The sequence below is a fragment of the Clostridium aciditolerans genome (assembly GCF_016316925.1).
GTDB lineage: Bacteria > Bacillota > Clostridia > Clostridiales > Clostridiaceae > Clostridium_AM > Clostridium_AM aciditolerans.
The window spans coordinates 346,029-443,604 of sequence record NZ_JAEEGB010000005.1; the positions used below are offsets into that span (position 1 = coordinate 346,029).

General features: G+C 31.2%; 92 protein-coding genes and 2 other annotated features (1 of these 94 running past the window's edge). Of the genes, 27 read left to right on the top strand and 65 right to left on the bottom strand.

Annotated elements, in window-relative coordinates; all coding sequences use genetic code 11:
• The 8 genes from I6U51_RS05315 to I6U51_RS05350 all read right to left on the bottom strand — a co-directional run.
• Nucleotides 1–142, bottom strand: partial view of a hypothetical protein gene (locus I6U51_RS05315; RefSeq protein WP_211141600.1) — the beginning only. The gene continues 164 nt to the left of window position 1, outside the view; the window shows 142 of its 306 coding nt (coding positions 1–142); the start codon lies at nucleotides 140–142; its stop codon lies off the left edge, out of view.
• A 255-nt stretch (nucleotides 143–397) separates the two neighbouring features.
• Nucleotides 398–1,285 (bottom strand): glutamate formimidoyltransferase, encoded by an 888-nt coding sequence (gene ftcD / locus I6U51_RS05320; protein ID WP_211141602.1) that lies wholly within the window; start codon nucleotides 1,283–1,285, stop codon nucleotides 398–400.
• Between the two features lie 26 nt (nucleotides 1,286–1,311).
• Nucleotides 1,312–1,899 (bottom strand): cyclodeaminase/cyclohydrolase family protein, encoded by a 588-nt coding sequence (locus I6U51_RS05325; protein ID WP_246517077.1) that lies wholly within the window; start codon nucleotides 1,897–1,899, stop codon nucleotides 1,312–1,314.
• Entirely contained in the window at nucleotides 1,877–3,142 is a 1,266-nt protein-coding gene (gene hutI / locus I6U51_RS05330) for an imidazolonepropionase (protein ID WP_246517079.1), read from the bottom strand. The genes I6U51_RS05325 and hutI overlap by 23 nt, the downstream gene beginning before the upstream one ends.
• Nucleotides 3,143–3,177: 35 nt before the next feature.
• The gene (gene hutH, locus I6U51_RS05335; RefSeq protein WP_211141604.1) at nucleotides 3,178–4,707 is read right to left on the bottom strand and encodes a histidine ammonia-lyase; all 1,530 of its coding nucleotides are present in this window, start codon (nucleotides 4,705–4,707) and stop codon (nucleotides 3,178–3,180) included.
• Nucleotides 4,708–4,907: 200 nt separating this feature from the next.
• A complete protein-coding gene (locus tag I6U51_RS05340) occupies nucleotides 4,908–6,614 on the bottom strand; it encodes a urocanate hydratase (RefSeq protein WP_211141606.1) in 1,707 nt (568 codons plus the stop codon).
• A gap of 297 nt (nucleotides 6,615–6,911) precedes the next feature.
• A complete protein-coding gene (locus tag I6U51_RS05345) occupies nucleotides 6,912–8,621 on the bottom strand; it encodes a sigma 54-interacting transcriptional regulator (protein ID WP_211141608.1) in 1,710 nt (569 codons plus the stop codon).
• Between the two features lie 62 nt (nucleotides 8,622–8,683).
• Entirely contained in the window at nucleotides 8,684–9,526 is an 843-nt protein-coding gene (locus I6U51_RS05350) for an MBL fold metallo-hydrolase (protein WP_211141609.1), read from the bottom strand.
• Nucleotides 9,527–9,791: 265 nt separating this feature from the next.
• Here I6U51_RS05350 and I6U51_RS05355 point away from each other — a divergent pair, with 265 nt between their 5' ends.
• Nucleotides 9,792–10,550: a DeoR family transcriptional regulator gene (locus I6U51_RS05355; protein WP_211141611.1), complete on the top strand. Its 759-nt coding sequence runs from the start codon at nucleotides 9,792–9,794 to the stop codon at nucleotides 10,548–10,550.
• A gap of 15 nt (nucleotides 10,551–10,565) precedes the next feature.
• Complete coding sequence (locus tag I6U51_RS05360; protein WP_211141613.1) at nucleotides 10,566–11,447, top strand: Cof-type HAD-IIB family hydrolase; 882 nt, start codon at nucleotides 10,566–10,568, stop codon at nucleotides 11,445–11,447.
• Nucleotides 11,448–11,546: 99 nt separating this feature from the next.
• Here the strand turns inward: I6U51_RS05360 and I6U51_RS05365 are convergent, their stop codons facing one another.
• From I6U51_RS05365 to I6U51_RS05375, 3 genes are all read right to left on the bottom strand, one after another.
• Nucleotides 11,547–12,497: an ROK family protein gene (locus tag I6U51_RS05365; protein WP_211141615.1), complete on the bottom strand. Its 951-nt coding sequence runs from the start codon at nucleotides 12,495–12,497 to the stop codon at nucleotides 11,547–11,549.
• 389 nt (nucleotides 12,498–12,886) lie between these two features.
• The gene (locus tag I6U51_RS05370; RefSeq protein WP_211141617.1) at nucleotides 12,887–13,204 is read right to left on the bottom strand and encodes a TIGR04076 family protein; all 318 of its coding nucleotides are present in this window, start codon (nucleotides 13,202–13,204) and stop codon (nucleotides 12,887–12,889) included.
• Nucleotides 13,205–13,439: 235 nt separating this feature from the next.
• Nucleotides 13,440–14,417 carry a DUF1259 domain-containing protein gene (locus tag I6U51_RS05375; protein ID WP_211141619.1) on the bottom strand — a complete coding sequence of 326 codons (978 nt, stop codon included), beginning with the start codon at nucleotides 14,415–14,417 and terminating at the stop codon, nucleotides 13,440–13,442.
• A gap of 443 nt (nucleotides 14,418–14,860) precedes the next feature.
• On the opposite strand from I6U51_RS05375, the gene I6U51_RS05380 reads away from it, so the two are divergent.
• Nucleotides 14,861–15,304, top strand: coding sequence for a DUF1259 domain-containing protein (locus I6U51_RS05380; RefSeq protein WP_211141730.1), 444 nt, complete (start codon nucleotides 14,861–14,863; stop codon nucleotides 15,302–15,304).
• A 34-nt stretch (nucleotides 15,305–15,338) separates the two neighbouring features.
• Complete coding sequence (locus tag I6U51_RS05385; protein ID WP_211141731.1) at nucleotides 15,339–15,620, top strand: YmaF family protein; 282 nt, start codon at nucleotides 15,339–15,341, stop codon at nucleotides 15,618–15,620.
• Between the two features lie 221 nt (nucleotides 15,621–15,841).
• On the opposite strand, the gene I6U51_RS05390 is transcribed toward I6U51_RS05385, so the two are convergent.
• The 10 genes from I6U51_RS05390 to I6U51_RS05435 form a co-directional block, all read right to left on the bottom strand.
• Complete coding sequence (locus tag I6U51_RS05390; RefSeq protein WP_211141621.1) at nucleotides 15,842–16,285, bottom strand: hypothetical protein; 444 nt, start codon at nucleotides 16,283–16,285, stop codon at nucleotides 15,842–15,844.
• A 41-nt stretch (nucleotides 16,286–16,326) separates the two neighbouring features.
• Entirely contained in the window at nucleotides 16,327–17,028 is a 702-nt protein-coding gene (locus tag I6U51_RS05395) for an FTR1 family iron permease (RefSeq protein WP_246517083.1), read from the bottom strand.
• 8 nt (nucleotides 17,029–17,036) lie between these two features.
• Nucleotides 17,037–18,038, bottom strand: coding sequence for a sodium:calcium antiporter (locus I6U51_RS05400; RefSeq protein WP_211141623.1), 1,002 nt, complete (start codon nucleotides 18,036–18,038; stop codon nucleotides 17,037–17,039).
• Nucleotides 18,039–18,484: 446 nt separating this feature from the next.
• Nucleotides 18,485–20,053 (bottom strand): FAD-dependent oxidoreductase, encoded by a 1,569-nt coding sequence (locus tag I6U51_RS05405; RefSeq protein WP_211141625.1) that lies wholly within the window; start codon nucleotides 20,051–20,053, stop codon nucleotides 18,485–18,487.
• A gap of 226 nt (nucleotides 20,054–20,279) precedes the next feature.
• Nucleotides 20,280–22,376, bottom strand: a complete 2,097-nt coding sequence (locus I6U51_RS05410; protein WP_211141626.1) for a WG repeat-containing protein — start codon at nucleotides 22,374–22,376, stop codon at nucleotides 20,280–20,282.
• A 105-nt stretch (nucleotides 22,377–22,481) separates the two neighbouring features.
• Complete coding sequence (locus I6U51_RS05415) at nucleotides 22,482–23,714, bottom strand: NAD(P)-dependent malic enzyme (protein ID WP_211141628.1); 1,233 nt, start codon at nucleotides 23,712–23,714, stop codon at nucleotides 22,482–22,484.
• A gap of 18 nt (nucleotides 23,715–23,732) precedes the next feature.
• Nucleotides 23,733–25,145, bottom strand: coding sequence for an aspartate ammonia-lyase (locus I6U51_RS05420; RefSeq protein WP_211141630.1), 1,413 nt, complete (start codon nucleotides 25,143–25,145; stop codon nucleotides 23,733–23,735).
• Between the two features lie 391 nt (nucleotides 25,146–25,536).
• A complete protein-coding gene (locus tag I6U51_RS05425) occupies nucleotides 25,537–26,586 on the bottom strand; it encodes an LCP family protein (protein WP_211141632.1) in 1,050 nt (349 codons plus the stop codon).
• Nucleotides 26,587–26,742: 156 nt separating this feature from the next.
• Nucleotides 26,743–27,078 (bottom strand): cyclic-di-AMP receptor, encoded by a 336-nt coding sequence (locus I6U51_RS05430; RefSeq protein WP_178906101.1) that lies wholly within the window; start codon nucleotides 27,076–27,078, stop codon nucleotides 26,743–26,745.
• Between the two features lie 124 nt (nucleotides 27,079–27,202).
• The gene (locus tag I6U51_RS05435; protein ID WP_211141634.1) at nucleotides 27,203–27,961 is read right to left on the bottom strand and encodes a SagB/ThcOx family dehydrogenase; all 759 of its coding nucleotides are present in this window, start codon (nucleotides 27,959–27,961) and stop codon (nucleotides 27,203–27,205) included.
• A 282-nt stretch (nucleotides 27,962–28,243) separates the two neighbouring features.
• Between I6U51_RS05435 and I6U51_RS05440 the strand changes: the two genes are divergently transcribed.
• From I6U51_RS05440 to I6U51_RS05460, 5 genes are all read left to right on the top strand, one after another.
• On the top strand, nucleotides 28,244–29,734 hold the full coding sequence (locus I6U51_RS05440; protein ID WP_211141636.1) for a spore germination protein: 1,491 nt from the start codon (nucleotides 28,244–28,246) through the stop codon (nucleotides 29,732–29,734).
• A 90-nt stretch (nucleotides 29,735–29,824) separates the two neighbouring features.
• Nucleotides 29,825–30,922 carry a GerAB/ArcD/ProY family transporter gene (locus I6U51_RS05445; RefSeq protein WP_211141638.1) on the top strand — a complete coding sequence of 366 codons (1,098 nt, stop codon included), beginning with the start codon at nucleotides 29,825–29,827 and terminating at the stop codon, nucleotides 30,920–30,922.
• A complete protein-coding gene (locus I6U51_RS05450) occupies nucleotides 30,906–32,045 on the top strand; it encodes a Ger(x)C family spore germination protein (RefSeq protein ID WP_211141640.1) in 1,140 nt (379 codons plus the stop codon). The genes I6U51_RS05445 and I6U51_RS05450 overlap by 17 nt, the downstream gene beginning before the upstream one ends.
• 308 nt (nucleotides 32,046–32,353) lie before the next feature.
• Nucleotides 32,354–33,454 carry a GerAB/ArcD/ProY family transporter gene (locus I6U51_RS05455; protein WP_211141642.1) on the top strand — a complete coding sequence of 367 codons (1,101 nt, stop codon included), beginning with the start codon at nucleotides 32,354–32,356 and terminating at the stop codon, nucleotides 33,452–33,454.
• Nucleotides 33,435–34,556 carry a Ger(x)C family spore germination protein gene (locus tag I6U51_RS05460; RefSeq protein WP_211141644.1) on the top strand — a complete coding sequence of 374 codons (1,122 nt, stop codon included), beginning with the start codon at nucleotides 33,435–33,437 and terminating at the stop codon, nucleotides 34,554–34,556. Before I6U51_RS05455 ends, I6U51_RS05460 begins: the two co-directional genes overlap by 20 nt.
• Nucleotides 34,557–34,628: 72 nt before the next feature.
• On the opposite strand, the gene I6U51_RS05465 is transcribed toward I6U51_RS05460, so the two are convergent.
• The gene (locus tag I6U51_RS05465) at nucleotides 34,629–34,961 is read right to left on the bottom strand and encodes a cyclic-di-AMP receptor (RefSeq protein ID WP_211141646.1); all 333 of its coding nucleotides are present in this window, start codon (nucleotides 34,959–34,961) and stop codon (nucleotides 34,629–34,631) included.
• A gap of 265 nt (nucleotides 34,962–35,226) precedes the next feature.
• On the opposite strand from I6U51_RS05465, the gene I6U51_RS05470 reads away from it, so the two are divergent.
• The 4 genes from I6U51_RS05470 (at nucleotide 35,227) to I6U51_RS05485 (ending at nucleotide 38,079) form a co-directional block, all read left to right on the top strand.
• Nucleotides 35,227–35,796, top strand: a complete 570-nt coding sequence (locus tag I6U51_RS05470; protein ID WP_211141648.1) for a flavin reductase family protein — start codon at nucleotides 35,227–35,229, stop codon at nucleotides 35,794–35,796.
• A 294-nt stretch (nucleotides 35,797–36,090) separates the two neighbouring features.
• The gene (locus I6U51_RS05475; RefSeq protein WP_211141650.1) at nucleotides 36,091–36,996 is read left to right on the top strand and encodes a YIEGIA family protein; all 906 of its coding nucleotides are present in this window, start codon (nucleotides 36,091–36,093) and stop codon (nucleotides 36,994–36,996) included.
• A 14-nt stretch (nucleotides 36,997–37,010) separates the two neighbouring features.
• Entirely contained in the window at nucleotides 37,011–37,217 is a 207-nt protein-coding gene (locus I6U51_RS05480; RefSeq protein ID WP_211141652.1) for a capping complex subunit for YIEGIA, read from the top strand.
• Nucleotides 37,218–37,242: 25 nt separating this feature from the next.
• Nucleotides 37,243–38,079, top strand: a complete 837-nt coding sequence (locus I6U51_RS05485) for an FUSC family protein (RefSeq protein ID WP_211141653.1) — start codon at nucleotides 37,243–37,245, stop codon at nucleotides 38,077–38,079.
• 109 nt (nucleotides 38,080–38,188) lie between these two features.
• On the opposite strand, the gene I6U51_RS05490 is transcribed toward I6U51_RS05485, so the two are convergent.
• The 4 genes from I6U51_RS05490 to I6U51_RS05505 form a co-directional block, all read right to left on the bottom strand.
• Complete coding sequence (locus I6U51_RS05490) at nucleotides 38,189–38,656, bottom strand: (2Fe-2S)-binding protein (RefSeq protein WP_211141656.1); 468 nt, start codon at nucleotides 38,654–38,656, stop codon at nucleotides 38,189–38,191.
• Between the two features lie 4 nt (nucleotides 38,657–38,660).
• Entirely contained in the window at nucleotides 38,661–39,491 is an 831-nt protein-coding gene (locus I6U51_RS05495) for an FAD binding domain-containing protein (RefSeq protein WP_211141657.1), read from the bottom strand.
• On the bottom strand, nucleotides 39,478–41,823 hold the full coding sequence (locus I6U51_RS05500) for a xanthine dehydrogenase family protein molybdopterin-binding subunit (RefSeq protein WP_211141658.1): 2,346 nt from the start codon (nucleotides 41,821–41,823) through the stop codon (nucleotides 39,478–39,480). The genes I6U51_RS05495 and I6U51_RS05500 overlap by 14 nt, the downstream gene beginning before the upstream one ends.
• 389 nt (nucleotides 41,824–42,212) lie before the next feature.
• Nucleotides 42,213–44,210 carry an oxidoreductase gene (locus I6U51_RS05505; RefSeq protein WP_211141659.1) on the bottom strand — a complete coding sequence of 666 codons (1,998 nt, stop codon included), beginning with the start codon at nucleotides 44,208–44,210 and terminating at the stop codon, nucleotides 42,213–42,215.
• Between the two features lie 221 nt (nucleotides 44,211–44,431).
• On the opposite strand from I6U51_RS05505, the gene I6U51_RS05510 reads away from it, so the two are divergent.
• Nucleotides 44,432–45,019, top strand: a complete 588-nt coding sequence (locus tag I6U51_RS05510; protein WP_211141660.1) for a TetR/AcrR family transcriptional regulator — start codon at nucleotides 44,432–44,434, stop codon at nucleotides 45,017–45,019.
• Nucleotides 45,020–45,072: 53 nt separating this feature from the next.
• On the opposite strand, the gene I6U51_RS05515 is transcribed toward I6U51_RS05510, so the two are convergent.
• The 4 genes from I6U51_RS05515 to I6U51_RS24690 all read right to left on the bottom strand — a co-directional run bounded on the left by I6U51_RS05515 (nucleotide 45,073) and on the right by I6U51_RS24690 (nucleotide 47,908).
• Nucleotides 45,073–45,243 carry a hypothetical protein gene (locus I6U51_RS05515; RefSeq protein ID WP_211141661.1) on the bottom strand — a complete coding sequence of 57 codons (171 nt, stop codon included), beginning with the start codon at nucleotides 45,241–45,243 and terminating at the stop codon, nucleotides 45,073–45,075.
• Nucleotides 45,244–45,659: 416 nt separating this feature from the next.
• On the bottom strand, nucleotides 45,660–46,397 hold the full coding sequence (locus I6U51_RS05520; RefSeq protein WP_211141662.1) for an ATP-binding cassette domain-containing protein: 738 nt from the start codon (nucleotides 46,395–46,397) through the stop codon (nucleotides 45,660–45,662).
• Nucleotides 46,398–46,411: 14 nt separating this feature from the next.
• Nucleotides 46,412–47,083: an amino acid ABC transporter permease gene (locus I6U51_RS24685; RefSeq protein WP_246517084.1), complete on the bottom strand. Its 672-nt coding sequence runs from the start codon at nucleotides 47,081–47,083 to the stop codon at nucleotides 46,412–46,414.
• Between the two features lie 18 nt (nucleotides 47,084–47,101).
• Nucleotides 47,102–47,908, bottom strand: a complete 807-nt coding sequence (locus I6U51_RS24690; protein ID WP_246517085.1) for an amino acid ABC transporter substrate-binding protein — start codon at nucleotides 47,906–47,908, stop codon at nucleotides 47,102–47,104.
• 313 nt (nucleotides 47,909–48,221) lie between these two features.
• Nucleotides 48,222–48,476: a binding site (T-box leader), on the bottom strand.
• 333 nt (nucleotides 48,477–48,809) lie between these two features.
• On the opposite strand from I6U51_RS24690, the gene I6U51_RS05530 reads away from it, so the two are divergent.
• The 3 genes from I6U51_RS05530 to I6U51_RS05540 all read left to right on the top strand — a co-directional run bounded on the left by I6U51_RS05530 (nucleotide 48,810) and on the right by I6U51_RS05540 (nucleotide 52,207).
• Nucleotides 48,810–49,271: an Lrp/AsnC family transcriptional regulator gene (locus tag I6U51_RS05530; RefSeq protein ID WP_211141663.1), complete on the top strand. Its 462-nt coding sequence runs from the start codon at nucleotides 48,810–48,812 to the stop codon at nucleotides 49,269–49,271.
• Between the two features lie 29 nt (nucleotides 49,272–49,300).
• Complete coding sequence (locus I6U51_RS05535; protein WP_211141664.1) at nucleotides 49,301–50,236, top strand: EamA family transporter; 936 nt, start codon at nucleotides 49,301–49,303, stop codon at nucleotides 50,234–50,236.
• A gap of 156 nt (nucleotides 50,237–50,392) precedes the next feature.
• A complete protein-coding gene (locus I6U51_RS05540; protein ID WP_211141665.1) occupies nucleotides 50,393–52,207 on the top strand; it encodes an urease accessory protein UreH domain-containing protein in 1,815 nt (604 codons plus the stop codon).
• A gap of 197 nt (nucleotides 52,208–52,404) precedes the next feature.
• On the opposite strand, the gene I6U51_RS05545 is transcribed toward I6U51_RS05540, so the two are convergent.
• The 7 genes from I6U51_RS05545 to I6U51_RS05575 form a co-directional block, all read right to left on the bottom strand.
• A complete protein-coding gene (locus I6U51_RS05545) occupies nucleotides 52,405–53,595 on the bottom strand; it encodes an SAM-dependent methyltransferase (protein WP_211141666.1) in 1,191 nt (396 codons plus the stop codon).
• Nucleotides 53,596–53,746: 151 nt separating this feature from the next.
• Nucleotides 53,747–54,766, bottom strand: a complete 1,020-nt coding sequence (locus tag I6U51_RS05550; RefSeq protein WP_343069525.1) for a VanW family protein — start codon at nucleotides 54,764–54,766, stop codon at nucleotides 53,747–53,749.
• 283 nt (nucleotides 54,767–55,049) lie between these two features.
• On the bottom strand, nucleotides 55,050–55,265 hold the full coding sequence (locus I6U51_RS05555; protein ID WP_178906122.1) for a heavy-metal-associated domain-containing protein: 216 nt from the start codon (nucleotides 55,263–55,265) through the stop codon (nucleotides 55,050–55,052).
• A gap of 83 nt (nucleotides 55,266–55,348) precedes the next feature.
• Nucleotides 55,349–58,009 (bottom strand): heavy metal translocating P-type ATPase, encoded by a 2,661-nt coding sequence (locus I6U51_RS05560; protein ID WP_211141668.1) that lies wholly within the window; start codon nucleotides 58,007–58,009, stop codon nucleotides 55,349–55,351.
• Nucleotides 58,010–58,027: 18 nt separating this feature from the next.
• The gene (locus tag I6U51_RS05565) at nucleotides 58,028–58,294 is read right to left on the bottom strand and encodes a metal-sensing transcriptional repressor (RefSeq protein ID WP_178908605.1); all 267 of its coding nucleotides are present in this window, start codon (nucleotides 58,292–58,294) and stop codon (nucleotides 58,028–58,030) included.
• Between the two features lie 143 nt (nucleotides 58,295–58,437).
• Nucleotides 58,438–59,811, bottom strand: a complete 1,374-nt coding sequence (locus I6U51_RS05570) for a sensor histidine kinase (RefSeq protein ID WP_211141669.1) — start codon at nucleotides 59,809–59,811, stop codon at nucleotides 58,438–58,440.
• Nucleotides 59,811–60,494, bottom strand: a complete 684-nt coding sequence (locus I6U51_RS05575) for a response regulator transcription factor (RefSeq protein ID WP_211141670.1) — start codon at nucleotides 60,492–60,494, stop codon at nucleotides 59,811–59,813. The genes I6U51_RS05570 and I6U51_RS05575 overlap by 1 nt, the downstream gene beginning before the upstream one ends.
• Before the next feature lie 412 nt (nucleotides 60,495–60,906).
• Here I6U51_RS05575 and trhA point away from each other — a divergent pair, with 412 nt between their 5' ends.
• Nucleotides 60,907–61,557: a PAQR family membrane homeostasis protein TrhA gene (gene trhA / locus I6U51_RS05580; protein ID WP_211141671.1), complete on the top strand. Its 651-nt coding sequence runs from the start codon at nucleotides 60,907–60,909 to the stop codon at nucleotides 61,555–61,557.
• Between the two features lie 72 nt (nucleotides 61,558–61,629).
• On the opposite strand, the gene I6U51_RS05585 is transcribed toward trhA, so the two are convergent.
• Nucleotides 61,630–62,502 (bottom strand): AraC family transcriptional regulator, encoded by an 873-nt coding sequence (locus tag I6U51_RS05585; RefSeq protein ID WP_211141672.1) that lies wholly within the window; start codon nucleotides 62,500–62,502, stop codon nucleotides 61,630–61,632.
• Between the two features lie 195 nt (nucleotides 62,503–62,697).
• On the opposite strand from I6U51_RS05585, the gene I6U51_RS05590 reads away from it, so the two are divergent.
• Together I6U51_RS05590 and I6U51_RS05595 are read left to right on the top strand one after the other, a co-directional pair.
• Nucleotides 62,698–63,342: a Mur ligase family protein gene (locus tag I6U51_RS05590; protein WP_211141673.1), complete on the top strand. Its 645-nt coding sequence runs from the start codon at nucleotides 62,698–62,700 to the stop codon at nucleotides 63,340–63,342.
• A 245-nt stretch (nucleotides 63,343–63,587) separates the two neighbouring features.
• Nucleotides 63,588–64,496 (top strand): peptidoglycan-binding domain-containing protein, encoded by a 909-nt coding sequence (locus I6U51_RS05595; protein WP_211141674.1) that lies wholly within the window; start codon nucleotides 63,588–63,590, stop codon nucleotides 64,494–64,496.
• A gap of 58 nt (nucleotides 64,497–64,554) precedes the next feature.
• On the opposite strand, the gene I6U51_RS05600 is transcribed toward I6U51_RS05595, so the two are convergent.
• The 3 genes from I6U51_RS05600 to I6U51_RS05610 all read right to left on the bottom strand — a co-directional run bounded on the left by I6U51_RS05600 (nucleotide 64,555) and on the right by I6U51_RS05610 (nucleotide 67,485).
• Nucleotides 64,555–66,126, bottom strand: coding sequence for a DEAD/DEAH box helicase (locus I6U51_RS05600; protein ID WP_211141675.1), 1,572 nt, complete (start codon nucleotides 66,124–66,126; stop codon nucleotides 64,555–64,557).
• A 249-nt stretch (nucleotides 66,127–66,375) separates the two neighbouring features.
• Complete coding sequence (locus I6U51_RS05605) at nucleotides 66,376–66,735, bottom strand: hypothetical protein (RefSeq protein ID WP_211141676.1); 360 nt, start codon at nucleotides 66,733–66,735, stop codon at nucleotides 66,376–66,378.
• A gap of 108 nt (nucleotides 66,736–66,843) precedes the next feature.
• Nucleotides 66,844–67,485, bottom strand: a complete 642-nt coding sequence (locus tag I6U51_RS05610; RefSeq protein ID WP_211141677.1) for a carbonic anhydrase — start codon at nucleotides 67,483–67,485, stop codon at nucleotides 66,844–66,846.
• 264 nt (nucleotides 67,486–67,749) lie between these two features.
• On the opposite strand from I6U51_RS05610, the gene I6U51_RS05615 reads away from it, so the two are divergent.
• Nucleotides 67,750–68,895: a transglutaminase domain-containing protein gene (locus tag I6U51_RS05615; protein ID WP_211141678.1), complete on the top strand. Its 1,146-nt coding sequence runs from the start codon at nucleotides 67,750–67,752 to the stop codon at nucleotides 68,893–68,895.
• 46 nt (nucleotides 68,896–68,941) lie between these two features.
• On the opposite strand, the gene I6U51_RS05620 is transcribed toward I6U51_RS05615, so the two are convergent.
• Nucleotides 68,942–69,469: a PIN domain-containing protein gene (locus I6U51_RS05620; RefSeq protein WP_211141679.1), complete on the bottom strand. Its 528-nt coding sequence runs from the start codon at nucleotides 69,467–69,469 to the stop codon at nucleotides 68,942–68,944.
• Nucleotides 69,470–69,627: 158 nt separating this feature from the next.
• Here I6U51_RS05620 and I6U51_RS05625 point away from each other — a divergent pair, with 158 nt between their 5' ends.
• Entirely contained in the window at nucleotides 69,628–69,954 is a 327-nt protein-coding gene (locus I6U51_RS05625; RefSeq protein WP_178908592.1) for a hypothetical protein, read from the top strand.
• 106 nt (nucleotides 69,955–70,060) lie between these two features.
• On the opposite strand, the gene I6U51_RS05630 is transcribed toward I6U51_RS05625, so the two are convergent.
• From I6U51_RS05630 to I6U51_RS05705, 16 genes are all read right to left on the bottom strand, one after another.
• Nucleotides 70,061–70,309, bottom strand: a complete 249-nt coding sequence (locus I6U51_RS05630; protein ID WP_211141680.1) for a hypothetical protein — start codon at nucleotides 70,307–70,309, stop codon at nucleotides 70,061–70,063.
• Nucleotides 70,281–70,439, bottom strand: a complete 159-nt coding sequence (locus I6U51_RS05635) for a hypothetical protein (RefSeq protein ID WP_211141681.1) — start codon at nucleotides 70,437–70,439, stop codon at nucleotides 70,281–70,283. The genes I6U51_RS05630 and I6U51_RS05635 overlap by 29 nt, the downstream gene beginning before the upstream one ends.
• Before the next feature lie 459 nt (nucleotides 70,440–70,898).
• Nucleotides 70,899–72,104 carry a tyrosine--tRNA ligase gene (tyrS, locus tag I6U51_RS05640; RefSeq protein ID WP_211141682.1) on the bottom strand — a complete coding sequence of 402 codons (1,206 nt, stop codon included), beginning with the start codon at nucleotides 72,102–72,104 and terminating at the stop codon, nucleotides 70,899–70,901.
• Nucleotides 72,105–72,185: 81 nt separating this feature from the next.
• Nucleotides 72,186–72,453 (bottom strand) — a binding site (T-box leader).
• Between the two features lie 129 nt (nucleotides 72,454–72,582).
• Complete coding sequence (locus tag I6U51_RS05645) at nucleotides 72,583–74,673, bottom strand: sensor histidine kinase (RefSeq protein ID WP_211141683.1); 2,091 nt, start codon at nucleotides 74,671–74,673, stop codon at nucleotides 72,583–72,585.
• A gap of 271 nt (nucleotides 74,674–74,944) precedes the next feature.
• Nucleotides 74,945–76,792 carry an APC family permease gene (locus I6U51_RS05650; RefSeq protein WP_211141684.1) on the bottom strand — a complete coding sequence of 616 codons (1,848 nt, stop codon included), beginning with the start codon at nucleotides 76,790–76,792 and terminating at the stop codon, nucleotides 74,945–74,947.
• A gap of 177 nt (nucleotides 76,793–76,969) precedes the next feature.
• Nucleotides 76,970–78,634 carry a glycoside hydrolase family 13 protein gene (locus I6U51_RS05655; protein WP_211141685.1) on the bottom strand — a complete coding sequence of 555 codons (1,665 nt, stop codon included), beginning with the start codon at nucleotides 78,632–78,634 and terminating at the stop codon, nucleotides 76,970–76,972.
• A complete protein-coding gene (locus I6U51_RS05660) occupies nucleotides 78,631–79,590 on the bottom strand; it encodes an ROK family protein (protein WP_211141686.1) in 960 nt (319 codons plus the stop codon). The genes I6U51_RS05655 and I6U51_RS05660 overlap by 4 nt, the downstream gene beginning before the upstream one ends.
• Nucleotides 79,580–80,386 (bottom strand): endonuclease/exonuclease/phosphatase family protein, encoded by an 807-nt coding sequence (locus tag I6U51_RS05665; protein WP_211141687.1) that lies wholly within the window; start codon nucleotides 80,384–80,386, stop codon nucleotides 79,580–79,582. Before I6U51_RS05665 ends, I6U51_RS05660 begins: the two co-directional genes overlap by 11 nt.
• A 1-nt stretch (nucleotide 80,387) precedes the next feature.
• Nucleotides 80,388–82,070: a PTS transporter subunit IIBC gene (locus I6U51_RS05670; protein WP_211141688.1), complete on the bottom strand. Its 1,683-nt coding sequence runs from the start codon at nucleotides 82,068–82,070 to the stop codon at nucleotides 80,388–80,390.
• Between the two features lie 246 nt (nucleotides 82,071–82,316).
• The gene (locus I6U51_RS05675) at nucleotides 82,317–83,321 is read right to left on the bottom strand and encodes a LacI family DNA-binding transcriptional regulator (RefSeq protein WP_211141689.1); all 1,005 of its coding nucleotides are present in this window, start codon (nucleotides 83,319–83,321) and stop codon (nucleotides 82,317–82,319) included.
• 275 nt (nucleotides 83,322–83,596) lie between these two features.
• Nucleotides 83,597–84,994: a sensor histidine kinase gene (locus tag I6U51_RS05680; protein ID WP_211141690.1), complete on the bottom strand. Its 1,398-nt coding sequence runs from the start codon at nucleotides 84,992–84,994 to the stop codon at nucleotides 83,597–83,599.
• Nucleotide 84,995: 1 nt separating this feature from the next.
• The gene (locus I6U51_RS05685) at nucleotides 84,996–85,709 is read right to left on the bottom strand and encodes a response regulator transcription factor (protein ID WP_246517086.1); all 714 of its coding nucleotides are present in this window, start codon (nucleotides 85,707–85,709) and stop codon (nucleotides 84,996–84,998) included.
• A gap of 51 nt (nucleotides 85,710–85,760) precedes the next feature.
• A complete protein-coding gene (locus tag I6U51_RS05690; RefSeq protein WP_211141691.1) occupies nucleotides 85,761–86,480 on the bottom strand; it encodes an ABC transporter permease in 720 nt (239 codons plus the stop codon).
• 12 nt (nucleotides 86,481–86,492) lie between these two features.
• Complete coding sequence (locus I6U51_RS05695; protein WP_211141692.1) at nucleotides 86,493–87,239, bottom strand: ABC transporter permease; 747 nt, start codon at nucleotides 87,237–87,239, stop codon at nucleotides 86,493–86,495.
• A complete protein-coding gene (locus I6U51_RS05700) occupies nucleotides 87,233–88,144 on the bottom strand; it encodes an ABC transporter ATP-binding protein (RefSeq protein WP_211141693.1) in 912 nt (303 codons plus the stop codon). Before I6U51_RS05700 ends, I6U51_RS05695 begins: the two co-directional genes overlap by 7 nt.
• 22 nt (nucleotides 88,145–88,166) lie before the next feature.
• Nucleotides 88,167–88,340, bottom strand: coding sequence for a hypothetical protein (locus I6U51_RS05705; protein WP_211141694.1), 174 nt, complete (start codon nucleotides 88,338–88,340; stop codon nucleotides 88,167–88,169).
• Between the two features lie 194 nt (nucleotides 88,341–88,534).
• On the opposite strand from I6U51_RS05705, the gene I6U51_RS05710 reads away from it, so the two are divergent.
• Complete coding sequence (locus I6U51_RS05710; protein ID WP_211141695.1) at nucleotides 88,535–89,521, top strand: GNAT family N-acetyltransferase; 987 nt, start codon at nucleotides 88,535–88,537, stop codon at nucleotides 89,519–89,521.
• Between the two features lie 154 nt (nucleotides 89,522–89,675).
• On the opposite strand, the gene I6U51_RS05715 is transcribed toward I6U51_RS05710, so the two are convergent.
• The 5 genes from I6U51_RS05715 to I6U51_RS05735 form a co-directional block, all read right to left on the bottom strand.
• Entirely contained in the window at nucleotides 89,676–90,599 is a 924-nt protein-coding gene (locus I6U51_RS05715; protein ID WP_211141696.1) for a serine hydrolase domain-containing protein, read from the bottom strand.
• 224 nt (nucleotides 90,600–90,823) lie between these two features.
• Entirely contained in the window at nucleotides 90,824–91,258 is a 435-nt protein-coding gene (dut, locus tag I6U51_RS05720) for a dUTP diphosphatase (protein ID WP_211141697.1), read from the bottom strand.
• A 106-nt stretch (nucleotides 91,259–91,364) separates the two neighbouring features.
• Nucleotides 91,365–91,709, bottom strand: a complete 345-nt coding sequence (locus I6U51_RS05725) for a thioredoxin family protein (RefSeq protein ID WP_425489750.1) — start codon at nucleotides 91,707–91,709, stop codon at nucleotides 91,365–91,367.
• Nucleotides 91,709–92,518, bottom strand: coding sequence for an ABC transporter permease (locus I6U51_RS05730; protein ID WP_211141699.1), 810 nt, complete (start codon nucleotides 92,516–92,518; stop codon nucleotides 91,709–91,711). The genes I6U51_RS05725 and I6U51_RS05730 overlap by 1 nt, the downstream gene beginning before the upstream one ends.
• A complete protein-coding gene (locus I6U51_RS05735) occupies nucleotides 92,511–93,434 on the bottom strand; it encodes an ABC transporter ATP-binding protein (RefSeq protein WP_211141700.1) in 924 nt (307 codons plus the stop codon). Before I6U51_RS05735 ends, I6U51_RS05730 begins: the two co-directional genes overlap by 8 nt.
• 260 nt (nucleotides 93,435–93,694) lie before the next feature.
• Between I6U51_RS05735 and I6U51_RS05740 the strand changes: the two genes are divergently transcribed.
• Nucleotides 93,695–94,393, top strand: a complete 699-nt coding sequence (locus I6U51_RS05740; protein WP_211141701.1) for a cyclic nucleotide-binding domain-containing protein — start codon at nucleotides 93,695–93,697, stop codon at nucleotides 94,391–94,393.
• Between the two features lie 94 nt (nucleotides 94,394–94,487).
• Complete coding sequence (locus I6U51_RS05745; protein WP_211141702.1) at nucleotides 94,488–94,919, top strand: DMT family transporter; 432 nt, start codon at nucleotides 94,488–94,490, stop codon at nucleotides 94,917–94,919.
• A 13-nt stretch (nucleotides 94,920–94,932) separates the two neighbouring features.
• Here the strand turns inward: I6U51_RS05745 and I6U51_RS05750 are convergent, their stop codons facing one another.
• Nucleotides 94,933–95,061 (bottom strand): flavodoxin family protein, encoded by a 129-nt coding sequence (locus I6U51_RS05750; protein ID WP_211141703.1) that lies wholly within the window; start codon nucleotides 95,059–95,061, stop codon nucleotides 94,933–94,935.
• A 118-nt stretch (nucleotides 95,062–95,179) separates the two neighbouring features.
• Here I6U51_RS05750 and I6U51_RS05755 point away from each other — a divergent pair, with 118 nt between their 5' ends.
• On the top strand, nucleotides 95,180–95,356 hold the full coding sequence (locus I6U51_RS05755) for a hypothetical protein (RefSeq protein WP_211141704.1): 177 nt from the start codon (nucleotides 95,180–95,182) through the stop codon (nucleotides 95,354–95,356).
• Nucleotides 95,357–95,477: 121 nt separating this feature from the next.
• On the opposite strand, the gene murI is transcribed toward I6U51_RS05755, so the two are convergent.
• Nucleotides 95,478–96,260, bottom strand: coding sequence for a glutamate racemase (gene murI / locus I6U51_RS05760; RefSeq protein ID WP_211141705.1), 783 nt, complete (start codon nucleotides 96,258–96,260; stop codon nucleotides 95,478–95,480).
• A gap of 645 nt (nucleotides 96,261–96,905) precedes the next feature.
• On the opposite strand from murI, the gene I6U51_RS05765 reads away from it, so the two are divergent.
• Nucleotides 96,906–97,576, top strand: a 671-nt coding sequence (locus tag I6U51_RS05765) for a cell wall-binding repeat-containing protein (protein WP_211141706.1), incomplete at its 3' end; no start/stop codon positions are given.

Here is a 97,576-nt window from a genome sequence, read left to right on the forward strand (position 1 = left end):
AAGGCATACCTTCTAGTTTTTGGTATGGTGTTATTTTAAAAAACCAATTCAATATAAGTACAATCATAATTGAAGATATTCCTAAAGAAATACCACCAATTACATTTGCAACAACGCCTCTGAGTGAATTCTCATTTTCCATTTATGATACCTCCCTATATCGTCATAGCTTTTAACAATTTTAAGTATACTTTAAGCTAGTTCATATTTGTCTACTATGTACCAGTTATCACCATCTTTTTTATCGTAATTCACCTTCCCTTTAATATACTTTGGTCTTTCTTAAAATTCATTTGCCAAATCCATTTTTTACCCATAGTGTATATTTTAACATTACTTAACCTAAAAACAAAGCACCTCTATTCATATTAGACAGAGGTGCTTTCCCTATGCTTTATCATATTAAGTTTGTTTCTATAATTTGCTTTATAGAAAAATCATGTACCTGTAAATAGTGTCTTACAACTTCTTCAATTGCCAGCAATGGAACTGGTCCAACAAGTTCTGCACTTGATATCAAAATACCATATCGTGCTGCCTCGCATCGGATTGCTTCCATAACTCTTGGAATAGGGGTTTTGCTATAGTTAATGAGATTCATTGAAACCTGAACCATATCCTTTTCTGTAATATGCAATCCAATGGCTCTAACAAATCTAAAACCCCCACTTATATTTCTAACTGCCTTTGCAATTTGATTAGCAATTTCAAGTTCATTAGTTCTTAAATTTACATTGAAGGCTATCAGCGGAAACCTAACTCCTGTAACTAAAGCTCCACTCTTAGGTACAAATTCTTTTGGCCCTTCGTCAGGTATCCACTCTGCTTTTTTCATTTTTTCTGCCAAGCCTTCATACTCACCTTTTCTTATATCAACTAAGCTTTTTCTATTAGGCTTAACTGCTGCATCCTCATAAAAATAAACTGGTACTCCCTTACTGCCCATATATTTCCCAAATTCTCTTGCTATTTCAACAGCCTCTGAAATTTCTATTCCTTCTACAGGAACAAAAGGCACAACATCTACAGCACCCATTCTTGGATGACTTCCCTCGTGCTTTGTCATATCAATCAATTCAATAGCTTTATCTGCTAATCTTTTTGTAGCCTCTAAAACCTTTTCTGGTTCTCCTATATAGGTAAAAACTGATCGATTGTGATCCTTATCTGAATTAAAGTCAATCATTTTAACATCATTATTTATTAGAAGTGCAGCCTTAACTTTTTCAACTACTTCATCATTTTTACCTTCGCTGATATTGACTTCGCTCAATAATACTCTCATTATAAATTTATCTCCTCTCACACATGCTAAACTTGTCTCAATTCAACTGCTTCTTTCTTAAATCTGGCTATTATACTTTCATCCTTTATTAGAGGAAGATTTGCCTCAATATTTAGTACACAACCTTCAATTCCAGCTTTACTTAACCCCTCTGCTGCCATTAAATCCGAAATTGCATTGGGATTAGATTTTTCCTTTAGCATGATACAAAATTCATATATTTTTTTGCATTTAATTGCATTCTCCATAGGAACTTTGGCTGCTTCAATCCCTGCTTTTTCTATAGCCTGACTTCTTCTTTTCTTATCACTTTCTGTATCTTTAGGAAGTATATAAGCTGCCTTAATTAGCATGTATGCTTCTGCATCTAACTGAGCTCCAAGTTCTAGTTCTTTTGCAATTTTGTCTGCTTCTTTTATTATTGCGTCATACTCATCCTCTAATAGACCATATGCCTTATTTATTGATAGCCTTGCTACCATAGCCACTAGTCCTGATGCCATAGCACCAGCCATGGCTGATGCTGAACCACCGCCAGTTGTAAAGTCCTTAGAATCAATTATTTGATTAAGAATATGAAAATTACACATATTATTTATTCCTACCTTTATCAATAACTACCTTACCCCTCTTTATAACCTTCTCAACTAAGTTACCGCCAATATGATATATTACATCTTCATGCTGACAAGTATCCCATATCTGAATATCAGCAAGCTTACCTACTTCCAAAGATCCTCTATCTTTATTGAGTTCAAGGGTAAAGGCTCCTCCCAAAGTTGCCGCTGCTATTGCTTCTTGTACGCTCATCTTATGCTGACGGCATGCTAAAGCTATAATAAATTGCATAGATTCTATATAGCACCCTGGGCAGCAATTGGTTGCCAACGCTATTGTTAAATTCTCTTCTATCATAGGACGTACTTCAAAGGGTTTAGGATGGTTTACGGCAAAATCTATTCCAGGCAGCAAAACTCCTGGTACACCTTTATCTACTAATTTTTTTATTACATTTCTTGGAGTGTAGTTTAAATGGTCAGCAGATACCATTTTCATCTCTGCTGCCAAATCTGATCCTCCAATATATGAATAAGCATCAGTATGAATTTTAGACTCTAATCCATAATCTCTAGCAGCCTTAAGAATTTTTTTGCACTCTTTTGCTGTATAATGGCCATCATCACACCAAGCATCACAAAATTGTGCAAGTTTCTCCTCAGCAACATAAGGAATCATATCCTTAAGTAGTATATCAATATACTTTGTCTTTGAAATATCCTCCGGCCACCCATGTGCCCCTAAAAAGGTTGAGATTACATCTATGTTCATGCTTTCATTTAATTTTTTATTTATCTCTAATATTTTAATCTCTGAAATGGTAGATAACCCATATCCACTTTTGCTTTCAACGGTGGTTGTACCTGCTTGAAGCATACGATTAACTCTATCTGCTGCTGCATTATATAATACTTCTTCAGAGGATTTTCTTGTCATTTCAACAGTTGCCATGATTCCAGTTTTTATACCTAGTGCTTTAAGAACTTCAGGGGCATCCGTTAACATCTTTGCCGAATATTCCTTAGCTCTTGATCCTCCAAATATAAGATGAGTATGGGAATCTACGAAACCTGGAAGAACTACTTTTCCCTTGCCATTTATAATTTCAGCCTCACTAGAATCAACAACCGCCATAACCTCTTCTTTAGTTCCTACTGAAACAATGTTTTCTCCTGAAACTGCAACATAACCATTTTCCACAAGTCCAATTAAGTCCTTAGAATTTTTTCTACAGGTTAAAAGCTGAGTACAATCTTTTATTAACAAATCAATCTTAATTTTACTTTCTTTATCCTCCAATATACTTTCCTCCTGGCATAATATAATTAAAAAAATTATTCTATTTTGCCAACTACTTTTTCAACTTCCTTTAGTAATTCTCCAGATTTAATAATTTCTTGACTATCATCAATCTCTAAATAAAGTATTCTATCATTTTCTAAAAAATCAACTTTTTTTCTTACAACTGCATATGCTGTCGCAGTGCCCTTTCCCAGCTTATCTTTCCCCTTAAAGTCAGCGCCTTGAGCTGCACATACAAGCTCTGTGGCAAGAACTCTTTGAGTATGTTTAATTATTTGACTTGCCTTCCTAGCACCAATGGTTCCAAAGCTTACATGGTCTTCTTGATTAGCACAGGTAGGTATAGAATCAACAGAAGCTGGATGGGCAAGTATTTTATTTTCTGATACAAGAGATGCTGCGGCATACTGTGCTACCATATAACCATCATTTATCCCTGCAACTGGTGTTAAAAATGCAGGTAAATCATTTAATGCTGGATTTAGTAACCTCTCAATTCTTCTTTCAGAAACATCCGCAAGCTCTGCTACTGCAATTCCCAAAGTATCCATAGCTATTGCAACAGGCTGTCCATGAAAATTTCCGCCAGAAATAACTTCTTTTTCTTCTGAAAAAATCAATGGATTATCTGTCGCTGAATTTATCTCTATTTCCACAACTGCTTTTACATACTCCATTGCTGGACGGCTTGCACCATGTATTTGTGGTATACATCTCAAAGCATAAGCATCTTGAACTCTTTTTTCTCCCTGTCTTGTAGTGAGCTTACTTTCCTTTAAAAGATTCCGTAAGTTTTTTGCAGAAAGTATCTGTCCTTTATGAGGCCTAACCTTATGAATCTTTTCATCAAAAGCATCGACAATACCTTCTAAGGCTTCAATAGATAGAGCTGCCACGATATCTGCACTTTTCAATAAAACATAGGAATCATGCACAGCTAAGGCAGCAACTGCCGTCATAGCACAGGTTCCATTAATAAGCGCTAAGCCTTCTTTCGCTACTAAACTGATTATAGGAATTTTAGCCATCTCCATAGCATTTTTTCCATTCATAATTGTGCCATTATATTCTGCATTACCTTCACCTATCATAACAAGTACCATGTGAGCAAGTGGACATAGATCACCGCTAGCTCCTACTGACCCCTGTTCTCTAATTAATGGATGCACTCTGCTATTTAACATATTGATTAATGTTTCAACGGTTTCAAGTCTTATTCCTGAGTGCCCCTTAGCAAGAGCATTGATTCTAAGAAGCATAATTGCTCTGGTTACCTCTATAGAAAAGTTATCCCCTGCACCAACTGCATCAGAATAAATTAAATTTTTCTGTAATTGCTCAAGTTCTTTAGGCGATATAGCTACCTCACTAAATTTACCAAAACCAGTATTAATTCCATATATTACTTGACCTTTGTCTATTAGTTTTTCAACAGTCTTCCTCGATGTAATAATATTCTCCTTAGCTTGTTCTGAGAGCTTTATCTTTACACCTTTTCTTGCAACCTTAACCACCTCTTCAATAGTAAGACTATTTCCATCTATTATCACAAAATTATTCATTACACTCATCCCCCTTCATGCTGCTATATTTTTAAGTTTATTAATTAATATAGATATCAACCCTAGATGCCTGACCTATTATCGATATTCATAAGGATATCCCTTCTGTACTATCAATAATTTTAGTTAAGAGTTAAGGAGGAAAAAATCTCCATAACTCTTAACTCTTACTTCTCAACAAAGAAACTATTTTCAAGTTTTTAGCGTGATGCTTTTCCTTCTGGACCAAAAGTAGCTGTTGGTGTCCACCATAGCGGTATCTTTATGCTATCCTCTGTAAGTTTTCCTTCGCCGTTAGCTACAGCCTTTGCTGTTTCATAGCCTGCTTGTGCATGTCTTACTACACCTATTCCAGAGTCAACGGTTAAGCATACATCTAGTCTGAAATCTGCTTCTTCAGTTCCATCTGCAATCATAGTTACCCCAGTATGAACAGCTTCACCCATTGAGTAGTTTGCTTGTATAGCAATCAAATCACACATGCCTGCACAATTTAGTAAGCCATTTAAATATGGCCAGTCAGATATTAAATCTCCACCATCTTTCATATTTTCCGATTCAAAGGTTGGATTTACAATTGAGCCAGAATCGAGATTGTCTCTTGAAAATGCTACTGGTCCCTTTAATTCACCCTTTTTAATTAATTCATTAACTGCTAAACCAAATTTTCTTCTTTGCCCAAATCCCATATAACATATTCTTGCTGGCAATCCCTCTATTGGTAGGTTTTTACGAGCAAGATTTATCCATCTTTCTACTAATGGATCTCCTTTGCATATTTCAAGCGCTAAATCATCTGTTCTCTTTAAATCCTCTGGATCTCCTGATATACAGGTCCATCTAAAAGGCCCTCTACCTTCACAGAATAATGGTCTTATATATGCAGATACAAAGCCTGGTATTTGTAATGCTTCTTCTCTAGGCATTCCAGCATCCATACACTCTTTTCTTATACTTGTTCCATACTCAAATACCTCTACGCCCTTCTTAGAAAATGCAATCATTGCTCTTAATTGACGTTTCATAGTTTCTCTTGCATCCTGTAAATATGCATTTCTAGCTCTAACTCTATATTCATCTGCCTGTTCTCCAGTATACCCTGATGGTATGTAGGAGATTGGATCATGACATGGGCACATTTCACTTATAATATCTGGCATAAAACCTTTATCATAGCCTTCCCAGTATATGTCCGCTGCGTTGCCTACTACGGCTACTGCCAATGGCTCCTTCTTAGCTGCAGCTTCTTCTGCCATTTTTCTAGCTTCATCAAAAGTATAAACAATCTTATCCATGTAGCCTTTTTCTATACGTCTTCTTATTACTCTTTCATCTGCATCTACTACAATAGCAACTCCACCGTGCATTTTCATTGCCCAGCTCTGGTTACCACCCATTCCCCCTGCTCCTGCTGTAAGATAAATTCTGCCTGATAAGCTATTGTTAAACCTTTTTATAGCAATAGCTGATAGAGTTTCAAAGGTTCCCTGTATAACCCCCTGTGTTCCTATATATTCCCAAGGGGCTGCTGTATACTGTGCAAACATAGTAAGATTCTTGTCCTGTAAATCATAAAAAGTTGGCCAGTCTGCCTTCATAATATTTGTTGTTGCCATGACAACTCTAGGAGCTAATTTATGAGTCTTAAAAATTGCCACAGGCATACCTGATTGAACTACTAATGTTTCATTATCTTCTAATTCCTTAAGAGACTTAACAATAGCATGATAGGACTCCCAGTTACGTGCACACTTTCCATTGCCACCATATATAACGAGCAATTCTGGAATCTCTGCATTTTCCATATTGTTCTCAAGCATTCTAAGAATTGTTTCCTGCTTCCATCCCTTACAGCGAAGTTCTGATCCTCTTTGAGCTTTTACTGAATAAAGTATTTCTGGTTTCATTAATAAATCCCCCTTTTATTCCTTATACACTGTAATATAAGCAACCTTCATGCCAGAAAATATATTTCACAAAAAAATAAAGCCTTTTAACTCAAAGGCTTCATAAGTTTAGTATTTTTGCTAAAATCCACAGAAAAGTTTATTATATAGCTAACTTTCATTAAATCCCTTGTGTAAGTGAAGCTTCAGTTTATTGCATAAAATTTATGCAATAAACTGCTTCACCCCAGCAAATCCAATGTACTAATTTTTATATTATTATCTAAATTTTATGCACTTTTTAATAATCATATTTTACTATTCTTTTGGTTTTTCTATTTTTAGTTTTTTCATTCTATACTCAAGACTTTGTCTTATTATTCCTAAGTCTTTTGTTGCCCTGCTTATATTCCAATTATTTTTCTTCAAGCTTTCTAATATTAATTCTTTTTCAATGCTCCTTAGTATATCTGGTAGTCCATGTTGACTCTTTTGAACTTTATCTATAGATATTGAACCAATCATATCCTCTCTAATATAATGAGGAATATCTAATATTTTTAATTCAGTTTGGGTATCTGTGGTTCTAATCATTATATTCTCTATGACATGTTCCAGTTCTCTTACATTGCCAGGCCATTTGTAATCTATCATTACTTCTCTAAGTTCTTTTGAGATTGATTTAATATTTTTATTAAGCATCTTATTGTATTTGTTAATAAAAAATTCTATTGTAGTTACTATATCCTCTTTTCTTTCTCTAAGTGGAGGAATATACAAACTAACACCTGCAAGCCTATAGTAAAGATCTTGTCTCAATTTATCCTCTTTAATTGCTTTTTGAGGATCTTCATTTACAGCACTAATGATTCTACAGGAAATTGGTATAGAATTTATACCGCCTACTCTTCTAACCTTTTTTTCCTGCAATACTCTTAATAGTTTTGATTGCATTAAAATAGGCATGGAGTTAATTTCATCTAAAAATAATGTTCCTTTACCTGCTTCTTCAAACAAACCTGCTTGATCTACAGCGCCTGTATATGCACCTTTTACAGTACCGAACAATATACTTTCCAATAAATTTTCTGGTATAGCAGAACAATTAATATCAACAAAAGCCTCTTTATTATTTTTGCTAAAATTATGTATGCTTTGAGCAAAAACTTCTTTTCCCGTACCAGTTTCCCCTACAATTAATATAGGACTATTAACCAAAGCCATAGTCTGACTTTCTTTTATCAAATTAACCATAACACTACTATCACCTATGATATCTGTAAATATATACTGTGTACCATTTTTCTGATAATTTTTTTCATTATATTTAGATTTACTATATAATTTACGTTTTAACTCAAGTGTTTCATGAAGCAAGGCCTGTAAACTACTTTCATTTTTGCAAACAGAATATACAGCTATGGTTTCCCCATCTTTTACAATAGGATACGTGCTATAAGAAACATATTTTGCTACACCACCCTTATACGAATGTGCCTGATATTTATCTATTATTGGAGTATTAGTCTTAAATACTTTCTGATGCTCTGAAAGTTCCGGCTTAGATTGATAACCTTCCCAAAGGAATTTACCTACTACCTCCTTTGAACTCAATTCTTCTAATTTTTCCTGTGATTTATTATATAAAACAATACGACCTTCATAATTGCTTATAATGATTCCGTCATTAATGCTATCGATTATTTTCTCTAGACAATATATTTTTGTATCCTTATTATTAAAGTCTGTTATTTCACCTATAATAACAAGTGTATATTCCTCCTCACCGTCTTTAATAGTTTTGCATTTTATTTTATATTTTTTCCCTGATAAATTATTAATTGTACTGTTTTTTATTTGATTTAGATCTATTGAAAATACATCACTAAACTTTTTCCCTAAAATCTCTTTTTCATAAGAAATTTCTTTATATAAATCATCACTCCATATAATCTTTTCTTCTTTGTCCAATATGATTATTCCATTAACATATTCGGATATAATATCCCCAATAGTTTTTATGTCCATGTTCCTTTTCCCCCAATAAAAATATTAAACAAACTAAGCGTATAAATTAGTTTATCTATATTCTAAATCTGAACTTCACTTCCGGTTCTAATGTATTCAATTTTATTTCCTAACCCCTGTTTTAATTTGTTATATGCTTTCTCTCCTGTACAGTGTCCAGTATATACTTTTTCTATCTTTTCATTGACAATTTTATTAATAATTAAATCAATCTCATCCTGCGATGTACTGAAGATATCAATTGCTGGTATTTTAGCTAAATGAAACCCACCTATAAGTGCTTTAATACTTGTCCCTGGAAATAACTTATTAACAGCCTCTATCATATTCACAGCTCCATTATGAGAACATCCACTAAACATACATATTCCCTTATTTTCTTTTATAACCATAATTAATTCATGTTCAAATTTATCGTTAACTATTTTAGTTCCTTCTTTTACAAACAGATATTTGTTGCCTTCAGGAACCTTGTGATTCCTCTGTATATCTGTGATTATAAAAACATCCTCCATTATTTCAGTAAAGTTATCAATATATTCTATCCTACTGGAGTACTTTTCAAATACTTCTTTATTTATTCCGATACTTTTCTTAAAAAGTATATTTCCTGAGTAATAGTCTCCAAAAACTTTTCTTTTCATATATATCTTAGCTCTGTTATTTATCTTTAGAAAAGATAGGAGCCCTCCTCCGTGATCGGCATGTCCATGTGAAAGAACCACAACATCTATATTTTCTAAATTAATTCCTAACTTCTGTGCATTGACTATAAAATTATTAGTTTTACCAGTGTCAAATAGTATACGTTTATTGCCTTTTTCTATATATAAAGACAGTCCATGTTCATTAATCAAATCTTCTAATTCACCTTTAGTATTTTCTATAAGTACAGTTATTTTCATATACTTCACCCTCATATTAATATATTTAATCTAATCATATTACAAGATTTAACCAAATACAAACATCAGGTTTTTTCTTTATTGTACTTTATAAATATATATTTAATTCGCATATCAAAATTCTCACCTGCAACTCTATATTGTTTCCAATGTTATAACTCAAAAAAACTTACACTAACTTATATTTACTTATAAAACATTGACAAATTACTTATAAATCATTACAATTTACTTATACATCATTATAATTTCAGAGGTGATTTACGTGTATCAAGAAGAGAGAATGCAGCTAATACTAGATTATTTAAGTAAAAATAAAAGAATAAGTGTAGAAGAAATATGTAAATTATACGATGTTTCAAGGGATACTGCCCGTAGAGACTTAGTTAACTTAGAAAAGCAAGGTGCTATTGTTAGAACTCACGGTGGGGCAATACTTCCATTACCAAATGAAGAGATAAAAAGCTATTCCGAAAGACTTCTATTTGATGTGGAAGAAAAGCATAAGATTGCCAAATTAAGCGCTTCTCTCATTAAAGAAAGAGATACTGTAATTTTAGATACTTCAACAACAGTTCAGGCTTGTGCTGAACTATTAGAAGATAAGGAATGTAATATAATTACGAGCTCAATAAATGTAGCAGATATACTCTCCAAGAAATCTAAGGTAAACACCTTTTTGCTTGGAGGAAAGTTAAACAATGAGCATAGATATTTATACGGAAATGCGACAATAAACATGTTGTCATATTATTTTGCTGACAAGGCCTTTTTAGGAGCACTAGCTATATCCTCCAATGGAATTACCGTTGGTGATGATGAGGATGCTGCAGTTATGCGAAAAATGGTAGAGCAGTCTAAAGAATCTATAGTTTTAGCAGATCATAAAAAGTTTAACAAAACTGCAAACTTTAAAGTATGCGATCTTTCGCAAATAGATTTAATAATTACTGATCAATATCCTAATGAAGAATTTATGAAAATTTTAGATAAAAATAATGTAAATTTAATTGTAGTTGAGTAATGTGAGGTGTGTGTAATGAAACTTTTTGCAACAGATTTAGATGGAACTCTTTTAAACTCAAATCATGAAGTAAGTAAAGAAAATGTAGAGGCTTTAAAATTAGCTCAACAAGAAGGGGTAGAAATAGCAATTGCAACAGGTAGGACCTATTCTGATGCAATTCACATATGTAGAAAGGCAAATATTAATGCCCATATAATTTCAAATAATGGTGCTTTAGTATTTTCTAAGGAAGGAAAAAAATTAAAGTCTTCTACTATAGATAAAGAGTCCCTTGAGTATGTGCTAAATTGGCTCTATGAAAATGAATATTTTTTTGAAATATGTACAGATAAAAGCTTATTTTTGCCATATGATACAAAAACAATACTTGAAAAAGACTTTAAAGTAGCAAAAGCCAATGATCCCTCTCTTCCTATGAATATCATCAGTGATATGACAAGCTTAATATTCTCTCAAGAAGGTATAAAACTTATAAATTGTAAGGATGATATTTTAAATTCAGACTTAGATTTTTGCAGTATAACTGCTGTTTCTTTTGATAAGAACAGGCTTCAGTATGGAAGAGATCGCTATAGCAAATATAAGAATTTATCTATGGTGGTCTCATCAGAATATAACTTTGAAATGATTAATAAAGATGCCTCCAAAGGTAATTCTTTAGAATATCTAGCCAATTACTTAAGCATTCCATTAAAAGATGTTGCAGCAATCGGTGACAATTATAATGATATATCTATGTTTAGAAAAGCCGGAATAAGCGTTGCAATGGGAAATGCCAAAGATGATATAAAAACTATATGCAGTCATATTTCAGTATCAAATGATCTTAATGGAGTAGCCCATTTTATTCATAAATTTATGAATAAATTAAAGCTTAAGTCAGCGACCGCGTAACCATTTGGGCGTAAGGTCGGACTTAAAGGGGTGTAATCAAAAATTTAGCTTACACCCCTTATTTCTTAAATAGAAATTATAAAATTTTATATAATTAAACTATTGGCTTTCCATAATAGCCAGAGCAACGGCTCCTATTACTCCAGATTGTTTTACTAAAGCTGCAGGGACAACCCTACAGTTTTCTCTTAGTACTTTAAAACATCTCTTATTAATTACTTTATTTACCTTATCAAAAACTATCTCGCCCGCTAAGGATACTCCCCCTCCTAGCACCACTATTTCTGGGTCCATAATAGTAATTATATTTGATACTCCTATACCTAAATATTCAAGGCTTTTATCTATTATATCTGATGATAGCTTGTCACCTTTTCTTGCTTCTTCAAATACCTCATAAGAGGTTACAACTTCATAGCTCTTTAGTGAACTTTCCGCTCCAGCCTTAAGCTTTTCATTTGCTATTCTCGCAATAGCTGTACCTGATGCTAGTGCTTCTAAACAGCCATAGTTGCCACAGTTACATCTTGGTCCCTCAGGCAATATAGTAGTGTGTCCTAATTCCAATGCATTACAGGTATTACCTCGATAGATTCTTCCATCAACAATAGCACCTGCACCAATACCAGTGCTTACGGTAATATAAACCATATTTTTTGTATTTTTGCCCGCTCCAAACATGAATTCACCTATAGCTGCTGCGTTAGCATCATTCTCCAAATAGGTAGGTATTTTAAATCTTTCTTCTATAGGCTTAACAAGATGAAAATTTTCAAATGGTAGATTAGGGGTTTCTAGTATTATTCCTTTTTTGGAGTCTAAAGGTCCAGGGGATCCAATTCCTATGGACTTTATTTCATCAACTTTCTTATCTCCAAGCGCTAATACTTTTTCAATGGCAGAAAGTATTCTTCCTAATACTTCTTGTTCTCCTCCTGCAGCATTTGTAGGGATAGTATATTCACTAATTATATTTCCATTTAATTCTGCAAGGGCAGTGCTAATTTTTGTTCCTCCTAAGTCCACTCCTATGACATATCTCTTTTCCATACAACCTCTCCTATAACCTTAAAATCTTTTGCTATTAGATACTCTTTTATCTAATACATGCTTTTCTTTAATAGTTCTATAAGTTATTTTGAATATCCTTCTTATAAAGTTCATAACTTCAATTCGTAATATCTTTAAAGCGCGATGTAAAAACACCATAAAATTCATTGAATAATATGGTGTTTGAAAACTATTTGTATTTTAATATTTATCCGATGTCTACCGCCACTAACACCCCAACTTCTTAAAGTTGAGGATAAGTGGCGCTACGCCCCTGGATAACGGCTTCTAAGCTTCAGATGGAGTTTAAAACTCCACCTGAAGCCAAGAATCCTGTTTATAGTGACTAATAAGAAAAATATAAATTAATTATTTAAGATTATCTAAAACTAAGCTTCTACTCTTTCCAATTTATAAATAACTGGGTGAAGTCCGTCGTTACATGAATGTATTGCTATTCCATCTTGCCTTACATAAGGACTATTACCACCCGACGCTAAAAGAGCAACTTTACTTTTCAATCCTTCCCAAGCGCCAATACAAAATTTATTTGGCATATCACAATTTTTTGATATGTATTCATCCCCTTCTTGTCCCTTTGCACAAACTACAGGAATGTTACTTTTTGCGTAATCTTTATGGATATCTTCAACCTTTAATTTTTTTAATATTGTAATTTTAACATCATAACACTTTGTAATTTCCATGTTTATACCCCCAATTTGTAAATGTTGTTTTTTAATGTCTTATGACTGAGACTTAATTAATATTATACCATGTTTTATATATACTTTCATATTTATATAAAACATGGTATAGTTACCCAATAATTTTAATAGTTGCGTTGCATTATATTACAATTCTATAATAGCTGATAGGTATCAAATATTTTTTACTACATATAGAAGCAAAATAAATAGCTATATATCCTATATATGAGAGTTATTTCGCTAAATCAAGAACAGACTTAAATGCTTGTGCCAATTTTTCTGATTTGTCAACTGCCCAAAAATGCATGAAGAATAGTCGAGGAACTTCGGTAAGCATATGATTGTGAATAGCAGTTACAGCAATATTGTTCTTCCTTAAGATGCCTATAACTGGATTGACTTCATTTGCTAATAAAACAAGATCACCTGTGGTAGCTACTTTATTTCCTACAGATTGAAAATTAATACCATGTGATATTCCCATAGCAGGTGATAACTTATGACCATCCTCTGAGATTATTTTAGTTCTTGGAACTGATAGCTGGAGCACTTTACCTTTATGTGAGCCTTTGTGTCCTAAAATATCTTCAATTACCTTCCAATCAATTTTAGAAGGAGGTTGTTGTTTTTTTATGTTAAAGGGAGTTGTTGTTAAAGAAAGTGCATTTCTTACACTTTGAGCAAGTTTAATTGGATCTCCTTCACCTTTAATGTGCAGATACATAATTCGTGGTGATTCATGCAGTAGATGGTTATGAAGCCCTGTTACTTCAATTCCATTTTCAATTAGGTTTGACATAACAGGATCTACTTCATCTTCTAGCAAAACAAGATCTCCCATCATCATGCTGTGATTTCCTAATTGATTAAAGGCTACCCAGGAGGTCAAGGCTAGATCAGGTTCTATTATAATGCCATCTATTTTAACCTTTAAATCAAAACGTGGAAAAGTAAATTTAAAAACTCCTCCAGCAGTAGTGCCTTCCTGAGAGAAAATCTTTCTTATGGTTTCTAAATCATATTCTGATTTATGATTTCTAAAATTTAAGTTCTTATCTAATGTTGCAATTGGCACTAATAATTCTTGCCCTTCAAATATTTGATGCGGCCAAAATATATTGTTGGACAATGCAAGCATTCTAACACAAATTCCGAAACGATGCGCTATAGTATATAGTGTATCACCATATTGAACTTTATAAGTCATCATGAAGCTTCTCTCCTACTAATTGATAAATCTCCATTATTATCCTATTCATTACCTTATTAAATAGTTACTGAGAATTATTGAAGATAAAGGTGCAATAAATCTAAATATGAAAGAATTGTCTATATAGAACGCTCTAAGTTTTTTAAAGAATGTACCTTGATTTTGGTGAAATCTTTTAGTTATAAAGTTTAACAAAAAGTCATGCACAAAGTACAGGAAATCTTGATGTGCTGCATGACTTTTCTTTGTTATATTATACTCAAAAGTTAAATTTAATTAGTCACATAATGTAGGTAAATCTCATACTATACTACCAGAAATGCCCCCTTTATATTACATAGAAAATCAAGTTTTGCATAAGAGCTAAAGACAAAATACAACCTTGATTTTCTAAAAATATTAATATTATAGGGGGACCTAAGATGACACATTGTAATAGACAAATGAATGATCCTTGTAATCACACACAGGATCCTTGTAACCACACTAAAGATACTTGTAGTCTTTGTAACCAATTTGCCAGAATACTTGGAGCAGAAATTTTAACATCTACGAGAGATTTATGTGTTGTGACATTTCTTAGAGATATAAATGCAACTATATTAGGAAGACCAACTCATTCTCCATTAGCTTTAGCTGCTTTATTCTCCTTCGAATCTATGGATAGCCGTGGAAGAACTCTTAATTTAGGTGAAACAGTAATTTTACAGGAAGAAATTAATGATTTTATTACTATCCTTAGGGAACACGGAATATTAGTTACTGCTCTTCACAACCATTGGTTATTCGATAATCCAAGACTTATGTATATTCACTTTGAATCCATTGATGAGCCTTTAAACTTTGCAAGAAAAGTAGCCGATGCTTTACGTGTCTTAAGATGCTAATGCTTTACACGTTTTAATATAATTATTTCGGGTAATTGCAGAACATTCTCACAGTTACTCAGGTACAACAACATACGATCAAGGTCACATTCATCACTATGGCGGAGTTACTGCTAAGGCACCAAGTGGAGTGCCTCATGATCATTGTATGGAAGGTGATACAACTTTCAATCATGGTCATCATCACGATTATGTAACTAATACAGGTCCAGCAATCAATCTACCTGATGGACGCCATTATCATTACTTTCAAACTATGGTAAAACGTACAGATGGTCACGTACACTATATATGTGGATATACAAGCACTGATTAATTTTAATGTACACCTATTCCCCTAAGAAAGAGCCGTCATTTTTTATAGCAGTTACTTTCTTATCCATCCCCTTTAATTCCATTGTGCCATCTATATGGATCTTACGTAACTAACATAATAGCTCTGCGATTATTCTAAATTAAGTCTTTCTCATTTTTTACTACATATGGAATAAAAAAATAGATATATATCCTATAGTATCAGGATATATATCTGTATTATTAGAATTGTAATTTTTGCAACTGTTCTAACTGTTTATCTAAATTATCAATATTAGTATTTAGCGTCTTAGTATCAAGCGGCTTTACTTTTATTGCAGCATTTATGGTATGTAGAGGATCTTCTATCTTTTCATATAGTTCAGGAGATTTTGCTTTAATGTTATCCTCGAATTGCTTCCAGTTTCCTTCTAAACCTTCAGAAGTTTTTATAACTTTATCTTCTTCCTTATTATTAAGCTCTGTTTTCATTTGCTTAATAACCTCTTTCATATTATTGCTTCCCTCTTGAATAGTAAGAGTTTTTTGTTTTTCTGCAGGAGTCTCCTGTTTAGTTTGATTTTGCGCTGAATTTGCAGCTTGTTCATTTTTTTGTGTGCCACATCCTGCAAAAGTTAGTACTATACCTAGAGAACTTACCATAAATAATTTTTTAAAATTCATCATTATACCCTTTCCTCCTAAACATTAAAATATTTAATTTTATCTTAATTAGCTTTTAAACCTTTTGAACTTGTATGATTTAATATAACCATTACAATTGCAACTATAATTAGAATTAACTGTGGAATAAAGCCTTCCCAGGTTGGATACATACCAATCCACCCTATGCTTGGAAGAATATCGCTAGAGTTTGCAGGTAATAGTCCTGCTAATTGTAATCCATTTACTCCCATGCTAGTGAACTTTAATCCTAAGTAGAAAACTAATAAGCTTGACACCATAAAGAATGGTCTCATTGGAATACGTAAACCAACCTTTAAAATAAGTAAAGCTATAATGACTAATATAGCCATGCCTATTGCAATACCAATAAGTAAGTCTGATAACTTAATTGATGAGGCCATACCGATATAAAATAGAACTGTTTCAGTTCCTTCTCTAAATACTGCTAAGAAAGCTAATAATCCTAAAGAGAATAAACTACCAGTAGCTATGGCTTGAGACCCTTTATCATTAACATAACATTGCCATACCTTAACACTAGATTTGCTATGTAACCAGTAACTAACATACATAAGCATCACTGCAGCAAATACCCCAGTCCAACCTGAAATTAGAAAATTGTTATTTCCAAAGGTACCAGATGAGAATAAGACTTTTACAATCACCGCTAGCACTATACTTACAGCAAAGCCTATACCAACTCCTCCAAGAATCACTTGATAATATAAGAGATTTACAAACAAAACTCAGATTATACTCCACCTTTTATGTAAAGTATTCCTATAATGAAGATAATATATAATACAGCATTAAATGATAATCTTTTAGCTGATAAGCAACTTCTTTTTAAAGTTACCCATATTAATAAAATGGCCATAAAGGTTATAATTGCTGCAATCATAAGAGACTTATCAAGCATCCAAGGAGTAAAAATAATACCTAATGCACTCGGCACTGTAGCTTGAATCATCATAGAACCACTGATATTAGAAAGAGCCAAGTTCTCTTTGCCCTGCCTTACCCATATAAGTGCATTTAATGTTTCTGGTAATTCTGTTGCAACTGGACTCAATAGCAAAGAAACCATATGAGGAGCCATTCCAAGCGAAATACTTAAGGTGCCCAAATTATGTACAAACATTTGTGAGCCAATAAAAATAAATATAAGTGACAATATAGTTTGGGCTATAATCAATGATTTCTTAGGGTTTGCACTTTTGGGGCTAAATTTCAATGGCTCCAATTCTTCAGGAATTTCCACTGTATCAGTATTCATTTCTTTATAAAAGTAAATTCCATAAGCCAATAGAAATAAAAGTCCAAGCCAAGACTTTATTGCAAAAGCTATAAGACCTAATCCAATCTTAAATACAAAAATACCCATAAACCAAACTTGGTCTCTTGCTAATTTTTCACTATCAACATTAATACAACTACCAGATTTTCTCTTACCACTAAAAATAACTATGCTAATGCCAACAACAGCATAGGCAAGTGTACTTAAAACAAGAGGTCCACCTAAAGCTGCCCCAACACCAATATCCTTCTGACTTGAATTTGCTCCAAACACTACAGCTATGAATGTTACAATACTTTCAGGCAAGGCTGTACCAAAAGCTGCTAGAATTGAACCTACTGCACTTTGAGAAATATTAAAAACTTTACCTACCCATTCAATTCCGTTTACAAACAGTTCACAGCTAAAATAAATTAAAAGTGCTGCAGCAATCATGACTAAAATCGTTATTATCATTTTTTCTCCTCCTTAGACAAAAATAAAAGACCTTTGGCGTATTAAAAATACGCCAAAAGTCTCGTTTCACATTTTTGTGGACATTGCCAGGTTTATCACCAATATGTTGACAACATCTATTAAACTACTCCCTTTTGTAAATATACATTTATATGTTACCTTAGTAAAGTATACTAAATTCATTTTGTGATGTCAATAATCATTCTAACTCCTTAAATAAGATTAAATTATATTATTATATTGTGTAAAACTTTATGGAGGCATATTAATATACTAGAGCTAACAACATCATTATAAAGAGATTTGGTAATTTACCTTGTTCATTTTCTGCTATAAAAATATCTTATATCGTAGACTTTTTTCTGGTATACTCTATAAGATACATTTTATAAATCAATTGATTTTCTTTATTTTCTACATTTGTATAATGTGCCTATATTTTATAATTAAAATATATTTGGATCTTTTATATTTTCACCTTCACCTAAATGCTTCAACGGATTAAATGCAGGCCCCTCAATATTTTCACCTTCATAACTAAATCTCGAGCCGTGGCAAGGGCAATCCCAAGTTTTTTCAGCTTCATTCCATACTAATTCACAACCTAAATGAGTACAGGTTATATCGACTATATGTAACTGTCCCTGTTCATCACGATAAGCTCCTACTTTCTCTCCGTCCACATTAATTACTTTGGCTTCACCATTTTTAATCTCTATGTCACTTGGAGCTGGAGTGATTTTTCCACCCAAAAGTTTTTCTGCTACATCTAAATTTGTAGATACTAATTTTGCTCCTGAAGCAGCTATATCAAACCTAGATGGATTATATACAGGTGCCCAAGGACTTTCTCCCTCTGTAATCAACTCCGTCAATATTCTTGCCGATGCTGTGCTATTTGTCATTCCCCATTTAGCAAAGCCTGTTGCTACTAATATGTTAGATGTATTAGATGTAAGATAGCCAACATAAGGAACGCTATCCACAGTGGTGCAGTCTTGTGTAGACCATCTAAATAATATTTCTTGTAATTGGAATGTTTCATTTGCAAATTTCCCTAAGTTTTCATAGTGTACGTTAGTTTGCTTTTCACTTCCTGTTTTATGATGTTCGCCACCAACTAGTATAATTTCGCCATCATCATGCTTTTGAGAACGGAGAGAACGGCCTGGCTCTTCAGCTGTTATAAACATACCTTCTGGGAACTTATCTTTAACTTTAACTCCAAGTACGTATGACTTCTCAGCATACATCCTTGCAAAATACATTCCACGCCCATCGTAGCATGGGAAGTGCGATGCAATAATAATCTTAGATGCAGTCACCTTATTCCCGGCACTTGTTACTGCTGCACATCTTTCTTCATCTTCAATATCTACAACTTTAGTAAATTCAAAAATATGACTGCCATCACCTGGTATTTCCTTTGCTAACGAAAGTATGTATTTTAATGGGTGAAATTGAGCTTGATTATCAAACTTGATAGCAGCTTTTATTTTAAAGGGCAGTGAAATATCCTCTTGATAACTTGCCTTTATCCCTAAGCTCGAAGCCGCTTTTACCTCTTCTTCAATTTTATCTATATATTCCTCAGATTGAGTGTATATATAGGCAGGACGCCAACAAAAGTCGCAATCAATATTTCTTTCTTTCACTAAATTTGCAATAAAATGAATAGCAGATTCATTAGCATCTGCATACTGCCTTGCCTTTTCTTTCCCAAACTTAGATATTATTTTATCGTAGATTAGACCGTGCTGCGAAGTTATTTTGGCAGTTGTATGTCCTGTAGTACCATGAGCAATCCTATTAGCCTCTAATACAGCCACCTTTAAACCTTTTTCTTTTAAAAGAAATGCAGTAGTTATTCCTACTATACCTCCACCAACTATAGCAACATCAACATTTATATCCTCTTTTAATGCAGGATAATCTGTTTTACTTGTTGATGCAATCCAGTACGGTTCATGAACACTAGAAAAAACATTCAAATTATGTAGTCTCGAATCTTCCATCATAAGCCTCCTTACACACCTTTCGCAAATGCATTATTCAAGCATATATTTTATTTTTTACTAATCCCACAAAAATATGTATTCCTTAGAAGGCATAATACGGTTCTAACTACAGAGACTGTATGTAAAATGCCTTCAAGGAATAATATTAAAGCTTATTTAGTTAGTTGAATGGCATATTTAGGACTCTTAACTAATCTTTCTATTTAATCCAATGCATTAAGAGTTAATGAAAAGCCTTCCAAAAGCCTCCCTTCGTATCTACTATATCCATGATTTCAGCAAAAGGAATATCAAAGGTAACAAAACCTGATGCATATGGAGCAATTTCATAAGGCTCAAAATAAATATGCAGGGCATCTTCAGTCACATAAAATGGCTGATCTGCCTTAATTCCTTTGTACTGATCTTTCCAAACTCCCAATTTTTCTCCCTTCTCATCTATCTGTTTCTGAATTATATCACTTAACCTCTTCACATAGTCACTGTTCTTTTTAAACAAATCCTTTAGATCATAAAAACTTCCATTTTTCAAATTGATATGTGTAAAAACTCTGCTAGGCATACCATGAGCTGCACCAAGAGGATAATTGTATCCGAGAAGTTCTAATACTAATAAATCTTTTTTAAAAAGAGTAATGTTAAAATCTCCAGTATACGAGTATTCTAGTTCACCGCTACCAACTTCTTTTAATTGAGATAACTGAGCTAGCTTTTCATTTATCATTTTCTCTTTATTTTTATCCTTAACTCCTCCAAGCTGTGGATAATATACAATATAGTTTCTATTCGGTTTATATTTTTTCTCCTTTACAACATAGCCATTTTCAAGTGGAACTTCAGTATTTTGACTCCAAATAAGCTTACCTGATTTATCATAGTATGAAATCCTAGAGTCTACATTAGCTCGAATTATATTATCTAACATAGTTAATGTTCCTGAACCCTCAACCTTTGGCAAGCTATCTACTCTTTTTCCCTGTTTGTCGATAAAATAAGTATGCTTATCATCATAAGCAGAGGCTAATGTATTCTTATATTCTGATACGCCATAATATATGACGTCCGTTAAAACATTGCCTTTGCTATCTGAAATTGCATACTTAGATGGTAGGTAGGCTGCCTCACCAATAATAGGAGTTCCAACAGCAAGTCTGTCTTCTCCTAAAAACTGAATATCATGATATTTAGGATCAATAACATAGTTTCCCCTCTTATCAATGACACCAACCTTTATTATGCCGTCTTCTCCTTCACCTACTATAGCAGTTCCATTTCTAAAGCTTTCTACAGTTTCATATTTAGGAGCAACTATTACATTTCCACTTTCATCTATTAATCCAAATTTTCCATCTAACTTCTCTTTAAAAAATAACATTCCTTCGTTCATATCACCTACAAGTTCATAGGGGAAGGTATTTAAAACATTTCCTTTTAAATCGATATTTGCATATCTTTTATCACCTAGTTTTACTAATGCTTTCCCGTTATTAAAGCTTTCAGCAGACAAAAACTGTGGAGGAACTACTACTTTTCCCTGTAGATTAATATATCCATACCTCCATAGGCCATCTTGTGGTACTATTGCAAAGGGTGCCCTTCCATTACTAAACTCACCTATATAAGTACCATTTTCAAACAACTCTTTCCCACTCTCATTGATAACCTTGTTCTTTTGATCTTCTGCAACAATAGCTCTTCCTTCTTTAAATCCATTTATATATGAGTATTTAGGCTGTATAACATAATTACCATTTTCATCTATTATTCCCTCTTTGTCACCTATTCTTATGATAGCTAATCCATTTTCTTGAAAGCCTTCTGCATTATCGAATTTAATTGGAATTATTAATTTTCCACTTGAATCGATATATCCATATTTTACTCCTTCTAATTCTCGACGGGATACTGGATATAGTTCTATTTTTTTTCTTAAGGAATTTAGCGGCTTTCTTTCTTTTACAATTTTTATTAAGGTTCCATTGCTCCATGTCCATACATTTAACTCACACCATGTATCGTCTAGTTTCCATTTTACAAAAATATCTTTTCTCCCATCGCCAGTATAATCTTCTAAATAAAAATCATATATATCCTGACTTTTACCTGGAATATGTCCAAGGTTATACCAATTATAACCTCGTTTTTTGAAGACTCCTAAATACTGTTTTCCCATAAACTTATATGCCACTACAGCTTCAAGTCTGCCGTCCCCATCTAAATCTCCAAGTCTCACTGATTGCTTTAAATATGTGATAATCTCTGCCTCTAAAGGTAAAAGTATAGAAAAAAACTTTTCTATCTTTGAATTTTTTAAATTCACAAAACCCACTCCGTATTATTGATATCTATATATTTTATGATAAAAAATCAATATAAGTGCAAAAAAACCGCAGAACTATTATCTAGTTCTGCGGTTTTGTATAGTTTAAATTCCTAATAATTTTTTTGTATGCTCTGCAACCATTTCTGGTGTAACATCAGTTCTTCTAGCAACCCCAGTATCTATAGCTGCTTTTGCCACGTATGCAGCTACTTTTGGTGCTATTCTTAAATCAAAGGCTTGAGGTATAACATACTCTGGATTTAACTCCTCTTCACTTACAAGCTCTGCTATAGCATAAGCTGCAGCCATTTTCATTTCATCATTTATATCTTTTGCCTGAACATCTAAAGCCCCTCTGAATATTCCTGGGAATGCAACAACGTTATTAACTTGATTTGGGAAGTCTGATCTTCCTGTACATACTACTTTTGCTCCAGCTTCTACAGCTAAGTGTGGAAGTATTTCTGGATTTGGATTTGCCATTGCCATTATTATTGCATCCTTATTCATGGATTTTACCATCTCTTGAGTTACACAATTAGCAACAGAAACTCCTAAGAATACATCTGCTCCCTTTAGTACAGTAGCAAGGTCTCCTTGTAACAAGTTAGGATTTGTTATTTCTGCTATTTCTTCTTTGTACTTATTCATACCAGCTGTTCTTCCCTTATAGATAGCTCCTTTAGTATCACAAAGAATTATATCTTTTGCACCCATTTTTAATAAAAGTTTAGTTATAGCTATTCCCGCTGCACCTGCTCCATTAACAACTACTCTTATACCTTCAAACTTCTTATTAGTAAGCTTTAATGCATTTATTAAGCAAGCTGTTGATACTACAGCTGTTCCATGTTGATCATCATGGAATATTGGTATGTTGCTAATTTCTTTAAGCTTTTTCTCAATTTCAAAACACTCTGGAGCTTTTATATCTTCTAAGTTTATTCCTCCAAAAGTTGGCTCCATAAGCTTTACTGTCTCAACTATTTTATCTACATCTTTTGTATCTAAACATATTGGAAAAGCGTCTACTCCACCAAAAGCCTTAAATAAAACTGCTTTACCTTCCATAACTGGAAGACCTGCTCCTGCTCCTATATCTCCAAGACCTAACACTGCTGTACCATTTGTTACTACAGCTACCCAGTTTCCTCTTGAAGTGTAGTCATAGATTGTATCAAAGTTTTTGTTGATTTCTAGGCATGGTTCTGCAACACCTGGAGTGTATGCCATAGTTAAATCTTCTTTGTTTTTTACTGGTACTTTGCAGTGTAGTGCAATCTTACCTTCATTGTCTTTGTGAAATTTTAATGCTCTTTCTCTTAAATCGCTCATTTGTAAACCTCCTAAGTATTATTTAACTAGCATCTGTTTCCCTGATATGCCAGGCTCTGTCATTGCTACAGTATCTAGTATATCATTAAGTTCAGCTTCTTTCAAAAGCCCTTGTTTTAATATAAGCTCTCTTACGGATTCACCAGTTTTTATAGCTGTTTTTGCTACTCCTGCTGCTTTTTTATATCCTACATGTGGGCATATAGCGGTTATAATACCTACACTATTCTCTACTAGGTTCTTACATCTTTCTCTATTTGCAGTTATTCCACAAATACAGTTATCAACAAAAGTTTCCACACCATTACCTAATGTCTCTATAGACTCAAATAAATTGTAGAAAATAACCGGTTCAAATGCATTTAATTCTAATTGTCCAGCTTCTGCAGCCATAGTTATTGTCATATCATTTCCTATGATGTTAAATGCTACTTGACTCATTACTTCAGGTATTACAGGATTAATTTTACCTGGCATTATTGAAGAACCATTTTGTTTTGGAGGAAGATTTATTTCTCCAAAACCTGTTCTTGGTCCTGATGACATAAGTCTTAAGTCATTTGAAATCTTTGATAGGTTAACAGCACAAGTTTTAACAGCTGCAGATACTGCTACAAACCCATCTAAATTTTGTGTTGAATCTATTAAATCTTCAGCCTGTCTTAATTCTATCTCTGCAACATTAGATAAATTACATACTATTTTATTTAGATACTGCTCATCTGCATTTATTCCTGTTCCTACTGCAGTACCGCCCATATTTACAACTCTTACTTCCTCTTGTACTTTTTCAAGCCTTAATATATCTCTTTTTATTACAGAACTATATGCTTTAAATTCTTGACCTAATCTTATAGGTACTGCATCCTGCATTTGAGTCCTTCCCATTTTTATAATATCATCAAACTCTATAGCTTTTTCTTGTAGAGCATCATATAATCTCTTTAATTGCTTTAATGCTTTTGGGATAAGCTTTAATATAGTCATTTTACCTGCTGTTGGAATAACATCATTAGTTGACTGTCCCATATTTACATGGTCATTAGGATGCACAATGCTGTAATCTCCCTTTTCGCCACCTAAAATTTCTATAGCTCTATTAGAGATTACTTCATTAGCATTCATATTAGCAGATGTACCTGCTCCTCCTTGAATAGGATCTATGATAAACTCTTCATGTAGTTTGCCACATATTATCTCATTACATGCTTGTACAATTGCTCTTTCTATATTTTTTTCTAATAAACCGATTTCACAATTAGTTATAGCGGATGCTTTTTTTATTTGTGCAAGACTTTTAATAAAATCTTCATGCATCTTAAGTCTTGTTATTTTAAAATTCTCTGCTGCTCTTAATGTTTGTACACCATAGTAGGCCTCCTTTGGAACCTCCTTAGTACCTATTGAATCACTTTCAATTCTAAAATTCATAATTTTCCCCCTATTGAAATAAAAATTTCTTTATGTGTAGTTTTTCTTTACAAAAATGAATGGAATCATTTATTTTCTTTATTATATTACCAGCATAAAATAAATGCAATAGATTTTGCATAATTTCCTACACTTTTTTATTTTAAAATGTTTTTTTGCAACTTTTCCTTTAAGTTTGATTCAATTCAAAAAACAAAAAATAGCAGTAACCCCCTTTTACCACCATTTTTATGTTTGTAATCTATTAACATTTGAATAATTTTCTATATCCCATCCCCAAAGTATATACATGGATTAAAATACTTATATTTCAAGATATGCAATCATTTATTTACCTCTAATTTTAAAAAATAGAAGTAGTCTCTATTAACTACTTCCTAAACTAATATCTTTAAAACAGTGGCTCTTTTGAAACAGGTTTTATATCATCATATATATATCTATGAATTTGTTCTGAAAGGGTATCTATATCTGGTTCAGGTACCAGATACCATATTCTATTTATAATCTCTCCTTTGCAGTAGCCATCAACAGGAAATCTCTGCTGATCCAAATTTGAAATACCAGACATCATAATCTTGCCACCTAGTGTAATAATATTAGATTTGGATATACTAGTTTCAACATAAGGCAAAATCTCTGCTGCTAAATAAGGGTATTTTGTAATGTCTACGTTTTTAAGCTTATTTAAAATTTCACTTAAAACCACTCTCTGTCTGCTAGTACGTTCAAAATCTCCATCTCCAACTTTCCTTATTCTACAGTAGGCAACAGCTTGAATTCCATTTAGTTTTTGATCTCCTGGTCTATAAATAGGGGTATATTTTACGTGCTGCAATTCTGCTAATTCTGCTATCCACTTATTAATCTCTTTTATTTCATATTCTTTTATATTAATAGTTATTCCACCTAAACTATCAACAATCTTTGCAAGCCCAGCAAAGTCTACTGTTACATAATCTTTAATATCTAGATTAAAATTTTCATTAAGAGTTCTAACCGCCAACTTTGGACCACCATAAAAGTAAGCTTCTGTAATTTTTGTTTTACCATGATCTTTAACTTCTACATATGTGTCTCTCATTACAGATGATAACTTTATTTTATTATGTTTGTTATCTACAGTAGCTACAATTATGCAATCTGAATGAGGTATATCAACTTTAGAGTTTCTACTGTCTATTCCAAAAAGTGCGATATTCAATATATTATCTTCTTGCTTTACTTCACCTTGTATTGTTTCATTTTCAATTGCCCTGTTTTCACTTAATTTAGGTTTAATACCTAGTTCTGTATCTGTTTTTGGTAATGGAGTTATTGTGACATTATTAAGCTGCTTATTTATATAGTATATAAAGCTTATTCCTGAAATAAATATGATAACTAAGATGCAAAGTAGTATTTTTTTAATTATTCCTCTACCTTTCTCATTTCTCCCCATAGTTTTCAGCTCCTAGTACCATTTTGATATTTTTATTATTTGTATCCTTAAAAAAATTTATTTTAACAATTTAGACCACTTTTTTTGCAACAAAAAACCACCAATAGTCATGTTTATGACTAATTGGTGGAATATTACCTAATATGCTTATAAAAATTAAACTTTCATAAAGTTATCCACATCAACAACAAATATAGTTGCTCCTCCTACTTCCACTTCAATTTCATAGGTATAAGGAATATACATACCTGTTGATTCTGTCACTGGATAAGGGGATATTATAGTTTTTTCTCTTTTTTTACAGGTATCCTTTATTATTTCTATAACATTGTCTACTTTTTCTTCTTCAACTCCTACTAAAAGAGTTACGTTTCCTGATCTCAAAAACCCTCCCGTTGATGCAAGTTTTGTAACCCTAAAATCCTTTTCCGTTAATGCATTTACCAGTCCGCTAGAATCTTTATACTGAACAATTGCAATAATTAATTTCATTCAAACCATCTCCTTTAAATTTGAGATTTGGTGATAACAGACTCTAAATTTAACTATAAATGCTCAAAAATATTCTGAATATTATAATAATTATATATTAATTTATAAAAAATTTCAAGGCCTCCTATTTTCCAACTGAAGCCATATAAACTACAAATTCGTTTTCTCCATCCAAACCTAACAATTTATCTATAAATTCTTGATTATAGATTCCAATAGCACAAGTTCCACACTTTATTGCTTCACAAGCTATATAAAGATTTTGGCAAACATGACCTATATCTATCAATATCTTTTTATGGGCAGTAATATCAAATTTCCATTCTGCTCTATAAGGTATAGCACTCCAGGCAAAAATTACAGCTCCTTTTGATGCAAAATTAGGAACAAAAGGTTGTCTTGGTGTAGCTAGATCAACTTTGTTTTCCATATCATTAAGTTTATCTATAAATATAAGTTTATGTTCAAAAGGAAGATACCTATAAACACCTTGCTCTAAAGAATCTACTCTATTTATAAATAAATATGTTTCAAATGGATGTGAAGCTCCTCCAGAAGGAACAGTTCTTAGCGAAGCTGGCCCATTTCCTATAATCTTATGCACGCCTTGAGTAGACCAAAGTAAAAATGAAAGTTCTTCCAAGGTTAAGTTTTCGCAGGAATATTTTCTTACACTCCTTCTGTCTTTTAAGCAATCAAATACATTATGTTTTGAAATTATATCTTTCTTTATTTCTGGCAATTCTATAACTTTTAAATCTTTATCATATTTCTTCTGAGGTGGTATACCAGGTATGCCTTTTTGTATATCGGTTTTAATATCATCTAAAACTTGAAAATTAGCCTTTAGAAATTCTCTATTTGTTTTAAATCTTTCATTCATCTTTCTGCACTTCCTTCTTCAATAATAATATTATAGATAAGTTATACAATCATATTTTATAAAACTAGTTAATAAAAAAATGTGATTAATATCACAAAAGTAATATAATCTTATGATTAAGCTCTTATCTATCATTTTTGGGCATATGAAATATGTCGTATAAATCACTAATTACCATAATATGACCATAATTGAAAAATCATCTATGGAATAAGTTCCACTTTGTCTAATAATTTAGGCTATTAGAGGAATAATAAGATAAAAATGTATTAGGTGATTTTTATGAATAATAACAACAATATTATGCAACAAAAAATAGATGAAATAACAAATCTAGTAGGAAGCAAAAGTGAGTTAATTATAAAAAACTTTGACATAGGAAAAAAATCTTCTATAGAAGCAGCAATTATTTATATAAATGGATTATCCAATAAAGATACAATAGATAGAGATGTATTAAAACCTCTTATGCTTCATGTAGAAGAAGATTTATCAACTATACAAAATTTAGATTACTTTCTAAACAAAAAATACATAACTATAAGCAACAGCTATATTGAAACAGATATAAATAAAGCTTCAGCTGCCGTCAAAAGAGGTAAATCTTTAATATTAATTCAAGATTGTAATAATTTTATAATAGTTGATACTACTGGAGGGGTATATAGAAGCATATCTGACCCTGAAAATGAAACTTCTATAAAAGGGCCTAGAGATTGTTTTGTGGAAAACTTAGAAGTAAACATAAGTATAATACAAAGAAGACTTAAAGATAAAAACTTGACAATAGAAAAATTTGTTTTAGGAAGAAGATCCCAGACAGATGCAGCACTTATTTACGTGGACGATATAGTAGATAAAGAACTGCTAAAAGAAATAAAAACTAGAATATATGCTATTGACATAGATAATGCTATAGGTACTTCTATTATTGATCAACTCATAGAGAAACATACTTTTAGTATTTTCCCTCAAACTATTGCTACAGAGAGACCAGATAAAGTACAGGGAAAATTAGCTGAAGGAAAAATAGCTCTAATGTTAGAAGAAACTCCTTTTGTTGTAACTTTTCCTACTACTTTTTTTGAGTTTTTCCAAGCGGTAGAAGATTATTATTTTAGAACCATAGTATCAAGTTTTGCCAGAATAATAAGATATTTGGCTGCTTTTATTGTACTAATTTTACCTTCTGTTTATATTACACTAATAAAATTTAATGCCACGCTAATACCTTCAGAATTTATAAAATCTATTGTTGAATCAAGAAAGGGTATAGCATTAACTCCATTTATGTCAATACTCTCAATGAATCTAATAGTTGAATTTTTAAGAGAAGGTGGACTTAGACTTCCTGGTAAAATAGGTCAGACTCTAAGTGTAGTAGGCGGTATCATCATAGGAGACGCAGCCCTTAAAGCTAAGATAGTAAGTTCTCTTACACTACTTATAGTAGGAACTACAACGGTAGCTACCTTTTTAATACCTAACTACGAAATGGCACTTTCAATAAGGCTCATAGGCTTTGTAAATCTAATAATGGCCAATTGGCTTGGAATGCTCGGATTAACAGTATCTATATTTTTTTTATTAGCTTACCTTTGCTCCTTGGATAGCTACGGAGTACCTTATTTATCGTTTAAAAAGAGCAATTTAAAATCTGCTATTATAAGAGCTCCTATTTGGATGTTAAACAATAATCCTGAAACTACACCAAATAATAATCCTGTTAGACAAAGTAATTTCAAGTGGAAATTCAGGAGGTTAAAGCCCTAAATGGACTTTAACGGGATACCTAGCAGAGGAAACTGGCTAGGCATCCCAGTGATTTAATTGCTCAGTGTTCCGACTAAGAGGAGGAGAAAAATGGATAAAGATACTGATAGCCTTATAAGTCCATCTCAGTTAACATTAATCCTAGTAGGCAGTATGCTTGGAATAGGAATATTAAATCTAGCTAATGATGTTGTAAAATACGCTAAGCAAGATGGATGGATATCCTGTATATTAGGCGCAGCCTATCCTCTATATATGACTTTCATAGCTAACTATATGTGCAAGAAATTTCCTAAATATAATATATTAAAATTAAGTAAAAAGTTTCTTGGAAAATTTTTAGGAACTATATCAAATATAACATTTTTATCATATTTTATTTTATTGATTACAGAAATTGCTTCTGGAATAAGCAACGTACTTAAAGTATACATGGTTTCCTTTTTAAAAAATAATCAGCTTTTATTGGTAGCCTTTTTAGCTCCAGCTTTTATTGCTTATAAGGGAATTAAAACATTAAGAAGAGTAAACGAGTTAATTTTTTATTTATCTATTTTAATGTTCTTTATCCCGATAGCAGTATTAAAATCTGGAAGTTTTTTAAATGTGATGCCAGTATTTAGTTCAGGTTTGATAAACATAGTAAAAGCCAGCAAAGAAACAGCTTTTGCTTATTCTGGTATAGAAATTTTATTTTTAATATATCCATATTTACAAAGCAGTAAAGATCTAAAAAAATCCACTTTAAAAAGTATACTTATTACAATGACTATTTATACTTGGGTGGTTTTCTCAGTTATATATTATTTAGGAGCAGATATTGTTCCTAAATTTACCTGGTCCACAGTTGTAATGAGTGAAGCTATAGTAATACCTGTAATAAATAATTTTAGATACATATTTATGGTTTTGTGGTCGCTTATAATGCTAAAAACTATGTCCAACGATTATTACGCAGTAGCATATGGAATGAGTCAGTTAACAAGCATTGCTAAAAGAAAGACCTTCGTTTATTTAATATTTCCTCTACTTTTTTATATTTCTTCTAAATATGGTGATCCAAACACAAGAGCAAACTTTTTAAGTAAAACTCTTCCCGTGTATTTAATCTTTAATTTAGCATATGTTTCTATAATATCACTAGTATTATACATAAAAAAAGGTGATAAAAATGAACAAAAAGCTTAACAATAAAATTTTCATATATTTAATTATAGTTGTAATTTTTCTGTATGCTTTTTTAGGATCAAAGGGTGAGCTAGTAGAAAACTTAGAAATTCCTATTGGCATAGGATATGACTTAAAGACAGAGGGAGAAAATGACGTGACCTATAGTACTCCTATTGCAGCATACTTATTTGAAACTGAAGAAGTGGATAGTGAAATTATGGTTGGTAAAGCTAGCAGCATAGGAGAAACTAGAGAAACCCGTCAGTTAGAATCTAGCAAAAGCTTTTTGCTAGGAATTGAAAGAATTTTTTTATTTAGTGAACAATATGCTGAATATGGTATAGGAACCGCTATCGATATACTACTTAACAATCCGCAAATTAATGATAGAGCCTTTACATTAGTATGTAAGGAGAAAGCAGAAGATATTTTAAGTCATAAAATTAAAGGTTATGCAAATTCTGCAGAATTTATTGAAGGTCTAATGAAAAATTCCAAGCAGTTTAATTTTTTCCCTGAGCATCAAAGTAGCCTTATGGATGTATTTGTAAGAGTAGATGCAGAAGGTAGAAATACCTTATTGCCTTATATAGAATTAAAAGATAAAAATATTGAGCTTACAGGTTATGCTATTTTTAAAGGTGATAAAATGGTGTTAAAAACTAACATAGAAGAAGCTAAAATTATAAATATATTAAAAGAAAATAAGGTTAAAGGTATCCTAACTATACAGGATAACTCTAAAAACTATATAAATTACTATGCAGAATCTAAAAGAAAAGTTAAATGTTATAAGGAAAATGATAAATTGAAATTTGTAATAGATTTATCTCTAAATGGTTCAATTATAAACAATACTTTGTATCTAAACCTTATAAATGATCCGAAAGTTCTAAAGAAGTTTACAAAAGATATGGAAGAAAATTTAAAGGAAACCTGTGAGAACTTTATTAACAATAAGATTAAAGGCGAATATAAAGTTGATGTTTTAGATTTAGGAAGAGTAGCTGCTGCTAAATATGGAAGAGGAAAAAACATAGATTGGAATAAAGTAATACCTCAATCCATTATAGAAGTAAATGTTAAAGTTAAGGTTGATACTGAAGGTAGAGGAAATTATCAATTACCTACCAAGAAATAGTTTAATTTTATCCTTCTTATAACTGATATTTAAATCATAGTACTGAATCAAACTACATAATATAGCTGTGAAACAAAGCAATTTAGTCCATAAATTATGGAGGTTAAAGTTCTAAATGAACTTTTACGGGTAACTTGTGAGCGGAAGCGAAAATCTTAAGTTACCCAGTACCTGAGGGGAAACAAGCAAAATTACCCAGTATTCCGACTAAAAGGAGGTTAAAGCCCTAAATGGGCTTTAACAAGCACTTAGCGAGCGGGAGCGAGTAATCTTAGTTGCTCAGTGTTCCGACCAAAAGGAGGAATGAAATGGATAAGGATACTGATAGTCTTTTAAGTCCATCACAATTAACATTTACATTGCTGAGTAATCTAATGGGTATATCATTATTAACTCTGCCTAATAGTGCTATAAAATATGCTAAACAAGATGGGTGGATAGCCTGTATACTAGGTGCAGTATATCCTATATATATGATTTTTATAGCTGACTATATGTGTAAAAAATTTCCTAAAGACAATATATTAAAATTAAGCAAAAAATGTTTTGGAAAACTTTTAGGAACTATCTTAAATATAGTATTTATATCTTTTTTTGTTTTTCTTGCTACAGAAATAGCCTCTGGAGTTAGCAACGTTCTTAGGATATACATGGTTACCTTTATAACAAATTATAAACTCTTGTCAGTATTATTTTTAGCACCAGCCTTTATTGCTTATAAGGGAATTAAGACATTGGGGAAGATAAACGAATTAATTTTTTATTTAACTATTATGCTCTACTTTATTCCAATAGCTGTACTAAAATATGGCCTAATAGTCAATATAATGCCTGTATTTGGTTCTGGAGTGTTAAACATAATAAAGTCTACTAAAGAAACAGCCTATGCTTATTCTGGAATGGAAATGTTATTTTTAATATATCCATATTTGCAAGATAGTAAATGCCTTAAAAAAGCAGCTTTAAAAAGTATAATTATAATAATGATTATTTACACTTGGTTCACTTTTGCAGTTATATATTATTTAGGAGTAGATATTATTCCGAAATTCTTATGGCCCACAGTTGTGATAAGTGAAGCCATAAAAATTCCTATACTAAATAATTTTAGATATATATTTATGGTTTTATGGTCTCTTATAATGCTAAAAAGCCTATCTAATCATTATTATTCAATAACTTATGGCTTAAGTAAATTAATAAGTATGGCTAAAAGAAAAACCTTTGTCTTTTTGGTATATCCTATGCTTTTTTATATTTCTTCACTATATGGTAACCCAACCCTTAGAAGAGACTTTGTGGATAGAGCAGTACCTATTTATGTAATATTTAACTTAATCTATGTCTCTATAATATCACTAATATTATATATTAAAAAAGGTGATAAAAATGACCAACAAACGCAATAAAGTAATTATTCTATATTTAGTTATATCATCAATTCTTTTATATTCTTTTATAGGCCCAAAAGGTGAATTAGTAGAAAACTTAGAAATTCCCATTGGTGTGGGAATTGACTTAGAAAAAAAAAGTGAAAATGATATATCTTATAGTTCTCACATTTCATCATATTTATTTCAAGAGCGTAAGATAGATAGTACTGTATTGACTGGTGTTGCTAAAAATATAGGAGAAACCAGAGAAAAACGGCAATTAAGGTCCCCTAAATCCTTTTTATTAGGGCTAGAAGCAATTGTTTTATTAAGTGAAGAATATGCTGAATATGGTATAAGAAACGAGATTGATATATTGCTAAATAATCCTCAAATAAACGATATGGCATTTGTTGTTATATGTAAAGAAAGATCAGAGGATATTTTTAAACATAAGGTTAAAGGTTATTCAAGCTCATCAGAATTTATTCAAGGTCTAATAAAAAACGCTAAACAATTTAATTTTTTTCCTGAGCATGAATACACTCTTATGGATACACTTGTAAGAATAGATGCTGAAGGGAGAACTCTCTTACTACCTTATATAGAATTAATAGATGGAAATATCAAGTTAACAGGTATCGCCCTTTTTAAAGTTGATAAAATGGTAGCAAAAGCTAATATTGAAGAAACTAAAATTATAAATATATTGAAGTACAGTAACGTAAAAGGTATGTTAACCATACAAGATAGCTCTAAAAAATATATAAACTTTTATGCAGAATCTAAGAAAAAAGTTAAATGCTATAAAGAAGATGATAAATTTAGATTTGTTATAGACCTATCTTTAAATGGACCAATTGTAAGCAATACCTTATATGCAAACTTAAAAAATGACCCAAAGCTTCTAAAAGAAGTTGCAAAAGATATTGAAAAAAATTTAAAAGAAACCTGTGAGGATTTTGTTAACAACAAAATTAAAGAAAAATATAAAATTGATGTTTTAGGCTTAGGAAAATTTGCTGCTGGAAAGTATGGAAGAGGAAAAGGTATAGATTGGGATAAAGTAATAAGCGAATCTATCATAGAAGTAAATGTTAAAGTTAAGATTGATAATGAAGGTAGAGGAGATTACTAATAAATTACATAAAAATAACAGGTGTATAGCTTTAAAACCCTATACACCTAAAAACCCTATAACTGCACAATTTTAAACCTTTAAATATTTTTCAACATCTACTGTAAATATAGTTGCTCCACCTACTTCAACTTTAGAATCACTAAGATAAGGCATATATATACCTGTTGCTTCTGTGGTAGAATATGATACCACTGTTTCTTCTCTTGTCTTACAGGTATTTCCTATTATTGTAATTACCTTATCAACGTATTCTTCATTTACACCTATCATAAGCGTAGTATTTCCGGACTTTAAGAAGCCTCCACTAGATGCCAGCTTTGTCATTTTAAAATTTTCTTTAATTAATGCTTTCATCAGCTTGTTGGCATCTCTGTCCTGAACAATGGCTATGATTAGTTTCATATAACTCCCTCCTCTTTATAAGGCTTTAACTACGAAACTTAAGTCATGCCTGTCTCCATTAATTACAAAATTCATCTTACAGCAGTATTTTCTTGTAATTTTCTAAATATTAAAATAATTACTCCTACTTTATACTATGTTCGATATTAGTCATAATTTACTACAAAATTATAGTTCAGTACTTTTATTTTTTATGTGGATTTTGTGATTTATATCACAGTCTTCATTTCCGATTAAAATTACAATTAATTAGGAGGTGATAACAATGGATAAAAAAAGTGTTAATTTTAAAAAACTATATTATGGGTTCCCTGTTATATTAATAAGCTACTATGATGAAAATGATGTTCCTAACATCACAACCCTATCATCTTCTTTTACATTAACAAATATGATATGCCTTGGAATTGGAAATAACAGCTATGCGCTAAATCAGATAAAAAAAGTAAAAGATTTTGTTGTTAATATTCCTGATAGAAATCTTATGAAGGAAATGGACATTTGTGGATACTTGTCCGGTAATAAAAGCAGAAAATTTGAATTGACTGGCTTAACACCAGTTCAATCAAGCATAATTAAAGCACCTATGATTAAGGAATGTCCTATTTCTATAGAGTGTAGCTTAACTAATGTTACTGAACTAGAAGATTTTAAAGGCATTACTACTATATTTGCAGCTATAAAAGGCAGATGTGTTTCTACAGATTTGTTAGATGATGAAGAGCATTTAATATACTCATTACTTAATCCAGTTTTATATGTAGGTGATAATGCAAATAAGACATATAGATATACCGAAAAATACAAGTCAGATAACTCCGGCTCTTTTATTTAAAAAAATAGATGTGGCACTTTAATTTTAGTGTCACATCTATTTTTATATAAACTCATTCCTACTTCAATAGCTTTTAATTTAAATCAACAAATTTTTATATCTTCACAACCAACACATAGGTTAGGTTTATTGTTTGTATAGCCGCATTACTCCAAACATTACCTGTATTTTTTACAGAAGTTTTTGCAATATTAACTATATTTAGCTCATTACTAATTTACATCATATGCGGAAAACCATTATATATTATTACTTTGTAATTACATATTAAGTAATAAATGTTGGGAGGATTCTATGGAAAAAGAGGCACTTTCACAGTATTATATTTTTTTAATATTAATACCAGTATTATGTGGAACTATAGCAAGATATCTTACTCTTATTATTGACTACAGACAATATCCTAGTTACCCTAATGGTTATCTTATTCATTTAGTAACTGGATTTATATCTTCTGGAATAGGTGCTGTTGCAATTCCTGCATTCCTCGAAAGAAATTTCGAGGCAATTACATTTCTTTTTCTTGCAGCTGAACAGTTTCGGGATGTAAGAAGAATAGAAAAAGAAAGCCTTCAAGACCTTGATGATGTTGAACATGTTTTTAGAGGAGAGGCATACATTGATGGTATAGCTAAAACCTTTGAAGCAAGAAATTATTTTTCACTATTAGTCGCCTTTATAACTAGTTTAACTATGCATATTCTACCTCATAAAATTATGTGGATAAATATTATATGTGGAGTAATAGTTGGAATAATTGCACTTTATATACTTAAAGCTTTTTCAAAAGGTAAAGCTGTTGGAGATATTGCTGATATAAAACTAGCTAAAATAACTGTAAAAAACTCTGAGTTATATGTAGATGATATCTTTGTAACAAATCATTTAGGAACAGACAGATCTAGAGAATTAGTAAAAAATAGTGGTATAGCAGCGGTAATATATCCTAAAGAAAAGCACTTTAATAGAATACTTGATCATAATGGCCAAAGACAGGCAATAATATTTGAAGCCTGTAGAATATTGGGACTCAGAAGATATCACTATACTAAACGTGATTATGAAACTGGAAGAATAGCAGTTGTGCTGGTTCCAATTATTTATGACGAAGAAGCATTTATTGAAACTATAAAAAAGACTCCTCTTCTAGAGAGTATAAAAAAGAGTTACAGAATAATGAACTCTAATTTTAATAAATAGAAAGGATTGATATTATGGGCGCAGATTCATACAATGCAGGTTATGAGATAATAGCATATATAACTTTAACTAAAGACAGAGCACAAAATGGTAATCCTTTAATTTTAGTTGCCAGTAGCCAGGAAGAACAAAAGCAATTAACCGAGGATATCTCAAAAGCCTTGAAAGCGGAAGTGGTTCAACTTACCTGTGGAGATTATATGGTTATTACGAAAAAATAATTAATATATTTAGGAAGGTGACGTAATGGATTTAAAAAGAAAGGCAATTAGAGTTGGAATTGCTGCTTCTTTATGTATGCTAGTATCAAACTTATTAAAACTGAAATTTCCTTTTTTTGTTTTACTCCCTGCTGTTATGCCAATATCAACTTTCTTTGGAGAGACAATTAAATTTGGAGTAAATAGAATTATTGGTAGTTCCATTGGCGCTCTTATTGGTGTTATATTTATAACTATTCAAGAACAGAATATATTCCTAATTGGTCTAGGAGTCATATTAATTATTTATGTATGTAACTATCTTAAATGGAATAGCACTACATCTATTGCCTGCTTAGTATTTGCATCCATTATGGTTGGAGTAAAAGGATCCTCAGCTATAGTATATAGTGCTCATAGACTTCTTGACACATTTATAGGTATAGGCATCACCACACTTGTAAACCACTATATTTTCAATCCAGATGTAAAGCAGTTACTTAAGAATCAAGCCAAAAATATGCAAGATCATTTGCTAAATATAGCTAATACCAAGGATTTTTTTGAAAGCAAAGCCGAATTGAACAACATTGAATTAGAATTAAAGGATATGAAAGAGAAGTTAAAAATATATACTGAAGAATTTAAACGTACACCAAAGTTTTCTCTTTCAAAAAGTAAACTGGAGAATATGATATATGTCATTTCTGTTATTTTTGAACAAGTAAAAATAATTAATTATATTAATGGCAATAAAGATAAAAATGTTAATGGTGACACTAAACTTGATATAAATAATATTGATATAGTTATTAATTTTCATAAAAATATATTTTTTAATGAAATGAAGAACTTAAATAAATTCATGAATGAATTGAGCTAGTTCCCCAGATTCAACAGGATAATAAAGCTTAGCTAAACTTTGATAAGATAAACCCAATTTTTAACTAAGCTTTTTAATTTATTATATTAATATTTCTAGACTGTTAAATTTATTTAGCTGCCATAATGGATTTGATAGCATTCTTTATCTCCTCATAACCAGTACATCTACAAATATTGGATTGCAGCCATTGCTCTATCACATGATCATTTGCATCAGGGTGTATACTTGCTAAAGCGTGACAAACCATCAAAAATCCCGATGTACAATACCCACATTGAAAGCCCCAGTTATCTACAAAGGCCTTTTGTATTGGTGCATTTTCCAAACCTTCAACAGTGACTATTTTTTTACCTATTGCCTCAACTGTCAGCATCAAACAAGATTTTATAGGCCATCCATCTATAAGAATGGTGCATGAACCACAGTCTCCATTTTCGCAACTTGCTTTAATCCCTGTAAGCCCTAGCTCATTACGGAGAGTATTTAATAGAATGTCTGAGGGCTTTGCAGCAACTTCTTTATCTTCTCCATTAACATTTAAGGTTATTATTGATTTACCAGAGATCTTTAACATTTAATCATACCTCCAGCTTCTCTAAAACTTCTATAAGCATTTTTTGCAACATAAACTTTCTAAAATCAGCTGATCCGGCTAAATCACTTAATATTGAATCTGGTATGTTATCTATGATATTGTTAATACGCATATTATTTTGTAAGCTATCATCGTTTAAATAATCTTCAATTAAAGAAGATCTAAATGGGTAATCACAAACCCCGCTAAAGGCAATGTTTATTCTATTATTATCTTTAAGTGCAGTAAGAGTAATTAAGGGATAGTCTATCTTATCACTTTTAGTTCTTTTTACATGTAAATATGGCAGAGAAAGAAATCGGCTATCTATTAATACACTTACTATAAATTCTTCATCACTAAGCTGTATTCTTTTATCAAATATATCACTTAATAATATTTGTTTTATGCCGCTGGAATTTGCTATAACCACTTCACTATTTGATATTAAAAGAGGCAGCACAGCTTCCCTATATATAATTGTCCCTGCTATATTTCCTCCAAGTGTGATTTTATCTTGTATAGTATGGTCTGCAATTCTTTGCACCGTTAACCCAAGTAACGGAAATAAATTCGCTTCAGCAATTTGTGTAAGTGTCACAGAAGAACCAATAATAAGTTTATTATCTCTTAATTCTTGCACATTGCATTCAGGTATTCCTTTTATGTCAATTATCGCTTCAGTATATACATTATGAGCCCTTGCCATACTTATAATCTCAGTTCCGCCGCCGTAATACAAAGGCTTCTTTCCTTTGCTATTTAATTCAATATATAATTGAACAGCTTCCTCAAAAGTTTCAGGTTTATAATATTCAAAATCAAAGGGTATCATATCTTCCTCCAGTCTTAGCCTTCCAAATTGCTTCAGGCGTGATAGGCAGTTTATTAAATTCATAATCAGCTGCATGTGACATAGCATTTGCGAATGCAGCTGGAATTGCTATTATGCCATGTTCAGCAAATCCACGTGCTCCAAAAGGTGCATCAATTTGAGGTGTTTCAATAAAATCAACTACATATTCTGGATTTTCACCAAACCTCATAGGTTTATAAGTTCGCAGTGTAGTAGTTTGTAATATGGCATCCTTATCATATTCGAAAGCCTCCCTAGTAGATATCCCAAACCCCATATTTACTCCTCCCATTATCAATCCTCTGGAGGTTTTGTGATTGATTACTTTTCCTGCATCTAGCACAGTAATTGCTTTTAAAAGTCTATATGTAAACTTATTAGGATCATACTCAATTTCAACTGCTTGAGCACCTACCGTCCATGCCGGTCCAGGTTTGCCTTTTCCTGTTTCTTCGTCTATATCTGTAATATGACTCATTATAAAGCTTCCACGTCCAAGTATCTGGCCGTCAATTGCAAGACCATTGGGATGTTTATATCCTCGGGCTAAATCCTTAAATGAAACATATATTTCTGGATCTTGCTTCAAATACACTTTTTCTTCTGCAACCTCTAGATCTTCTGGTGGAGATTTCATGACAACAGCAGCTAAGCTTTTCAGCTGCCTTATAAGATCCTCAGCAGCTCTAAGAACTGACCTGCCTGCCATAAATGTTGTCATGCTTGCAACGGTTTTCCAATGTTCTGGTGAAACTTGAGTATCCACTCCCATAAATACATGAATTCTACTTACATCCATCTTTAGTTTTTCAGCAAGTATTTGAGCTAAAGTAGTCTTTGTAGCGGGTCCAATTTCAACTGCACCGTTATTAATATTTATGCTTCCATCTGTATTGAAAGTGAGAAAGGTTCCTGAAACGGCATCGGTAGGTGAATCAGATGTTTTCCAAAAACATCCTATTCCTTTTGCCCTTATCATACCTTCTTCTGTCTTTATCACCTGACCTTCATCCCATTTGGCTAATTCCTTTAATTTTGTCAAACATTCTTCTAATTTGCCTACATTACTTAAAGTTGTTTTTACTTGTGTAGGTGAGTATTGACCAGGTCTTATAGCATTCTTAACCCTTAATTCTAAGGGATTAATGCCAAGCTTTGCCGCCAACTTATCCATCATTCTCTCCATACAGAAGGTATACTCTGTATGTCCGAATCCACGGTAAGAAGTAACATATGTATGATTAGTATAAATACTTATTGAATCACACCATATATTTTCAATATTATAGGGCCCCGAACAATCTACCGCTATAGCCTTAGCCATACGTGGCCCAGTATCTGCATAAGCCCCATTATCAACCATGTATCTAGCTTCAAGAACTTTAATAATTCCATCTCTTGTTGCACCTATTTTTAAATTTGCCTCAACTCCAATTCTAGAGGGCGAGGTTTTAATATCCTCTTCTCTTGAGTTGGCTATCCTAACCGGTCTACCATTAACAGCCTTTGAAGCAAGATATGCGATAAATTCTAGCTGAGCAGCTGCCTTACCGCCAAATCCTCCACCTACAAATGGTACTTTAACAATTATATTTCCTTCTGGTATATTATAAATCTTACTTAGACGCCTCTTAACAGAAAAGGGAGCTTGCGAAGAAGTATAAATTATTATCCTTCCATCAGGCATAATTTGGGCCCTCACATTTCGAGTTTCCATTGCAATGTGGTCTGATTGTGGAAGTGAAAAGCTTCCCGATACTATAACTTCACTTTCTGACCAGCCCTTTACCGCATCACCTTTTCTTATTTGAATTCGGTCTGAAATATTAGTGTTTAGTTCAGGATGCACATCCTCCACTGCATGTTTGTACTGCCCCATATCTTCATGTATAAGAGTGGCACCTGGCTTCAGAGCTTCGCTTATTGAATTAACAACAGGCAAAGGCTCATATTCTATATTTATTAGCTTTAGAGCCTTCATCGCATCCTGCTCACTATTTGCAACAACCACTGCAACAGGTTCACCAAAGTAACGTACTTTATCTCTTGCTATTGGAGGTCTATCCTCTATTACTGATCCAGAGAGTATGGGAAAATAATCTCCTGTTATTACTGCCTGAACACCTGGTGATCTCTCAGCTTCAGATACATCAATAGATTTAATCTTTGCATGTGCAAAGCGGCTTGTGAGCATTTTGGCATGTAAAGTACCAGGAAGGATTATGTCATCAGTATATTTTGCTGCTCCCGTAACTTTATCAAAAGCTTCTTTTCTTGGTACGCTTACTCCAACTCCAATTACATTGCTCAACTATTTCTACCTCCTTCTAAAAAATATATCTTAATAAGTTAATCTGCGTAATTTAAAATATAAATTTATTTTTTCCTAATCTTTGTAAGTTATTCAATTCTATATCTCACTAAATTTAACATGCAAACTTACATTATTGTGATAAAATATCATATAATACTAGTAAATCATGGCATAAAAGAACATTTAGTCATTATTTTTTATACTGAGATTGATATATTTGTCGTAAACTTTTTATATTAAATCTAAATAAAAAAGCAGGCACAAGAATCATTTAATTCTTGTACCTACTTTTAAGCCATATTAGACTTATTAATAACATCAATTCATTCAATTAAATACAGGTAAAAAACTTTGATGCTTGACTATCCATAGGTTGCTTATCTATATTAAATATTTCTAGCAACTTCATATGCATTCCATATTGCATACATTATATTTGAAACTTGATTTGCGTCACCTAATAAATGAACATTTGGTATTTCAAATTTTATTTCATCATATAAAGATTTTTCTGAGGTATATCCAATTGCTATGATTGCAGAATCAGCATCAATAACTTCTTCTTTGTCACCAGATTTTAGAATAAAGCCATCTTCAGATGCACTAGCAACAGAAGTATTTACTTTAAGATCTATCTTCTTGAATTTAACTAAATCTTTAAGCATATCTTCATTAGCGTGACAAAGTGGTCCACCAACTTTTAAGATGTCCTCTTGTAGTTCAACAATAGTAACTTTTTTACCTTGATCAACAAGCCATAAAGCAGTTTCACAGCCAACTAATCCACCGCCAATTATAATAGTTGACCTTCCTGCATCTTTTTTACCAAGAAGAACTTCTTCTGCTGTATATACCCTATCAGCGCCTGGAATAGTTAACTTTCTTGGTTTTGAACCTGTTGCAACTATAACTTCATCTGCATTAAAATCTTTAACCATTTCTTTTGTAACTTCTGTATTATAGCGAACCTCTACATTTAAATCCTTAAGTTCATTAGTATACCAATTCGCAAGTGCTATATCGTCCTCTTTGAAGTCAGGTGCACCACCTGGAATAACATTTCCTCCAAGTCTCTCTCCCTTTTCAAATAGCGTTACTTTGTGTCCTCTTATTGCAGCTACTCTTGCAGCTTCTAGCCCTGCTACACCACCGCCAATTATCATTACATTTTTAACTTTTCTAGCAGGATCTAATCCATATTCTGCTTCTCTTCCACAAGCAGGATTTACTGCGCAGGAGATGCTAGCATAATTTTGCAACCTACCCATACAGCCTTCTTGACATGAGAGACATGGACGTACTTTATCATATTTATCCATCATTATCTTGTTAGGTATTTCCGAATCTGCAAGTAATGGTCTTCCTAGCGCAATCATGTCTGTTTTTCCTTGTGCTATAGCTTCACTTGCAAGGTCTGGGTCTTCCATTCTTCCTGCTGTAATTACTGGTACTTTAAGCACCTTTTTTAATATTTCATTGTAAGGAAGATATAATCCTTTTTCTTGATACATAGGTGGGTGGCTCCAATACCATGAATCATAAGAACCTACATCACCATTGAAAGCATCATAACCAGCTTCTTCTAAGATTTTTGCTGCTTCTATACCTTCCTCAATGTCTCTTCCTTTTTCAATAAACTCTTCTCCTGGAAGTCCACCTTCTTTCCAGTCCTTAATAAAGCTTTTAATACTATAACGAAGTGAAACAGGATAATCTTGTCCACAAGCTTCTTTAATAGCTTGTACTATTTCTATAGCAAATCTTAATCTATTTCTTAAACTTCCACCATATTCATCTGTCCTATTATTAAAGAAGGAAATCGCAAATTGGTCTAAAAGATATCCTTCATGTACAGCGTGTATTTCAATTCCGTCAAAGCCTGCTTTTTTTGCTATAAGTGCTGACTCTGCAAATTTTTTGACATAAGTTTTTATTTCTTCAACAGTTAACTCTCTACAAGTCACATCTTGGAGCCATCTATGTGGTATAGGTGACGGTGCTACAGCTGTTCTTCCTACTATTGAAGGTATGCTAACTCGTCCAAATCCACCTGAAAGTTGAAGAAATATTTTTGCTCCATAGGCATGTATTCTTTCTGTCATCTTTTTTCCTGTATTAATAAAGTTTAATGGATTAAGTGTTGGACATGGCATTGATGGTAAATTACATTTTTCAATATCATTTTCTACCATAGTAACACCGGTCATAATAAGTCCAGTACCACCTTTTGCTCTTTCTACATAATACTCTACTCCACGCTCATTGAAGGTTCCATCTGCATCACAAAGGCCACCTGGTCCCATTGGTGCCATAACAAATCGATTTTTAATTTCTAATTTCCCAATCTTTATTGGTTCAAAGAGATTTTGATATTTTGTTTTCATCTAAAACCCTCCGTAAATTTATTATAGATTATTTTTATTTGTAAACTTATAAATGAATTTATTCATCGAATCAATTCACCGAATAAATTCATTATATAATTTTGTTATTTTATTGTCAATATACACTTTAAGAATTTTCAAAATAATAGTATATAATTGACAATAGATTTTTTTATATATAAGCTAAGATTAGTACATATTCAAATAGGAGAATGAGTGGAATGGAAGAAAAGTTAACTAATAGACAAATTCAAGCAATAAATACAAAAAATAAGATATATAATGCTGCAGTTGAATTGTTGGAGAACAACGGCTATCAAAATATTAGAATAGAGGATATCTGTAAGCAAGCTGGGGTTTCTGTAGGCTCATTTTATACTCACTTTAACTCAAAGAATGATATTTTAGTTGAGATATTTAAAAAAGCTGATGACTACTTTAGAGAAGAAGTTTCAAAGTCTTTAGGAGACAAATCTATATTTGATAAAATTATAGATTACTTTGACTTTTATGCGAAATATGATGAATCCTTAGGTATTGATATGGCAAAACAACTGTATACTTTTGATAATAAGATGTTTATCACTGAGGGCAGATATATGCAAGGTCTCTTAAATGAAATAATAATAGATGCCCAGAAAAATGGATATCTCAATCTAGATATACCTGCTACAGAAATTACCAAACAATTATTTGTAGTAGCAAGAGGTGTTGTATATGATTGGTGTCTTCATGATGGTGCATATAATGTCAGAGAAGCTATGAGAAATTTTATTAAACGCATGTTAAGTACATACCAAAGCAAATAACCTTAATTATAAGCATCAAATGGTCCCTAACTGCTATACAGTCAGGGACTTTGTTATTCTTTATTAGTAAGCTTATCACTTTTCTTGTAATTTCCATCACTATCTTTGTTTCCCCAATAAGCGTCATTATAATTAATCATCACATATCCTGAAAGTAAGATGAAAAAAATTCCTCCTATTATCATAAATGCAGGTGAATTAATAATAGTCTTTAAAAATTCCATATCATATCCCCCTTTTCTTAATATTTAAATAGAAGTCTTTACCACATTTCAAATAATTTATAACCTACCCCAAAATTGTTAATATGTTAATGTATATTTTTGATAAATAATTATTACTCTTATAAGTTATGTAATAAGTAGTAATTAACTTCACTTTATGTAATATTATATTACTTATATATAAAAAACTCAAATTAATTATTTGACATAAAAAGGCATAATTTATAGCATAGCATATGTTATTTTTATTTTACATATTTATATCTTAATGTTGCGAATTATAACTTTCAAAATCACCATATTTGAGGCTTTGACATTATATAGAAACGATGATTAAAAAACTCTAAATGAATTAGATATCTATAAATAAAAAACAAGTAATTTTACTCTTGTAAAAATCACTTGCCTTTCATTTATTATTTAGTTATTATTTGATTTAAGAATTTTTTTGTTCTTTCTTCTTTAGGATTTGTAAAAATATCTTGTGGAGTGCCCTCTTCAATGATATCTCCTTTATCCATAAATATAACTCTATCTGCTACATCTCTAGCAAAAGCCATTTCGTGAGTGACTATAATCATAGTCATATGCTTTTTAGCTAAATCTCTTATAACATTTAGCACTTCTCCCACTAGTTCTGGATCTAATGCAGAAGTTGGCTCATCAAATAGTATAACTTCTGGATTTACAGCCATAGCTCTAGCAATACCTATTCTCTGTTGTTGTCCTCCTGATAATGTAGATGGATAATTGTTTCTCTTATCATGCAAGCCAACTATCTTTAACAACTCTTCTGCTTTTTCTATTGCTTCATTTTTGCTTATTTTTTTATTTATAATTAAAGGCTCTGCTATATTTTCAAGCGCTGTTTTATTTTTAAATAAATTATAATTTTGAAAAACCATGGCAGTTGATTTTCTTAAGTTCTTTATATCTTCTTTTTTAGCTGCTGAAGCATCAACAGAGACTTTTCCAATTTGAATAACTCCATCATCAGGTGTCTCCAAATAATTTATACACCTCAAAAATGTTGATTTACCTGATCCGGAAGGTCCTATAATTACTACGACCTCTCCTTTTTCTACACTCAAATTTATGCCCTTTAATACATCTAAATTATTAAAGCTCTTTTTCAAATTCTTTATATCTATCACTTTATCACTTCCTATTAGTATGCATGACCCATTTTATTTTCTAGTATCCTCTGAATATAATTAAAGAATATTATGATACCCCAATAAATTAATGCCACCGCTAAATAATTTTCAAAAAACTTATAAGTGGCCGCTGCAGACATCTGAGCTTGTGCTAAAATTTCCGCCACACCAAGGGTAAATGCTAAAGAAGAACTCTTTAACAAGTCTACAAAAGTATTTCCTAAGGAAGGTATAGCTACCCTAGCTGCCTGTGGAAGCACCACTCTTTTCATTCCCTGCCAATGAGACATTCCTATTGACAAAGCTGCTTCCATCTGTCCTTTATCTACAGAACTTATGGCTCCCCGTAACGTCTCTACCATATAAGCTGAAGCATTCATACTTAAACCAATTACAGTTGCAGTATAAGCATCAAGACTTTTGAATACAGGTATAATCTGAGGTAAACCATAGTACAGCAGAAAAAGCTGTACTAGCAAAGGCGTCCCCCTGAAGAATGATATATATATTTTAGATAAAGGATTTAAAATCTTTATTTTATAAGTTCCAATAGCTACTAATACTAAAGCTATGATTAATCCAATTATCATTGATATTACTGCTAAGCTAACTGTTAGATAAATATACTTAGCAAGTACTGGAAATGATTGTATCATATAATTTATATCAAAGTCTGGTTTCATTAGCATAACCACCTAACATTATTTTTTAGTTATATCTAAGTTAACCCACTTTTTAGATAACTTTTCTAGAGTTCCATCAGCTCTCATATCAGCAAGAGCTTTGTTAACTTTTTCAACTACAACTTTATTCTCATCATTTTTTACAAAAGGAAAAGCATTTTCTAATGGCTGAACATCTTTACCAGCTAATTGAAGTGGCAGCTTATTTTCTTGAACTACAGCTAGTGCCGATACCTTATCATCCATCATAGCATCAGTTCTTCCTAATACAACATCTTGTCTCATTCCACCGTCATTGTCATAGGTTACTACCTTAATTTCATTATTTTTATCAAATTCCTTTATTATCTGCTCATAGTTACTTCCCAAACTTACGCCTATCTTTTTGCCCTTTAAGTCTTCAAGAGTTTTAATTGAATCGTTGCCTTTTTTAACCACCATTTGTGCACCTGAATATACATATGCATCAGTAAATAAATATTTATCTTTTCTTTTATCTGTTATTGTTATTTCATTTGCTATAGTATCTATTTTCCCAGCATCGAGCATTCCAAACAGTCCACTGAAAGATGAAGTTACAAATTCTGTTTTATATCCTGTTCTCTTACTTATTTCATTCCAAACATCTACTTCAAAACCATCAATTTTGTTATCTTTATTTTTAAAGGTATAAGGATAATATCCACCAGACATACCTATTTTTATAACCTTAGCTTGCTCGCTTTTTTGTGATTGATTAGAAGTTGTTGATGAACATCCTGTAAAGGCCATAACTGCTAATATTCCTAATGCCATTATTGCTTTTATTTTTTTATTTTTTATCATAATTGTTACCTCCATTAATTTTATTAAACTATTACTATAAACTATTAATATGAAACTCCTTCTCCTATTGTCGAATGAGTACTCGCTGAGTAAGTGACTCACTCCAAATCAACACGCTGTGTAAGCGATCATCTCAAAATCATAGATTTTGGATGCCTGCTTAAGATTTGGGTTCGCTACTTAACCGACCATATCAAAATCGCAGATTTTGTATGTCTGCTTAAGTAAAAAATTTATATAAATGCTAAATTATAAGTTATAATTCTTGTTCTTTGTATCCGGATTACAAAAAACAAAAAACTCCTGCCTCTATTACAGAGGCAGAAGCATAACTTCCACGGTTCCACTCTGTTTATTATGTACAAATAAGTAATCATAAGTACATAACAACTCTTTTGGTACAACAATACCTCAACGCTTTAACGGGCGTACCCGCTGAAGTCTACTAGGCTTCAATTCAGTGCTCAGAGATGCACTTCTGTTAATTTCAACTCAAAGTCTCTTACACCCAATGGAGACTTCTCTCTGCCAGTTTCCTTTAACTTACTCTTCTCGTCATTGCATTTATTAGTAATCCACTATGTTTTATGTGATTATATTACTATATAAATAAAAATTAATCAAGTAGTTATTTATTTTTTTTTATTTTTCAATTTCTGGAATTCTTAAATTGACTATTATTTCAATTTAAATATGAAACTCCTTCTCCTATTGCCGAATGAGTACTCGCTGAGTTAGTTACGAATAGTAATTGATGCTGATTTTTTATAATTTATGAAACTATTAAATTCTTAACTTTAAATTTTAATAACATACTATTAGTAATATTTTTTTACTTTTATGTTACTAATAGTTGACATATCGAAGCTTTAAATTATACTTAGTAATTAGGAGGGATATTATGAATAAGATGGATAACATAGATAAAAGTATTATAAAGTCACTAGAGGATAATGGAAGAATGTCTCATGAAGAGATTAGCAAGTCACTCCACATTTCAAGACCTGCAATCCATCAAAGAGTAAGTAAATTAGAAGCAGATGGCATTATAAAAGGTTATAAAGCAATAGTTGATTGGGAAATGCTTGGAGAGCCAATTAAAACTCTTCTATATCTTAAAATTAGTTGTGAAGATTTTAAAGAAACTGTAAATCAAATTTTATTATTGCAAGTTAATAACGTATTTATTGAAGAATGTCACAGATTAGCTGGTGAATGGTGCATAGTGCTAAAAATAAGAGCAAGCACTCCAATGGATATTTCTAATTTTATTGATACCTTATGGAAAATACAAGGTATCAAGGAAACATCAACTACTCTCATTTTATCAACTATATTGGAAAATGGCATACGTAGAGAGTAAACATATAAGTATTGAATGGAGGATCAGAAATGGAATTGACTGTTAAGAATGAAAACAAAAAAGTGATATTAGCATATATCGCCGTTTGTATTTTTTGGGGTTCAACCTACCTTGCAATAAGAATTGGCGTAAGTGAGTTACCACCAACAATTTTTGCAGGTATTAGGTTTATAATTGCAGGTACTTTGATGTTTGGATATGCTGCATTAAAAGGCTTATCTATGCCTAAAAATTTATCTGAAGTATTTAAAATTTCTATTGTAGGTATATTTCTTTTAGTTGGAGGAAACGGTGCAGTTGTGTGGGCTGAGACTAGAGTTAGCTCAGGTATAGCATCTTTAATGGTAGCAACAGTGCCCCTTTTCATGGCACTTATAGAATCCTTATTACCTTCCAAGACAAAACTCAACGGAAAAGGATGGTTAGGATTATTCATTGGTTTTATAGGAGTATCTTTTTTGGTGCTTTCAGATTGGAATAAAACTTCAGTAGATACTATAGGTATGTCACTACTGATTGTATCATCATTGTCCTGGGCATCAGGGTCAGTGTATTCTAAAAGCTTTACTTCTTCTGCATCAACAATATCTAATATTGCCATACAAATGCTTTCAGGAGGAATCTGCTTGTCAGCAATTGGAACTTTTTTAGGTGAATTCTCAAGAGTACACTTTACTACTAAAGGATTAGGTGCATTACTGTACTTGGTGGTCTTTGGTTCTATGGTTGGTTATAGCTGTTATATTTATATTTTACAAAAATGGCCTGCCGCAAAAGCTGGTACCTATGCATATGTAAATCCACCGGTGGCAGTAATATTAGGTGCTATTTTTCTAAAAGAAGTTATATCCATAAAAATAATTTTAGCCACGATAACAATTTTAGGTGGAGTAATTTTAGTACAAACATCAAAATTAAAACCCGCTTCAAATATTAAGGAAAACTCTAATTATATAGAAAGTTAAAATTTCAATCATTTCATTTAATCTATCTTCATAAATTCTACATAACTTTTTTATACACTATGGTTAATAGGGCTGCAGCATATATTTTTTAATATATGCTGCAGATATTCTATTAGTATAAAATTAAATTGTGGCAATAATTTATGAGGTGAATTTATGAATGTTAAATTTGTAAAAATAGAAGTATATGATATGACTTGTACGTCATGTGAAAAAACTATTGAAAGGTCGCTAAAAGGGCTAGTAGGTGTTTTTAATGTTACAGCCAGCTATAGTAAACAGCTTGTAGAAGTAGAATTTGATTCGAATATCTGCAGTTTAAAAGAAATAAAAAATACTATAAAAGCTGCTGGCTATAGTACTGAAAAAGATTCTAATTTTGGTTTTGCTGGTATATTAATAGTAGCTCTGGCCATTATTCTTATAGGGAATTCTACAGGCGGCTTTGACATGAACAACATGCTTAAAGGAGCAACTTATTTTGTTCTCTTTGTTGTAGGAATTCTTACATCCATACACTGTGTAGGTATGTGTGGCGGCATAATGCTTTCACAAAGTTTATCCAATGGAAACAGGAGTAAGTTTCAAGCTATTAAACCTGCCTTATTATATAATACTGGAAGAGTAATATCATATACTGTTCTTGGTGGAGTTGTAGGTGCACTAGGCTCAATACTTTCATTATCTATAAAGACTCAGGCATCTCTTCAGATTTTTGCTGGCTTATTTATGATTATTATGGGATTGAATATGGCAGGCTTCGGCCTATTTAGAAAGCTTCAAATAAAGCTTCCTTGGTCCTTTTGTTCAGTGAAAAATAAACCTAAAACACCTTTTATGGTGGGTATTTTAAATGGTTTAATGCCCTGCGGACCTCTTCAAACAATGCAGCTATACGCTCTTGGTACAGGCAGTGCTGCTAAAGGTGCTCTTTCAATGTTCATGTTTGCTTTAGGTACAGTTCCTTTAATGCTTACCTTTGGCGCAGTATCTGGTCTTTTAAGTAAAGGGTATACAAAAAAGATTTTGAAATTTAGTGGAGTTCTTGTAATTATTTTAGGACTTATAATGGGTAACAGAGGTTTATCTTTAGCCGGAGTAAATTTTATTCCTTCTATAGCTTCTCTTTTGCCTAGTAATAGCCAAGCTGTAGGTTCCTCTGGTGCCAATATTAGTAAAGCTACCTTAAAAGACGATATTCAAACAATAAATATGACTGCAGATGGAAGAGGCTACACCCCAAATGTACTATATGTAAAAAAAGGAGTTCCTGTTAAGTGGATTATAGATGGAAAGCAAATAACCTCCTGTAATAACGCAATAGTAGTGCCATCCTTAAACATAAAGCAACAATTAAATAATGGCGAAAATGTACTAGAGTTTACACCGACGGACAAAGATTTAAATTTTAGTTGTTGGATGGGTATGATAAGAGGAGTTATTAAAGTAGTAGATAACTTAGATACTGTAGATACCTCTAAGGCTGATCCATCATTACCTCCTGCTGGAGGTGGAAGCTGCTGCGGAGGTGCTGTTCCACCTAGCGGTAGTTCATCTAGCCCCTCACAGGCTCCTAGCATATATGGTAGTGATTTGAGCAAAGTTCCAACTGAAACCATAATCAAAACTGCAATTATTGCTGGGAAAAATCAAAATGTTGAAATTAAGGGAGTAGGCTATGAATTTAAACCACTTATAGTTGTTGTAGCTAAAAATCTAAGCACTAAATTAACATTTGATTTAACCTCATTCGATAATCCAGAGGGAAAATTTGAATTAGTTAATGCGGAAAATGGAGATGTCTTTAAATCCTTTGACGGCAAGAAAGCTGTTGTTGATTTAAACATTACCTTTGACAAAGTTGGCGGATACGGAATTGTAAAGGACAGTACAGTTATTGGTATTGTTGAGGTAGTTGATAATATTAAGACTGCTGATTTAGAAAAAATCAGACAGAGATATATTCAGTAGCTTGAGACCCTATATTCAACAAAAAGTATTTACTGTATAAATAATGCAATATATACTATAAGTTTTAAGATTTTCTCTATTAATTTATAAAAAACTAGTTTGTTATTTATATGAAAAACTCCTTGTGTATGGTTTCTCTCAAAATCCATTAAACCACAAGGAGTTTTTTTTTGAGAACTTAAATATGATATCATAATTTATCGATACAAATGATGTCTTGTCATTGACAAATTATTATTAAGTCCTTTAGAGAAAATAATTTGATGAATGTCTAAATCACTAGCACGGAAGGATGCAGCACAAGAATTTAGGTACAGTCTCCACATTTTGATAAAACGTTCACCATATTTTTCTCGAACATGATCTATATTCTCTTCAAAGTTTTTTGCCCAATGATCTAAAGTTTTTGCATAATGTAATCGCAGACTTTCTGCATCTAGCAAGTGAAAGTCGTTTTCAGGTAAAAGCCAAATCAACTCACGAATTGAAGGGATATATCCCCCTGGAAATATGTATTTGCGAATCCATCGATTACAAGGCCCTTCAATTTGTCCTGTAATACAGTGTAAAACAGATATACCTCCAGGAATAAGAAGTTTATCTACCGCTTGCATATACTTAGGTAAGTTTGCTTCTCCCACATGCTCTACCATTCCAACACTGACTACTTTATTAAATTTACCACCATCACTTTCTGCAAGAGTTCGGTAATCCATCAATTTTACATCTACCTGTCCTGATAAGCCAAGTTCAGCAATACGCTGCTTTGTTTTGGTATATTGTTCCTCACTCAAGGTTACACCTAAAGCTTTTACTCCATATTGCTGTGCAGCACGAATAATCAACCAACCCCATCCACATCCTATGTCTAGTAAGGATTCTCCTGGATGAAGCTGCAGCTTTTTTAATATGTAATCAATTTTTTGTAATTGAGCTTGATAAAGGGAATCCTCTGGTGAACAAAAATAAGCACATGAATAGCTCATAGTTTCGTCCAACCACAGTTCATAAAAATCGTTTCCTAAATCATAATGATGCTCAATATCTTTTTGCTGTTTTATTAAAGAAGTTGATCTATTTTCACTGTAGAAAAACTTTTTCAATCTTCCAAAACTCTTCTTTTCAAAAAAAGGAATATTAATTCTATAGGCTGTTTCAACAATTTGCTGAAGATTGCCTTTAAAATCAATAATTCCATCCATATAAGCTTCTCCAAAGGCCAATGAAGGATCTTTTAATATCTTTATCCCAGAAATTTTATCCTTAAATATAACTTTAAAGGCAGGATCACCTTGACCATAATTTTCACTTGATCCATCCCAGTAATCAATAGAAAAAGAATAATCATTAATTTTTTTACAAAATTTATGTAGAACAGTCTTTTCCATATTTTCACCTTCCTTTATAATTAATACAACATTAATTATTGACGTAATCAAAAATTATATTCAATTTATCTTATCTTTAAATAAGAATTCATAATCTGACCATTTATAATCAGTTCTGTCATTAGCCTCTTGTAGTTAGTAAATTTATACATTAGCTTCGTCTTTCATAAATATATGGCAATGGTAAATACCTACTTTCACCTAATTGTTTAGTTTGTATAGTTCCATCTGGATTTTCTATTGTTATCCATGACTTTATGATTGCACCGTCCATTCCTGTCACAACAAGTTTTTCTTCATTTGATGACAAAGACTTGTTTGTTTTATAGACTTTTGAAGTTTTTTTTGAACTTAGTACTTGGTGATGCCATTCCACTTTTGGAGGTTTGCTCTTACCATAAAAACCAATATATAGTCTGTTATCTATGCCTTGAGACCATATAAGTATAGAAGAATCAGTATTATTCTTAAATCTAAAGTCCAAGCTTCCATAGCAAACCGTAGCATCCTGCCCATATGGTACATAAGAAACTGGCATACAATGTGCATGTCTTTCGACAATTGGTAAATTACCCATTATAGCTACGTTATAAAGCGTAGATGCAATCTTGCACACCCCTCCTCCAATGGTTTCTGTCAAATGTGAACCTTCGTAGGTAGGACCTTTCTTATATCCCCTTGACTGTATATAGGGTCCTATAGTTCTATTCTGTGAAAACACTTTACTTGGCTCTACTAGGGTTCCACATAATAGTTTAGCTCCAACATGTACATTCTCTTCTTCTCCAGGAAGAGGATCATTTAATACAGCACAATATGCACACATCATTATATGTGTTCCATATTTCTCTTGAGCCTTTTTGAAATTCTCATCATTCTCCCATGGAACTGATGTTACTGTACTAGAAGATATGTTAATACTATCCTGTTCCTTGGCAATAGCTTCATTTCTGTTAGTATCCTTTGTATTTTTGTTAACTGCATTTTTATCACTAAAATCTTTTTTATCAGTTTCTTCTTTAACCGTACTCTTTTTATCATTTTCTAATTTATGTGATTCTATAGACCTTGCCTTCGAAGCATTATCTATCTGTACTTGATTATTATTCTTTTCATTTGTAAAGTTAAAAATAAAAACTATAGCTAATATTAAAACAAGAATTATACTCACAATGCTTTTATTTTTCATTCTCCATTAATCATATTCCTTTCTACATATTCTCATATCATTACTTAAAATATTATATGTAGTTTAAATAAATTTACTCAAAGTTACTTTTATTATTATTATTATTATTAGGTAACATCATCCTTAATATCATACTATTGTCATTTATTCTTTAAAACCATATATTTTTGTATATACAAAGATATGTTGAAGCTTGCATTTTATAAGAAGAGGGCTTCATAAAAGCTACCTTTTATGAAACCCTCTTCTTATAAACTTCTATTTACTATGCTTCTTCAATACTTACAACTTCATAACCTGCATCTTCAATAGCAAATTTAATATCAGCATCTTGAATGTCACTGCCTGCTTCAACTACAGCTGTTTTAGAAGCTAAATCAACGGATACATTAGTTACTCCATTAAGATCTTCTAAAGCTGTTTTAACATGATTAACGCAGTGTCCACAACTCATGCCTTCAACTATTATTCTTTTTTTCATTTTAATTTCTCCTTTCATTTATATAATTTAAATTATATTTAGTAGTGAATAGTGAATATATGATTCTCTATTCGCTATTTTAACTATATTGATGGTTTAAATCCTTTCAATCTTAGAGCATTTGTTAACACAGATACTGAACTTAAACTCATGGCTAAAGCTGCTATCATTGGATTCAAAAGTGGTCCTCCAAATATATGCAATATTCCCATAGCTACTGGGATGCCTAAGGTGTTATAACCAAAAGCCCAGAATAAATTTTGCTTTATATTTTTTATAGTTTTCTTACTTAAATCTATAGCTGTAACTACATCCATTAGGTCACTTCTCATTAAGACTATATCTGCAGATTCCATTGCTACATCTGTACCAGACCCTATAGCTATACCTATATCAGCTTGAGCTAATGCTGGTGCATCATTTATGCCGTCTCCAACCATAGCAACTTTTTTGTTTTCACTCTGAAGCTTCTTAACTTCCTTTGCCTTATCCTGCGGTAAAACCTCTGCAAGTATTCTATCTATTCCAACCTGCTTTGCTATTGCTTCTGCGGTTTTCTTGTTGTCTCCAGTTATCATCGCTACTTCAATTCCCATAGAGTGAAGTTTCTCTATAGCTCTCTTGCTGTGTTCTTTAACTGTATCTGCTACGGCAATTATACCGATGAGTTTTCCTTCAAGGGCTATATACATAGGGGTTTTACCTTCCCCAGCTAGAACCTGTGATTTTTCTTCTAAGTTTTCCAAGGAAATATTACTTTCATCCATAAGCTTTTTGTTTCCAAGCAGAATTCTATTATTATCTATAGTAACTTCTATTCCATGTCCTGGTATAGCCTTAAATAGACCAAGTTTTTTCAGTTCAACTTCCCTATTTTCGGCCTCCTTAACTATTGCTTCTCCTAAGGGGTGTTCTGACCCCTTTTCTGCTGAAGCTGCCAATTGAAGCAAATAGCTTTCATCTGTACCTTCAGTTGTAATTATATCCGTAACCTTAGGTTTGCCTTCAGTTATAGTTCCAGTTTTATCAAATACTATAGTTTGAATTCTATGTGCTGTTTCTAGCGCAGTACCACTTTTTATAAGCACACCGTACTCAGCACCTTTTCCGGTACCTACCATAATAGCAGTTGGTGTTGCTAATCCTAAGGCACAAGGGCAGGCAATAACTAATACTGATATAAATATTGTAAGTGAAAATACTCCAGTTTCACCGTATAGATACCAAGCTAAAGCAGCAATTGTAGCTAAGCTTATTACTACCGGTACAAAATATCCTGATATAACATCTGCTAATTTTGCAATTGGAGCCTTAGACCCTTGAGCATCTTCTACTAATCTAATAATTTGAGCCAATGCTGTATCCTTACCAACTCTAGTAGCTTTATATCTAATAGAACCATTTTTATTTATGCTTGCTCCAATAACTTTGTCTCCAACATTTTTTTCTACAGGTATACTTTCACCTGTAAGCATGGATTCATCTACTGCGGTAATTCCTTCTGTTACCTCTCCATCTACAGGAATTTTTTCACCAGGTTTTACTACAATTATGTCTCCAACCTCAACTTCATCTATAGGTATCTCTAATTCTTTATCTTCTCTAATTACTGTAGCAGTCTTTGGTGCAAGTCCCATAAGCTTCTTTATAGCTTCTGAGGTTTTTCCCTTAGCAACAGATTCCAGATATTTACCTAAGGTAATAAGGGCAAGTATGGTACCTGCTGATTCAAAATATAAGTGATAATTTAAATTACCTAGAAGTATTTGATATACTGCAAAAACACTATAAATAAAGGCAGCTGATGAACCTATCGCTATAAGAGAATCCATATTTGGACTTCTTTTAAATAATGCTTTAAAACCGATAGTAAAATACTTTCTTCCAGCAACCATTATAGGTAATACTAAAAGTAATTGTATTATAGAAAATACTTGAGGATGATGCATTGGATCAATAGTTGGCGGCGGCATATATCCTAATTTCTCACCAATCATTGGCCCCATAGCTATTATAAGCAGCGGAACTGCGAATATAGCGGACACTAAAAATCTATTCCATAGTGCTTTTATTTCCTTTTCTTTCTTTTCCTTATCTGTATCTACAGTAGTCTCTTCTTCTAGTGCTTTATATCCTGCCTTTTCAATTGCTTTTTTTATATCTGATAACTTTACTTTAGAAGGCTCAAAACTTACATTTAGTTTTTCTGTAGCAAGATTTACATTTGCCTCTAAAACACCATCTAATTTTTTAGTAACTCTTTCTACAGCTTTAGAACAAGCAGCACAAGTCATGCCTTCTATTTTTAAGGTTTTGTTTACTGCCTCTGCTTGAGCTTTGTATCCTGCTTTCTCTATTGCTTTTCGTATATCTGCAACACTGACTTTTGAAGCATCAAAGCTTACATTCAGCTTTTCTGTTGCAAAATTCACATTAGCTTCATACACTCCATCTAATTTTTTCGATGCCCTTTCTACAGCCTTAGCACAAGCTGCGCAGGTCATGCCTTCTATTTTTAGGGTTTTATTTGTAGCTTCCATTAAAGCCTTATATCCTGCTTTCTCTATTGCTGCTTGTATATCTTGAATATTAACTTTTGATTCATCAAAATTAATACTTAACTTTTCTGTTGCAAGATTTACACTAGCCTTAGTAACACCATCTAGCTTTTTTGACACTCTTTCTACAGCTTTGGCACAAGCTGCACAGGTCATGCCTTCTATTTTTAAGGTTCTACTTGTCATTACCTCATCCCCCTTTGTTTAATCTTTTAATAATTTTGAAAGCAAATCTATTACCTCATCTACTTTTTTATCTCCACTATTGTTCATGAAAGCATCTTTTACACAATGATTTAAATGTTGTTTTAAAATTAGTAAATTAGCCTTTTTTAACAATGACTGTGATGCAGCTATTTGGTTAGATATATCAATACAGTATCTGCCTTCCTCAATCATTTTTATTATTCCTTCAATTTGTCCCTTTGAAGTTTTTAATGCTTGTAAAGCTTTTTTTCTTTCCTCGTTCATGCAGCGCCTCCCTCACCCCTGTGGGGTGGTAAAAAATTTTTTTAATTGCTATTGAATCAATTATTCAATAGCAACTAAATATATAATTAAGTTTTTCAATTCTTTTGTCTTTATATACATAATACATTAACTTTATGAAGAAATTATGAAGATAAAGATTTAAAATGTATAGTAAATGTAGAACCTTTATTAACTTCACTTTCTACATTAATAGAAGCAGAATGAAAAGTCAATATATTTTTTACTATAGTTAAACCTATACCGCTTCCATCAATCTTATTTCTACTTTTATCTCCTCTATAGAGTCTTTCAAATATAAATGGCAAATCTTCTTTACTAATTCCTATACCAGTATCTCTTATACTAACAATAATCTCATTCTTATTTTTTGCAAGATTAACCCATATGTTACCATTCTCATTTGTAAATTTTACTGCATTAGATAAGATATTTATAAATACTTGTTTTAATTTATCTCTATCACCTAAAATTATATAATCTTCATTATGCTTAAGATTATAAGTTAACTCTATATTTTTTTCTTTTGATACAATCATAAAATCATCGCATACAGCTGCTATAAGCTCGTCTATTGAAACCTTTTCTTTGTTTAGTAAAATGCCTTCTGCTTCAGATTCTTTTAAAACATTTAGGTTATTTAAAAGCTTTCCAAACCTAATAACCTCATCATTAAGAGCTGTTAACTGTTCAGTATTCACAGGGAAAATACCATCAATCATAGCTTCTAAATTATTTTGAAGTATATTTAAAGGAGTTCTAATTTCATGAGAAATATCAGATACCAATCTTCTTCTTAATAAATCCTGTTGTTTAAGCTTCTCTCCTAATGTGTTTATGCTATCTTTAAGATTTTCAAGCTCTAGTATATCAGTCTTAGCATTTGACCTAGTATTATAATCACCATGTGAAAGATTAACAGATATATTAGATACCTCTCTAATAGGTACAGAAAATTGTTTTGAAAAATATAAGCTTGTAAAAATAACAATAATTAAAGTAAAGATAATACTTGCTGCAATTCCTTTATTAATTGACAGTTTGAAATTTATATCTTCTGAAGATAATAAAACCGAAGAATATTGACCTATGCCCACATATCCCACAATCTTCTCATTGTATCTAATGGGAAGATTAATTGTATTATACACTCCCTTTTCTTTATCATTAATCATTGTCAGATGATTTTTTTCTCTAATATCATTTGGATCCATTGTCCAAACTAGCTTTTTATTTGCATCTAATAAAGTTAAACAGTAATTACTCATAAAGGCCTCATGTTCCATCTCTTTTCCTGATTCTTTTGTCCACTGTTTATCTCTTTTATAAACTTCTTGAAAATATTGTACTATTCTTTCGTTTCTTTTATTTTGAATATCAACCATGTACTGATTAAACTTATTATTTATTGTAAAATTCACGAAAATAGCAGTAAGTACTGTTGCGAGTACTGAGCAAACTAATAATATAATACTCAGTTTTTTTCTTATGCTATACATCAGCTTTCACCACCAAACTTATATCCCACTCTTGTAACAGTTAAAATATATTTAGGATTTTTACTATCAGCCTCTATTTTCTTTCTTATATTTTTTATATGAACATCTACTGTTCTATCGAATCCTTCAAAATCTATTCCAAATACTTTTTCTATTAATTGCTCTCTACTAAATACTCTACCTTTATTCACTGCAAGTAAATATAATATGTCAAATTCATTAGGGGTTAATGCTACTTCCTCTCCTTTTAACTTTACTATTCTGCTGTCTTTATATATTTCTAACTCATTATTATTAAAAGATAAAACATTAGAATCTTCTGTATCTATTCTTCTAAATAATGCGTTTACACGAGCAGTAAGTTCTCTTGGGCTAAAAGGCTTTACTAAGTATTCATCTGCTCCTATATTAAGCCCTTCTATCTTATCTTCTAGGGAAGACTTAGCTGTTAACATATAAATGTATACATCTGATTTAGCCCTCATAATTTCACATATTTCTTCTCCTTGGATATCTGGAAGCATTAAATCTAATATAACCAGTTTAAATTTGATAGAATCAAAGAGTTTTAACCCTTCTGTTCCACTGTCTGCACAATAAACCTTGTATCCTTCTTTTTCTAAGTAAGCCTTTAATACATCATATACTTTTTTCTCATCTTCTATAATTAATATATTGTTCATATCACTCACCTCAATAACACTTATATTATCAGAATAACAAGTATCTGTGTAGATTTTATGAAGAAAGCATTATACCTTAAACTTACAGTGTTTATTCGCTATTGAAATCTTTTTCATTTCCTGGTGTAATTTCGCTATTATTTGTAGTAAAATACAAATATAAATATCTAAGGTTGTAGTTATTATTGTCATAAAACCTATTTTATCTTCTAATAATGTATAGTTGTAAAAAGCCGTGAAAGATATATGTATGAAGAGTTATATCCTTCAAATCATCCATAACTTAGGAATCATAACTAAAATTCAACTTGCTATATAGCTAACACAGATATATGATTTAAACATAACAACATGTAGTTCTCAAAACTACATGTTGGAATATAAACATTAATAATTTAAAAGGAATGATGTTATGTTTGCAAAGCTTCGTGAACCAATTAGCGGATTAACACATTTATTTGGTGTCTTTGCCTCAATTGTAGGGTTAGTTATTTTAATTGTCTACTCCGCTACACAGAATAGTATCTGGCATATTGTAACCTTTTCTATCTTTGGAGCCAGTTTAATATTACTTTATTCTGCTAGCTCAATATATCACCTGGCATCTGTTTCTCAAAAGGCAATTAATATACTTAGAAGAGTTGATCACTCTATGATTTATCTTTTAATTGCTGGAAGTTATACTCCTATTTGCTTAATTGCCCTAAGAGGTGCCTGGGGATGGAGTATTTTTGGTACTATATGGGGTCTTACAATTATAGGCATAATAATAAAGAACTTTTGGTTTAACGCTCCACGATGGTTATCCACTCTTTTCTATATTTTTATGGGATGGTTAGTGATTATAGCTATATATCCTCTAAATAAGGTTTTTTCTCCTGGAGCAATGGCATGGCTATTTGCCGGTGGAATTGCCTATACTATCGGAGGCGTAATTTATGCAACTAAATGGCCTAAAATTAATTTAAAATACTTCGGTTTTCATGAAATATTCCACATATTTGTTTTGGCAGGAAGCTTCTGCCACTACTGGCTTATGTTTAAATACGTACTATACTTATAAATTTTATAACTTTTGAAGCGGATTTCAAATAATCTACGTCTAATATAATAATCGAGGAAGTTCTTATTGTGATTATTCAAGCTCTTTTAAAGCTTTATAATACTGTTTCGGAGATGCTCCGAAAATTTTCTTAAAAGCTTTTAAAAAACTTGAATAATCACCAAATCCACATTCAAAACAAGCTTCTGTTATTGGTTTCCCGCCTTTTATTAAATTATTGGCCATTATAATTCTTTTTTGCATTATATAATTATATATTGTGTATCCTGTATATTTCTTAAACTTATGCATTAAATAGTATTTACTCATGTAAAACTTGTCTGAAAGTTTATCTAAAGATAAATCACTATTAAGATTTGTATTTATATAATTTAAAATAGCATCTATATTTTCATCATACTTAATGTCACTATTTCTACTATTATTTTCACTTCTTAATGCCAGCCTATTCAAGTATACCATCACCTGTAAAAACAAAGCATTTTTTAATACATAATTACCAAATTCAGTACCTTTGTATGCTGCTTCAAGTTGAGACATTGTATTCTTTATACTGATTAATAATTCAGGACTTAATCTCAAAAGGCTGCACTTTTGGCTAGAAGCCAATTCAAAACATGTCATTAAATTGTTACCTTTCGTATTATGCTTCTCTAAAAATTTTGAATTAATCCATATAACTATACGTTCATAAGTTTCCTCAGGATCAATAAGTGGTTTATGAACTTCATTGTTGCTTACAAAAAGTATATCCCAGGGTTTTAACTCATAAGCTTTACCTTCAATTAAATACGTAACTTTGCCTGATATAAATATTACAATTTTATTAAAATCATGATAATGAAACTCAAATTCTATTTGTTTTTTCTCTTTTAAGTGAAAGAAAATAAAATCTTCCTTTAGGTATCCTCTTTTTATATTTAAGACATGATTGTTACCATTCATAATTTACTCCTCATATATATTTTTCTCTCTATTATATAATAAAACAACTTTTGCAATATATTAAGCATTTTTAGCAATAAACATAGCAAAAATTATTACTATAATAATAGTATAAGCTATAAAGTAAAATTTGCTTTAAATAAAGTTTTAAAATCTCACTTGAAGCTTAGTTGAAATAATAGAGGAGGAATATAAATGGAGCATCGTCATATATTCAATGAGATTTCATATGATGTAATTCAAGTCGATGATAAAACATCAGAAAAATTTAATTTTATTGGAATCACTGGTAGTGAAGATAGAGAGCCTGTCACTCGTCTAATAAGAGCAATACTTCAGTATTTAGGTAAAAGCTCAAAAATTGTAGATACTGCTAAAAATATATCTATAAAAGAATATAGTTATTCATCTTTAACCTATCATAGAGCTAATTTATATGATTTTGATATTAGAATTTTTACAGATTTAAACAAGAATTTCTCTAATTTTAAAAAGGAAGATAACTATAAAAATTCAATAATGAAACTTTTTAAAGTATGTGGACTTGGATTGATTAATGTAGATGACCCGCTTTTAAACAAGATAAGTAAAAATGCTCCTTTTGATGCAATCACTTATGGCATAAATGCAACTGCAGATTTTATGGCAAAGGATATACGGTACTCTCAATCTGGTATAAATTTTATATTAGATTTTAATGGATCAGAAAAAAAAGTTAAAATAAATAGTTTTAATAAATCTAATGTTTATGATACACTAGCTGCTATTGGAACCTGCTACTTTTTGGGATTTCCTTTAAACCTTATCATAAATTCACTAACTCAGACTGAAATATTTTGAGTAAAAGCATGTTAACTATAACATGCTTTTATCCTTTTAATGATAAATAATCCATATATGCAACGTATAAAGTTAACTTTTAGATATTTGACCATATATTATGATATTTTTTTACATAATACCCCCCAATAATCGAGACTATATTCGTATTTAACATATGTAAAACTTATTACTCTACATGAATTTTCATTAAATTCATTATTGTTACACACTTAGATTTATTTATCACAAAGGAGGAACCTAACTTGAAAAATACAAAACAACTATTGGTTATAGCATCTATTGCTGCTGGAATATCTGTTTCAAACAAATCTGTACATGCACAGCAGCCAGCAACAAATAACATCGCAAAACAGCCAGCATATAATTATAATATATGCTCTAACAAAGTTGTAAAGCCTGGTGATAAGGGCTCTATAGTTAAAGACATACAAAGTGCCTTAAACCTATACTGTGGTGCTGGCCTAGCTGAAGATGGAGTGTACGGACAATATACTAAAGAGGCAGTGTTAGAAATTCAAAAGAAATTTTGTTTAAAAGCTGATGGAATATTTGGACCACAGACAGCTAAAGCCTTGTTAAAATACTCCTCCAATTATTCCATAGACGATAGCGATGGATTTAGTCCTGTATCTGCAGATATTCAAAAAAAACTTATATACTTAGGATATAAAATACAGCTAACAGGAAACTTAAAAAGTTCTGATACAGTTGCAGCTATAAAGGACTTTCAGAAAAAAAATAATTTATCCATTACCGGTAAAATAGATACCAAAATAATAGATAAAATAAATGAAAATATTAATTATATATCAGACGAAACTAAGAACTTTAAATCAAACACAGATTATTATGTAATGGTAAATACTTCAGGTCATATCTGCAAAATATATCAAAAAGTAAATAATTCATGGGAACAAATTAGATGTTTTGATGTTTTTTCTGGTGAAATTAATAAAGGGATTTATTCCTTAGGACTTCAAGGTAATCATTTAAATTTTAACGGAGTTCCTATGGAAAACTTTACACAAATAGATGGATTAAAAGTCTTTTATTCATCCGCAGACGACAGCGGATACGGTTTAAGAATTGCAAATGAAAATGCAAAATTTCTAGGAACACTTCCAAAGAAAACATCTATAAAAGTATTTTAGTCAATATAAAAGGTCCTGATTGCCGAAGCAATTAGGACCTTTTATATTATAGTGAAAATTATCTTCTTCCTGTAGATACTTCCATCTTTAATTTTCTTCCACATAACTTTTTACCTGAGCAGTTCTTTATCAATGAATTAACTGCGCCTTCAGCTACATCAACAAAAGAGAACTTTTCAAGTATATCTATATTTCCTATATCTTCTTTGTGTACATCTGCATTATCACTGAAGAATCTAAGCATTTCCTTTGGATTAACCCTATCCATACGTCCAACAGTTAGGAATAATCTAACATAATTTGATTCTCCACCTATACGATCTTCTGTATAATCAAAGCTTATTTCCTTACCATAGACTATATTCATTAAAGCTGCAGCTACATCAACAAGGTTAAATTCCTCATCAAGTTCTGCGGCTAACGGAACAAACTTCTTATAATCCTCTTGCTCTAGAGTTTCTTTTACTCTATTTAATATATTTTTATATTTTGAATGGAATATATCATCAATTGATGGTATTTCTTTTCTCTTTATCTTGCTCTTTGTAACCTTTTCTATTTGCTTAAGAGTCATATATTCTCTAGCAGTAACAAGAGTATATGCTATTCCTTCTTTATTAGCTCTTCCTGTTCTACCAATTCTATGTACATATGATTCTATATCTTGTGGTAATTCATAGTTGATAACATGTGTTACATTCTCAACATCAATACCTCTTGCTGCAACATCTGTTGCCACAAGGAATTCTAGATTTCCTTCTTTAAACCTTCTAAGCGTATTCATTCTTTGATTCTGGCTCATATCTCCATGCATACCTTCTACGTTATATCCTCTAGCTTGCATAGATTCTACTAATTCATCTACACCTCTTTTAGTCTTACAGAAAATAATTGCTGTAGTAGGCTCATCTACATCAAGAATTCTGCATAAAGATTCAAATCTATCTTTTTGTTTAATTTCATAGTAGTACTGATTAATAGTAGATACTGTCATAGCATTTTTCACTATTGATATATGTTTAGCATCAGACTTCATATATCTTTTTGCTAGTTTTTTAATTTCATTAGGCATAGTAGCTGAAAATAATAATGTCTGTCTATCACTTCCGCACTCTTGTATAATGCTTTCTATATCGTCAATAAAGCCCATGTTAAGCATCTCATCAGCTTCATCAAGCACAAGAAACTTAACACCACTTAAATCAATTACATTTCTTCTTATAAGATCTAAAACTCTACCAGGAGTACCAACCACCATATCTATTCCTTTTCTTAGAGCTTTAATCTGTCTTTCAATAGGTTGGCCGCCATAAACAGGTAAAAGTTTTATTCTAGAATATTTAGACACACGCACTAATTCATCATTTACCTGTATAGCTAATTCTCTTGTAGGAGTTAATATAATACTTGATATTTTTCCTTGTGATCCATTAAATTTACTCAAAACTGGCGCACCAAAAGCAAGTGTTTTTCCCGTACCAGTTTGAGCCTGGCCAATAACATCAAAACCTTCTAAAATAACAGGTATAACTTCAGCCTGTATATTAGAAGGCTCCTCAAATCCCATTCCATCAATGGCTTTAAGTATATCACTATTAAGTCCTAAATCACTAAACTTCATTTCTTTCATTTACATTCCTTCTTTCCGTATAAATCAATTCATTATAATATAATCTCCTTATATTATCAAGTGTTAATTTGACAATATAAAAAAATACTGTAAATACTGAGGTTAGAAATCTTTTTAATATACTTTCTTATATTTTGCCCAAAATATAAGAAAGTATATTAAAATTTTGCATTTAATGCAAAGTAAAAGAGTACCTATAGATCAAGGTACTCCTTTAAAACAAATTAATTTGTTTTACTATTATAATTTTCAACGAACACTAGCTATTAAAACTGCTGCTCTATAACTAAAAACATCACTAATAACCCTTAACCATGCTCCTATTAAGTTTTCACGAGTGGCCTCCAAAGTAATAGGATCAGTCTCTTTTTCATTTTGAAAAGTTTTTTCTGATTCTTGTTGAACCACTAGTGCAGATATTGTATCTCCTAATAAAACAATGAAATTTCCACATGTATTTAAATTAGTAGCTAACTGACTTTGCTCCTCTTTTTCCTTTTTATCTTTTATTTGATCTAAGCTTGCTTCTTTTTCTGCCGCTAAAACCAGTAATCCATCTCCTAAAAAAGTTAACTGAGCTCCAAGTATATTTAACTGTTCTAAATCCATAGTAACCCATTCCTCCTCTCTTGTATATAGCTTTTTCTTTACTATATTCCATAGAGAAGAGTTTAGTCCCTATATTTTGTCCAAATATAACCCATAAAGTTATAATTATTACTTTAATATCTCTACTTTTCCTGTTTTTAAATGATATTTGGCTGTAATTACTTTAACCTTTTTCTCCTCCACAAAACGGCTAATTATGGAGCTCTCTAAAATTCTTTTAGTAGATTGTCTTGCATTTTCATATTCAACTTTTGAGGCGATTTCTTCTACATCATCATTCATATTAGAAGATTTTATTGATTTTACAGTAGGAATAATTTTATCCATAATTGTACTTATATTTTGTGATGTTTCAGTTCCATCCACTGCGCATCTAACTGCACCACATTTCTCATGACCTAGCACAAGAATCAATGGTATCTTAAATTGATCCACTGCATATTCAATACTGCCAAGTACAATACTATCAACTACATTTCCCGCATTACGTACTACAAAAATATCTCCTAACCCCTGATCAAATATTACTTCTGGAGCAACTCTTGAATCAGCACAAGTAAGCACCACCGCTAGTGGTCTCTGTAAATCTCTAGAAAGCCTTAAACGAATCTCTTCTGAAAAATCTTTTTTCAAAAACCTCCCAGCTACGAATCTTTTATTTCCTTCTATTAGGGCTTTCTCCGCTTCATCTGGTAAAACTCCTAAATTATATTTATTCTCATCATATTTGTATAATAATTCATCCGTCATAAAGAAAACCCTCCCCATATTGAACCTAATTAAAGCACCTTCTTTCATAATTAAACTATATTTTATCATTATATCGGTAAAAAATAAAGTTTAATTACACATAAAACCAAATGTTTTAATATTCAGTTAATTATTCCTTTTATCTTTCCCAATAAATTCCCAATTGTGTATTTATATTCTTGTTGTCCTTAAAATAAAATCATGGTACTTATATGAATAGAAGATTATATCATCAATATTAACCCTATATAAAAGGAGATAATTATGTTTAGACACACTCAAGCTAAGACTCTATGTAAAGTCTTTATATTTTCCTTAATAGTTTTAATTATTATTTTTATTTCTCAATCCTCTAAAGGCGTTTTTAGTAGTACTAGCTCTCAGTCTAGTGTAAAAATCAATAACTACGATGAATACTATAATGCTGTAAAAAAAGCTATGCTCAGCTATGATAGCAGTTTAACTCTTAGAATAAACCATTACGATAAAAATGTGTATAATTTAGATTCATTTAAAAAAGTCCTAAAGGACAATCCTGAACTTCAAGGTGTTTGTACAGAAGCAAAAATTTCTGTTCAACCATCTATACCCTTTAAGGTAAAGATTGACTTTAAATACAGTGATAGTACAGAAACTCTGAAAAATAAGGAAAAGGCAGTTCAACAAAAGGTTCAAGAAATTGTGGGAAAAGTAATTAAACCGGATATGAAGGATTATGAAAAAGAAGTAGTTCTCCATGACTATTTGGTAAATAACACTAAATATGATAAAAGATTTTTCACCAAAAACATGCCAAATGATTCTAACACCGCTTATGGTGTATTGATTAATGGCATTGGAGCTTGTCAAGGATATTCAGAAGCAATGTACATGCTTTTAAAAGCTGTCGGTATTGAATCCACTGTGATATCAGGAGATGCTAATGACGGCAAAAGTTGGATAGCTCATGCTTGGAATATTGTTAAAATAGGAGGACAGTACTATCATTTAGATACAACCTGGGATGATCCTGTAACTGAAGACGGGTCTAACGATTCAAGATATACTTATTTGAATCTCACAGATGATCAGATAAGCAAAAATCATAAATGGAACAAAAGCGAGTATCCTCAATGTTTTAGTACAACCTACAATTTTCAAAATTTAAATATTGCTGAAAAAGATAAAAATGGGAACGTGATAATACCAATAAAAAGCTACAGCGATTTCTATAAATCTATAAAAACTTCTCTTGCTAACGGTGATTCTGTATTAAGTCTTAGAGTCTTAAATTACGACGCTAATGTATATGCTGTAGCTTCAGCAGTAAATAAAGCTTATACCTCATTGTCAAAAGGAGGAAGCTATAGTTGGACATACTATACCGATGAATTAAACAACTCTGAATATATAACTATAACATTTAAATAGGAGTAAGACAGTCAGTAATCTTATATGCAGGAAGATGTTACAAGACTTAATAATACGAAGTATTATTTTTAGAGGACAAAGGACAATTGTCCTCTATTAAAATTTCATTCTGCTTTAAATCCTCAATAAAATTTTCAAAGTTCATTACCTTGGAGGGCCCTAATATACTCACCGCACTTTTAAGTATATTTTTATCTCCTGTTACCAAAGTATACTTTTCATTTTTTTCACAAATACATATAAGATTGTAGTCATTGCTAGATATCTTACTGCCGTTTATAAAATAGAATTTATTTTTATAATTATATTTTATTTTAATATGATTCTTATTATTTTTATTTATATCATGGACTTCATCGTTGACTATATGATTTAATAATTTTAAAAATTTATTTGAAAGCACAGGCGTTCCATTTACTTCTTTAAATTCTTTTTTACATAGCTCCTTAGCTATGCTTTCAGAAATATTGAAATTCACCCAGCTATATTTTTCAATAATATCAAATAACTCTGGATATTTACTCCAAATTGTTATAACTATATTAGCGTCTAGCAAATATTCCCTAACCATCATATTGAGCCTCCTTTTAGAAATACATATTGACAAAAACAAATAAAAAAGGTATAAATGTTACTGTCTATACTAATGGTATTGAGACCAATATACTCCAGTATATGAACCATATTATAAGCTTAAAATACTATTAATACAATAAAAAGAGGGGGGCTAAAATGAAAACATTTCAGACTCTTATTAATGAAACTTTAGAAGCTGAAGATTTAGAAGAATTAGAAGCAGCAGCAGACTTATTTCAATTTGGTGTTGAAAAAGGATACTACAATAAGAGGCAAGCAGTTGAATTTAACAATACCTATTGGAAAGTTAAAAATAGGTGCTTAGCTTTTGAAGTAGGCAATGAAGTAAAAGCAAATAAATTAGATATTATTACTATAGTTTCCAATGCTCCAAATGATATAAAGGATAATAAATCTGAGCTTCTTAACTATGTAAACGGACGCTTAAAAGCATTAAAAGGTAAAATAAGTGGTATTAAGTAATTTATATGTTGCTGCTAATATATAGCAACGAAATAACCTCTAATTTAATAATTAATTAAATTAGAGGTTATTTCAATTCATTATACATTATATTTTATATTCCTAGTTAGCTTACCATCAAACTTCTTGTTATTCTGCCTATTTTAGCATCAATATATCTACCTTCTATTTGGTTTTTGCTCCATTTTACTTCATCAATTTTTATAACTAATTCGCAACAGCTATTCTCTAATTTTTTTATAGGATACTTTTCTGCATTATAATTTTTTTGTAGTTCATCTAAATATTCTTGTAAATTATCATATTCTTTCGTCAATTTAGAATATTTACTTTTTTCCGTTATTAATGCTTTCATACATTTTCTTTTTACAAATTCCAATTTCTTTTTTAGATTTGTCAATTTCACTTTTTCTTTTCTCAATTCTTATCGTACATTTACCAATACAATCCTTCATCGCATCCAAGCTACTAATATATACATCCATAATTTTTTCTAACTTTCTAACTGAGCTATATAGATAGTCTTGAGTTTTATTCTTCTTTAAAAAATGTTCATACTATCTCCCCTCTATAATTAATAATATTTATATGAACATTGTATTTTTTTAACATAACTTCAAATAATAATCTTTAATCCAACTGTACATTTTGTATATCATATAATTTATCCGATGTCTACCGCCACTAATACCCCAACGCACTCTGTGAAAGCGATTCGCCCCAAATCAGCACTCTGTGTAAGTGACTATCACCAAATCACAGATTTGGGATATCTACTTAAGATTTTGGCTCTCTGCTTTTCTTAAAGTTGGGGATAAGTGGCGCTACGACCCTGGATAACGGCTTCTAAGCTTCAGATGGAGGTTAAATGCCTAAATGGCATTTAACGGGCAGAATTGCCCAGTGGTCGTAGACAAAACTCCACCTTAAGCTAAGAATCCTGTTTATGCTTCTTTTAATACTTTAACAAACTTTCGCTTTCCTACTTGAATTATATCCTCATTTTTCAGAGGTGTATTCTCAAAATCTGAAACCTTTTCTCCATTTACCCTTATTCCTCCTTGAAGCATTAATCTCTTTGCCTCACTCTTGGACGGTGCAAGCTTTGATTTAGTAATAATATCTATTATATTTTCACCTTTTACTATATCCACACTAGGTATATCTTCAGGAATTTCATTATTTTGAAAAACATTTTTAAAATTAGCTTCTGCTGCTGATGCTGCTTTATCACCGTGATATAATATTACAATTTCCTTTGCCAATCTCATCTTAACATCTCTTGGGTTATCCTCATTAGTTTCAAGCATAGCTTTTATTTTATCAATTTCATCTGGATGTATATCAGTAGCTAATTCAAAGTATTTTATTATTAATTCATCAGGAATTTGCATAACTTTAGTGTAAATTTCTTCTGCACTTTCGTTTATTCCAATGTAATTTCCAAGACTTTTACTCATTTTTTCTTTTCCATCTATTCCTTCTAATATTGGCATAAACATAGCTATTTGGCTTTCTTGATTGTATTCTTTTTGCATAGTTCTTCCCATCAAGATATTGAATCTTTGATCAGTTCCTCCTAATTCAATATCCGCCTTTAATTCTATTGAATCATAGGCTTGCATTAAAGGATAAAAAAATTCATGTATTCCAATACTAATTTGATTGTTAAATCTATTTTTAAAATCTTCTCTTTCAAGCATTCTTGCTACTGTTAGTTTTGAAGCAAGTTCAATTACATCTCTAAAATTCAGCTTGCCTAACCATTCACTATTAAATCTTACTTCAGTTTTTTCTCTGTCTAAAACTTTGAATATTTGTTTTTCATAAGTCTTAGCATTTTCAATTACTTGTTCTTTAGTTAATTGCTTTCTTGCCTTAGACTTTCCTGTAGGATCACCTATCATTCCTGTAAAGTCACCTATTATTATGACTGCCTTGTGACCCAAATCTTGAAGCTGCTTAATTTTTCTTAAAACTACTGCATGCCCAAGATGAATATCTGGTGCACTTGGGTCAAGTCCCAATTTGACTACTAAAGGTCTATTTTCTGTTTGTGATTTAATTAATTTTTGTTCTAATTCCTCAACATTAATTATCTCAGCAGCTCCTTTTTGTATAATTTTAATTTGTTCCTTAACACTTATCATATAAACTCCTCCTTTATTTTAATCGATTATATAATTTAAAAAATATATTTAAAAATAAAAAAACTCCCATCCTTATAAATATATAAGGACGAGAGTGTATTCCCGTGGTACCACCTTCATTTATTAATACCTCACAGTATTAACCTTTTCGAGTACAATGCAATATCACATGATACTCTATCCTTTTAACGGTGGAAAGGATCCGTCAACAGCCTACTTCTTTCAAAAATGAAAGGTTTGGTGTGATGCTCAGAGATGTATTCAGAATACTTTTCTTTGCTCCCTCTCAGCGCCAGGAACTCTCTGTAAAAAATATATATATCTTACTTCTTCTCTTCGTAGCTTTTAATAATTTAGTTTTAAATATTTTACCATAATTATACACTAGAGTCAATGGTTTAAAATATAATTATAAGTTATCATTAGTATATCTTATATGATATACTATTATTCATTTATGAAAGATATGATATTAAACTTATGAATATATATCAGAAAACTCAATACTTACTTTCTCATTTAAATTATACTCTAAAGCTGACGTGCTGCTAGAATAGTCTTTGCAAAATTCTGTTGCAGGCAGCTCTATAATAAATTCACTTCCGAATCCTTCTTCACTTATTAATGTAATAGTTCCTTCGTGAAGCTCAATAAGAGACTTTACTAATCCTAATCCAATACCACTTCCCTCTCTATTTCGAGTGAAGGACTTGTCTACTTGTTTAAATCTATTAAATACAAAAGGCTGCTGATCCTTTGGAATTCCTATTCCATTATCCTTTATAGATATGATTACAGCGTCTTTTCTATCACAAACATTAACAAATATCGTTCCATTTTCTCTTCCAAACTTAACCGCATTCGATAGAAGATTTAAAATAACCTTTTCTATTGCTTCTGGATCAAAATCTAAATATTTCTCTTCAATTTCTGTATCAAATATCAATGTCATATCCTTTGATTCTATATATGAAGAAACGGATAATGAAATATCTTCAACAGTAGAAACAATATTACTATAGGATAAATTCAACTTCAAAAATCCAGAGCTAATTTTCGTTGAATCAATTATATTATTTGTTAACCTTGATAGCCTATGACAATTTTGTTTTATTATAAAATTATACTTTTCCATAGTTTCATCTTTAAACTTTATATCCATAACTTGTAAGGCACTATATATTACATTTAAAGGAGTTCTAAATTCATGAGATAGGTTCGCAAAAAACTCTGTTCTAAGCCTTTCATTTTCACGGGCTTCATTTAATAATCTTGCAGTTTTCTCAGCTTTTTTTCTTTCAGAAACATCATATATAACTGTTATAAATATATTCTCCTCTTTAATCATAATTGAGCAACTTTTTAACTCAACATCAATTATTCTGCCATCTAATGTAGTTAATCTATATTCAACAAAATCAAAACTATTTTTTACTCCTCTTCTTTGTCCATCTAATCTATAATTTAACTCTTCTAAGCATTCTTCACAGATAAAGTCAATGGGCAATTTCCCTACTAGTTCTTTTTGATTTTCTGCTCCAAATAATTCAACAGCTGAGTTATTGGCAAAAATTATTCTATCATCAGTTCTCAATATAACCGCATCAGGCAAAAACTCTAAAAGTCTTTTATACATATCTTTACTAATCTCAAGCTCCTTCTTTATTTCTTCTAACCTAAATTTTTCTTCATTTAACTTATTAATTGCCTTTTCTAAATCAAAAGCTTTTAATTTCAACTCTAGATTTCTCATATTTAGTTTACGGAACAACATATCAAAAGGAGTATTCAATACTTCTGCTACTAAAGCTTTGTATAAAAAATAATATGATATAAACTTTAAGATATGTGCTATAAAACTAAAATCATTGTAAACGGAGTCGGTATAAATAGTTACGAATCTTATTGATATTGTTATAAGTGCATATATAATCATATAAAAGGTAATTTTAGTACTAAAATAATTTTTACTTTTTATCAATAAGTAAATAAATACTATCATATTAAAAATAATTATATATTCGCACTTATTTTCAAGACTAGTTAGTCCTGAGCCATATACAAAAAAATTTGGTAGTAAAGTTGTATTAACAATTATGTATACCAGAAAAATAGAACTTAATGCATAACAATAAAATACTAAATAAGGCTTTATTTTTTTATGTAAAAATATAAACGATATAATAAGCGAAAAGCCTTCCATAAGTCTATATATCATATTAAACTGCAAAGATATGTTGATTGAATCTTTTGAGCCGCTAAATATGCCGGCAAAAGCTGCACCATGAAGAAAGTTAAAGGAAGATGCGAAACCATACATAATTCCTAGATAGGTAAAATAATTGTTGCAAGATATTCTATAGGTGTTAATCGCAATAATGCTTAACCCAAAACAAACAGCTGTATTCAGCGTTTCTATAGTACTATGAAAAAAGATATAATTTTTCTTTTCTGCATAAAGAACGAGTAAAACAGTACTAATAAGAATTATGACTTTATGAAAATTTAGTTTCCTTATAGGTTGAGTTGAATTAAAAATATCATAAGATTTTCTCGAAGCAGATTCCATAATACACCTCCCGAATACATTTTTACTATAATATTCTACGACATACAAAAAAAACCTGCTTAATTTGATTTTTTTTTATTTTTTTCTTCAAATAAATGTTAATTTGTAAAAATTTCGATACTTATTTTAACATTTTGCAATAATTAAAGTTACTTGAATTACTTATTTGATCTTTTAAACATAAATTTATATTTGTTAAATATAAAAAGATATGCAAAATATCTTCTATTTTCGCATATCTTTCATAAGGAGAATATCAGCAGTATCATGGTTATTTTTCATCTTCGCCTAAATGATAAGGATGAGTTGTAATTATAACATTTTCGTTTCTCAATAAGGTTTCCCTAATAAAGAAACTAGTATGATTGTGCAGAAATTCTCCCCACCATTCGTGAACTATAAATTCAGGTAGCACAACTGTTATTTTTTCGTTTTCTCCCGCAGCTTCTGCTATGTCACTTATATACTTGATTAATGGTGTAACTACAGCTCTGTATGGTGAGTACTTTGAAACTAAAAGTATATCTGTATTCAATTCCTTCCACCTAGTCTGAAGTTTCTCCATTGCCTCTTTACTTGTAGAAACATTTAAGGCTATTACATCTGGTGTAATACTTCTTGCATATTGCAATGCATTTAACGCAGCCTTGTTTATGCTTTCTATAGGCACTATCATTATATGAGTAAATTTTCTGTCTAACTGAGATTCTGCTAATTCATCACGATTAGTCCTCAAAAAGTCTGCCACACGATTGTAATGTCTCTTAACCCTTGTCATACCTAAGACAATTAAAGGAATAAGTATTGCAACTATCCAAGCACCTTCAGCAAATTTTTCAAAAGTAATTATCAGTGTTGTGATAATTGTTATAAATGCACCAAATCCATTAATAAATGCGCGCTTTTTCCATCCTGGTTCTTTTACACTTCTCCAGTGAATAACCATACCTGTTTGTGCTAAGGTAAAGGATAGGAAAACACCAACTGAGTATAGTGGTATTAATCTATGCGTTGTGGCATTAAATATAATAACAAGCACACATGCTACGAAAGATAGTGCTACTATACCTGTAGAAAAGCTTAGTCTTTTTCCTCTTATAGTAAATTGTCTAGGAGCAAAACCATCCTTTCCTACTACATACATAAGCATTGGAAATCCTGTAAAAGCAGTATTACATGCCATAAGAAGTATTACAGCAGTAGTAAATTGTACAACATAGAACATAAAGGTTTTACCAAAAACACCATATGCAATTTGTGCAATTACAGTAGGATATCCTACTGGAACTGCATGATAAAATCTCGCAAGTAATGAAGTTCCTCCAAATATAAATAATATTAACGCAGACAGCAAAACCATAACGGTTATTGCACTTTTTTGTCTAGGTTCCTTAAAGTTTGGAACAGAGTTGCTAACTGCTTCTAAACCTGTTAAGGCCGAACATCCTGATGAAAAGGCTCTTAAAATCAAAAATATACTTACAGCTCCAGATGCCTTTATTTGTTCATTTACCATAGGAGTTGGAGCTCCATGTATTGAAAATTTTATCATGCCATATATAATCATAAAGATCATACTTAATATAAATAAGTAGGTTGGGATACTGAAAATTTTCGATGATTCACTTACCCCTCTTAAATTTAAAATGGTTAATATCGTTATCAGTCCTACAACTAAAGCAACTGTGTGTCTTCCTAAGCTTGGAAATGCGGATACAATTGCAGCAACACCTGAGCTAGCACTAACAGCTACCGTAAGAATATAGTCAATCAGAAGCGAAGCACCAGCAATCAAACCTGCTTTTACTCCTAAATTCTCCTTTGCTACTACATAAGCACCTCCACCCTGTGGGTATGCTCTTATAATCTGTATATATGACACTGTTAGTATTATTAAAAGTCCTATAATCATCAGAGAAACCCATCCCAGCCAAACATAGGACATTAAGCCTATTACAGCTATCAATACATAAAGAATCTCCTCCGCTGCATAGGCTACCGATGATATTGCGTCGCTAGCCATGATTGCAAGTCCAAAAGGGACATTGTATTTTTCATGTGCCTGTTGTTCATTTGCCAGAGGTTCACCGATTAATACATCTAGAAATTTTCTTATCATGTTATCTCCTCCGCTCGGTAAATTTAATATTCAAATTAGTATATAATACCATAATTGACAAATCTACTAATATTATTAGTTTTTTCGCAAAATTTTATCCAGTATATAATCTTTTATTATAAACTAAAAGCTGTATATAAAAGCATATTATTTTGCTTTTATATACAGCTTTTTTAGTTACAACACTCTATAGACCCTTGCCTCATATGGTTTTAATACAAAACTTGTTATATAATCATGCTTATATACATCATAATTGCACAATAATAAATTACCATATGATAACTTTATATCTTTATGATAATATATAGATTCCAAGTCTGATAAATTGCATATGACTATAACCTTTTCTCCACATAAAGTACGAGTATATGCATAAATTTGCTCATTCTCCTCTAAAATCAAATCATAGCTGCCATATGTAAATATATCATTTTGCTTTTTAATAGAAATCATTTTTTTATAAAAATTCAGTATAGAATTTGGGTCTTGTAGTTGTTTTTCTACATTAATCTCTTTGTAATTTTGATTAACTCCAATCCAGGGATTAACCGTGGAAAATCCTGCATTCAATGATTTATCCCATTGCATAGGAGTCCGGGAGTTATCTCTTGATGATGGCCATATAATCTCCATTATATCTTCATGACTCATTCCTTGCTCCTTTTTAATAGCATACATATTCTGAGTCTTTACATCATTGTACTCTTCAATTCTCTCAAATTTAACATTTGTCATACCAATTTCTTGGCCTTGATATATAAAGGGTGTACCCTGCATCATAAAATACATTACCGCTAATGCAGTAGCACTCTCACGCCAGTATTCTCTATCATTACCCCAGGTAGATACAGCACGAGGTATATCGTGGTTTTCAATGTATAATGCATTCCATCCTTTATTTTCTAATCCCTTTTGCCATTTTGATAAAATCTTTTTTAAGTTTACAAGATTAAGTTTATTAGTTGTTCCATCATCCCATAAATCTAAATGTTCAAACTGAAATATCATATTAAACTTTCCATTTTTATCTCCAACCCAAAGCTCTGCATCCTCGACCTTTACACCATTAGCTTCGCCAACAGTCATAATATCATACTTATCAAAAGTACTTTCCTTTAATTCCTTAAGATATTTATGAATTCCCTTTACATTCATATGTTTTTCAAAGGATGGTACATAATCTAGTCTCTCTGGATTATGCATATCTTGCAATCCATCCTCTTTTTTTATATGACTTATTGCATCAACACGAAAGCCATCAATACCCTTATCTAACCACCAGTTAATCATACTATAGATAGATTCACGCATTTCTCTATTTTCCCAGTTTAAATCTGGCTGCTTTGCTGAAAACAAATGCAGATAGTACTGCTCTGATGATCCATCATATTCCCAGGCAGAACCTCCAAAAATACTTTCCCAGTTATTTGGCTCATTTCCGCCTTTGCCATCACGCCATATATACCAATCACGTTTTGGATTATCTTTTGAAGATCGAGACTCAATAAACCATGGATGTTCGTCACTAGTATGGTTGATAACCAGATCAATAATAAGCTTCATACCACGTCGATGAACTTCCTTCATTAGTTTATCAAAATCATCCATTGTACCAAATTCCTGCATAATATCTTGATAATCACTAATATCATAGCCATTATCATCATTTGGCGACTTATACATTGGACAAATCCATATTACATCAATTCCTAAGTCTTTTAGATAATCTAGCTTAGAAATTATACCCTGTAAATCACCTATTCCATCGCCATTAGAGTCCATAAAACTCGCGGGGTATATTTGATAGGCAATGGCTTCTTTCCACCAAATTTTCTTCATATAGTATCTTTCCTTTCCATTATAGCAAGAGCAATAGCCCCTATAACTCCTGCATCAGTTCCTAATGCCGCAGGTACTATACTTGTGCTTTTCCACATAGACTCAAAACATCTATCCTTGACTACTTCATTTATCTTATCAAAGACTATTTGTCCCCCCTTTGAAACTCCACCACCAATTATAACTACCTCTGGATCAAAGGAGGTGATTACATTAGCAACACATATCCCAAGGTAATTTAAAGCTTTGTTAAGTACCTTTTGTGCTAATTCATCCCCTTTTTCCGCTTCTTTAAATACCTCAAAGGATGTTACCTTTTCATAATGAGCTAAAGAAGTTTTTTCCTCCTTTTTTATTGCTTCATTTGCAGCTTTACCTATAGCTGTACCTGAGGCTAAAGCCTCTGCACAACCGTAGTTTCCACAATTACAGCGAGGACCATCTTTTTCTAAAGTCATATGTCCTATTTCCATGGCATTACAGGTATTTCCCCTATATATTCTTCCATTTAGTACAGCACCACCACCTATACCAGTGGAAACTGTTATAAACACCATATTATTTATACCTTTTCCAGCTCCAAAAACATACTCACCAATAGCTGCTACATTAGCATCATTGTCTAAGTAAACTGGAATATTGAATTTATCTTTTAAAGATTTAACCACATTAAAATTCCTAAAAGGAAGATTTGGAGCAGTAATAATTTTTCCTTCTTTTACGTTTAAAATCCCTGGACATCCTATTCCTATAGCTAAAACATCATCCTTATTAACCTTAGATTCCCCTAATACCATTTCTCCTACAGATATTATCCCCTCTAATACTGCCTCTTCTCCATCTTCTGCTTTTGTAGGAAGTGTATACTTTGCAATTATATCTCCATTAAAATTTGCAAGAGCTCCATTTATCTTTGTTCCACCTAAATCAATTCCTATGATATATTTATTTTCCATAATAATCACTCCTTATTTCTACCTCTACTCCATAATGATCTGACACTACCATACTATTAATACCATTAAATATTACTTTAGAGTACTTAACATCTACTTTTTTATTTGCTAATATTAAATCTAATCTCAAATCATTTTTATTCTGATCCCAACCATCTATATTTCCTTTTACCGTTATTCCACTATCCTTTTCCTTATCAATAGAAAAGGTATCATATAATCCCTTTTCTATTAAATAATCATATCCTTCTCTTTTTATAAAAGCATTATTATTAAAGTCTCCCATAAAAAATGTCAATTTGCCCTTCTCTATTCTGCTCATCAATTTATCCACCTGATCTTTAAAAGGCTCCTCTTCATCATTCCACCATCCTAAGTGACAGGAATAGAAATCTATAAGCTTTTTATCAATTCTTATAGATGCACCAACAACCTTTCTAGTCTTCCAAAAACTTAAGTCTCTACTCCTACTGACGAAGAAGTAGTGTTCTTCTTCGATTTTATGTTTAGTAAGAATACTTACTCCTTCTTCATAGGTTTCATAGCCTATATGTGAAAAATCCCAAAGCATTTTATATTTATTGCATCCCAGTTTACCTAATTCTTTTATTAAAACTAAAGCAAAATTGTCCTTTTTTATATTTTCAAAAATTTTTTCTTCTTTTATAGATTGATTTACTTCTTGAAGAGCAATTACATCATAGTCTTTTTCATATATGGTTCTTGCAATAATTTTTATTTTTTCTTCTTGATTACTTTCCATCCAAGAATGACAATTTAAAGTTAAAAGTTTCATATTAGACCCCTAAAATATCTATTATATTGGATTTTATAATATCAGCTTTTGGTCCATATATAGCTTGAACGCCTTTATCTTTTATTATTAGCCCAATAGCTTTATTATCTTTCCATTCCTTTTCTTTACCAACTAACTCTATGTTTTTAACTGTTACACGTAGACGAGTCATACAAGCATCTACATCTACTATATTATCTTTTCCACCTAATAATTTTATAGCGTTATAAGCTATTTCGTCATTTATTGCAAAGGCAGCTTCATTCTTTACTTCTGAATTTTTTTCCTTTGAATTATTGCTGTTTTCAACAATATCTACATCATTACCAGCACGGCCTGGTGTAGGGATATTAAACTTTTTAATCATAAAGTTAAACATGAAGTAGCTTACAAATAAGAAGGCTACTGCTACTAGAACAAAACTTATTAAATCCTTTGTTAGCCCTGCATTTACCATCATTGGAGTACGAGCTAATAATTCTATAAAACCAAAGGCATGAACACGTAAGTTAATTAAATCTGCCATTGCAAAAGCAATCCCTGTAAGTATAGCATAAGCTCCGTATAAAATAGGTGAAGTAAACATGAACATAAATTCAATAGGCTCTGTAACACCTGTTAAAAACACCGCTAATGCTGCTGAAAGATACATAGATTTATACTTTGCTCTTTTTTCCACATCTACATTTCTATACATTGCTACAGCTGCACCTATTAGCGTCGCAGTAGAGGTTATTACTTGACCCGCCTTGAAACGTGCAGGATGCACTGTTGCAAGTAAATTATTATAACCAGCCATGTCTCCTGCCGCTTTTAAATTATTTAAATCAGTAACCCAAGCCAACCATAATGGATCTTGTCCAGATACAATCTGTCCTATTTTATCACCAGTTAGTATAGTATAATTTCCTCCAAGAGGAGTATAATTTATTGGAATTGTTATTAAGTGATGTAATCCAAAAGGTAATAATAAACGTTCAAGAGAACCATACACAAAGGTAGATATAAAGGGTGCACTATCCTTTGATGTAGCTATCCATTTTCCAAAGTTATTTATTCCAGCTTGCACAACTGGCCAAAATACGGCAAGTACTGCTGCAAAAACAAGTGATTGTACTATAACTACGAAAGGTACAAAACGCTTTCCATTGAAGAATGAAAGTGAATTAGGTAGCTTGTCATAATTGTAATACTTATTATATAATGCTGCTCCTAAGAAACCTGAAATTATACCTACAAACACACCCATATTTAGAGCTGGTGCTCCAAGTACTGATATAAAGTAATCCTTAACTAAAAGCTTGCCACCTAAAATATTTGTTACAACTGCATTAGGATCTGCAAGCATTGCTGATGATACCCCAAATATTGCTCCTGTAATACGATTAATAAGTATAAAAGCTATTGAAGATGCAAAAGCACCACCAGCACGTTCCTTAGCCCAGGAACCTCCAATCGCCACTGCGAATAATAAGTTTAGATTAACTATTATTCCCCAACCTATATCTTCAACTATGTGCCCAACAAGATTAATAATTGCTGAACCTCCAAAAAATATTCCTAAAACCTTTCCTAAAGAAATCATAAGTCCTGCAGCAGGCATTACTGCAACAACTACTAATAGCGCTTTACCAAATTTCTGCCAAAAATCAAATGAAACTAACTTAGCTTTTTGTAATGACATCTTCTTCCTCCCCAATCTTAAATAATTATAAACTATTGCTTCAACTCATGCAAACGTTACTCATCATTTTTATATTATTTGCGCAAACGTTTGCCTATGGTTAAATTATATTTTTAAATGAAAAGGTTGTCAATACACATTGCTTAAATTAATTATAATTTCACCAATAAGGCATATGAATACTTACTCTTCTTTTTTATTTCTGATAAAATAGAAATTGCTTGTACAGTATAGTACAAGCAATTTTTATTTTTTTACAGTTGATTCTCGTTCTATTAAATTAGTTTCTATGATGTAATGCGTTTCTTTTATTCTATTCTGTAGCCTATCAACCAATAACTTTGCAGCGTAATATCCTATTTCCCTTGAATTAATATCCACTGAAGTTAAAGATGGCTTTTGATATTCTGCCAATGGATTGTTATTAAAGCCTACTATGCTTATGCCTTTAATATTGTTCTCTACTAAATAGGAATTAACTCCAAAAGCGAGAAGGTCATCTGTAGTTACTATTGCCGTAGGAATCTTTATATCTAATATTGTTTTCATCGCTTCGTAACCTAAATCTTTTTTAAAAGCGCCAACCTCTATAATAGTAGTTTCATCAACATCAACACCATGAATTTTATGTGCTTGTTTATATCCACTTAATCTATCTTTAGATACATTTAACTCACTATTAGCTCCAATAAAAGCAATTTCCTTATGTCCTCTACGCAGTAATTTACTAACTACATCATACATAGCATGAAAATTATCATTATCTACCCAAAGCACATTTTTTGTATCTTCAGGTCTTCCAATTACTACAAAAGGGAACTCTATTTCCTGAAGATATTTTATACACTTGTCCTTAAAACGAGCTACAGTAAGAATTATTCCATCAACTAAATTACTGTTAACATAATTCCTTATAGACTCTTCTTCCTCTTCTTCTGTCTTACAAAAAGTATACATTATATAATATCCTGACTTTTTGGCATAAGCACTTATGCCTGTCATAACCTGTATAAAGAATGGATTCTTAGATAAGTCCTCTGCTTCACTTGGTAATACTATGCCTATAACTTTAGTCGCCTTATTGGTTAAGCTTCTAGCTATTATATTAGGATGGTAATTTAGTTTTTTTATTGCATCATTAACTCTTTTCTTTGTTTCCTCACTTATCCTAGGGTTTTCAGCAATAACTCTTGATACCGTTGATGGAGAAACATTTGCTTCTCTCGCCACATCTTTTATTGTGACACTCATGCAATTCACATCCTATTCTTTATTATAATATTGTTCAAACGTTTTCATACACCATAATTTTATATAAATAAATCTAGAGTGTCAATATTATTATTGGGTTTTCTTTTTGTAAAGTTTTAAATATCAGCACTAAATTTAGTTTGATAATTTTTAAATATACTCACTTTACACTTATTATACAAAAAAATCATAGAAAATAGTTGCATAATAAATTAACAAAAAATACAACTGCCTGTAAGCATCCATTTAAGGCACCTACAGACAGCCCAATCCACTTATAATTTTATTACTATCTTTGTTCCTTCCGAAACCTTACTAAATATCTCTATTTCTCCATTATGAACTTCTATAATCTCTTTGCTTATAGCCATTCCAAGACCTGAACCCTTATGACTTTCACCTGTGTTTGTAGCTCTATAATATCTATGAAATAGAGATTTTAAATCTTCTTCCTTAATTCCATTTCCATTATCCTTAATTTCTATTATAACACTATTGTTTTTACTTATATTTATATCCACTACTGTATCCTTTGGATTATGAACTATTGCATTGAATAAAAAGTTGCATAAAGCCCTCTTTATATATTTTTTATCGCAGCATATGTATATTTCCTCAGAATCGTAATTAATATTAATATTAATATCAGAGTAAACTGGATTATTCAGAATATCAATTACTGTTTCTCGTGCAATATTAACTATATTTTCTCTTTCCAGCTTAAGTGGAATTACTTTATTTTTAAATTTATATATTAAGGAAAGATCATTAATCAATTCTTGAATATACTCTGTTTTATTTATAATAATTTCTCCATATCTTTTAACATCTTTATCTTCTAAATGATAATCATCACTTAGTAAAAGTTGAGCGTATCCATTAACTGATGCCAAGGGAGTTTTCAAATCATGAGCAATATTTGCAATCCACTCTTCCTTTAGCTTATCAATGCTTTTTCTTTCCTCCTCATTTTCTTCTAATTTCTTAGCCAATTTATTAATATTTTCATTTACCTCAGTATAAACTCCTATTTTTTTGATACTTTTAATCTTAAATTTCCCCTGTGATAAGATCTTAATATTGTCTATAATATCTACTATAGGTGTTGCAAGCTTTCTGCTAAATAAATACCCCATTAATATTGTCAAAGCAAAAGTTAAAATTATTAGTGAAAAATAAAACTTTATATTTTCTTCGCTAAAGACCAGTACACGCTGTGATATTTTTTCTATTGGAAATCCTAATATCATGCTGTATTTTTGTCCACTCTTATTAAATACCACTGTATGTATAGTAGAAGGTTTTGGCATTTTCCATCCATTAACAGTATAATCCACAAGTTCTCCCGCTAAATACTCTGTTGGTATCTCTTTGGGTTTGTTTACATTGTAAACCTCTCTATTAGAACTATCTAGAACTTGAAGCCAAATATTATTTTCTGTTAATACTTTTATATCACCTTCATTTAAATTAAAACTCTCAGGTCCATTTATTAATTTGTCTCTATACTTTTGTGAAAACTCAGTTGTACTAAATGTAAAATTATAAAAGTTCTTTGAAAAAGCCATCCCCTTATGAACACTCAGTATATTCACGGCAAAAAACACAAATTGTATTAAAAATAAAATAATTACATTCCAAAATAAAAATTGCATTGTCAATTTTCTTTTCATACTATTCAACCACCAACTTATACCCTAACCCTTTTAAAGTCCTTATATATTCTGGATTACTCGGGTCTTTCTCAATCTTTTCTCTTAGATGTCTTATATGCACCATTATGGTATTATCATAGCCATCATAATCAAACCCCCATACATTAGTGCATAAACTATTTTTGCTAAAAATTTTATTTGGATTTTTAGCTAAAAATAATAATAGTTGATATTCCTTGGCTGTTAAGGTTATTATCTCTTTCCCCTTTAGTACTTCTCCATTTTCTTCATTTATAGTAATATTTCCAAACTGCAATTTTTTCTTTTTCACTTCTATAGGTACATAGTTATTTCTTCTTAATTGTGCTTTTATCCTTAAAACAACTTCTTTTATATTAAAGGGTTTAGTAACATAGTCATCACCACCAGCTTCTAATCCGTTAAGCTTATCCTCATCTTCTCCTTTTGCTGTCAGAAATATTATAGGACAAAAAGAAAACTTTCTTATTTTATCACACACTATATAACCTTCAATGTCTGGCAAATTAACGTCAAGAACTATTAAATCTGGCTCTATTTCCTTTGCAGTTAATATACCATCTATTCCTGTAGCAGCTCTATAGATGTTATTAAACCCCTCTCTCCTTAAAACTTCCTCTAACAAACTTAATAATTGCTCTTCATCATCTACAAGTAATATTTTTTTATTTAACAATTCATCTTCTCTTATCAAAATAGACACCTCGCTATCAGCCAGTTTTTCTACATTATACCATATATAAACTTATATAATATCCCTTCTCCTAAAGTCATACATATCTAAGAAAAAAATAGATATAAATATAAAGGCACTTATAATAAGAATAGGCAATACTTCTGTTACTATACTAAGACCACCTTGTATTAAGGCTAAAGGATAAGCCCATGGAGCATATTTCCAATAGCTTGATTGAACTATTAACATTGATGAAAGAATAAATACCATTCCCACTCCTAGAGATAAAACAAATGAGTTAGATCTATTTGATAAAAAGAATAATATTGCTATAAAAGGTTGTAGAGCTATGAAGATAAATATTATGCTTAAAAACATTTCTACTGGAATAATTCCCTTAGCTCCAAGCAAATATGCCGTTATTGTATACTCTACTAAATATGCGGCTAAAGTTGCTGCTAAAACTAAGAGTACCACTAAATATTTTGTTAAATATATTTTTTCTCTTTTAACAGGCATAACTAAAAGCTGCTTCCAACCATTATTTAAGTTTTCTATCCTGCTCATCATTATTACCACGTACATTATTAGAATAGGTAAAATCGCTCCTACAAATATAGTGTCAGAACCTACTGCTAACCCCTCCCAAGGAGTAACTTGCGGTGTCTTTACCTTTATAAAGCTGTAGAATTTTATACCTAATAAAAGAACCAATGCTGGTGCCAAAATTGCCATTTGAAAAATCGAGAGCCTCTTTAACTTTAATAACTCACCTTTTAATAATTCCATACTGCCCTCCTATCAATAACTTTCTTTTTTATTAAAATATATCAATGTACTCAATAGTCCTATAATAATCAAAACTACTGACATTATAATTTGCAGTCTTAAGTTTGTTGGCGCTAATCCATCTGAAAAAGATGAGAAGGAATAAGGGTTATATTTGCTTAAAGTTTCTCCTCTATAAAATACCTGAGAAGAAACAATGGATAAAATAGCAGCTATCCATATTGATTTTAAGGTATTTTTATTTTTTATTGTAATAAATAAATGTATTGTCATTACTGATGCCACTGATATAAGCTGTATAAAAAACATTTTTACAAAATACATTCCATCAATAGCTTCTGGAAAATCCATGATTTTTCCTACTAGGATTAATGATAAGATATTTACAAGCAGCATAATTGTCATAAAACTTAAGCTTGCTATGAATTTTGATATGACAACTTTTTCCCTTGAAACAGGATGAGCTAAAGACAGTGTCCATCCATTATTTTTATATTCATTGTCAAACAAAGAAGAAATTATTATGGCTCCAAACAAAGGCAAATATTCCTTAAAGAAAACCATCTTTTGTTCTAACAATAGCATTTGCCAGGATGTAATGCCTTTTTGTACTGCAAGTGGGTAAAGATAACTTTCATACCTTATACCAAAATCAATTAGCAATAACATTGAAGTAAATACTGGTATAGCTATAATCATAAAAATTAGCATACTTCTCTTTTGTTTATATACATCATTGATTATTAATTCCCCTAACATACCTCTTCCTCCATTGTTAATGATAAAAATATATCCTCTAAGGACTTTTTATCTTCTGATAAGTAATTAACCTCAACTCCTGATAATACAAGTTCTTTACACAACTTTGATGCTGATAAGCCTTCGGCAGCAACACATAACTTACCTTTTTCTTCTTTTACTCTATATCCTCTCTTACGAAGCAGTTCTAAGGTACCTAGTCTATTTGAAACTCCTACAAGTATTTTTGAATTGTTGTTTCCTCTTAAGCTTTCTATAGTGCCTTGATATAAAAGCTCACCCTTTTTAATTATTCCAACCTCATCTGACATCAGCTCTATTTCACTTAAAATATGGCTTGATACTATTACTGTAATACCTTTTTTCCTCGGCAATGATTTAATCAGCTCTCTAATCTCTTGAATACCAGCAGGATCTAATCCATTAGTTGGTTCATCTAAGATTATTAATTTGGGATCTCCCATTAAAGCCTGTGCTATACCTAATCTCTGCTTCATACCTAAGGAAAATTCTTTTACCTTCTTATCCTTAACTTCAGATAACCCTACAAAGTCTAGTACTCTATCAATCTCTAACTTATTAAGCTTTAAAACCTTTCTAGTTATTTCTAGATTTTCATAAGCAGTTAAATGCCCATAATATGAAGGAGATTCAACTAAAGCACCAACATTTTTCAATATTTCCTCTCTCTGATCCTCTATGCTTTTGCCAAAAACCTTTACCTCACCAGAAGTTGGTTTAATTAATCCTAATAACATTCTTATAGTAGTAGATTTACCTGCTCCATTTGGTCCTAAAAATCCATAAATACTTCCTGCTTTAACCTTTAAGTCTATATTCTTTACTGCTTTAAAATCCTTAAAAATTTTTGCTAATTTCTTAGTTTCTACAATATAATTATCCATAATGTTCTACCTCTCACTCTTATTATTTAGCTTTTGCTTCCTTAGCGTTAAATTCACTTGAAGCAAAATATAAAATATACATTAATACCCCTGATCTATATAAACCATCTAAATTAATTCCTGTAAATCTACCTATTGTAGATATTGCTGTACCCATTAATATTACTATTATTAAAGCTTTAAATAATTTTTTCATTTTCATTTCTCCTCTCAACTACCTTATGTATTTATAATAACTAAGGTAGTTTAAGTTATTATTCAGCCAACCTTAATTCTAGCTTAATTTTATATATATCCTTGTAGTATAAAAACACTATTATGTATATTAATTATAAAAATGTTATAATTAATATTATTTTTAAAAAATAATATAACGTGGGGGTAATACCAATGTACAAAATTTATAAAATTGATCCTATTAATTTGACAGATAAGGAAGCTGGAAATCTATATTTAATCAATAAGAATATAGTAAAAAAGTACAACCTCTTAGGTCTGTTTAAGGATATTAATAGTTATAAAGATTTATTTTTATCAACCTTTAATGAAATTGATAACGAGTTATTTGTACTTAAAAAAGATTCTTTAATATGTGGAATATTGAATTGCATTAAATCTGCTGATTGGAGTGGAAAAGAACAATATAAATTAAGTGTATCTTTATGTGATTCAATAATTGATGAATCTATGCTTAAATCTATAGATGAATTAGTTCAAGAAAAGCTAAATAGACATGGCGAACTTGCAGTAGTTACATATAATAACGAATTGGAAAAACTAGTAAAAAAACATACTAGCAAGGTAAACTTAAAGGCTAACTACTATACTTTGAAAAAAGAAGACATAGATATAGACCTAATTAATAAATCTATAAAAGAATTTGAAGCAAGAAATGCCGATCTTTCTATTAAATATACTAATATTATTTCAGATGAGCATATTCAGCAATACTGTGATTTATTTATGGAAACTATGGAAGATATGACAGATGTAAATGAGGATGGTTATGTACCATTTGTTATAACTCCTGAAAAACAAAGACAAATCAATAGTTCTAATAAAGAAAATAATATTACTCATCATTGTTATATGATTTTTAACTCAAACAATGAAATGATCGCTAAATCAAATGTACGTGTAAGCAATAACAACCCCCGTTTCCCTTATCAATTTATGATTGGAGTTAAAAGGCAATATAGAGGCAGAAGTTTAGGAAAATGGCTTTATGCATCTATGTATAAAAGATTATTTGAAAGTGTTGATTTTGAAAAAGTACTTGTATGTCATCATCCTGAAAATAAACCAGCTATCAATATTAGCGAATGGATTGGATATAAATTCAACTATTTAGAGACTATACATATTTTATATAAATAAAACTATGAAAGTACACAATCATGAAAAAGCTTAAAAGCCAATGCTTAATAATACTAAGCATTGGCTTAAAATTTCAAGCAGACATAACCTCGCTCTCAAAGTAAATAGTGACCCGATATTTATTTAATAACTTTTCTCTTCTACAATTTTTAAATTATAATTTATCAACTATTGTACTCCATGTTAATTCTAAAACTCCTGTCATATTTGATTGCTCATTTGAAACATACGTAATAACTGCATTTTTCTCTGGCAATATTACTACATATTGTCCATACAATCCATCCATTCGATAGGAATTAGGATATGAATTCATCCATATTTGATAACCATATCCTTGTTTATGATCCATGGTTGCAAAATACTCATTGAATTTAGATGTATCAATTTGGGATTTAGTAGCCTGTTCAATATAAGCCTCCGGTATAAGCTGTTTTTCATTCCATAGGCCGCCATTAAGTAGTAGTTGTCCAAATTTAGATAATTCTCGTGCTGTTAAGTATAGTCCTGAACATCCAAGAGATATACCATTTACATCGGAATCCCACTGCGGCTCAGGTATTCCTAGCGGCTTAAAAATACGAGGCATTAGATATGCTTTCAAACTACATCCAGTTGTAATACTGATAACTTTTGAAAGCATATATGTTGCAGCATTATTATATACAAAATGTGTACCTGGTTCAAAAATAATAGGCTCCTCAAAGAAAAGCTTACTAATATCATCAAAGGACTTATTTTCCTCTATCGCTTTTTCCAAAGGGCATCTTACATGTCCTGTACTCATGCAAAGCAAATCATGAATGGTCATTTTCTTCAAGTTATCATTTACCTGTATAATATCATCTACAAAGTAATCTACAACTTTGTCATTTAAGCTAAAATATCCTTCACTTTCTGCAATACCGATCCCAATAGATGTAAATGTCTTGCTTACAGACCATAAAAGAGTTGGTTTTGCTTCTTCAAAGTTATGTTCAGCAATTATATCTCCGTCCTTTCTTACAACAACACTAAGGACGTGAAGATTTTGAATTTTAACTGATTCAATTAAATCATCTAATATATCGCTTTTCATTTTCTATTCTCCTCTCAATATCCTCTAATATAATTAATTTGCAATTCCCTTTACTAATAAAATTATAACTTTATCTCTCCTAATTTATCCAGTTCACAAATAACTCTGTACCAAAGTTATCTATATTTTGCATTGCAAAATTCAAAATAAAAAAAGGTACTTTATATATCATCCAAATGTATAATATAAAAGTACCCTTTATATTTAAACGATAGAAGTTAACCTTATCTAACCCCTGTAGAACCAAAGCCACCTTCTCCTCTTGTTGTATCTGTAAGTTCTTCTATTTCCTTTATAGTAACTGTGAACACAGGTTTAACAACCATTTGTGCAATCTTCATGCCTTTTTCTACATGAAATTCCTGCTTACCATGGTTTATTAATATAATACCTATTTCACCTCTATAGCCTTCATCTATTGTTCCAGGTGTATTTAACACTGTTATTTGATTTTTTAAGGCTAGTCCACTTCTTGGTCTTATCTGAGCTTCTGTTCCCTTAGGAAGTTCTATCTGTATTCCTGTTTTAATAAGCTTAGATTCCCCAGGTAATATCATTAGGTCATCAACTGAAAATAAATCTAATCCAGCGTCTCCTGCATGAGCATACTCTGGCATCTTAGCTTCCCCATTTATTCTTTTAACTTTTAATTCAATCATGTTTGACTCTCCATTCTATAATGTTTTAATCTATTGCAGCATTTGCTTAAAATATTATAACACAACATCCTCGCCGTTTATTATATTCACATACAATTTTATCTTCTTATATAAGGCTATAATACCTTTCAATTTTTTCTTTCAGCTCCATAATACTAATAAACCTTGCCTCCCTTATAATTTCTTTCTCATCTATAAACATAAGAATACAAGGTAAAGTAAATACGCTAAAAGTTCCAGCAACTGCTGGAAGACTATCAATTTCTATTTTTGCAAATTTAGCTTTAGGATATTGTTTAAGCAGCTCTTGTATCTTTGGAAAAAGATCAACGCAAACACTGCAGCTATTTGACGAAAAATAAAGCATAGATATTCTATTATCTTTTATAAATTTTTTAATTTCTTCTACTGAATTTAATATTTCCATAAATTTATCCTCACTAAAATTTATTAAATTAAAATATCTCTCTTTTTAAAAATGCTTATACTTAAAATATAAAATAATACTCCATATATTAATATAATTATTAAAGCCATTAATATATTTTCCATTCCAGAATCAGAAGTTATTAAATTATAAGCATTAAAATAATTATTGATCAAATAGGGAGAAATTTTATAAAACATTTCGTTAATCACCATAAGGGTAATAAGTATTCCCATACCCGTACTTATTACAGCCCCTTCATTTGATAGCATAACTGAAAATAATAGTATAATCATTCCAAAAGAAAGCAAAGGTAACACCGAAAATACATAAATGGACAGTGTAAATAATATACCATAGCTTGGCGGTAGTACTATACTCTTTAATAAAAACTTATCCCCCCACCCCAAAACAACTATTCCTAATATATAACCTAATACTGCAGTAAAAAGTAGTAATATTATAATTGCAACAGCTAAGGCACATACCTTTGATAATAACAGTTGTCTACGAGAAATCTGCCTTAAGAGAGGTAATTTCAAGGAACCCTCTGCGTATTCTCCAGTAACTATATCAGCAACTAATATAATCACCATAATAGGTAATGCAAAACTAATAATACCATCCAATAATGTAATAGGAAATGATTGACCATTAATTTGCATAGGAGAAATTCCTTGATTTGCATTTAAATTACTAGAACCAAAAGCCTTATTTGTTATAGAGGTACTTATTGCCATGATTAGAACTAATAAAAATAATATAACCATAAATATGTATATCTTTTTGCGGGATAATACCTTATAAACTTCATTAACTATAATATTACTCAATTTGTTTTCCTCCTGTAAGCTCTATAAAGAATGCTTCTAAAGATTGGCTTTGTGGAATCAAATACTCAACATCTATATCATTTGCTATTAAATACCGATTTAACTCAGAACTAAAGCCTTTCTCCATTTTTAACCTTACACACTTTTGCTTTTTTTCAAAATGTTTAACATAATTGAGGCTCTGAACTATACTAATCATCTTATCGCAAGAAGTCGTATGAACATCAATAACCTCCAAATCACGATTAAGCATATCTGCAACCTTTCCCTGAGTTAATAATTCTCCCCCATGTAGAATAGCTACTTTATTGCAAATTTGCTCTACCTCATAAAGTAAGTGTGTAGATATAAAAAAAGTTATATTATTTTTATAAGCTAAGTTGCATATCATATCTCTTATTTCCTTCATCCCCTGTGGGTCAAGTCCATTAGTTGGCTCATCCAGTATTACAAGCTTAGGATCATTTAGCAAGGCATTAGCAATGCCTAATCGCTGCCTCATACCCAGTGAATATGTCTTTACCTTATCATCAGCTCTATTTAACATACCAACCATCTCTAAAACTTCATCTACTTTTCCTTCAGGTATATCTGGTATTAAATTTGCCATAAGTTCAAGATTTTTACGCCCAGATAAATAAGAATGAAATTTGGGCACCTCAACAATAGCTCCAACCTTCTCTATGGCCTTATGAAATTCTTTTTTCAAATCATATTTATTCAATCTTATAGTACCATTGTCTGGATGTATAAGGTTTAGAAGCATACGAATAGTAGTAGTTTTTCCTGAACCGTTTTGTCCTAAAAAGCCATATATGTCTCCCTCTTCAACAGTCAAATTGATATTATTAATAACTTTCCTTTTTCCAAAGGATTTGCTTAAATTCTCAACTTCTATAATATTATTTTGACTCATCCTTTGCACCTCATATTTAAACTATTTCTTATTGTCCTTACAGGTTTTATATTACCCGTTTGGATATAAATATACAAATAATAATTTTTTATTAACGAATAATATATGCATATATAATAAGTCTAATATGACATATGTCCTTTTTTTATTCCAATCGCTCATTTATACTAATTATGTTAGATAATTTTATTGTTTTAAAATACACAATATCTTAAAATATGTACCAATATACATCATAATACTTAAAGATGGAGGCAATAATGAAGCGAATTAACAATTTAAATATGCTTCTTTCCTATATAGAAAAATATAATTTAAATTCTATATTTGAAAAAGATATGATTCAATATATGGAACTTTTTAGCTTTAGCAAAGGTGAATTAGTTTGTTCCAAAAGTAGTGAAATGAAGTATATGTACTTTCTTGTAAAAGGTAAACTTAAGGTATATACATTACATGATAATGGCAAATCCATACTACTCAGGTTCAATAAACCTCTAAATATACTAGGCGATATTGAGTTTTTAACAGATTTTAAAATTCAGTGTAATGTAGAATCTGTTAATGAATCTATAATTATAGGCATAAAAACAAATGCTCTTTTAAGTCATGCATATAATGACTCTAAATTTTTGAGATTTATAATAAAGAATCTCAGCCAAAAGCTATATGCCGTTTCAAACTCAGCTTCAATAAACCTTTTATACCCTCTTGAAAGTAGACTAGCTAGCTATCTTTTATCAGTAAGCGTTGACGAAAATAATTCTACTAACATCAGTGAGATTAAGACTTCAAAATTCACTGATCTAGCTACTTTACTTGGTACCAGTTATAGACATCTATATAGAATTATTAATGATTTTATCTCTAAAGATATTATAGAAAAAAAAGGCAGCGTAATTGTTATAAAAGATATAAATAAATTAAAAGAGCTATCTGGTGGTAACATGTATGAATAATCACATACCCTATAAAACAATGCTTATACAAATTAATTATTTGGACTACATCTGTATTAAATAAACATAAATCTAATGTTTAAAGGAGGTATTTATGATTGGAGCAATTCTTTCGATGCTAGCTGGAATTTTAATAGGTATACAAGGAATTTTTAATACACGTTTAAGTGACAAAATAGGATTATGGGAAACAACGGCTGTTGTACATGCTGTTGGACTTCTTTTTTCTTTGTTAGTAATAACCTTTTTTGCTAAAGGCAATATTAGCAGAATAGGTGAGGTAAACAAGATATATTTATTCGGAGGCGTCTTTGGTGTTATTATAGTTTTCTGTGTTATGAAAGGAATATCTATGCTAGGTCCAACATTATCTGTATCATTGGTTATAATTAGTCAATTACTAATTTGTACACTAATTGATACCTTTGGATGGTTTGGAGTAACTCAAGTTAGATTTGATTTTACTAAGGTAGCAGGGTTATTTTTAATGATAATTGGTTTAGTTGTATTTAAATTAAAAGGTTAGGAAGAAGGTATACTTAGCCTTCTTCTATATTGCGAAAAGAAGGTTTTAGCTCTAATAAATCCGCATTAATAGCTTTTGCAATACTTTGAGCAATATACCTTGTGTTTCCCTCAAAGGAATAAAATACAACTAGCTTTTTCATTATAAAGTTCACCTCTTAAAACATATATTTTACTTAATTACACAATCTAAATTTATCTATAGATACCCAATCTAGATGCTTGACTAATGCTGGTAATGCTATAGGAGATGGTAAATGTATGATAAATGAGGATTTATTAGATATTGTTAAAGTACAAGAAACTCACAGTCAAAATGAAGTAAATAATTTACTCAACCAAGGCTGGAAACTCCTCAATGTTTACACAGGTAGTTTTTCTTATGATGCTAGCGATCAAATCAATATGTATGTATTAGGAAAGCCTAATGATAGATAAGATATAAAAATTAAAGGATGGCAATTTGCCCTCCTTTAATATATAGCATAAGAAATATGAGTCATAAAATTTTATATTTTAATCTTAAATCATATTAAGTAATGTTCTATGGTAGTGAATTTTATACGTCAATATCATCTAATCTTTTAAATAATTTACTGTATTTATCTAATTTAGCTTTATCCTCAACCTTGTATCCTGAATTATAGAAAATAATATTGCCGTTACCTTCATTTAAAGAGTTTGTTTCTTCTAAAATTCTTTTTAGATTCTTTACAGTACCAATGTTTCCATCAATTATATTAGTATGTGATGGAAGTAATTTTCTAAACATATCCTTATAGAAAGAAAAATGAGTACACCCTAAAACAACAGTTTCGTACTTATTTAAGTCATATTTAAATAACTGCTCTTGAAGATAAGGTAATACTATTTGTTCATTGAACTCAAAACTTTCCGAGAATTGAACCAATCCTGGAAGTGGTAATAAATCAACAATATGTTCATTATCTAATTTAGTAATAAGATTTTGTAGTTTTTCTTCTTTTAAAGTCAAAGCAGTAGCAGTTACCAGAACTCGTTTATTTACATCGTTATTTTTTTCAACAGCAGGTTTTACAGCAGGTTCCATGCCTATTATCGGAATACTATATTTAGACCTCAGATCTTCGATTGCCACACTTGTGGCAGTATTACAAGCAATGACTATTGCCTTAACTCGCTGCTCAATAATGAACTCTATAGCATTAAAAATATGTTTTTTAACTTCATCTTTCGGTTTTGGTCCATATGGAACATTTAATGTATCTGCGTAATATATATAATCTTCATGAGGTAACATTTTTAACGCATCATGCAATACAGTAATACCTCCGATACCAGAATCAAAAAAACCTATTTGCATTTTTATTCCTCCAATAAATAAGATCTATATGTAAATTTAACATACATATAGTTTTATTATACCATAATAACATAGCTTGTTGTTTCACATAATTTGCTACGAATACGTGTCTATACTTCACTATTTCTCTGTTAACCTCTATAAAGGACTTAAAATCCTATGTTAATTTAAAAAGCAACCCATAGCTTTAATATTTTATCACTTTGATAATTTTTATCACTTTGATAAAATAGTTAATTATCACTTTGATAAAAACAAATTATACTATTTTTTGATAAATACTAACTTTAATCTTTTTATTTTAACAAAGATAACTTCTCATTATGATAAACTTCTCAACATATTTCCACGCAGAATAGCCCTTTACCCTATTGGCATGAAAAATGCTTAATAGAATATATGTAAGTACTTAAAACCATTTTTAATCCCCATAAAATTTAACAATCAAACCCTAAAGAAATAGCACAGCAATAAGCTGCGCTATTTCTTTTTGCCCCTTAACTTTTGTTCTTCATATGATTTTCTATGAAAAAAAATTATATATTGCTTATACCTATATAAATTAAATAGTTCTATCGTACTTAAATAATAGACAAGTTTTTAAAATCAATGTAACAACTTGTATACTAATTAAGGAGGCAATCAATGTTAAATACGAAGAAATACCTATCGCTAACTTGTTCTTTTTTTATTGCACTATCATTAATGCCATCAAAAGTATCCGCTGCGGCTTCAACTGTGAGACTAGCCGGTGTTGACAGATACGGAACTTCCGTAAAAATATCTCATGATAGCTGGAGTCAATCAGATTATGTAGTATTAGTTTCTGGAGAAAACTTTCCTGATGGACTTAGCGCTGCACCTTTAGCTAAAAAATATAATGCTCCGATTTTGCTAACAGAAAAAGAAAACTTAAATAATGAAATACTACAAGAAATAAAGCGTCTACAAACAAAAAATGTTTTTATAATTGGTGGTCCAGGGGTAATATCTAAAAATGTTGAAGATACGCTTACCTCTCTTAACATATCCTGTACTAGATTATATGGACAAGATCGATATGAAACTAGTATTAAGGTAGCTGAAGTTGTTGGCTCAAAGAATGGAGCATTTATTTGTTCTGGAGAAAACTTTCCTGATGCGTTGTCAGCAGCATCTATAGCTGCTTCGAAGCAAATGCCTATACTGTTTTCTACTTCAAAATTTCTTCCATCTAATGTTAAGGAGTACATAAATGTTAATAATATAAGTAATTTCTATGTAATCGGAGGAACAGGAGCTATAAGCGATGACGCTGTTAATATACTTGAAAATGT

Coding starts and splice junctions, on each gene's coding strand:
- ftcD (WP_211141602.1), bottom strand. CDS start 1,285: ATGAGAGTATTATTGAGCGAAGTCAATATCAGCGAAGGTAAAAATGAT.
- hutH (WP_211141604.1), bottom strand. CDS start 4,707: ATGAATAATTTTGTGATAATAGATGGAAATAGTCTTACTATTGAAGAG.
- I6U51_RS05340 (WP_211141606.1), bottom strand. CDS start 6,614: ATGAAACCAGAAATACTTTATTCAGTAAAAGCTCAAAGAGGATCAGAA.
- I6U51_RS05345 (WP_211141608.1), bottom strand. CDS start 8,621: ATGGACATAAAAACTATTGGGGATATTATATCCGAATATGTTAATGGA.
- I6U51_RS05350 (WP_211141609.1), bottom strand. CDS start 9,526: ATGAAAATAACTGTACTTATAGAAAATACTAAAGGTGAATTAGAAGAT.
- I6U51_RS05360 (WP_211141613.1), top strand. CDS start 10,566: ATGAAACTTTTTGCAACAGATTTAGATGGAACTCTTTTAAACTCAAAT.
- I6U51_RS05365 (WP_211141615.1), bottom strand. CDS start 12,497: ATGGAAAAGAGATATGTCATAGGAGTGGACTTAGGAGGAACAAAAATT.
- I6U51_RS05370 (WP_211141617.1), bottom strand. CDS start 13,204: ATGGAAATTACAAAGTGTTATGATGTTAAAATTACAATATTAAAAAAA.
- I6U51_RS05375 (WP_211141619.1), bottom strand. CDS start 14,417: ATGATGACTTATAAAGTTCAATATGGTGATACACTATATACTATAGCG.
- I6U51_RS05380 (WP_211141730.1), top strand. CDS start 14,861: ATGAATGATCCTTGTAATCACACACAGGATCCTTGTAACCACACTAAA.
- I6U51_RS05390 (WP_211141621.1), bottom strand. CDS start 16,285: ATGATGAATTTTAAAAAATTATTTATGGTAAGTTCTCTAGGTATAGTA.
- I6U51_RS05400 (WP_211141623.1), bottom strand. CDS start 18,038: ATGATAATAACGATTTTAGTCATGATTGCTGCAGCACTTTTAATTTAT.
- I6U51_RS05405 (WP_211141625.1), bottom strand. CDS start 20,053: ATGGAAGATTCGAGACTACATAATTTGAATGTTTTTTCTAGTGTTCAT.
- I6U51_RS05415 (WP_211141628.1), bottom strand. CDS start 23,714: ATGAGCGATTTAAGAGAAAGAGCATTAAAATTTCACAAAGACAATGAA.
- I6U51_RS05420 (WP_211141630.1), bottom strand. CDS start 25,145: ATGAATTTTAGAATTGAAAGTGATTCAATAGGTACTAAGGAGGTTCCA.
- I6U51_RS05425 (WP_211141632.1), bottom strand. CDS start 26,586: ATGGGGAGAAATGAGAAAGGTAGAGGAATAATTAAAAAAATACTACTT.
- I6U51_RS05430 (WP_178906101.1), bottom strand. CDS start 27,078: ATGAAATTAATTATTGCAATTGTTCAGTATAAAGATTCTAGCGGACTG.
- I6U51_RS05435 (WP_211141634.1), bottom strand. CDS start 27,961: ATGAATGAAAGATTTAAAACAAATAGAGAATTTCTAAAGGCTAATTTT.
- I6U51_RS05440 (WP_211141636.1), top strand. CDS start 28,244: ATGAATAATAACAACAATATTATGCAACAAAAAATAGATGAAATAACA.
- I6U51_RS05445 (WP_211141638.1), top strand. CDS start 29,825: ATGGATAAAGATACTGATAGCCTTATAAGTCCATCTCAGTTAACATTA.
- I6U51_RS05450 (WP_211141640.1), top strand. CDS start 30,906: ATGAACAAAAAGCTTAACAATAAAATTTTCATATATTTAATTATAGTT.
- I6U51_RS05455 (WP_211141642.1), top strand. CDS start 32,354: ATGGATAAGGATACTGATAGTCTTTTAAGTCCATCACAATTAACATTT.
- I6U51_RS05460 (WP_211141644.1), top strand. CDS start 33,435: ATGACCAACAAACGCAATAAAGTAATTATTCTATATTTAGTTATATCA.
- I6U51_RS05465 (WP_211141646.1), bottom strand. CDS start 34,961: ATGAAACTAATCATAGCCATTGTTCAGGACAGAGATGCCAACAAGCTG.
- I6U51_RS05470 (WP_211141648.1), top strand. CDS start 35,227: ATGGATAAAAAAAGTGTTAATTTTAAAAAACTATATTATGGGTTCCCT.
- I6U51_RS05475 (WP_211141650.1), top strand. CDS start 36,091: ATGGAAAAAGAGGCACTTTCACAGTATTATATTTTTTTAATATTAATA.
- I6U51_RS05480 (WP_211141652.1), top strand. CDS start 37,011: ATGGGCGCAGATTCATACAATGCAGGTTATGAGATAATAGCATATATA.
- I6U51_RS05485 (WP_211141653.1), top strand. CDS start 37,243: ATGGATTTAAAAAGAAAGGCAATTAGAGTTGGAATTGCTGCTTCTTTA.
- I6U51_RS05490 (WP_211141656.1), bottom strand. CDS start 38,656: ATGTTAAAGATCTCTGGTAAATCAATAATAACCTTAAATGTTAATGGA.
- I6U51_RS05495 (WP_211141657.1), bottom strand. CDS start 39,491: ATGATACCCTTTGATTTTGAATATTATAAACCTGAAACTTTTGAGGAA.
- I6U51_RS05505 (WP_211141659.1), bottom strand. CDS start 44,210: ATGAAAACAAAATATCAAAATCTCTTTGAACCAATAAAGATTGGGAAA.
- I6U51_RS05510 (WP_211141660.1), top strand. CDS start 44,432: ATGGAAGAAAAGTTAACTAATAGACAAATTCAAGCAATAAATACAAAA.
- I6U51_RS05515 (WP_211141661.1), bottom strand. CDS start 45,243: ATGGAATTTTTAAAGACTATTATTAATTCACCTGCATTTATGATAATA.
- I6U51_RS24685 (WP_246517084.1), bottom strand. CDS start 47,083: ATGAAACCAGACTTTGATATAAATTATATGATACAATCATTTCCAGTA.
- I6U51_RS24690 (WP_246517085.1), bottom strand. CDS start 47,908: ATGATAAAAAATAAAAAAATAAAAGCAATAATGGCATTAGGAATATTA.
- I6U51_RS05530 (WP_211141663.1), top strand. CDS start 48,810: ATGAATAAGATGGATAACATAGATAAAAGTATTATAAAGTCACTAGAG.
- I6U51_RS05535 (WP_211141664.1), top strand. CDS start 49,301: ATGGAATTGACTGTTAAGAATGAAAACAAAAAAGTGATATTAGCATAT.
- I6U51_RS05540 (WP_211141665.1), top strand. CDS start 50,393: ATGAATGTTAAATTTGTAAAAATAGAAGTATATGATATGACTTGTACG.
- I6U51_RS05545 (WP_211141666.1), bottom strand. CDS start 53,595: ATGGAAAAGACTGTTCTACATAAATTTTGTAAAAAAATTAATGATTAT.
- I6U51_RS05555 (WP_178906122.1), bottom strand. CDS start 55,265: ATGAAAAAAAGAATAATAGTTGAAGGCATGAGTTGTGGACACTGCGTT.
- I6U51_RS05560 (WP_211141668.1), bottom strand. CDS start 58,009: ATGACAAGTAGAACCTTAAAAATAGAAGGCATGACCTGTGCAGCTTGT.
- I6U51_RS05565 (WP_178908605.1), bottom strand. CDS start 58,294: ATGAACGAGGAAAGAAAAAAAGCTTTACAAGCATTAAAAACTTCAAAG.
- I6U51_RS05570 (WP_211141669.1), bottom strand. CDS start 59,811: ATGTATAGCATAAGAAAAAAACTGAGTATTATATTATTAGTTTGCTCA.
- I6U51_RS05575 (WP_211141670.1), bottom strand. CDS start 60,494: ATGAACAATATATTAATTATAGAAGATGAGAAAAAAGTATATGATGTA.
- trhA (WP_211141671.1), top strand. CDS start 60,907: ATGTTTGCAAAGCTTCGTGAACCAATTAGCGGATTAACACATTTATTT.
- I6U51_RS05585 (WP_211141672.1), bottom strand. CDS start 62,502: ATGAATGGTAACAATCATGTCTTAAATATAAAAAGAGGATACCTAAAG.
- I6U51_RS05590 (WP_211141673.1), top strand. CDS start 62,698: ATGGAGCATCGTCATATATTCAATGAGATTTCATATGATGTAATTCAA.
- I6U51_RS05600 (WP_211141675.1), bottom strand. CDS start 66,126: ATGAAAGAAATGAAGTTTAGTGATTTAGGACTTAATAGTGATATACTT.
- I6U51_RS05605 (WP_211141676.1), bottom strand. CDS start 66,735: ATGGATTTAGAACAGTTAAATATACTTGGAGCTCAGTTAACTTTTTTA.
- I6U51_RS05610 (WP_211141677.1), bottom strand. CDS start 67,485: ATGACGGATGAATTATTATACAAATATGATGAGAATAAATATAATTTA.
- I6U51_RS05615 (WP_211141678.1), top strand. CDS start 67,750: ATGTTTAGACACACTCAAGCTAAGACTCTATGTAAAGTCTTTATATTT.
- I6U51_RS05620 (WP_211141679.1), bottom strand. CDS start 69,469: ATGATGGTTAGGGAATATTTGCTAGACGCTAATATAGTTATAACAATT.
- I6U51_RS05625 (WP_178908592.1), top strand. CDS start 69,628: ATGAAAACATTTCAGACTCTTATTAATGAAACTTTAGAAGCTGAAGAT.
- I6U51_RS05630 (WP_211141680.1), bottom strand. CDS start 70,309: ATGAAAGCATTAATAACGGAAAAAAGTAAATATTCTAAATTGACGAAA.
- I6U51_RS05635 (WP_211141681.1), bottom strand. CDS start 70,439: ATGGATGTATATATTAGTAGCTTGGATGCGATGAAGGATTGTATTGGT.
- tyrS (WP_211141682.1), bottom strand. CDS start 72,104: ATGATAAGTGTTAAGGAACAAATTAAAATTATACAAAAAGGAGCTGCT.
- I6U51_RS05645 (WP_211141683.1), bottom strand. CDS start 74,673: ATGGAATCTGCTTCGAGAAAATCTTATGATATTTTTAATTCAACTCAA.
- I6U51_RS05650 (WP_211141684.1), bottom strand. CDS start 76,792: ATGATAAGAAAATTTCTAGATGTATTAATCGGTGAACCTCTGGCAAAT.
- I6U51_RS05655 (WP_211141685.1), bottom strand. CDS start 78,634: ATGAAGAAAATTTGGTGGAAAGAAGCCATTGCCTATCAAATATACCCC.
- I6U51_RS05660 (WP_211141686.1), bottom strand. CDS start 79,590: ATGGAAAATAAATATATCATAGGAATTGATTTAGGTGGAACAAAGATA.
- I6U51_RS05665 (WP_211141687.1), bottom strand. CDS start 80,386: ATGAAACTTTTAACTTTAAATTGTCATTCTTGGATGGAAAGTAATCAA.
- I6U51_RS05670 (WP_211141688.1), bottom strand. CDS start 82,070: ATGTCATTACAAAAAGCTAAGTTAGTTTCATTTGATTTTTGGCAGAAA.
- I6U51_RS05675 (WP_211141689.1), bottom strand. CDS start 83,321: ATGAGTGTCACAATAAAAGATGTGGCGAGAGAAGCAAATGTTTCTCCA.
- I6U51_RS05680 (WP_211141690.1), bottom strand. CDS start 84,994: ATGAAAAGAAAATTGACAATGCAATTTTTATTTTGGAATGTAATTATT.
- I6U51_RS05690 (WP_211141691.1), bottom strand. CDS start 86,480: ATGGAATTATTAAAAGGTGAGTTATTAAAGTTAAAGAGGCTCTCGATT.
- I6U51_RS05695 (WP_211141692.1), bottom strand. CDS start 87,239: ATGTTAGGGGAATTAATAATCAATGATGTATATAAACAAAAGAGAAGT.
- I6U51_RS05700 (WP_211141693.1), bottom strand. CDS start 88,144: ATGGATAATTATATTGTAGAAACTAAGAAATTAGCAAAAATTTTTAAG.
- I6U51_RS05705 (WP_211141694.1), bottom strand. CDS start 88,340: ATGAAAAAATTATTTAAAGCTTTAATAATAGTAATATTAATGGGTACA.
- I6U51_RS05710 (WP_211141695.1), top strand. CDS start 88,535: ATGTACAAAATTTATAAAATTGATCCTATTAATTTGACAGATAAGGAA.
- I6U51_RS05715 (WP_211141696.1), bottom strand. CDS start 90,599: ATGAAAAGCGATATATTAGATGATTTAATTGAATCAGTTAAAATTCAA.
- dut (WP_211141697.1), bottom strand. CDS start 91,258: ATGATTGAATTAAAAGTTAAAAGAATAAATGGGGAAGCTAAGATGCCA.
- I6U51_RS05735 (WP_211141700.1), bottom strand. CDS start 93,434: ATGAGTCAAAATAATATTATAGAAGTTGAGAATTTAAGCAAATCCTTT.
- I6U51_RS05740 (WP_211141701.1), top strand. CDS start 93,695: ATGAAGCGAATTAACAATTTAAATATGCTTCTTTCCTATATAGAAAAA.
- I6U51_RS05745 (WP_211141702.1), top strand. CDS start 94,488: ATGATTGGAGCAATTCTTTCGATGCTAGCTGGAATTTTAATAGGTATA.
- I6U51_RS05750 (WP_211141703.1), bottom strand. CDS start 95,061: ATGAAAAAGCTAGTTGTATTTTATTCCTTTGAGGGAAACACAAGGTAT.
- I6U51_RS05755 (WP_211141704.1), top strand. CDS start 95,180: ATGATAAATGAGGATTTATTAGATATTGTTAAAGTACAAGAAACTCAC.
- murI (WP_211141705.1), bottom strand. CDS start 96,260: ATGCAAATAGGTTTTTTTGATTCTGGTATCGGAGGTATTACTGTATTG.